At 68.3% G+C, this 111,721-nt stretch carries 104 protein-coding genes, 8 tRNA genes and 1 pseudogene (2 of these 113 only partly in view); 69 read left to right on the plus strand and 44 right to left on the minus strand.

From position 1 onward, the window contains the following. Positions 1–33, plus strand: partial view of a (R)-mandelonitrile lyase gene (locus tag MYL53_RS12235; RefSeq protein WP_247854238.1) — the end only. 402 nt of this gene lie to the left of the window's left edge; the window shows 33 of its 435 coding nt (coding positions 403–435); its start codon lies beyond the left edge, outside the window; its stop codon occupies positions 31–33. 97 nt (positions 34–130) lie between these two features. Here MYL53_RS12235 and MYL53_RS12240 read toward each other — a convergent pair whose 3' ends face one another. The 4 genes from MYL53_RS12240 to MYL53_RS12255 all read right to left on the minus strand — a co-directional run bounded on the left by MYL53_RS12240 (position 131) and on the right by MYL53_RS12255 (position 6,819). Then, positions 131–4,078 (minus strand): hybrid sensor histidine kinase/response regulator, encoded by a 3,948-nt coding sequence (locus MYL53_RS12240; RefSeq protein ID WP_247854239.1) that lies wholly within the window; start codon positions 4,076–4,078, stop codon positions 131–133. A gap of 100 nt (positions 4,079–4,178) precedes the next feature. Next, positions 4,179–4,694 carry a hypothetical protein gene (locus MYL53_RS12245; protein ID WP_247854240.1) on the minus strand — a complete coding sequence of 172 codons (516 nt, stop codon included), beginning with the start codon at positions 4,692–4,694 and terminating at the stop codon, positions 4,179–4,181. 91 nt (positions 4,695–4,785) lie between these two features. Continuing rightward, a complete protein-coding gene (locus MYL53_RS12250) occupies positions 4,786–6,552 on the minus strand; it encodes a sodium:solute symporter family protein (protein ID WP_247854241.1) in 1,767 nt (588 codons plus the stop codon). Positions 6,553–6,558: 6 nt separating this feature from the next. Continuing rightward, positions 6,559–6,819 (minus strand): DUF4212 domain-containing protein, encoded by a 261-nt coding sequence (locus MYL53_RS12255; RefSeq protein WP_247854242.1) that lies wholly within the window; start codon positions 6,817–6,819, stop codon positions 6,559–6,561. Between the two features lie 618 nt (positions 6,820–7,437). Between MYL53_RS12255 and MYL53_RS12260 the strand changes: the two genes are divergently transcribed. From MYL53_RS12260 to ttcA, 3 genes are all read left to right on the plus strand, one after another. Continuing rightward, positions 7,438–9,255: a putative nucleotidyltransferase substrate binding domain-containing protein gene (locus MYL53_RS12260; protein WP_247854243.1), complete on the plus strand. Its 1,818-nt coding sequence runs from the start codon at positions 7,438–7,440 to the stop codon at positions 9,253–9,255. Between the two features lie 40 nt (positions 9,256–9,295). Continuing rightward, entirely contained in the window at positions 9,296–9,916 is a 621-nt protein-coding gene (locus MYL53_RS12265) for a 3'-5' exonuclease family protein (protein WP_247854244.1), read from the plus strand. A gap of 85 nt (positions 9,917–10,001) precedes the next feature. Beyond that, on the plus strand, positions 10,002–10,916 hold the full coding sequence (gene ttcA, locus MYL53_RS12270) for a tRNA 2-thiocytidine(32) synthetase TtcA (RefSeq protein WP_247854245.1): 915 nt from the start codon (positions 10,002–10,004) through the stop codon (positions 10,914–10,916). Positions 10,917–11,026: 110 nt separating this feature from the next. Here ttcA and fnr read toward each other — a convergent pair whose 3' ends face one another. The 11 genes from fnr to ccoN form a co-directional block, all read right to left on the minus strand. Beyond that, positions 11,027–11,770 (minus strand): fumarate/nitrate reduction transcriptional regulator Fnr, encoded by a 744-nt coding sequence (gene fnr, locus MYL53_RS12275; RefSeq protein WP_247854246.1) that lies wholly within the window; start codon positions 11,768–11,770, stop codon positions 11,027–11,029. 68 nt (positions 11,771–11,838) lie between these two features. Beyond that, positions 11,839–12,807, minus strand: a complete 969-nt coding sequence (locus tag MYL53_RS12280) for an oxygen-independent coproporphyrinogen III oxidase (RefSeq protein ID WP_247854247.1) — start codon at positions 12,805–12,807, stop codon at positions 11,839–11,841. A gap of 88 nt (positions 12,808–12,895) precedes the next feature. Then, positions 12,896–13,618, minus strand: coding sequence for a sulfite exporter TauE/SafE family protein (locus MYL53_RS12285; protein WP_247854248.1), 723 nt, complete (start codon positions 13,616–13,618; stop codon positions 12,896–12,898). Then, positions 13,615–13,818 carry a cbb3-type cytochrome oxidase assembly protein CcoS gene (ccoS, locus tag MYL53_RS12290; protein WP_247854249.1) on the minus strand — a complete coding sequence of 68 codons (204 nt, stop codon included), beginning with the start codon at positions 13,816–13,818 and terminating at the stop codon, positions 13,615–13,617. The genes MYL53_RS12285 and ccoS overlap by 4 nt, the downstream gene beginning before the upstream one ends. Next, positions 13,815–16,298 (minus strand): heavy metal translocating P-type ATPase, encoded by a 2,484-nt coding sequence (locus tag MYL53_RS12295; protein WP_247854250.1) that lies wholly within the window; start codon positions 16,296–16,298, stop codon positions 13,815–13,817. Before MYL53_RS12295 ends, ccoS begins: the two co-directional genes overlap by 4 nt. Positions 16,299–16,305: 7 nt before the next feature. Next, a complete protein-coding gene (locus tag MYL53_RS12300) occupies positions 16,306–16,818 on the minus strand; it encodes a FixH family protein (RefSeq protein WP_247854251.1) in 513 nt (170 codons plus the stop codon). Then, positions 16,818–18,233: a cytochrome c oxidase accessory protein CcoG gene (gene ccoG / locus MYL53_RS12305; RefSeq protein WP_247854252.1), complete on the minus strand. Its 1,416-nt coding sequence runs from the start codon at positions 18,231–18,233 to the stop codon at positions 16,818–16,820. Before ccoG ends, MYL53_RS12300 begins: the two co-directional genes overlap by 1 nt. Before the next feature lie 69 nt (positions 18,234–18,302). Continuing rightward, positions 18,303–19,232 carry a cytochrome-c oxidase, cbb3-type subunit III gene (gene ccoP, locus MYL53_RS12310; RefSeq protein ID WP_247854253.1) on the minus strand — a complete coding sequence of 310 codons (930 nt, stop codon included), beginning with the start codon at positions 19,230–19,232 and terminating at the stop codon, positions 18,303–18,305. Next, the gene (locus tag MYL53_RS12315) at positions 19,229–19,453 is read right to left on the minus strand and encodes a cbb3-type cytochrome oxidase subunit 3 (protein ID WP_247854254.1); all 225 of its coding nucleotides are present in this window, start codon (positions 19,451–19,453) and stop codon (positions 19,229–19,231) included. The genes ccoP and MYL53_RS12315 overlap by 4 nt, the downstream gene beginning before the upstream one ends. Position 19,454: 1 nt before the next feature. Continuing rightward, a complete protein-coding gene (gene ccoO, locus MYL53_RS12320) occupies positions 19,455–20,063 on the minus strand; it encodes a cytochrome-c oxidase, cbb3-type subunit II (protein ID WP_247854255.1) in 609 nt (202 codons plus the stop codon). A 25-nt stretch (positions 20,064–20,088) separates the two neighbouring features. Further along, entirely contained in the window at positions 20,089–21,516 is a 1,428-nt protein-coding gene (gene ccoN / locus MYL53_RS12325; protein ID WP_247854256.1) for a cytochrome-c oxidase, cbb3-type subunit I, read from the minus strand. A gap of 174 nt (positions 21,517–21,690) precedes the next feature. On the opposite strand from ccoN, the gene MYL53_RS12330 reads away from it, so the two are divergent. From MYL53_RS12330 to MYL53_RS12375, 10 genes are all read left to right on the plus strand, one after another. Beyond that, positions 21,691–22,362 carry an alpha/beta family hydrolase gene (locus MYL53_RS12330; RefSeq protein ID WP_247854257.1) on the plus strand — a complete coding sequence of 224 codons (672 nt, stop codon included), beginning with the start codon at positions 21,691–21,693 and terminating at the stop codon, positions 22,360–22,362. Between the two features lie 111 nt (positions 22,363–22,473). After that, a tRNA-Val gene (locus tag MYL53_RS12335) sits at positions 22,474–22,549 on the plus strand. Positions 22,550–22,589: 40 nt separating this feature from the next. Next, positions 22,590–22,666, plus strand: a tRNA-Asp gene (locus MYL53_RS12340). Positions 22,667–22,694: 28 nt separating this feature from the next. After that, positions 22,695–22,771 (plus strand) — tRNA-Asp (locus MYL53_RS12345). A 30-nt stretch (positions 22,772–22,801) separates the two neighbouring features. Continuing rightward, positions 22,802–22,878 (plus strand) — tRNA-Val (locus MYL53_RS12350). Positions 22,879–22,881: 3 nt separating this feature from the next. After that, a tRNA-Asp gene (locus MYL53_RS12355) sits at positions 22,882–22,958 on the plus strand. A gap of 183 nt (positions 22,959–23,141) precedes the next feature. Further along, entirely contained in the window at positions 23,142–25,154 is a 2,013-nt protein-coding gene (locus MYL53_RS12360; protein WP_345740375.1) for an FAD-dependent oxidoreductase, read from the plus strand. Between the two features lie 203 nt (positions 25,155–25,357). Further along, entirely contained in the window at positions 25,358–27,280 is a 1,923-nt protein-coding gene (locus MYL53_RS12365; RefSeq protein WP_247854258.1) for a PrkA family serine protein kinase, read from the plus strand. A 70-nt stretch (positions 27,281–27,350) separates the two neighbouring features. After that, complete coding sequence (locus tag MYL53_RS12370) at positions 27,351–28,634, plus strand: YeaH/YhbH family protein (RefSeq protein WP_247854259.1); 1,284 nt, start codon at positions 27,351–27,353, stop codon at positions 28,632–28,634. 20 nt (positions 28,635–28,654) lie between these two features. After that, positions 28,655–30,208, plus strand: coding sequence for a SpoVR family protein (locus tag MYL53_RS12375; RefSeq protein ID WP_247854260.1), 1,554 nt, complete (start codon positions 28,655–28,657; stop codon positions 30,206–30,208). A gap of 88 nt (positions 30,209–30,296) precedes the next feature. Here the strand turns inward: MYL53_RS12375 and MYL53_RS12380 are convergent, their stop codons facing one another. Further along, positions 30,297–30,611: a high-potential iron-sulfur protein gene (locus MYL53_RS12380; protein WP_247854261.1), complete on the minus strand. Its 315-nt coding sequence runs from the start codon at positions 30,609–30,611 to the stop codon at positions 30,297–30,299. Positions 30,612–30,978: 367 nt separating this feature from the next. On the opposite strand from MYL53_RS12380, the gene MYL53_RS12385 reads away from it, so the two are divergent. Beyond that, a complete protein-coding gene (locus tag MYL53_RS12385; protein WP_247854262.1) occupies positions 30,979–31,254 on the plus strand; it encodes an Lrp/AsnC family transcriptional regulator in 276 nt (91 codons plus the stop codon). A 51-nt stretch (positions 31,255–31,305) separates the two neighbouring features. Beyond that, on the plus strand, positions 31,306–32,130 hold the full coding sequence (locus MYL53_RS12390; RefSeq protein WP_425591757.1) for a DNA/RNA non-specific endonuclease: 825 nt from the start codon (positions 31,306–31,308) through the stop codon (positions 32,128–32,130). A gap of 167 nt (positions 32,131–32,297) precedes the next feature. Here MYL53_RS12390 and MYL53_RS12395 read toward each other — a convergent pair. The 3 genes from MYL53_RS12395 to MYL53_RS12405 form a co-directional block, all read right to left on the minus strand. Next, positions 32,298–32,384, minus strand: a tRNA-Leu gene (locus MYL53_RS12395). Between the two features lie 47 nt (positions 32,385–32,431). Further along, positions 32,432–32,518, minus strand: a tRNA-Leu gene (locus MYL53_RS12400). A 67-nt stretch (positions 32,519–32,585) separates the two neighbouring features. Continuing rightward, a tRNA-Leu gene (locus MYL53_RS12405) sits at positions 32,586–32,672 on the minus strand. Between the two features lie 232 nt (positions 32,673–32,904). On the opposite strand from MYL53_RS12405, the gene rnr reads away from it, so the two are divergent. The 9 genes from rnr (at position 32,905) to MYL53_RS12450 (ending at position 40,631) form a co-directional block, all read left to right on the plus strand. Then, positions 32,905–35,277 (plus strand): ribonuclease R, encoded by a 2,373-nt coding sequence (gene rnr, locus MYL53_RS12410; protein ID WP_247854263.1) that lies wholly within the window; start codon positions 32,905–32,907, stop codon positions 35,275–35,277. Between the two features lie 37 nt (positions 35,278–35,314). Continuing rightward, positions 35,315–36,112 (plus strand): 23S rRNA (guanosine(2251)-2'-O)-methyltransferase RlmB, encoded by a 798-nt coding sequence (rlmB, locus tag MYL53_RS12415; RefSeq protein ID WP_247854264.1) that lies wholly within the window; start codon positions 35,315–35,317, stop codon positions 36,110–36,112. Positions 36,113–36,311: 199 nt separating this feature from the next. Then, the gene (gene rpsF / locus MYL53_RS12420) at positions 36,312–36,686 is read left to right on the plus strand and encodes a 30S ribosomal protein S6 (protein WP_247854265.1); all 375 of its coding nucleotides are present in this window, start codon (positions 36,312–36,314) and stop codon (positions 36,684–36,686) included. Positions 36,687–36,717: 31 nt separating this feature from the next. Continuing rightward, positions 36,718–36,945 (plus strand): 30S ribosomal protein S18, encoded by a 228-nt coding sequence (rpsR, locus tag MYL53_RS12425; protein WP_016853668.1) that lies wholly within the window; start codon positions 36,718–36,720, stop codon positions 36,943–36,945. A 12-nt stretch (positions 36,946–36,957) separates the two neighbouring features. After that, positions 36,958–37,809, plus strand: a complete 852-nt coding sequence (locus MYL53_RS12430; RefSeq protein WP_247854266.1) for a YybS family protein — start codon at positions 36,958–36,960, stop codon at positions 37,807–37,809. Between the two features lie 15 nt (positions 37,810–37,824). Then, on the plus strand, positions 37,825–38,271 hold the full coding sequence (gene rplI, locus MYL53_RS12435) for a 50S ribosomal protein L9 (RefSeq protein WP_247854267.1): 447 nt from the start codon (positions 37,825–37,827) through the stop codon (positions 38,269–38,271). Between the two features lie 143 nt (positions 38,272–38,414). After that, positions 38,415–39,803, plus strand: a complete 1,389-nt coding sequence (gene dnaB / locus MYL53_RS12440; protein ID WP_247854268.1) for a replicative DNA helicase — start codon at positions 38,415–38,417, stop codon at positions 39,801–39,803. Positions 39,804–39,873: 70 nt separating this feature from the next. Continuing rightward, positions 39,874–40,167: a hypothetical protein gene (locus MYL53_RS12445; protein WP_026068270.1), complete on the plus strand. Its 294-nt coding sequence runs from the start codon at positions 39,874–39,876 to the stop codon at positions 40,165–40,167. A 161-nt stretch (positions 40,168–40,328) separates the two neighbouring features. Further along, on the plus strand, positions 40,329–40,631 hold the full coding sequence (locus MYL53_RS12450; protein WP_247854269.1) for a DUF6482 family protein: 303 nt from the start codon (positions 40,329–40,331) through the stop codon (positions 40,629–40,631). Positions 40,632–40,821: 190 nt separating this feature from the next. Here the strand turns inward: MYL53_RS12450 and MYL53_RS12455 are convergent, their stop codons facing one another. Together MYL53_RS12455 and MYL53_RS12460 are read right to left on the minus strand one after the other, a co-directional pair. Further along, a complete protein-coding gene (locus MYL53_RS12455; protein ID WP_247854270.1) occupies positions 40,822–41,244 on the minus strand; it encodes a thiol-disulfide oxidoreductase DCC family protein in 423 nt (140 codons plus the stop codon). Then, a complete protein-coding gene (locus tag MYL53_RS12460; protein ID WP_247854271.1) occupies positions 41,244–42,851 on the minus strand; it encodes a cryptochrome/photolyase family protein in 1,608 nt (535 codons plus the stop codon). The genes MYL53_RS12455 and MYL53_RS12460 overlap by 1 nt, the downstream gene beginning before the upstream one ends. Positions 42,852–42,970: 119 nt before the next feature. Here MYL53_RS12460 and hemH point away from each other — a divergent pair, with 119 nt between their 5' ends. After that, positions 42,971–44,056 (plus strand): ferrochelatase, encoded by a 1,086-nt coding sequence (gene hemH, locus MYL53_RS12465; RefSeq protein WP_247854272.1) that lies wholly within the window; start codon positions 42,971–42,973, stop codon positions 44,054–44,056. An 88-nt stretch (positions 44,057–44,144) separates the two neighbouring features. On the opposite strand, the gene MYL53_RS12470 is transcribed toward hemH, so the two are convergent. The 6 genes from MYL53_RS12470 to MYL53_RS12495 are packed head-to-tail and all read right to left on the minus strand — an operon-like array spanning position 44,145 to position 50,023. Then, positions 44,145–44,573 carry a Na+/H+ antiporter subunit G gene (locus MYL53_RS12470; RefSeq protein WP_247854273.1) on the minus strand — a complete coding sequence of 143 codons (429 nt, stop codon included), beginning with the start codon at positions 44,571–44,573 and terminating at the stop codon, positions 44,145–44,147. A gap of 12 nt (positions 44,574–44,585) precedes the next feature. Next, on the minus strand, positions 44,586–44,855 hold the full coding sequence (locus MYL53_RS12475; RefSeq protein WP_247854274.1) for a K+/H+ antiporter subunit F: 270 nt from the start codon (positions 44,853–44,855) through the stop codon (positions 44,586–44,588). Next, entirely contained in the window at positions 44,849–45,346 is a 498-nt protein-coding gene (locus MYL53_RS12480; RefSeq protein WP_247854275.1) for a Na+/H+ antiporter subunit E, read from the minus strand. The genes MYL53_RS12475 and MYL53_RS12480 overlap by 7 nt, the downstream gene beginning before the upstream one ends. Beyond that, positions 45,343–46,854, minus strand: coding sequence for a monovalent cation/H+ antiporter subunit D (locus MYL53_RS12485; protein ID WP_247854276.1), 1,512 nt, complete (start codon positions 46,852–46,854; stop codon positions 45,343–45,345). Before MYL53_RS12485 ends, MYL53_RS12480 begins: the two co-directional genes overlap by 4 nt. Then, positions 46,851–47,201: a Na+/H+ antiporter subunit C gene (locus MYL53_RS12490; RefSeq protein ID WP_247854277.1), complete on the minus strand. Its 351-nt coding sequence runs from the start codon at positions 47,199–47,201 to the stop codon at positions 46,851–46,853. Before MYL53_RS12490 ends, MYL53_RS12485 begins: the two co-directional genes overlap by 4 nt. Further along, entirely contained in the window at positions 47,201–50,023 is a 2,823-nt protein-coding gene (locus MYL53_RS12495) for a monovalent cation/H+ antiporter subunit A (protein ID WP_247854278.1), read from the minus strand. Before MYL53_RS12495 ends, MYL53_RS12490 begins: the two co-directional genes overlap by 1 nt. A 264-nt stretch (positions 50,024–50,287) precedes the next feature. Between MYL53_RS12495 and MYL53_RS12500 the strand changes: the two genes are divergently transcribed. From MYL53_RS12500 to rloA3, 5 genes are read left to right on the plus strand one after another with little or no spacing between them, the layout of a single operon-like run. Further along, complete coding sequence (locus MYL53_RS12500) at positions 50,288–50,452, plus strand: DUF2256 domain-containing protein (protein WP_247854279.1); 165 nt, start codon at positions 50,288–50,290, stop codon at positions 50,450–50,452. Next, on the plus strand, positions 50,449–51,801 hold the full coding sequence (locus MYL53_RS12505) for a DASH family cryptochrome (RefSeq protein WP_247854280.1): 1,353 nt from the start codon (positions 50,449–50,451) through the stop codon (positions 51,799–51,801). Before MYL53_RS12500 ends, MYL53_RS12505 begins: the two co-directional genes overlap by 4 nt. Next, the gene (locus MYL53_RS12510; RefSeq protein ID WP_247854281.1) at positions 51,798–52,247 is read left to right on the plus strand and encodes a DUF3429 domain-containing protein; all 450 of its coding nucleotides are present in this window, start codon (positions 51,798–51,800) and stop codon (positions 52,245–52,247) included. The genes MYL53_RS12505 and MYL53_RS12510 overlap by 4 nt, the downstream gene beginning before the upstream one ends. Before the next feature lie 52 nt (positions 52,248–52,299). Further along, on the plus strand, positions 52,300–53,568 hold the full coding sequence (locus MYL53_RS12515; RefSeq protein WP_247854282.1) for a lytic murein transglycosylase: 1,269 nt from the start codon (positions 52,300–52,302) through the stop codon (positions 53,566–53,568). Then, positions 53,565–54,173, plus strand: a complete 609-nt coding sequence (gene rloA3 / locus MYL53_RS12520; RefSeq protein WP_247854283.1) for a retropepsin-like aspartic peptidase RloA3 — start codon at positions 53,565–53,567, stop codon at positions 54,171–54,173. Before MYL53_RS12515 ends, rloA3 begins: the two co-directional genes overlap by 4 nt. Here rloA3 and MYL53_RS12525 read toward each other — a convergent pair. Continuing rightward, positions 54,165–54,878: a 16S rRNA (uracil(1498)-N(3))-methyltransferase gene (locus MYL53_RS12525; RefSeq protein ID WP_247854284.1), complete on the minus strand. Its 714-nt coding sequence runs from the start codon at positions 54,876–54,878 to the stop codon at positions 54,165–54,167. The two genes, rloA3 and MYL53_RS12525, sit on opposite strands and share 9 nt — an antisense overlap. A gap of 101 nt (positions 54,879–54,979) precedes the next feature. Between MYL53_RS12525 and phaR the strand changes: the two genes are divergently transcribed. From phaR to coq7, 6 genes are all read left to right on the plus strand, one after another. Further along, positions 54,980–55,429 carry a polyhydroxyalkanoate synthesis repressor PhaR gene (gene phaR / locus MYL53_RS12530; protein ID WP_035596615.1) on the plus strand — a complete coding sequence of 150 codons (450 nt, stop codon included), beginning with the start codon at positions 54,980–54,982 and terminating at the stop codon, positions 55,427–55,429. A gap of 325 nt (positions 55,430–55,754) precedes the next feature. Continuing rightward, positions 55,755–57,050 (plus strand): phosphoribosylamine--glycine ligase, encoded by a 1,296-nt coding sequence (purD, locus tag MYL53_RS12535; RefSeq protein ID WP_247854285.1) that lies wholly within the window; start codon positions 55,755–55,757, stop codon positions 57,048–57,050. Positions 57,051–57,090: 40 nt separating this feature from the next. After that, complete coding sequence (locus tag MYL53_RS12540) at positions 57,091–57,525, plus strand: acyl-CoA thioesterase (protein WP_247854286.1); 435 nt, start codon at positions 57,091–57,093, stop codon at positions 57,523–57,525. After that, a complete protein-coding gene (locus tag MYL53_RS12545; protein ID WP_247854287.1) occupies positions 57,525–58,397 on the plus strand; it encodes a phosphoribulokinase in 873 nt (290 codons plus the stop codon). Before MYL53_RS12540 ends, MYL53_RS12545 begins: the two co-directional genes overlap by 1 nt. Before the next feature lie 57 nt (positions 58,398–58,454). Then, on the plus strand, positions 58,455–58,796 hold the full coding sequence (locus tag MYL53_RS12550; protein WP_247854288.1) for a histidine triad nucleotide-binding protein: 342 nt from the start codon (positions 58,455–58,457) through the stop codon (positions 58,794–58,796). A 170-nt stretch (positions 58,797–58,966) separates the two neighbouring features. Next, positions 58,967–59,611, plus strand: coding sequence for a 2-polyprenyl-3-methyl-6-methoxy-1,4-benzoquinone monooxygenase (gene coq7, locus MYL53_RS12555; protein ID WP_247854289.1), 645 nt, complete (start codon positions 58,967–58,969; stop codon positions 59,609–59,611). A 124-nt stretch (positions 59,612–59,735) separates the two neighbouring features. Here coq7 and speD read toward each other — a convergent pair whose 3' ends face one another. The 4 genes from speD to MYL53_RS12575 form a co-directional block, all read right to left on the minus strand. Further along, on the minus strand, positions 59,736–60,530 hold the full coding sequence (gene speD, locus MYL53_RS12560) for an adenosylmethionine decarboxylase (RefSeq protein WP_247854290.1): 795 nt from the start codon (positions 60,528–60,530) through the stop codon (positions 59,736–59,738). A 170-nt stretch (positions 60,531–60,700) separates the two neighbouring features. Further along, positions 60,701–61,120, minus strand: a complete 420-nt coding sequence (locus tag MYL53_RS12565) for an OsmC family protein (protein WP_247854291.1) — start codon at positions 61,118–61,120, stop codon at positions 60,701–60,703. A gap of 82 nt (positions 61,121–61,202) precedes the next feature. Beyond that, on the minus strand, positions 61,203–61,889 hold the full coding sequence (gene murU, locus MYL53_RS12570) for an N-acetylmuramate alpha-1-phosphate uridylyltransferase MurU (RefSeq protein ID WP_247854292.1): 687 nt from the start codon (positions 61,887–61,889) through the stop codon (positions 61,203–61,205). Further along, positions 61,886–62,932, minus strand: a complete 1,047-nt coding sequence (locus MYL53_RS12575) for an aminoglycoside phosphotransferase family protein (protein WP_247854293.1) — start codon at positions 62,930–62,932, stop codon at positions 61,886–61,888. Before MYL53_RS12575 ends, murU begins: the two co-directional genes overlap by 4 nt. Before the next feature lie 161 nt (positions 62,933–63,093). Here MYL53_RS12575 and MYL53_RS12580 point away from each other — a divergent pair, with 161 nt between their 5' ends. The 8 genes from MYL53_RS12580 to MYL53_RS12615 all read left to right on the plus strand — a co-directional run bounded on the left by MYL53_RS12580 (position 63,094) and on the right by MYL53_RS12615 (position 70,956). Then, a complete protein-coding gene (locus tag MYL53_RS12580; protein WP_247854294.1) occupies positions 63,094–65,571 on the plus strand; it encodes an LPS-assembly protein LptD in 2,478 nt (825 codons plus the stop codon). Between the two features lie 88 nt (positions 65,572–65,659). Next, complete coding sequence (locus MYL53_RS12585; protein WP_247854295.1) at positions 65,660–66,298, plus strand: SurA N-terminal domain-containing protein; 639 nt, start codon at positions 65,660–65,662, stop codon at positions 66,296–66,298. Next, on the plus strand, positions 66,295–67,350 hold the full coding sequence (gene pdxA / locus MYL53_RS12590) for a 4-hydroxythreonine-4-phosphate dehydrogenase PdxA (protein WP_247854296.1): 1,056 nt from the start codon (positions 66,295–66,297) through the stop codon (positions 67,348–67,350). The genes MYL53_RS12585 and pdxA overlap by 4 nt, the downstream gene beginning before the upstream one ends. A 37-nt stretch (positions 67,351–67,387) precedes the next feature. After that, a complete protein-coding gene (gene rsmA, locus MYL53_RS12595; protein WP_247854297.1) occupies positions 67,388–68,200 on the plus strand; it encodes a 16S rRNA (adenine(1518)-N(6)/adenine(1519)-N(6))-dimethyltransferase RsmA in 813 nt (270 codons plus the stop codon). After that, a complete protein-coding gene (apaG, locus tag MYL53_RS12600; protein ID WP_247854298.1) occupies positions 68,197–68,586 on the plus strand; it encodes a Co2+/Mg2+ efflux protein ApaG in 390 nt (129 codons plus the stop codon). Before rsmA ends, apaG begins: the two co-directional genes overlap by 4 nt. A gap of 55 nt (positions 68,587–68,641) precedes the next feature. Beyond that, positions 68,642–69,448: a symmetrical bis(5'-nucleosyl)-tetraphosphatase gene (locus MYL53_RS12605; RefSeq protein ID WP_247854299.1), complete on the plus strand. Its 807-nt coding sequence runs from the start codon at positions 68,642–68,644 to the stop codon at positions 69,446–69,448. 42 nt (positions 69,449–69,490) lie between these two features. Further along, complete coding sequence (gene glpE / locus MYL53_RS12610; protein WP_247854300.1) at positions 69,491–69,811, plus strand: thiosulfate sulfurtransferase GlpE; 321 nt, start codon at positions 69,491–69,493, stop codon at positions 69,809–69,811. A gap of 2 nt (positions 69,812–69,813) precedes the next feature. Continuing rightward, positions 69,814–70,956 carry a tRNA nucleotidyltransferase/poly(A) polymerase-related protein gene (locus MYL53_RS12615; protein ID WP_345740376.1) on the plus strand — a complete coding sequence of 381 codons (1,143 nt, stop codon included), beginning with the start codon at positions 69,814–69,816 and terminating at the stop codon, positions 70,954–70,956. Positions 70,957–70,998: 42 nt separating this feature from the next. On the opposite strand, the gene folK is transcribed toward MYL53_RS12615, so the two are convergent. Together folK and folB are read right to left on the minus strand one after the other, a co-directional pair. Next, complete coding sequence (folK, locus tag MYL53_RS12620; RefSeq protein ID WP_247854301.1) at positions 70,999–71,517, minus strand: 2-amino-4-hydroxy-6-hydroxymethyldihydropteridine diphosphokinase; 519 nt, start codon at positions 71,515–71,517, stop codon at positions 70,999–71,001. Then, positions 71,517–71,879 (minus strand): dihydroneopterin aldolase, encoded by a 363-nt coding sequence (gene folB / locus MYL53_RS12625; RefSeq protein ID WP_247854302.1) that lies wholly within the window; start codon positions 71,877–71,879, stop codon positions 71,517–71,519. The genes folK and folB overlap by 1 nt, the downstream gene beginning before the upstream one ends. A 150-nt stretch (positions 71,880–72,029) precedes the next feature. On the opposite strand from folB, the gene plsY reads away from it, so the two are divergent. Then, entirely contained in the window at positions 72,030–72,617 is a 588-nt protein-coding gene (plsY, locus tag MYL53_RS12630; protein ID WP_345740377.1) for a glycerol-3-phosphate 1-O-acyltransferase PlsY, read from the plus strand. Positions 72,618–72,865: 248 nt separating this feature from the next. Here plsY and tsaD read toward each other — a convergent pair whose 3' ends face one another. Continuing rightward, on the minus strand, positions 72,866–73,909 hold the full coding sequence (gene tsaD, locus MYL53_RS12635) for a tRNA (adenosine(37)-N6)-threonylcarbamoyltransferase complex transferase subunit TsaD (RefSeq protein WP_247854303.1): 1,044 nt from the start codon (positions 73,907–73,909) through the stop codon (positions 72,866–72,868). A gap of 277 nt (positions 73,910–74,186) precedes the next feature. Here tsaD and rpsU point away from each other — a divergent pair, with 277 nt between their 5' ends. The 3 genes from rpsU to rpoD all read left to right on the plus strand — a co-directional run bounded on the left by rpsU (position 74,187) and on the right by rpoD (position 78,455). Further along, the gene (gene rpsU / locus MYL53_RS12640) at positions 74,187–74,402 is read left to right on the plus strand and encodes a 30S ribosomal protein S21 (RefSeq protein ID WP_013333229.1); all 216 of its coding nucleotides are present in this window, start codon (positions 74,187–74,189) and stop codon (positions 74,400–74,402) included. Positions 74,403–74,544: 142 nt separating this feature from the next. Beyond that, a complete protein-coding gene (dnaG, locus tag MYL53_RS12645; protein ID WP_247854304.1) occupies positions 74,545–76,383 on the plus strand; it encodes a DNA primase in 1,839 nt (612 codons plus the stop codon). A gap of 236 nt (positions 76,384–76,619) precedes the next feature. After that, positions 76,620–78,455 (plus strand): RNA polymerase sigma factor RpoD, encoded by a 1,836-nt coding sequence (gene rpoD / locus MYL53_RS12650; protein WP_247854305.1) that lies wholly within the window; start codon positions 76,620–76,622, stop codon positions 78,453–78,455. Between the two features lie 105 nt (positions 78,456–78,560). On the opposite strand, the gene MYL53_RS12655 is transcribed toward rpoD, so the two are convergent. Together MYL53_RS12655 and MYL53_RS12660 are read right to left on the minus strand one after the other, a co-directional pair. Then, on the minus strand, positions 78,561–79,211 hold the full coding sequence (locus MYL53_RS12655) for a hypothetical protein (protein WP_247854306.1): 651 nt from the start codon (positions 79,209–79,211) through the stop codon (positions 78,561–78,563). A 57-nt stretch (positions 79,212–79,268) separates the two neighbouring features. Beyond that, positions 79,269–80,225 (minus strand): LysR substrate-binding domain-containing protein, encoded by a 957-nt coding sequence (locus MYL53_RS12660; RefSeq protein WP_247854307.1) that lies wholly within the window; start codon positions 80,223–80,225, stop codon positions 79,269–79,271. A 159-nt stretch (positions 80,226–80,384) separates the two neighbouring features. On the opposite strand from MYL53_RS12660, the gene MYL53_RS12665 reads away from it, so the two are divergent. Continuing rightward, positions 80,385–81,764, plus strand: a complete 1,380-nt coding sequence (locus MYL53_RS12665) for an L-serine ammonia-lyase (protein WP_247854308.1) — start codon at positions 80,385–80,387, stop codon at positions 81,762–81,764. A gap of 79 nt (positions 81,765–81,843) precedes the next feature. Here MYL53_RS12665 and MYL53_RS12670 read toward each other — a convergent pair whose 3' ends face one another. Then, positions 81,844–82,737: a LysR family transcriptional regulator gene (locus tag MYL53_RS12670; RefSeq protein WP_247854309.1), complete on the minus strand. Its 894-nt coding sequence runs from the start codon at positions 82,735–82,737 to the stop codon at positions 81,844–81,846. A gap of 122 nt (positions 82,738–82,859) precedes the next feature. Here MYL53_RS12670 and MYL53_RS12675 point away from each other — a divergent pair, with 122 nt between their 5' ends. From MYL53_RS12675 to etfB, 10 genes are all read left to right on the plus strand, one after another. Then, on the plus strand, positions 82,860–83,969 hold the full coding sequence (locus tag MYL53_RS12675) for an S-(hydroxymethyl)glutathione dehydrogenase/class III alcohol dehydrogenase (protein ID WP_247854310.1): 1,110 nt from the start codon (positions 82,860–82,862) through the stop codon (positions 83,967–83,969). Positions 83,970–84,154: 185 nt separating this feature from the next. Beyond that, positions 84,155–85,012, plus strand: coding sequence for an S-formylglutathione hydrolase (fghA, locus tag MYL53_RS12680; protein WP_247854311.1), 858 nt, complete (start codon positions 84,155–84,157; stop codon positions 85,010–85,012). A 280-nt stretch (positions 85,013–85,292) separates the two neighbouring features. After that, the gene (gene gbdR, locus MYL53_RS12685; protein ID WP_247854312.1) at positions 85,293–86,429 is read left to right on the plus strand and encodes a choline metabolism transcriptional regulator GbdR; all 1,137 of its coding nucleotides are present in this window, start codon (positions 85,293–85,295) and stop codon (positions 86,427–86,429) included. Between the two features lie 76 nt (positions 86,430–86,505). After that, complete coding sequence (mtgA, locus tag MYL53_RS12690; RefSeq protein ID WP_247854313.1) at positions 86,506–87,207, plus strand: monofunctional biosynthetic peptidoglycan transglycosylase; 702 nt, start codon at positions 86,506–86,508, stop codon at positions 87,205–87,207. A 143-nt stretch (positions 87,208–87,350) separates the two neighbouring features. Next, complete coding sequence (locus tag MYL53_RS12695) at positions 87,351–88,328, plus strand: dipeptidase (protein WP_247854314.1); 978 nt, start codon at positions 87,351–87,353, stop codon at positions 88,326–88,328. Between the two features lie 144 nt (positions 88,329–88,472). Continuing rightward, positions 88,473–89,030, plus strand: a complete 558-nt coding sequence (locus MYL53_RS12700) for a DUF5943 domain-containing protein (protein ID WP_247854315.1) — start codon at positions 88,473–88,475, stop codon at positions 89,028–89,030. Between the two features lie 13 nt (positions 89,031–89,043). After that, positions 89,044–91,116: a dimethylglycine demethylation protein DgcA gene (dgcA, locus tag MYL53_RS12705; protein ID WP_247854316.1), complete on the plus strand. Its 2,073-nt coding sequence runs from the start codon at positions 89,044–89,046 to the stop codon at positions 91,114–91,116. 108 nt (positions 91,117–91,224) lie between these two features. Further along, positions 91,225–93,198, plus strand: coding sequence for a (Fe-S)-binding protein (locus tag MYL53_RS12710; protein ID WP_247854317.1), 1,974 nt, complete (start codon positions 91,225–91,227; stop codon positions 93,196–93,198). Then, the gene (gene etfA, locus MYL53_RS12715; protein WP_247854318.1) at positions 93,198–94,493 is read left to right on the plus strand and encodes an electron transfer flavoprotein subunit alpha; all 1,296 of its coding nucleotides are present in this window, start codon (positions 93,198–93,200) and stop codon (positions 94,491–94,493) included. Before MYL53_RS12710 ends, etfA begins: the two co-directional genes overlap by 1 nt. Beyond that, positions 94,483–95,286 carry an electron transfer flavoprotein subunit beta gene (gene etfB / locus MYL53_RS12720; RefSeq protein WP_247854319.1) on the plus strand — a complete coding sequence of 268 codons (804 nt, stop codon included), beginning with the start codon at positions 94,483–94,485 and terminating at the stop codon, positions 95,284–95,286. Before etfA ends, etfB begins: the two co-directional genes overlap by 11 nt. Before the next feature lie 81 nt (positions 95,287–95,367). Here etfB and MYL53_RS12725 read toward each other — a convergent pair whose 3' ends face one another. Then, on the minus strand, positions 95,368–95,895 hold the full coding sequence (locus MYL53_RS12725) for an invasion associated locus B family protein (RefSeq protein WP_247854320.1): 528 nt from the start codon (positions 95,893–95,895) through the stop codon (positions 95,368–95,370). A 203-nt stretch (positions 95,896–96,098) separates the two neighbouring features. Further along, complete coding sequence (locus MYL53_RS12730; protein ID WP_247854321.1) at positions 96,099–97,673, minus strand: BCCT family transporter; 1,575 nt, start codon at positions 97,671–97,673, stop codon at positions 96,099–96,101. Positions 97,674–97,918: 245 nt separating this feature from the next. Here MYL53_RS12730 and fdhA point away from each other — a divergent pair, with 245 nt between their 5' ends. After that, on the plus strand, positions 97,919–99,112 hold the full coding sequence (gene fdhA, locus MYL53_RS12735; protein WP_247854322.1) for a formaldehyde dehydrogenase, glutathione-independent: 1,194 nt from the start codon (positions 97,919–97,921) through the stop codon (positions 99,110–99,112). A gap of 205 nt (positions 99,113–99,317) precedes the next feature. After that, positions 99,318–99,575 (plus strand): hypothetical protein, encoded by a 258-nt coding sequence (locus tag MYL53_RS12740; RefSeq protein WP_247854323.1) that lies wholly within the window; start codon positions 99,318–99,320, stop codon positions 99,573–99,575. Positions 99,576–99,746: 171 nt separating this feature from the next. Here MYL53_RS12740 and MYL53_RS12745 read toward each other — a convergent pair whose 3' ends face one another. Further along, on the minus strand, positions 99,747–101,033 hold the full coding sequence (locus tag MYL53_RS12745; protein ID WP_247854324.1) for an aromatic ring-hydroxylating oxygenase subunit alpha: 1,287 nt from the start codon (positions 101,031–101,033) through the stop codon (positions 99,747–99,749). Positions 101,034–101,409: 376 nt separating this feature from the next. Here MYL53_RS12745 and MYL53_RS12750 point away from each other — a divergent pair, with 376 nt between their 5' ends. The 3 genes and pseudogenes from MYL53_RS12750 to MYL53_RS12760 all read left to right on the plus strand — a co-directional run bounded on the left by MYL53_RS12750 (position 101,410) and on the right by MYL53_RS12760 (position 102,910). Further along, positions 101,410–102,525, plus strand: coding sequence for an FAD-binding oxidoreductase (locus MYL53_RS12750; protein ID WP_247854325.1), 1,116 nt, complete (start codon positions 101,410–101,412; stop codon positions 102,523–102,525). Positions 102,526–102,561: 36 nt separating this feature from the next. After that, a pseudogene (locus MYL53_RS12755) lies at positions 102,562–102,720 on the plus strand (2Fe-2S iron-sulfur cluster-binding protein); the annotation flags it as partial. A gap of 40 nt (positions 102,721–102,760) precedes the next feature. Then, on the plus strand, positions 102,761–102,910 hold the full coding sequence (locus MYL53_RS12760) for a 2Fe-2S iron-sulfur cluster-binding protein (protein WP_425591755.1): 150 nt from the start codon (positions 102,761–102,763) through the stop codon (positions 102,908–102,910). 87 nt (positions 102,911–102,997) lie between these two features. Here MYL53_RS12760 and MYL53_RS12765 read toward each other — a convergent pair whose 3' ends face one another. From MYL53_RS12765 to MYL53_RS12775, 3 genes are read right to left on the minus strand one after another with little or no spacing between them, the layout of a single operon-like run. Then, on the minus strand, positions 102,998–104,197 hold the full coding sequence (locus MYL53_RS12765; protein ID WP_247854326.1) for an efflux RND transporter periplasmic adaptor subunit: 1,200 nt from the start codon (positions 104,195–104,197) through the stop codon (positions 102,998–103,000). A gap of 4 nt (positions 104,198–104,201) precedes the next feature. After that, positions 104,202–106,565, minus strand: a complete 2,364-nt coding sequence (locus MYL53_RS12770) for an ABC transporter permease (RefSeq protein ID WP_247854327.1) — start codon at positions 106,563–106,565, stop codon at positions 104,202–104,204. A gap of 16 nt (positions 106,566–106,581) precedes the next feature. Then, positions 106,582–107,271, minus strand: a complete 690-nt coding sequence (locus MYL53_RS12775) for an ABC transporter ATP-binding protein (RefSeq protein ID WP_247854328.1) — start codon at positions 107,269–107,271, stop codon at positions 106,582–106,584. 186 nt (positions 107,272–107,457) lie between these two features. Here MYL53_RS12775 and MYL53_RS12780 point away from each other — a divergent pair, with 186 nt between their 5' ends. The 4 genes from MYL53_RS12780 to MYL53_RS12795 form a co-directional block, all read left to right on the plus strand. Beyond that, a complete protein-coding gene (locus tag MYL53_RS12780; RefSeq protein ID WP_247854329.1) occupies positions 107,458–108,498 on the plus strand; it encodes a GlxA family transcriptional regulator in 1,041 nt (346 codons plus the stop codon). A 359-nt stretch (positions 108,499–108,857) separates the two neighbouring features. Further along, positions 108,858–110,156, plus strand: coding sequence for a serine hydroxymethyltransferase (gene glyA, locus MYL53_RS12785; RefSeq protein ID WP_282103544.1), 1,299 nt, complete (start codon positions 108,858–108,860; stop codon positions 110,154–110,156). Positions 110,157–110,205: 49 nt separating this feature from the next. Next, positions 110,206–111,456, plus strand: coding sequence for a sarcosine oxidase subunit beta family protein (locus MYL53_RS12790; RefSeq protein WP_247854330.1), 1,251 nt, complete (start codon positions 110,206–110,208; stop codon positions 111,454–111,456). A gap of 21 nt (positions 111,457–111,477) precedes the next feature. Beyond that, positions 111,478–111,721 carry the 5' portion of a sarcosine oxidase subunit delta gene (locus MYL53_RS12795; protein ID WP_247854331.1) on the plus strand. 104 nt of this gene lie beyond the right edge of the window, so the window shows 244 of its 348 coding nt (coding positions 1–244); the start codon lies at positions 111,478–111,480; its stop codon lies beyond the right edge, outside the window.

A 111,721-nucleotide genomic window follows, 5' to 3' on the forward strand; every position in this document is an offset into this window, starting at 1 on the left:
GTCTACCTGGCCGGCCCGGTCAAGAAGGACTGAGGATTCGGGAAGCGTCGAACGACGCGACGAAAAACGCCGGCGGGCCCGTTAATTCGGCCCCGCCGGCGTTTATTCGTGTCCTCGACTGGCGTGTCGATCAGCTCTGATGAGAGGCGGCGCGGCTGGCCTGCAGGGTGCGGGTCAGCAGCGCGCGCAGGGCGGCGGGGCGCACCGGCTTGAGCAGCAGCTGGTAGCCGCCGCGCTTGATCTCCTCGGCGACCTCCTCGGTGCGGTCGGCGGTGATGACGATGCCCGGCACCGCGCCCTCGAGGCGTTCGCCGAGCGCCTCCATGGCCATCAGCCCGGTGACCTCGTTGTCCAGGTGATAGTCGGCCAGGATGGCGTCGGGGTCGGCGTCCAGGTGGCGCAGCACCGACTTGGCGCCGCCGATCGAGGTGGCGGTGAAGACCTCGCAGCCCCAGCCGGAGAGCATCGCCTTCATGCCCTCGAGGATCAGCGACTCGTTGTCGATGCACAGGATGCGCTTGCCGGCCAGCTTGTTGCCGGCGCGCTTGGGACGTGACTCCTCGCGGCGCTCCTCCTCGCGGGCGGCCACCGCCGGCACGCTGACCGAGAACACGGTGCCGACGCCCTCCCAGGAGCGCACCCGGATCGGGTGATCGAGCACCCGGGCCATGCGGTCGGCGATCGACAGCCCCAGGCCCAGGCCCTTCTCGCTCTCTTTGTGGCGCGAGGTCTGGTCGAGGCGGCGGAACTCCTGGAAGATCTCGGCCTGCTTGGCCTCGGGGATGCCGGGGCCGGAGTCCCAGACCTCGATCGACAGCCGCTCGCCCTGGCGCCGGCAGCCCAGCATCACCCGGCCCTCCTGGGTGTAGCGGATGGCATTCGACAGGAAGTTCTGCACGATGCGCCGCAGCATCTGGGCGTCGCTGTCGACCCACTGGCGGGTGGGCACCACCACCAGGTCGAGGCCGCGGTCCTCGGCCATGACCTCGAACTCGGCGCGCAGCGGGCGGAAGACGTCGGCCAGGGCGAAGTGGCTGCGCCGCGGGGTCAGCGCCCCGGCGTCGAGCTTGGAGATGTCGAGCAGGGTGCCGAGCAGCTCCTCGGCGGCCTGCAGCGAGTTGTCGATATGGCCGATAGTGCGGCGCATCTCGTCGGCCTGCATCTCTTGGGACAGCGCCGAGGTGAACAGGCGCGCGGCGTTGAGCGGCTGCAGCAGGTCGTGGCTGGCCGCGGCCAGGAAGCGCGTCTTGGAGGCGTTGGCGTCCTCGGCGACCTGCTTGGCCTGGCGCAGCGCCTGCTCGGCCTCGGCGCGCACCCGGTTCTCCTGGCGCAGGGCGGCGTTGGCCTCGGACAGCGCCTGGGTGCGCTCGCGCACGCGCTCCTCCAGGGTCTCGTTGGTCTCCTTGAGCGCGATCTCGGCGCGACGGCGCTCGGTGATGTCCTGATAGAGGGCGAAGAAGCCGAGGATCGCGCCGCTGTCGCCGAAGTGCGGGGTGTAGGTGACCAGCATGTAGCGGATGCCTTCGGTCAGCCGCAGCGAGACCTCGAAGCTGACCCGCTCGCCGTCCAGGGCACGCTCGATCCAGGGCGCGCGCTCGCGATGCATGGGCGTGGAGAGCACCTCGTGGAGAGGCCGACCGATCACCGCGTTGCGGTCGATGGAGAAGGCCTGCTCGTAGGCGCGGTTGGTGAAGAGGTAGCGGCAGTCCTTGTCGAAGTAGGCGATCAGCGCCGGCACGTTGTCGGTGTAGATGCGGATGTTGTTCTCCGAGCGGATCAGCGCCTCCTCGGTGCGCTTCTGCTGGGTGATGTCCTGATAGGTGTAGACGAAGCCGCCGCCGGGCATCGGGTTGCCCTGGACCTCCAGCACGCTGCCGTCCTGGCGATAGCGCACGTAGCGGTGCGGCTGGCCCTCGCGGATGTTGTCGAGCAGCAGCTGCACGTGCTCCTCGGGATCGCCGGGGCCGTACTCGCCGTTGTGGGCGTTGTAGCGGAAGATGCGGTCGATCGGCGCGCCGACCCGGATCAGGTGGTCGGGGAAGCGGAACAGCTCCAGGTAGCGCTGGTTCCATACCACCAGCCGCAGGTTCTGGTCGACCACGCTGATGCCCTGGTTGATGTTCTCGATGGTGGCCTGGAGCAGGGCGCGGTTGAACTCCAGCACCTGGGAGGCCTCGTCGACGATCGAGATCACGTCGGAGATGCCGATGCCGCGGCCCTGCAGCGCCGAGTTGACCACGATGCGCGCCGAGGAGGCGCCGAGTACCGAGGCCAGGAAACGCTCGGTGAACTGGATGACATCGATCGAGGCGCGGGCGTGGTCATCGAGCGGCGTGCCGTTGCGCCGGGCGTAGTCGTCGAAGGCGCGGCCGACCTGGTCGGCGCTGAGGAAGCGCTGGCACAGCACCTTGAGATCGCCCACCGTGGTGGCGCCGGTCCAGGGGCGATTCACCGAGGTCTGGCGGGTCTCGACGCTGTCGACGAACAGCGAGGCCTGGATGCGCTCCACCACCCGCTGGGGCGTCATCTGGGAGACGAAGATGTAGCTGACCAGGTTGACGCCCAGCGACAGCATCACGCCGTGGGTGAAACCGTCGCCGACGTTGAGGCCGAACAGCGAGGTCGGCGACAGCCAGCCGATATGCAGCGGGCCGCCGTCGAGCCAGGCCTGAGGCAGCACGCCGGCGCCGATCATCGCCGGCATCAGCAGGCTGTAGGCCCAGATGGCGAAGCCGGCGTTCATGCCGACGATGACCCCCAGGCGATTGCCGCGCTTCCAGTAGAGGCCGCCGATCAGCGCCGGGGCGAACTGGGCGGCGGCGGCGAACGACAGCATGCCGATCGAGGCCAGCGAGCTGAAGTCGCCGATCAGCTGATAGGTGCCGTAGGCCAGCGCCAGGATCGCGGCGATGGTGATGCGCCGGGCGCGCAGCACCAGCCGGCCGTAGTCGCGGGCCTTGGTGTCGAACCAGCGCAGCCGGAACAGCAGCGGGATGACGATCTCGTTGGAGATCATGATCGACACCGCCACCGCGGCCACGATCACCATGCCGGTGGAGGCCGAGAAGCCGCCGATGAAGGTCAACAGCGCCAGCCACTCGCTGCCCGCGGCCATCGGCAGGGCCAGCACGTAGCTGTCGGGATCGACGCTGCCGTCGGCGAACAGGGTCAGGCCGGCGGCGGCCAGTGGCAGCACGAAGAAGGCGAAGGCCGCCAGATAGAGCGGAAACAGCCAGCGGGCCTTGGCGGCGTCGTCGCGGTGGATGTTCTCCACCACCGCGACGTGGAACTGGCGCGGCAGGCACAGGATCGCCAGCATCGCCAGCAGGGTCTGGGCCCAGAAGCTCTGGCCGAAGTCCTGCTGGGCCAGCTGGCGCTGCAGCTCGAGCTGGATGTCGGCGAAGGCCAGCAGGTCGCCGAGGCCGTCGAACATGCCCCAGGTGACGTAGGCGCCGAGGATCAGGAAGGCCACCAGCTTGACCAGCGACTCGAAGGCCACGGCGTGGATCAGCCCCTCGTGGTGCTCGGTGGCGTCGGTGTGGCGGGTGCCGAACAGGATGGCGAAGATCGCCATCACCAGCGCCACGTAGAAGGCGGTGTCGCCGAACAGCGGCGCGCGGGTGATGTCCGAGGCGTCGGTCAGCACGCTGAACGAGGTGGAGACCGCCTTCAGCTGCAGCACGATGTAGGGCAGGGTGCCGATCAGCGCCACCAGGCTGGCGAAGGCCGCCAGCGACTGGGTCTTGCCGTAGCGCGAGGCGATGAAGTCGGCGATCGAGGTGACGTTCTGGTGCTTGGCGACGCGGATCATCTTGGCCAGCACCGGCCAGAACAGCAGCAGCGTGAGGATCGGCCCGACGAAGATGCTGGCGAATGACCAGCCGGAAGTGGCCGCCTGGCCGACGGCGCCGTGGAAGGTCCAGGAGGTGCAGTAGATCGCCAACGCCAGGCTGTAGATCACCGGCCGGCGGCGGCTGGCGCCGTGGCGGCGGGCCATGCGGTCGCCGCGCCAGGCGATGGCGAACAGCACGGCGATATAGAGCAGTGAAACGGCGATCAGCAGCCAGCCAGCGAACATGGTCATCTCCCTCGGGTTCCCGCCCATTCTAAGCCCCGGTGGAAGGCTGTCCATGTTCGATGGGGGAGGCCGGCGATCCGCCGGCCGGGGTAAGGGCGTCTCAGGCGGCGGTGCAGACCGCCTGGCGCAGCGGGTCGCCGTCGTCGAGCCGGCGCATGGCCTCGGTCCGCGGACGGCCGCCCTCGCCGTCGAGCGGCACCAGCTCGCCGGAGGCGCAGTTCAGCAACTGCGGGCGGTGGGTGAGCCGGTCGGCGGCGCTCATCTCGAAGCGGTAGAGGATGAACTCGACCAACGGCTGGTCGTCGGCGCGGGAGCGCGACAGCCCATCCTCGTCGATCACCGTGAAGGCCGTGGTCAGCGGCACCACATAGGTCCAGGGACGCCAGAAGGCCGGGTGCTGCTCGCGGGAAACCACCCGGCTCCCCTCGGGCAGCTGCGCGCGCTTGTGGTCGAACCAGGTGTATTCGTGGTGGATCTGGTAGGCCAGCATGCCGAGGCCGGCGAAGGCCGGCACGATCCAGCGCGGCAGCCGCTTGGCGGTGAGCGTGCGCAGCAGCAGGGCGATGCCCGCCGCACCGAGGCCGGCGACGATCGCCGCAATCAAGTGCCAAATCATCTAGGTCGTCCTGATACGCGTCGGGCTTCCCGAAGGAAGCCCGACATGGAGAGTGGGGCCGGCGCCGCGGGGGCGCCGGGAGGATTATGACTCAGTGGTCGACGGCGGTGCCAGCGCCCTTGGGATAGCGAACGCTCTCGACCAGGTCCTGGATCTCCTTGGGCGGCGGTGCGGTCGCCTTGGAGACGGTGAAGGCCACGGCGAAGTTGATGATCGCCCCGACCGCGCCGATGGACAGCGGCGAGATGCCCATCACCCAGTTGTCCGGGGTGTCCGCCAGGTTGTTGGTGCCCGGAATGAAGAACCAGCCCTTGTAGACGAAGATGTAGACCAGGGTGAAGATCAGGCCGGTGAGCATGCCGGCGATGGCGCCGTGGTTGTTCACCCGCTTGGAGAAGATCCCCATCATCAGCGCCGGGAACAGCGAGGCGGCGGCGATGCCGAAGGCCAGCGCCACCACCTGGGCGGCGAAGCCCGGCGGGTTGGCGCCCAGATAGGTGGCCACGATGATCGCTACCGACATCGATATCCGGGCCGCCATCAGCTCGCCCTTCTCGGAGATGTTGGGGTTGATCGAACCCTTGATCAGGTCATGACTGATCGCCGAGGAGATCGCCAGCAGCAGGCCGGCCGCCGTCGACAGCGCCGCCGCCAGGCCGCCGGCGGCGATCAGGCCGATCACCCAGCCCGGCAGGTTGGCGATCTCGGGGTTGGCCAGCACCAGGATGTCGCGGTTGACGTCCAGTTCGTTGCCTTCCCAGCCGCGCTCCTGGGCGGTCGGGGCGAAGGCCTCGGAGTCGTTGTAGAGCTGGATGCGGCCGTCGCCGTTCTTGTCCTCGTACTGGATCAGGCCGGTGATCTCCCACTCGCGCACCCAGTTGGGACGCTCGTCGTACTGGATCGGCTCGGCGGTCGGGCCGTCCGGGTAGATGGTGGTCATCAGGTTGAGGCGAGCCATGGAGGCCACGGCCGGGGCGGTCAGGTACAGCAGGCCGATGAACACCAGCGCCCAGCCCGCGGACCAACGCGCGTCGGCGACCTTGGGCACGGTGAAGAAGCGGATGATGACGTGGGGCAGGCCGGCGGTACCGATCATCAGCGACAGGGTGAACAGCACCATGTTGAGCTTGTTGTCCACGTCCGCCGTGTACTCGTTGAAGCCGAGCTGGGTGATCACCTCGTTGAGCTTGGCCAGCAGCGGCATGCCGGACTGGGTGTGCTCGGAGAACAGGCCCAGCGCCGGGATCGGGTTGCCGGTCAGTTCCAGCGAGATGAACACCGCCGGAATGGTATAGGCGATGATCAGCACGATGTACTGGGCCACCTGGGTGTAGGTGATGCCCTTCATGCCGCCCAGCACCGCGTAGAAGAACACCACCACGGCGGCGATGATCAGGCCGGTGGTGGCGTCCACCTCGAGGAAGCGCGAGAAGGCCACGCCGGCACCGGCCATCTGGCCGATGACGTAGGTCACCGAGGCCACGATCAGGCAGATCACCGCGACCAGGCGTGCCTGCTTGCTGTAGAAGCGGTCACCGATGAATTCCGGCACCGTGAACTTGCCGAACTTGCGCAGATAGGGCGCCAGCAGCATCGCCAGCAGCACGTAGCCGCCGGTCCAGCCCATCAGGAAGGTGGAGTTGGCGTAGCCGCCGGCGGCGATCAGGCCGGCCATGGAGATGAAGGAGGCCGCGGACATCCAGTCGGCACCGATGGCCATGCCGTTGGTGATCGGATGCACCCCGCCGCCGGCGACGTAGAAGTCCTTGGTCGAACCGGCCTTTGCCCAGATGGCGATGCCAATATAGAGGGCGAAGGAGGCGCCCACGAATAGCACGTTGATGGCGAATTGACTCATGCTGGCTTACTCCCCGAGCCCGTATTGCTTGTCCAGCCGGTTCATCTTCCAGGCGTAGAAGAAGATCAGGCCGATGAAGGTCAGGATGGAACCCTGCTGGGCGAACCAGAAGCCCAGGTCGGTTCCGCCCACGGGAATACCCGACAGCAGCGGGCGCAGCAGGATGGCAGCGCCATAGGAGACGGCTGCCCAGACGACCAGGCAGCCAGCGATCAATCGCAGGTTGGCCTTCCAGTAGGCTTCGGCGTTGGGGGTCTCTTCGGCCATGATATTGCTCTCCACTTGTTGTTGGGATCTGGGAAGTTACTCATAGCGTGCATGGCTTGCCGTCGCTCCTTCCCGGGGTCTCGCGACCGGACGACGGCATCATTTTCGGGTGACGAAGTGTCTGGTAGAAGCGACCGCATCCTGGCGGGTTCACGTCACCCAGAGTTCCCTCACAATGCTGGTCAACAACGTCGTAAAAAACATCGCAGACTTTCGTATCATGAGTGTAAAGCGATTAAAGTGGCGATGAGTTTATTGATCTAAATCATATTGTTGACGAAGTCTTCAGGTGTCGAGTGACGCGCCGGGAGGAGAAAAGTTGGACGATGGTCTATTCGCGACTCCGAAACATGGATAGGGCTGTGACCAACGTCTAATGCTTCGCCGCCTGTCGCATTGATCGAAGAGGGATGTGACTTTGGTATCACGTGGAAAGATAGAGTGCTAATGACGCCGAAATGGCCTAACACCATGGTCTAGATTCTGGTGGCGACAGGGGCTTTGCTACTCTGGAGACCAGCCCCTGTCGCTCCCGGTTCGTTCGGCACGCTCGAGGCATCTTGCCCGCCGAGTGTGCGCGATCTGGGGCGGCGATTCCCGGCACGAGGACTCGCTCCCATGATCGACGTCGATCTCTCTCATCCCCCGTTCAGCCTGCTCGATGAGGCCGGGCGAGAGCGCGTTCGCGGTGGGCTCGATCTGGCCTACTTCGATCGCGACGAGATCATTCTCGAGGCCGGTCAGCCCGGCGAGAACGTCTTCCTCATTCACAAGGGCGAGGTAGCCGAGCTGGACACCACCCAGCCCGGCGAGCGTCAGCGCATCGGCCACTACACCGGCGGCGACCTGTTCGGCGCCATCAGCATCCTCAACGGCCAGAGCCGCTACCGCTTCCGCGCCGAGCAGGAATCGCTGTGCTATCTGTTGCCCCGGGCGCAGTTCCTCGCGCTGTGCGCCGCCTATCCGGCCTTCGACGCCTTCTTCCGCCAGCGCCTGGCCGACAAGGCGCGGCTGCTGACCGAGCAGCGCGCGGCGGGCGGGGTGACCATGGCCGGCTTCATGCTGGCCCGCGTCGAGGACTGCATGCGCCCGCCGCGCTGCCTGGAAGGCGAGACCACCATCGCCGAGGCGGTGCGCCTGCTCCACGATGAGGCCGTCGACAGCCTGCTGGTGCAGGGAGAGGACGGGCCGGGCATGGTCACCAAGACCGACCTGCTCGATGCCCTGGTGCTCGAGGGGCTCGGCCAGCAGGCGCCGCTGTCGTCGCTGGCGCGGGGCTCGCTGATCACCGCGCGACCCGATCAGTACCTGTTCGAGGTGCTGGTGCTGATGACCCGGCATCGCATCGAGCGGGTGGTGATCGTCGAGGACGAGGCGCCGGTAGGCGTGGTGGAGCTGACCGACGTGCTCAGCTACTTCTCCAGCCGCAGCCACGTGGTGAGCCTGCAGGTCGAACAGGCCGGCGACCTGGAACAACTCGCCGCCGCCAGCCGCCGCAGTGCGGAGCTGGCCGGTGCGCTGATGGCCCAGGGCGTCAAGCTGCGCTTTGCCATGGGGCTGCTGGCCGCGCTCAACGGCCGCATCATCCACAAGGCCTGGAACTTCTCGATCCCCGAGCAGCAGCGGCGCGACAGCTGCCTGATGGTGATGGGCAGCGAGGGACGCGGCGAGCAGATGCTCAAGACCGACCAGGACAACGGCCTGATCCTCGACGACGGCCTCGACTGGCCCGACTGCGGGGAACGCATGGCCGAGTTCACCGAGACCCTCATCCGGCTGGGCTACCCGCGCTGTCCCGGCAACATCATGGTCTCCAATCCGGACTGGGTCGGCACCGAGAGCCAGTGGAAGGCGCGCATCGCCCGCTGGGTCGAGGCCCGCGACGGCGACAGCCTGATGAAGCTGGCGATCATGCTCGACGCCCACGCGGTGGCCGGCAATCCGGCGCTGCTCGAGCGGGTGAGGGCGACGCTGTTCGAGGCGGCGTCGAAGGACGAGCTGCTGCTCTCCTATTTCGCCCGGCCGGTGCTGCGCTTCTCCACGCCGCTGACCCTGTTCGGCTCGCTGAAGAAGCCCCAGCACGGCATCGACATCAAGAAGGGCGGTATCTTCCCCATCGTGCACGGCGTGCGGGTCATGGCGCTGGAGCGCGGCATCCTCGCCACCGGCACCCTGGAGCGCCTCGACGCCCTGGCCGCCGACGGCAGGATCGAGGAGCGCTTCGCCGAAGACCTGGGCGAGGCGCTGTCGCTGTTTACCGGGCTGCGCCTCGAGCAGCAGCTGGCGCGCCTCGACGGCGACGAGAGCGGCGAGCCCGATCGGGTGGTGGTGCAGTCGCTGTCGTCGCTGGAGCGCGACCTGCTCCGCGAGGCGCTGCATATCGTCAAGGACTTCAAGCAGCGGATCTCCCACCGCTACCATCTCGAGTATTCATGAGGCGTCGGCCGCCGCCTCGTGACAACGCAAGGACATCGACATGCTCAAGACGCTTCGCCGCTTGGTCGACCGCCACCGCCACGCCCACGGCCAGTATGGCTGGCTGTTCCGCCCCTATACCGGCGAGGAGCTGGTGGCGCTGGCCGTGCAGTCCACCGGCGGCGACGTGCGCAGCGCCGAGCCGCTGGCCATCGCCGCGGTGCGCCTGCGCGGCGACCGGGTGCTGACCAGCGAGTCGCTGGAGCTCAGGCTGGCGCTGCCGAAGGGGCTCGACGCCGAGGCGCTGCGTCGCCATGGCCTGCGCGGCATCGATCTCGACGACGGCGTGTCGATGGACCAGGCGCTGGCGCGGCTGCTCGACTTCGTCGGCAATCGCCCGCTGGTGGGCTGGCGCCTGGATCGCGATCTGGCGCTGCTCAACCGCCAGCTGCGTGCCCGGTTCGGCTTCGAGCTGCCCAACGCCGGCATCGACCTGGTGCAGCGCTACCAGCGCCATCACCATCACTCGCGGCTCGAGGTGGCGCCGGCCTTCGAGCGGGTCGCCGAGCAGCTCGAGGTGCCGCTGATGGGCCGCCACAGCGTGCTGGGCACCGCCGTGACCACCGCCCTGATGCACCTGCGGCTGGATCGCGATGCGGCGCTCGCTCATCGCAGTGGCTGAGCGGGCACCACGTCGCCAGCCTCGCGACGGGATGGTAGGATAGCTGCCCTTTCCATTCCCCCGATGCCCTGGCAGCGCCACGATCATGCAAGATGCCGTGACCTTCGATCCCCGTCCCCTCGACGAGGCCGTTTCGGCCGAGACGTCGACCCCGTCCGCCGAGGCGCCCGACGCCCAGACCAAGCGCGAGTTCAACAAGCTGCAGAAGCGGCTGCGGCGCCAGGTCGGCAATGCCATCATCGACTTCGACATGATTCGCGAGGGCGACAAGGTGATGGTGTGCCTGTCCGGCGGCAAGGACAGCTACACCATGCTGGAGATCCTGCGCAACCTGCAGCGCAACGCGCCGGTGAACTTCTCGCTGGTGGCGGTCAATCTCGACCAGAAGCAGCCCGGCTTCCCCGAGCATGTGCTGCCCGAGTACCTCGACGGCATCGGCGTGGACTACCACATCCTCGAGCGCGACACCTACTCCGTGGTCAAGGAGAAGACCCCGGAGGGCAAGACCACCTGCGCGCTGTGCTCGCGGCTGCGTCGCGGCTCCCTCTACGGCTACGCCGAGGAGATCGGCGCCACCAAGATCGCCCTGGGCCACCATCGCGAGGACATCCTCGAGACGCTGTTCCTCAACATGTTCTTCGGCGGCAGCCTCAAGTCGATGCCGCCCAAGCTGCTCTCCGACGACGGCAAGAACATCGTCATCCGCCCGCTGGCCTACTGCCGCGAGGCCGACATCGCCGAATTCTCGCGTCGGATGGAATTCCCGATCATTCCCTGCAACCTGTGCGGCTCGCAGCCCAACCTGCAGCGCCAGGTGGTCAAGGAGATGCTGGCCGAGTGGGAAGCCAAGCACCCCGGCCGCCTGGAGAGCATGTTCAAGGCGGTGACCAACGTCGCGCCCTCGCAGCTGGCCGATCGCGATCTGTTCGACTTCGCCGGGCTGGAGGAGAAGCAGGCGAGGATGCAGGCCGATCGCATCGATCTGCACCAGGAGCTATAAGCGGGAAGCCTGAAGAGCGGCGCTTCGCGCCTGGAAGAGGGAAGCAAAACCGCCCCCATGCGCTTGCCATGGGGGCGGTGCTCTTTACGCTGTTTTCCAGCTTCCAGTCGTCAGCGGCAGCCCTCTTCCTCGGCCAGCCGGGCCAGGGCGTCCAGGTCGAGGATATTCACCTCGCGGCCGGAGACGGCCACCAGGCCCTGCTGCTGGAAGCGTCCCAGAATGCGGCTGACGGTTTCCACGGCCAGGCCCAGGTAGTTGCCGATGTCGGCTCGTGACATGGAGAGGCGGAAGCTGTAGGGGGAGTAGCCGCGGCGCCGGAAACGGTCGGAGAGGCTGGCGAAGAAGGTGGCCAGCCGCTGGTCGGCGGTCTTGCGCGACAGCAGGCGCATCATGCGGCGATCGTCGCGCATCTCCTTGCTCATGCTGCGATAGAGCTGGGTGCGGAGCTCCGGCAGGCGCTCGGAGAGAGCGTCCAGGCGGTCGAAGGGAATCTCGCACACGGTGGTGGTCTCGAGCGCGATCACCGAGCCCGGATAGGTGGATTCGTCGATGCCGTCGAGGCCGACCAGCTCGCTGGGCAGATAGAAGTTGGTCAGCTGCTCCGTGCCGCCGCCTTCGCTGGTGATCTGCTTGAGGCTGCCGGAGCGCACCGCGTAGACGCTGGTGAAGGGGCTGTCCTGGCGGAACAGTGACTCGCCCTTCTTGAGCGGCGGCCGGCGGCGGATGATGGCATCGAACTGGTCGATGTCCTCGAACTCGAGGGCCAGGGGCAGACACAGGGAACTCAGGCTGCAGGTCCGGCAGCGGGTCTCGTGCAGCAGTGAGCGGCGCCTGCCGGCTGCGGTATCGGGCATGCTGTCCTCCTTGATCGGGGCTTGCCTCCCCCATTATGGCGGATAGGCCCGGTCAGGGCATAGCATCCTTAGGTGGCGCCCGCGCCGAGATGACCGATGTGCCGCCAGTGTCCGGAGGCGGTGGCCAGCCGTCCCGCGTCCAGCGCCGCGGCGTAGTCGCGGGGCGCGCAGGCGTTGCAGGCCACGGCCTCGGGCAGCCGTGAGACGGCGCCGGTGCCGAGCCCCAGCCGGTCGCGGGCCCGTTCCCGTCGCGCCTGGGCAAGGGCATCCTCCAGGGCGGCGCCCTGACGGGCGTAGGAACCGCGTCCCAGTGCTCGATAGCCGGCCTCGACCAGGCGTTCGTCGACCCGGGCCAGCAGCGCCGGCGGCAGCGCCGATTCGCCCTCCTGCCAGTGATGCTCCGTGCGCAGCGAGATCCGCGGCGGCGTCATGGTGAGCAGCGCGGCCAGGGGCGCGACGGTCTCCTGGGCCGGTGTCGGCGTGGGCACCACCAGCACCAGGTTCAGCGAGTGCCAGCCCATGCGCACGGTCTCGTCGAGCAGCGGCTCGATGCGTGACTGCAGCCGCGTCAGGGTGTCCAGGTGGCCGGCCGCCGGCAGCCGCACGATCAGCTTCAGGCGGTTGAAGCCCAGTGCCTCCAGATGGCGCAGGGTCAGGATGTCCGTGGCGCGGGGATCGAGCTCGACGGTGAAGTCGCGCTGGCGGCCCGGGTCGAAGGGAAAGCGCGAGGCCAGCCGGTCGACCAGCTCGCTCATGCGCGACAGGCTCAGCCAGGGCGGCAGGCTGCCGCTCCAGTGCAGCGCCTCCAGCCGGCGTCCCGGCGCCAGGCAGCGACGCACCAGCACCATTTCGCGATCCAGTCGGGCCAGGTCGACCTCGAACGGGTCCATGCCCTTGCCGCGATCGACGCGGACGTCGCCGTCGTGGCGCAGCGGCAGGCGCAGATGCAGTGACAGCGGACGGGCCTGAGCGTTGCTGGCGTTCAGCGCCGCGGCATAGTCGTCGGCGCCGAAGTCGGCGCTGCCGGTGACGGGCATGGCAGGATTCCGGGAGTGCATGTCGTCAGGCTAGCGGTCGCGGGGGCGGGCGGTGTTGCGCTGGGTCAAGCGCGTCGGCGATAGCGGCTCAGTGATGCTCGGCGTGGCCGGCCTCGTGGGGTATCGCGCCCGGCCACAGGCCCCACAGCTGCCACAGGGCGAAGCCGATGATCGCCAGCGCCGCCAGGGTGCGTGTGGCCGGGTGACGGATCAGGGCGCCGAGCCGACGCGCGGCCAGGCCGGTGGCCAGCAGCGCCGGCAGGGTGCCGAGCCCGAAAGCGCCCATCAGTGACGCCCCTCGCGCCGTGTCGGCACTGGCCAGGCTCCAGGTCAGCATCGAGTACACCAGCCCGCAGGGCAGCCAGCCCCAGACGGCGCCCAGGGCCACGGCCTGGGGCAGCCTCACCACCGGCATCAGCCGTCGACCGAGCGGTTCCAGATGGCGCCACAGGCGTCGGCCGAGCGCCTCGACCCGCAGCAGCCCCTTCCACCAGTCGGCGATGTAGAGCGCCATCAGGATCAGCATCGCCGCGGCCAGCAGCTGCAGCGCCAGGCGAATGCCCGGCGCCAGGCCGATCAGGGTGCCGAGCCCGGCGGCCAGGGCGCCGGCGAGCATGTAGCTGGCGATGCGCCCGAGGTTGTAGCCCAGCAGCAGGCCGCCGAGCCGCACCGGATGCCGCAGGCTCGGCGGCACGGCGAAGCTCAGGGCGCTCATGATACCGCCGCACATGCCGATGCAGTGGGCGCCGCCGAGCAGGCCGAAGACGAAGGCCGCGGCCAGCGGCGGCAGGTCGAGGGCATCCGGGCTCATCGTGCGTCCCGATCGTCGCGCGGCGGGGTGGACGGTCGGTCATGGCCGTCGTCGAGCGCGTCGTCATCGTCGAACAGGATGCGGTGGGCCGGGCCTTCCAGGTCCTCGAACTGGTCGTTTTGCACGGCCCAGAAGAAGGCCCAGACGGCCAGGCCGAGCAGGATCAGCGACAGCGGAATCAGCAGGTAGAGAATGCTCATGGGGCGTCCTTGATGGGGGAATCCGCGGCCATGTCGGGCGGCGGCTGGCGCGTGAGGCGCAGGGCATTGGCGACCACCACCAGCGAGCTGGCCGACATGCCCAGCGCCGCCAGCCAGGGCGGCACCCAGCCGAGCGCCGCCGGCGGCAGGGCCAGCAGGTTGTAGGCCAGTGCCCAGCCCAGGTTCTGGCGGATGTTGCGGCGGGTGGCGCGACCGACGTCGATGGCCTCGACCAGCCGCCCCAGGCGCGGGCCGAGCAGCACGGCGTCGGCCCGGGTGCGGGCGAGGTCGGTGGCGCCGTTCATGGCGAAGGCGATGTCGGCGCCGGCCAGCACCGGCACGTCGTTGATGCCGTCGCCGACCATCGCCACCCGCTGGCCCTCGGCCTGGCACGCGCGCAGCCGGGCCAGCTTGCCCTCGGGACTCGCGCCGGCGCGCCATTCGGCGATGCCCAGCCGCTCGGCCAGCGCCCGGGTGGGCGCCTCGGCATCGCCGGACAGCAGTTCCACCGCGATGCCCCGCGCCGCCAGCGCGGCAACGGTGGCGGCGGCGTCCTCCCGGGGCCGGTCGCCCAGGGCGAACCAGGCCCGCGGCTCGCCGTCCTCGGCGAGCAGCAGCCAGTGGCCTTGCTCGGGGCCATGGTCCGGACTCGCCGGAGCGTTCGGGGCCGCGAAGTCGGGCCGGCCGAGCCGCCAGGGGCGGCCGTCGATCACGCCGGCGAGGCCCTGGCCGGGACGGGCGATGACGTCGCGGGCAGTGATGTCGATGCGGCGATGGGAACGGAAGGCGCGGGCGATGGGGTGCTCGGAATGCGCCTCCAGCGCCGCGGCCACGGCCGTCAGGCGCGCGGGAGTGTCGGTGGTGGACAGCACGATCGTGCGCTCGAGCGTGATCTCGCCGCGGGTCAGGGTGCCGGTCTTGTCGAAGATCATGCGGTCGAGGCGGGGCAGGGTCTCCAGGGCGTCGGCACGGGTCAGCAGCACGCCGCGCCGGTATAGCCGGCCGTGGGCGGCGGTCAGGGCGGTGGGCGTGGCCAGCGCCAGGGCGCAGGGGCAGCTGACCACCAGCACCGAGAGCGTCACCCAGAAGGCCCGCTCGGAGTCGATGAACGACCAGGCCAGCCCGGTGGCGGCGGCGATCAGCAGCACCTGCAGCACGAAGTGATGCGCCAGCCGGGCGGCCTGGCGCGCGATGCGCGGGCGTTCGGCGAAGGCGCGGTCGGTGAGGTCGAGCAGCTGCGCCGCCCGGGCATCGTGGCCGGCCCGGGTCACGCGCACCGTCAGCGGGCTCTCGACGTTGTGGCTGCCGCCGGTCACCGGGTCCCCCACGCCGCGGGTCACCGGCAGCGCCTCGCCGGTGAGCATCGATTCGTCGAGGCTCGAGGCGCCCTGTTCGATCACGCCGTCGGCGGGCACGCCGTGGCCGGGCCGGACCAGCACCCGGTCGCCGGCGACCAGCTCGCTGGCGGGCAGGATGTGCTCCTCGCCGCCCGCGTCGAGGCGGATCGCCGACAGCGGCAGCACCCCGGCCAGGGCGTTGCCGCGGCGCCCGCTGCGCCGCCGGGCGCGGACCTCCAGCAAGCGGCCGGCCAGCAGGAAGAAGGTGAACATGGCCGCGGAGTCGAAGTAGACGTCGCCGTGGCCGACCAGCAGTGCCCAGCTGCTGGCGAGATAGGCGCCGGCGATGGCCAGCGACACCGGCACGTCCATGCCCAGCCGGCGGTTGCGCAGGTCGCGCCGCGCGCCGGCGAAGAACGGCTGGGCCGAATAGAGCACCACCGGCGTGGTCAGGGCGAAGGCCAGCCAGTGGAAGAGGGTATCGAAGTCGCCGCCCAGGCCGCCGTCGCCGGCCACGTAGAAGGGGATCGAGAACATCGCCACCTGCATCATGCCCACCGCGGCCACGATCAGCCGGCGGATCTGGCGTCGCTCCTCGCGGTGGAGGCGGCGCTGGGCCTCGTCGGGCTCGTAGGGCTGGGCCGGATAGCCGATGGCGGCGAGCTCGGCGAGCAGCCGCGAGAAGGCGATGCGGTCCGGATCCCAGGCGATCCGGACCCGGTGCTGGGCGAGGTTGACCGCGCTGGCGCCGACGCCATCGAGGGCGTTGAGGCGATGCTCGATCAGCCAGGCGCAGGCCGCGCAGGTGATGCCCTCCACCGCCAGGGTGGCATGGACGCCGCCGTCGTCATCGGCGTGCACGAAGCGAGCCTGCAGGCCCGGGTCGTCGAACACCGCCCAGGTCTCGGCATCCGCGGCGCGGCGGTCGTCGGGGCGCGACGGCAGTTGGCTGCGAAAGCGGTAGTAGCCGGCCAGGCCGCCGTCGACGATGGCGTGGGCCACCGCCTCGCAGCCGGGGCAGCACAGCGGATGCTCGGCGCCGTCGAGGGTCAGCGTCCAGGGGGCGTCGTCGGGCACCGAGGCGCCGCAGTGGTAGCAGGCGGCGGCGTCGATGAGAGCGCTCTGCGCGGTGGTGGCGGTCATGGCACGCTCAGACGCCGGGCGCCAGGACGATCTCGTCCTCGCTGGGGAAGCGGGCCTCGCCGGTCAGGCGCCAGGCGGGCTCGCCGCCGTCGTCGGGCTCCAGGTGCAGGTACCAGCGATGGCGCAGCGGCGCGTCGAGCATGGTGACGTAGCGCCCGGCGCGCACGTGCTCGAGCGTCAGCCGGCGATCGCGGTGGTTCTCCGTGGGGAAGATCAGCCTCAGGGTCAGCCGCTCGGGGCGTGCCTCGCCGGCCAGGTCGATCACCAGGTCGCCGGTGGTCGGATCGGCGCGCAGGCTGGCCGAGAGCCCCAGCGACTGGGCCCGTTCCTGCTTGGCGATCTGCTGGTTGATGGCCAGGCCTTCCTTGTAATAGTCGTCCGCCACGGTGCCGTCGAAGTAGTGAATCGAGAAGGCCAGGTAGACCAGACTGAAGGTCACCGAGGCGCCCAGCAGGCCGATCATGAACCAGGGCCAGAACTGCCTGTACCAGGGCGGGATGGTCTCGTGTTCCGCCGTCATCAGCGAGTCTCTCCTATGAAGCGCCCGTCGCGCTCGAGGCGGATAGCGGGATCGTCGATGGCCTCCAGGCGCAGTCGGATCTCGTGGCTGGGGCGTGTCAGGGCGGCGGGCGGTGCGGTGACCTCGACCACCAGCCGACGCGAGGCGCCGGCGGGCACGCTGACCCGGTCGGTGTCGAGGGTCAGCCCCTCGAGGCCCGAGGCCGCGAGCCGGTAGGCGTGATCCTCGCGATCCAGATTGCGCACGGTCAGGGTGTAGACGTTACGGATTCTGCCGTCGTCGGTCATCTGGAACAGCTGCTGGCGGCCGCGCTCGACCTCGAAGCCCAGCGGGGTGCGGTCGCCGATCGCCCAGGCGAACAGTCCGATCATCACCAGCAGCACCGCCAGATAGCCGAGCAGGCGTGGACGCAGCAGATGCGAGGGCTTGCCCTCGAGGGCGTTCTCGGTGGTATAGCGGATCAGCCCGCGGGGATAGCCCATGCGATCCATGACGCTGTCGCAGGCGTCGATGCAGGCGGCGCAGGTGATGCATTCGTACTGCAGGCCGTCGCGGATGTCGATGCCGGTGGGGCAGACCTGCACGCACAGCTCGCAGTCGATGCAGTCGCCGTGGCCGGCCTCGACGGCCTCGTCGTGGCTGAGGCGTCGGCTGCGCGGGCCACGGGGCTCGCCGCGGGCGGTATCGTAGGAGACGATCAGGGTGTCGGCGTCGAACATCACGCCCTGGAAGCGCGCGTAGGGGCACATGTAGATACACACCTGCTCGCGCAGCCAGCCGGCGTTGAGGTAGGTGAACAGGGTGAAGAAGCCGACCCAGAAGTACGACCAGCCGTGGGCCCCGAGGGTCGGCAGTTCCACCGCCAGCTCGCGAATCGGTGTGAAGTAGCCGACGAAGGTCAGTCCGGTGGCGGCGGCGATGGCCAGCCAGACGGCGTGCTTGGCGAGCTTGCGGCGCAGCTTGTCGGCGTCCCAGCCGCGCTTGTCGAGCTTGATGCGCCGGTTGCGCGGCCCCTCGAGGCGGTGCTCGACCCAGATGAACAGGAAGGTCCAGACGCTCTGCGGGCAGGTGTAGCCGCACCACACGCGGCCGGCGAACACGGTGATGAAGAACAGGCCGAAGGCGCAGATGATCAGCAGCCAGGAGAGCAGCATGAACTCCTGGGGATAGAAGGTGGCGGCGAAGATGTGGAACTCCCGGCCGGGCAGGTCGAACCATACCGCCGGACGATCGCCCCAGGGAATCCACGGGATCAGGAAGTAGGCCAGCAGCAGCGCCCAGTTGGCGCCGCGCCGCAGGCGCTGGAAGGCGCCCTTGATCTCGCGCACGTAGAGGTGGCGGCGGCGGGCGTACATCGCCTGGCTGACGGTGTCGCCGGCGTCGGTGATGTCGCGGTGGGGTATCTTGTCGCTCATGGCAGGCTCTCGGCAGGCGGCCTCGCGCGGGAGGATGGCGGCGGGGCGGGGTGCCCCGCCATCCGGGGCTCAGTCGCGGCGGCTGAGGCCGTAGACGTAGGCGGCCACCAGGTGGACCTTGTCCTCGCCGATGTAGGCGGCCTGGGCCGGCATATGGCCGTTGCGCCCGTTGCGCAGCGTCTGGCGGATGGAGGCCTCGAGCGGCTGGCCCGGCTGGCGATACAGCCAGGCGTCGTCGGTCAGATTGGGGGCCCCCAGCGCCTGGTTGCCGGTGCCGGCGGGCGTGTGGCAGGCGGCGCACACCGAGGCGAACACCGCCGCACCCTGTTCGGCGCGCTGCGCATCCGAGGCCTGGCCGGACAGCGACAGCACGTACTGGGTGAGATTCTCGATGTTGTCCTCGCCCAGCTGCTGCCAGGCCGGCATCAGGCCGTTGCGCCCGTTGGTGAGGGTGGCGACGATGGCCTCGGGGGTGCCGCCATAGAGCCAGGCGTCGTCGGTCAGGTTGGGGAAGCCGTAGCCGCCCTGGGCGTTGGCGCCGTGGCAGACGGCGCAGTTGTTGAGAAACAGTCGTTCGGCGACGTCCATGGCCTCGCCGTCCCTGGCCAGTTCGGGAATCGGCACCTGCTGATACTGCTCGAAGATCGGCGCGTAGCGCTCCTCGGCCCGGGCCACTTCGGCCTCCCACTGGCCCTCCTGGGTCCAGCCCAGCAGCCCGGCGAAGTTGCCGAGGCCGGGGTAGAGCACCAGGTAGCCCAGGGCGAAGATCACCGTGCCGACGTAGAGCTGGAACCACCAGCGCGGCAGCGGGTTGTCGTATTCCTCGATGTCGTCGGCGGCATGGCCGGTGGTCTCGACGTTGCCCTCGGCGTCGACCGTCTTGTCGGTCCTGCGATTGGCGAACAGCACCCAGGCGCTGATGGCGATGGTGCCCAGCGTGATGACGATGATCCAGGCGCTCCAGAAGCCGGAAAGGGCGTCTCCCCAGAGATGGTTCATGTGTCGCGATCTCCCTGTTCTTGACGATCCCGGTCCTGACGGGGGGTGTCCTGGCGAGCCTCGTTCTCGCGGGAGAACGGCTCGTCCTCGTCGGCGAAGGGCAGGTTGGCCGCTTCGTCGAAGTCCGGCTTGCGCCGCTTCGAATAGGCCCAGCAGACCAGGGCGATGAAGCCGACCAGCAGCAGCCCGGTGATGATGCCGCGTAGGGTTCCGATATCCATGTCAGCGCGCATCCTTCAGTACGGTGCCGAGCTGTTGCAGGTAGGCCACCAGGGCGGTGATCTCTCGCTCGCCGTGCACCGCCTCGCGGGCGCCGGCGATCTGCTCGTCGGTGTAGGGCACGCCCAGGGTGCGCATGGCGCGCATGCGGTCCTCGACGACGCCGCCGTCGAGGACGTTCTCGAACAGCCAGGGATAGGCCGGCATGATCGATTCCGGCACCACGTCGCGCGGGTTGTAGAGATGTGCGCGGTGCCAGTCGTCGCTGTAGCGTCCGCCGACCCGGGCCAGATCCGGCCCGGTGCGCTTGGAGCCCCACAGGAAGTTGTGCTCGTAGACCGACTCGCCGGCCACGCTGTAGTGGCCGTAGCGCTCGGTCTCGGCGCGGAAGGGGCGAATCATCTGCGAATGGCAGCCCACGCAGCCCTCGCGACGGTAGATGTCGCGGCCGGCGAGCTCCAGCGGCGAGAGGGGCTCGAGGCCTTCCACCGGCTCGGTGGTCTGCTTCTGGAAGAACAGCGGCACGACCTCGGCCAGGCCGCCGAAGCTGATCACCACCAGCACCAGCACGGCGAGCAGGCCCACGTTCTTTTCGACGATCTCGTGTCTCATGAAGGTGTTCTCGTTCCCTGTTGGCTCAGGCGGCGGTCTGGGGCTGCGGCCGCGGCAGGCGCTGCTTGCCGCGCACGGTCATGGCGACGTTGAAGGCCATGACCAGCATGCCCACGACCCAGCACAGCCCGCCGACGGTGCGCACGACGTAGCCGGCGCCGCTGGCCTCGACGGACTCGATGAAGGTGTACATCAGGGTGCCGTCGGCGTTGACCGCACGCCACATCAGGCCCTGCATGATGCCGTTGACCCACATGGCGGCGATGTAGAGCACGGTGCCGACGGTGGCCAGCCAGAAGTGCACGGCGATCAGCCCCACCGAATACATCTCGCTGCGGCCGTAGAGGCGCGGGATCAGGTGATACATGGAGCCAATGGTGATCATCGCCACCCAGCCCAGGGCGCCGGCGTGGACGTGGCCGATGGTCCAGTCGGTATAGTGGGAGAGGGCGTTGACGGTCTTCACCGCCATCATCGGGCCCTCGAAGGTGGACATGCCGTAGAACGACAGCGCCACCACCAGGAACCTCAGGGTGGGATCGGTGCGCAGCTTATGCCAGGCGCCGGAGAGGGTCATCATGCCGTTGATCATGCCGCCCCAGGAGGGCGCCAGCAGGATGATCGACATCACCATGCCCAGCGACTGGGCCCAGTTGGGCAGCGCGGTGTAGTGCAGGTGGTGCGGCCCGGCCCACATGTAGACCATGATCAGCGCCCAGAAGTGGACGATCGACAGCCGGTAGGAGTAGACCGGGCGCCCGGCCTGCTTGGGCACGAAGTAGTACATCATGCCCAGGAAGCCGGCGGTCAGGAAGAAGCCCACCGCGTTGTGGCCGTACCACCACTGGGTCATGGCATCGACGGCGCCGGAATACAGCGAGATCGAGTACATGGCCGAGACCGGCAGCGCCGCGCTGTTGACGATGTGCAGCACCGCCACGGTGAGGATGAAGGCGGCGTAGAACCAGTTGGCCACATAGATGTGGGAGGTACGGCGTCGCTTGATGGTGCCGAGGAAGACGATGGCGTAGGCGATCCACACCACCGCCAGCAGGATGTCGATCGGCCACTCCAGCTCGGCGTATTCTTTCACCTCGGTGTAGCCCATCGGCAGCGTGACGACCGCCGACACGATCACCGCCTGCCAGCCCCAGAAGGTGAAGGCGGCCAGTCGGTCGGACATCAGTCGCGTCTGGCAGGTGCGCTGCACCACGTAGTAGGAGGTGGCGAACAGCGCCGAGCCGCCGAAGGCGAAGATCACGGCGTTGGTGTGCAGCGGCCGCAGACGGCCGAAGCTGGTCCAGGGCAGCCCGAGGTTGAGTTCGGGCCAGACCAGCTGGGCGGCGATCGTGACACCGAGGGCCATGCCCACGATGCCCCAGACCACCGTCATGATCGCGAACTGGCGAACGACCTTGTAGTTGTAGGTGGGGTGTTCCAGTGCTGTGCTCATGTCGGGTTCCATCGAACGCGGAAGAGGGGCGCGCATGGGCTGGATTCTAGCCCAGGGCATTCGCCCGCATGATGATGACGGTCAAGTCGAGGTCAGGCCGGCAGGCCCGCGGTTCGGCGTTTTGTTCCATGACGGTTTCGGTGATAGGTTATATGTCCACAGTAAGTGTATACAATGATTGAATACAAAAAAATCGAGAATGTCGAGGGCTCGGGGCCGCTGGAGGTCAACGGTGAGGCTCGTCTCGGGCGCCTGCTGCTGGCACATGGCGCCGGCGCCGGGCAGGACTCCGCCTTCATGCGGCGACTCAGGCAGGCGCTGGCCAAGCGCGGCGTGCAGACCCTGGCCTTCGAGTTCGCCTACATGCAGCGCATGCGCGAGGAGGGCAGGCGGCGTCCGCCGCCGCGGGTCGAGCGACTGGTCGATGAGTTCGCCGCCTGGCGCGACGGCGCGCAGCGGCTCGCGCCGGGCCCGCTGTGGCTGGGCGGCAAGTCCATGGGCGGCCGGGTGGCCAGCCTGCTGGCGGCGCGCGACGGCGCCGATGGCCTGGCGCTGTGCGGCTATCCCTTTCATCCGCCGCGCAAGCCCGAATCGCTGCGCCTCGCCCACTGGCCGGATCTGTCCTGCTCGACCCTGGTGGTGCAGGGCACCCGCGACCCCTTCGGTACCCGCGAGGAGGTGGCCGGCTATGCGCTGCCCGCCTGCGCCGAGGTGCACTGGCTGGAGGATGGCGATCACGACTGGAAGCCGCGTCGGGCCTCGGGCCACGATCAGTCGGCATTGATCGAGGAGGGCGCGGCGGCCATCGCCATGACCATGGCGCGTTACGACGCCGCCGATCGATAGCGGCCAAGTGGATGAATGGCCTGGCGTTCTCCGCCGGCCGATCGACATGAGGATGAAAAAACGCGTTGACAATGTGCGCCGTTTCCGTAGAATGCAGCGCCATGTGACCGGGGGTGGTTAGCTCAGCTGGGAGAGCACCAGCCTTACAAGCTGGGGGTCACAGGTTCGATCCCTGTACCACCCACCACTGCCCAGGCAGTGCCCGATTGCATCGCAGAAACGAGTGCGGACCGGTAGTTCAGTTGGTTAGAATGCCGGCCTGTCACGCCGGAGGTCGCGGGTTCGAGTCCCGTCCGGTCCGCCAGCGTTTTCTGTACCGCATCATCACTTGCGGACCGGTAGTTCAGTTGGTTAGAATGCCGGCCTGTCACGCCGGAGGTCGCGGGTTCGAGTCCCGTCCGGTCCGCCACGATGACGCACAATCTAAGCAGTACCGCGTGGGCGATTAGCTCAGTTGGTTAGAGCACCAGCCTCACATGCTGGGGGTCACTGGTTCGAGTCCAGTATCGCCCACCACGCGGACCGGTAGTTCAGTTGGTTAGAATGCCGGCCTGTCACGCCGGAGGTCGCGGGTTCGAGTCCCGTCCGGTCCGCCATCTGCTCAGAATTCCTAAAGCCCCGTGGCTCACGCCACGGGGCTTTTCTGTTGTCTGAAGTCGCATTTTTCCCGCCCGAAGGTCTCGGAATTTTTCGATCAATGCTTGCCCGGCTTTTGCGCTGCCCGCGGGTCTGTCATACAGTTGTTTTAATTTCTGTCGACGGTCCGAGGGTGCTCGAACGTGGCTGACTTTCCGCATCTGTTTCGCCCCATCACACTGGGTCCGCTGCGCCTCCCCAATCGGGTGGTGATGGGCTCGATGCACACCAATCTGGAAGAAATGCCCGGCGGTTTCGAACGCCTGGCCGCCTTCTATGCCGAGCGCGCCCGGGCGGGCGTGTCGCTGATCGTCGGGGGTGGCATCGCGCCCAACGCCGAGGGGGCGGTCTTTTCCGGCGGCGCGACCCTGGAGCGGCCCGATCAGGTGGCCGAGCACCGGCGCCTTGTCGAGGCGGTGCACGCCGAGGGCGGACATATCTGCCTGCAGATCCTGCACGCCGGCCGCTACGCCTACACTGAGGCGCCGGTAGCGCCCTCGGCGATCCGGGCGCCGATCAATCCACGCGAGCCGCGTGCCCTCGGCGCCGACGAGATCGAGCGCACCCTGGACGACTACGTGCGCTGCGCGCGTCTGGCCCGGGAGGCCGGCTACGACGGCGTCGAGGTCATGGGCTCCGAGGGCTACCTGATCAATCAGTTCGTGTGCCGCCGCACCAATCATCGCGAGGACGAATGGGGTGGCAGCTTCGCCAACCGCATTCGCTTCCCGGTGGAGGTGGTGCGGCGCATTCGCGAGGCCCTGGGTTACGAGGCCTTGATCCTGTTCCGGCTGTCGATGATCGACCTGGTGGAGGAGGGCTGCACCCACGACGAGGTGGTCGCCCTGGGGCGCGCGGTGGCCGAGGCCGGTGCCGACGCCATCGACAGCGGCATCGGCTGGCACGAGGCGCGGGTGCCGACCATCGTCACCAGCGTGCCGCGGGCGCTGTTCGCCGAGGTCACGCGCCAGGTACGCGACGAGCTGCGGGTGCCGCTGATCGCCACCAATCGCATCAACATGCCGGAAGTCGCCGAGCGGCTGCTGGCCGAGGGCGTGGCCGACCTGGTGTCCATGGCGCGGCCCTTCCTGGCCGACCCGGACTGGGTGGCCAAGGCCCGCGAGGGGAAGACCGAGCGCATCAACACCTGCATCGCCTGCAACCAGGCCTGCCTCGATCACACCTTCCAGGGCAAGACGACCTCGTGCCTGGTCAATCCGCGCGCCGGCCACGAGACCGAGCTTTCCATCATGCCGGCCGAGTCGGCCAGACGCATCGCCGTGGTGGGCGGCGGCCCCGCCGGGCTCGCCGCCGCCGTCACCGCCGCCGAGCGTGGCCATGCGGTCACGCTGTTCGAGCGCCAGGCCGAACTGGGCGGGCAGTTCAACCATGCCCGGCGCATTCCCGGCAAGGAGGAGTTCGACGAGACGCTGCGCTATTTCCGCACCATGCTCGATCTGCGTGGCGTGAGCGTGCGACTCGGCGCCGAGCCCGGGCTCCACGAGCTGCGCGGCTTCGACGAGGTGGTGCTGGCCACCGGCGTGCGGCCGCGGGCCCTCGACCTGCCGGGCAGCGATCATCCGAAGGTGATGTCCTATCCGCTGGCGATTCAGCAGCCGGAGCGGGTGGGGCCGCGGGTGGCGATCATCGGCGCCGGGGGCATCGGCTTCGACGTGGCGGAGCTGCTGACCCACGTCGGCCATCCCGCCCTGGACGCCGAGGCCTGGTGCGACGAGTGGGGCGTGGACCTGTCGGTGGCCTCGCCGGGCGGACTGCGCGCGCCGGCGCGGCCCGCGATACCGCGGCGGGTCACCCTGCTGCAGCGCAAGGCGTCGAAGCCCGGTCGCGGGTTGGGCGTCAGCACCGGCTGGGTGCATCGCGCCTCGCTGCGTCACCGCGGCGTCGAGATGCTGGCCGGCTGCGAGTACGTCGGCATCGATGACGCTGGCCTGCACATTCGGCTCGACGGCGAACCGCGGCTGCTCGAGGTCGACAGCGTGGTGGTGTGCGCCGGACAGGAGTCGGTGCGCGACCTGCTCGAGCCGCTGCGGGCGGCCGGCGTGGCGGTTCACGTCATCGGTGGCGCCGACAAGGCTGCCGAGCTCGATGCCAGGCGCGCCATCGATCAGGGCGTACGGCTGGCCGCCGAGCTTTGAGGAGGAGGGGCAAGGCTCGTTCGTTGAAAATCTGCACCTTCCAAGCTGAACCGCTTCGGGTTCGCGGGCTCATAGGGAATGTAGCCGTGCGTTGAAGCGACCGAGCGCTATGGTCCGGTCGAGCTGACTACGCTGAAGCTACCGACCCGGCCACCAGGGCGAGGACCGCCAAGGCCGGAGCCCCGGGCTTTAAGGAGGCATCGATGAGCATCTTCGATCATGTGCAGAACCGCTTCGAACGCACCCTGCAGGAGGAAATGAGCCTGCAGGAGTACCTGGAACTCTGCCGTGAGGACCCCTCGGCCTACGCCAGCGCGGCCGAACGAATGCTGGAAGCCATCGGCGAGCCCGAGGTGATCGACACGGCCAAGGACCCTCGCCTGTCGCGAATCTTCTCCAACAAGGTCATCCGCCGCTATCCGGCGTTTTCCGAGTTCTATGGCATGGAGGAGGCGATCGAGCAGATCGTCGCCTACTTCCGCCATGCCGCCCAGGGGCTGGAGGAGAAGAAGCAGATCCTCTACCTGCTCGGCCCGGTGGGCGGCGGCAAGTCGTCGCTGGCCGAGCGGCTCAAGCTGCTGATGGAGCACGTGCCGTTCTATGCCATCAAGGGCTCGCCGGTGCAGGAGTCGCCGCTGTCGCTGTTCTCGCCCGAGCATGACGGCGAGCTGCTCGAGAAGGAATACGGCATTCCCCCGCGCTGCCTGAAGAGCGTGATGTCGCCCTGGGCCGCCAAGCGTCTCAAGGAGGCCGGCGGCGATATCAGCCAGTTCCGCGTGGTGCGGCTGTTCCCGTCGCGACTCAACCAGATCGCCATCGCCAAGACCGAGCCCGGTGACGAGAACAACCAGGACATCTCCTCGCTGGTCGGCAAGGTGGACATCCGCCAGCTCGAGCTCTATTCCCAGGACGATCCCGACGCCTACAGCTTCTCCGGCGGCCTGTGCCGGGCCAACCAGGGCCTGATGGAGTTCGTCGAGATGTTCAAGGCGCCGATCAAGGTGCTGCATCCGCTGCTGACGGCCACCCAGGAGGGCAACTACAACCCCACCGAGGGCATGGGAGCGATCCCGTTCGACGGCATCGTGCTGGCGCACTCCAATGAGAGCGAGTGGCAGGCGTTCCGCAACAACCGCAACAACGAGGCCTTCCTCGACCGGGTCTATATCGTCAAGGTGCCCTACTGCCTGCGGGTGACCGAAGAGATCAACATCTACAAGAAGCTGCTCGAGCATTCCTCGCTCAACGAGGCGCCCTGCGCGCCGGACACCCTGCGCATGCTGGCGCAGTTCACGGTGCTCTCGCGGCTCAAGGAGCCGGAGAATTCCAGCGTCTATTCCAAGATGCGGGTCTACGACGGCGAGAATCTCAAGGACACCGATCCCAAGGCCAAGTCGATCCAGGAGTATCGCGACGCCGCCGGGGTCGACGAGGGCATGGACGGGCTCTCCACGCGCTTCGCCTTCAAGATCCTGTCCAAGGTGTTCAACTTCGACAATCACGAGGTGGCGGCCAACCCGGTGCACCTGCTCTACGTGCTCGAGCAGCGCCTCGAGCAGGAGCAGCTGCCCAAGGAGACCTTCGAGCGCTACCTGCGCTTCATCAAGGAGTTCCTGGCGCCGCGCTACGTGGACTTCATCGGCAAGGAGATCCAGACCGCCTATCTCGAGTCCTACTCCGAGTACGGCCAGAACATCTTCGACCGCTACGTCACCTACGCCGACTTCTGGATCCAGGATCAGGAGTATCGCGATCCGGAGACCGGCGAGCTGTTCGACCGCCAGTCGCTCAACGAGGAGCTGGAGAAGATCGAGAAGCCGGCGGGCATCTCCAATCCCAAGGACTTCCGCCACGAGGTCGTCAACTTCGTGCTGCGGGCCCGGGCCCAGAACAACGGCATGAACCCGAGCTGGCAGTCCTACGAGAAGTTGCGCGGGGTGATCGAGCACAAGATGTTCGCCAACACCGAGGAGCTGCTGCCGGTGATCTCGTTCAACGCCAAGGCCTCCACCGCGGACCAGAAGAAGCACGAGGACTTCGTGGCCCGCATGGTCGATCGCGGCTACACCGAAAAGCAGGTGCGCCTGCTTTCCGAGTGGTATCTGCGGGTGCGCAAGTCGCAGTAGCCGTCGAGGGCCGCGCGGGACGCCGAGTCATGGCGACCCGCGCGGACGCAGGGCAGCCCAGGAGGTCCGCATGACCTACTTCATCGACCGCCGTGCCAATGCCAGGCACAAGAGCGCGGTCAATCGCCAGCGTTTCCTCGATCGCTATCGCACCCATATCAAGCGGTCCGTCGAGGAGGCGGTCAATCGCCGCTCGATCACCGACATGGAGCGCGGCGAGAAGGTGTCGATTCCCACTCGGGACATCTCCGAGCCGGTCTTCCAGCACGGGCCCGGCGGCAAACGCTCGATCATCGCTCCCGGCAACAAGGAGTTCGTCGAGGGCGATCGTCTGCGTCGCCCCGGCGGGGGAGGCGGTGGCGGGTCCGGCGAGGGCAGCGCCTCCAACCAGGGCGAGGGCATGGACGAGTTCGCCTTCACCCTGTCCCGCGAGGAGTTTCTGGATTTCGTCTTCGACGGCCTGGAGCTGCCGCACCTGGAGCGCAAGAACCTGGTCGATCTCGATGAGGTGCGCCCGGTGCGGGCCGGCTTCACCCGCGACGGGGTGCCGGCGAGGATCAATATCGTGCGCTCGATGCGCGAGGCCCATGCCCGGCGCATCGCCATGCGTGGGCCCATTCGTCGGGCCCTGCGCGAGGCGCAGGAGGCGCTGGAGGTCGAGGAGCGCAAGGACCCGGTGCTGCGCCATCCGGCGCGCATCGCCGAGCTCAAGGCCGAGATCGAGCGGCTCGAGAAGCGCCTCGAATCGGTGCCCTTCATCGATACCTATGACCTGCGCTACAACAACCTGGTCAATCAGCCCCAGCCGTCGAGCAAGGCGGTGATGTTCTGCGTGATGGACGTCTCGGGCTCCATGACCCAGGCCCACAAGGACATCGCCAAGCGTTTCTTCCTGCTGCTCTACCTGTTCCTGGAGCGCAATTACGAGAAGGTCGAGCTGGTCTTCGTGCGTCACCATACCGCCGCCAAGGAGGTCGACGAGGAGGAGTTCTTCTACTCCCGCGAGACCGGCGGCACCATCGTCTCCAGCGCCCTGACGCTGGTCGACGAGATCATCACCGACCGCTATCCGCCGACCCAGTGGAATCTCTACGTGGCTCAGGCCTCGGACGGCGACAACTGGGACGACGATTCCCTGATCTGCCGCGATCAGCTGGCCAACCGTCTGATGCCGCGGCTGCAGTACTTCACCTACGTCGAGATCACGCCCCACGCGCATCAGGCGCTGTGGGAGGAGTACGAGAAGGTCGAGGCCGAGTATCCCGAGCGCTTCGCCATGCGTCAGATCGTCGAGGCCGGCGACATCTACCCGGTGTTCCGCGACCTGTTCCGTCGCCGCACTGTCCAGTCCTGAGGCGAGGCCAAGGAGGCAGCATGACCGAACGCAAGCCCATCGCCAGCGGCTCCGACTGGAACTTCGAGGTCCTGGAGCGGTTCGAGACGGAGATCGCTCGGCTGGCCGACGAGTATCGGCTGGACACCTATCCCAACCAGATCGAGATCATCACCACCGAGCAGATGATGGACGCCTACGCCAGCGTGGGCATGCCGGTGGGCTACCATCACTGGTCCTTCGGCAAGCAGTTCCTGGCCGTGGAGCAGGCCTACCGGCGCGGCCAGATGGGGCTGGCCTACGAGCTGGTCATCAACTCGGATCCCTGCATCGCCTATCTGATGGAGGAGAATACCCTGATGATGCAGGTGCTGGTGATGGCTCACGCCTGCTATGGCCACAACTCCTTCTTCAAGGGCAACTATCTGTTCCGCACCTGGACCGATGCCGGCTCCATCGTCGACTATCTGCTGTTCGCCCGGCGCTACCTCGCCGAGTGCGAGGAGCGCCACGGCGTGACCGCGGTCGAGCAGCTGCTCGATGCCTGTCACGCGCTGCAGAACTACGGGGTCGACCGCTACAAGCGGCCCTCGCCGATCTCCGCCGAGGAAGAGGCCCGACGGCAGAAGGAGCGCTCCGACTATCTTCAGGCCCAGGTCAACACGCTATGGAGCACCATTCCCGGGCGGCCCACGGAGAACGGCCATGAGGAGGTCGGCGACGAGGACGACCCGCTCGGCCTGCATGCCGGCGGGCGCTATCCCCCCGAGCCCCAGGAGAACCTGCTCTACTTCATCGAGAAGAACGCGCCGCTGCTGGCGCCCTGGCAGCGGGAAGTGGTGCGCATCGTGCGCAAGCTGGCGCAGTATTTCTATCCTCAGCGCCAGACCCAGGTGATGAACGAGGGCTGGGCGACCTTCTGGCACTACACGCTGATGAATCGCCTGTACGACGAGGGGCTGGTGGACGAGGGGCTGATCCTGGAGTTCCTGCACTCCCATACTGCGGTGGTCCAGCAGCCGCCCTTCGACAGCCCGCACTACAGCGGCATCAACCCCTACGCGCTCGGCTTCGCCATGTTCACCGATCTGCGTCGGATCTGTGAGCAGCCCACCGAGGAGGACCGGCGCTGGTTCCCGGAGATCGCCGGCAGCGACTGGCTCGAGACGCTGCACTTCGCCATGCGCAATTTCAAGGACGAGTCCTTCATCCAGCAGTACCTGTCACCCAAGGTCATTCGCGACCTGAAGCTGTTCATGGTGCTCGACGACGATCGCGACGAGATGCTCGAAGTGGCCGCCATCCACGACGATCGCGGCTATCAGCGCATCCGCGACGGGCTGGCCACTCAGTACGCGCTCTCGGTGCGCGAGCCCAATATCCAGATCTACTCGGCGGACATCCGTGGCGATCGTTCGCTGACCCTGCGCCACGTGCAGGACAGCCGGCGACCGCTGGCGCGCAGCGTCTATCCGGTGATGCGTCATCTGCATCAGCTGTGGGGCTTCCCGGTGAAGCTCGAATCGATGGAGGAGGGCGAGATCGTGCGGCGCTATCACTGGCCGCTGCCGGAGGACGAGCAGAAGGAGGCGTGAGGCGCCCACATGATGTGCCGACACGACGCGGCCCGCACCGGGAGGTGCGGGCCGCTGGCGTTGGCGGGATTGACGATCGGCCTGGGGATCAGGCCTTGGCGGTCCAGGACTGGCACCAGCCTCTGGGCGCGACGCTGTTCTGCGGGAATAGCTGACAGCCCTGGGAATCGGCCTGGAAGAACATGCAGTTGGCGCAGGTCTCGCCATCGGCATAGGCCGGGTTGTCGCTGGCGTCGGCGGCCGTCTCGACGTAGCCGAGGGCCTTGGCCTGGGCGCTTTCGGGGTCCAGGGGCGGCAGATCCTGAGCGAAGGCGCGCTTCGACAGGACGCCCACGCCCAGCGGCAGGGCGGCGAGTCCCAGCAGGCTGTGGCGCATGAAATCGCGACGACTTTGATTGGCCATGGTGGCTCCTCATTGAGCGGTCTGCAGGTGGGTCACGGTGAGGCGCTGTTCGTCGGCTCGAAGAGCGCCGATCTGGGTGTTATCGCGGGAGGTCGGGCCTCCTCTGTTCTTACCTTAGTCAAAGTGTATCCATTTATCTATTTCAAATGTATACATTTTGAGATGCTTGCTGCTGCAGTGAGGCGACGGCCTCCGCCTGCCGTGGCGTGAGGGCGCCCGACGCCGACGCATTCGACCGGAAGTGTACGGCGAGGTTCGGCCTCTTCAGCGTAGCCGAGCTCGAGGGGCGCGACGAGGCGCTGGCCCCGCGGCGCATGGACGCTGTTATACTCGCCGCCGTGAACCGCTATCCGAGGGAGGTTGCCCCATGCAGAATGCCGTCATCCTTATCAATACCGAGAAGGGCCAGGTCAAGTCGGTGGCCGAACGGCTGGCCGAGGTGGAAGGCATTAGCGAGGTGTTCTCCACCTGCGGGCGCTACGACCTGGTCGCCATCGCCCGGACTCGCGATTTCGAGGGCCTGGCGGAGCTCGTGACCGGGCGGCTCAACGACGTCGAGGGCATCCGCGAGACCGAGACCCTCAACGCCATGCAGGTGCACTCGCGCCACGATCTCGAGACCATGTTCGCGCTGGGCTGGTAAGGCCCGCCGGTGCTGTCACGCCTCTTTCGCCTGCCGTCATGGCGCGGGTCGCTGCGCCGCCTGGGCATCGCCGCGCTGTTCGCGGCGGTGGGCAGCGGCCTGTGGTACATGGAGGAGCGCGAGGTGCGCGAGCGTCTCAGCTGGATGGGCGTGCCGACCTGGGAGCGGCTGACGCCGCTGAGCCTGCACCGGGTGCTGCGCAACGACGGCTTCCTGGTCGGCTGGTCGGACGTGCGGGTCAGTCCGCTGTGGGCCAGCTACGTGCTGAGCGACGACCGCGCGGTCGATGTCGGCGAGCGCCCCGGCTTTCGTCGTGACTGGCGTACCCTGTGGCCGGTCACGCCGGACAGCTACCTGCGCAGCGGCTACGATCGCGGCCATCTGGCGCCCAACTACGCCATCGCCCGAGTGCATGGCCCCTCCGCCCAGTACGACACCTTCCTGATGAGCAACATGGTGCCCCAGCGGCCGGACCTGAATCGTCGGCTCTGGCAGCGCCTGGAGGAAGTGGTGATCGATCGCTTCGTGCCGCGTCTGGGCACCCTGCAGGTGATCGACGGGCCGATCTTCGATTCGGACTTCACCCGCGGCGTGCTGCGGCGGGTCGGCCTGGTGGAAGTGCCCGAGGCGCTCTACAAGATCCTGGTGGTGCCGGGCGAGCGGCCCAGGGCGCTCGCCTTCGTGATGCCGCAGAACGTGCACGGCGACGAGCCGTTGGATCGCTTCGTGGTCAGCATCGATCGTATCGAGGCGCTGACCGGGCTGGATTTCTTCCCGAACCTGCCGGCGTCGGTGGAGCGTGAGCTGGAAGGGCGGGTGAGTACCCGGGGCTGGGATCTCGAGGCGGTGGCGGACCTGCCGGGGCGTTTCGACTAGGCGCGGAAGGAGATGGGCGGCGATGCGCGCGTTGCCGTTTCCTGGTGCGCGGGAACGCAAAAAACCGCAACGTGTGCGGCCGGAGATATCAAGCGATATAGCGATGTGGGGTTGCTCTCTCGAGGGGGGGGGGCCTCGAAGCTCAGCTCTTGTCTGCATAACGCGAATGGTGCCCAGGAGAGGACTTGAACCTCCACGTCCGTAAGGACACTAGCACCTGAAGCTAGCGCGTCTACCAATTCCGCCACCTGGGCGCGTCATGCATATTCGTCGTGTTCCGAGCCATCGCTTGAGCGATGAATGGTGCCCAGGAGAGGACTTGAACCTCCACGTCCGTAAGGACACTAGCACCTGAAGCTAGCGCGTCTACCAATTCCGCCACCTGGGCGAAACACGAGCGAATCGAGCTTTTAAAGAGCGTGATACCTGACGGTGCTGCTGGCAGTGTATCGAATTGGTGCCCAGAAGAGGACTTGAACCTCCACGTCCGTAAGGACACTAGCACCTGAAGCTAGCGCGTCTACCAATTCCGCCATCTGGGCAAGTGGCGCGTATATTACCGTATATTTTCGGTGATGCAACCCCTTGTGGGGCGGTGAGCGGCTTTTTTTGCGCTTTCCTCCTCCTTATGGGCCGTCGCATGGTTGGGTGCAACCCTTGGCAACGCTATACTGCCGCCATGACAAGAGACCCCTATTGCATCACTGCATGCCCGCGGCGCGTGAGCGCCACCCTCCTTACGTCGTCCCCGACCCTGCCAAGGATGCTCTCCGCATGAATCACTGGACGCTCAGCGACGATCTGCACGCCAGCCGCGAGGCCCACAAGTACGACAAGCCGGCGCCCAGCCGCGAATACCTGCTGGCGCGGCTCGAGGAATACGGCAAGCCGATCACCCACGAGGCCATGAGCGACCTGCTGGGCCTCGATGACGAGGATCTGCAGGAGGCCGTGCGCCGCCGCCTGTCGGCCATGGAACGCGACGGCCAGGTGCTGCGCAATCGCCGCGGCGCCTATGCGCTGATCGACAAGCTCGACCTGATCAAGGGCCGTGTGCTCGGCCACCGCGACGGCATCGGTTTCCTGCTGCGCGACGACGGCAAGAAGCCCGACCTGGTGCTGCCGCCGCGCCAGATGCGCCGCGTGTTCCACAACGACCACGTGCTGGTGCGCATCAGCGGCCGCGATCGTCGCGGCCGTGACGAGGCCACTATCGTCGAGGTGCTGGCGCGCAATACCCAGAACATCGTCGGCGTCTATCGCGAGAACACGCCCGAGTTCGGCGTGCTGATTCCCGAGAATCCACGCATCGCCCAGGAAATCATCATTCCGCATAACGCCAACGGCGGCGCCCGCGACGGCCAGGTGATCTCGGCCGACATCGTCAAGCAGCCGGCCACCCGCGTGCAGCCGGTGGGCCATGTCACCGAGGTGATGGGCGAGCGGATGGATCCGGGGATGGAGATCGACATCGCCATTCGCAGCTACGAGATCCCGTCCGAGTTTCCGCCGGAGGTACAGGACCAGATCGCCAGCATGTCCGCCGAGGTCGTCGAGGAAGACAAGGCTCACCGCGTCGACCTTCGCCACCTGCCGCTGGTGACCATCGACGACGAATCCGCCCGCGACTTCGACGATGCGGTCTGCGCCTGGCAGACCAAGTCCGGCAGCTGGAAGCTGCTGGTGGCCATCGCCGACGTCTCCCACTACGTGCGCCCGGGCAGCCCGCTGGATCAGGAGGCGATCAGCCGCGGCAACTCGGTGTACTTCCCGGGGCAGGTCGTGCCGATGCTGCCGGAGCTGCTGTCCAACGGCCTGTGCTCGCTGAACCCGGACGTCGATCGTCTGGCGATGGTGTGCGAGATGAACATCTCCCAGAAGGGGGCCATCAGCCGCTATCGCTTCTACGAGGCGGTGTTCCGCTCCCACGCGCGCCTGACCTACAACAAGGTGGCCTCGATCCTCGACGACGAGGATGAGCAGGGCGATGCGCTGCGCGAGCAGTACAGCGAGCTGGTCAAGCCGCTGAACGACCTGCACTCGCTCTACAAGGTGCTGCGCGGCGCCCGCGACGAGCGCGGGGCCATCGATTTCGAGACCACCGAGACGGCGATCGTCTTCAACGACGAGCGCAAGATCGAGAAGATCGTGCCGCGTTCGCGCAACGACGCCCACAAGATCATCGAGGAGTGCATGCTGGCGGCCAACGTTGCCACCGCCCGCTTCCTCGACAAGCACGACCTGCCGGCGCTGTACCGCATCCACGAGCGGCCCTCGCCGGAGCGCCTCGACAAGCTGCGCCTGTTCCTCAACGAGCTGGGCCTGTCGCTGCCCGGCGGCGACGAACCCACGCCGCAGGACTATCAGACCCTGGCCGAGACCATCCGCGGCCGCGAGGATGCCGACATCATCCAGACGGTGATGTTGCGCTCCATGAGCCAGGCGGTCTATTCGCCCCAGAACGAGGGCCACTTCGGCCTGGCCTATCCGGCCTATGCCCACTTCACCTCGCCGATCCGTCGCTATCCCGACCTGATCGTGCACCGGGCGATCCGCTCGGTGATCCGCGGGCCGCGCCAGACCGCGACCGTGCTGCGCGAGGAGGGCGCGCCGGTGGAGCCGCCGAGCAAGTGGTGCCCCTACACCTTCGAGCAGATGCTCGAGCTGGGCGAGCACTGCTCGATGACCGAGCGCCGCGCCGACGACGCCACCCGCGACGTCGAGAGCTGGCTCAAGTGCGAGTTCATGTCCGACAAGCTCGGCGAGACCTACAGCGGCACCATCGCCTCGGTGACCCAGTTTGGCATCTTCGTTCGCCTCGACGAGTTCTTCGTCGAGGGCCTGGTGCACGTCACCTCGCTGCCCTCCGACTACTACCACTACGAGGCCGAGAAGCACCGCCTCAAGGGCGAGCGCAGCGGCATGAGCTACCGCCTCGGCGACGCCGTCTCGGTGCAGGTGGCGCGGGTCGACCTCGACGATCGCAAGATCGACTTCGAGCTGGCCGACGACCAGCCCAAGCCGCAGCGCAAGGCGCGCAAGTCGCGTGGCCAGCAGGGCAAGGGCGGCGCTCAGGGCCAGTCCGCGGGCGACGGCGAGAAGAGCGGCGGCAACAAGCGTCGCCGCCGCGGCCCGCGTCGTCGCTGAGGCCGATGCCGGGATGTCGAGAAAATCCGAGATGTCGATGAAAGCGAAGAAGAAGCCCGCGCCGCGGCGCGGGCCGAAGATGCCGAACGGCCTGGACGCCGTCTATGGCGTGCACGCGGTGCGGGCGTTGCTCGGCCGCGGCGAGGCCCCACGCGAGCTGTGGCTGCAGGAAGGGGAGGCCGCTGGCCGCCTCGCCGAGCTGGTCGACATGGCCCGGGCGCGCGGCGCGCGGGTCAGCGCCCATCCCCGCGACGACCTCGATCGCCTCGCCCAGGGCGCCGCCCACCAGGGCATCGTGGCCTTCTGTCCGCCGCTGGCCTTCGAGGCCGAGGCCGCGCTGTGGCATCGGCTGCAGGGCTGGTCGAACGCCGAGGCGCCGCTGCTGCTGGTGCTCGACGGCGTCACCGACGTGCACAACTTTGGCGCCTGTCTGCGCAGCGCCGACGCCGCCGGCGCCCACGGCGTGGTGGTGCCCAAGGACAAGTCGGCGCCGCTCAACGCCACGGTGCGCAAGGTGGCCTGTGGCGCCGCCGAGAGCGTGCCGGTCTACCAGGTCACCAACCTGGCCCGGGCGCTGGGCAAGCTCAAGGAGCTCGGCGTGTGGGTCACCGGCACCGCCGGCGAGGCCGAGGCGAGCCTGTTCGAGGCCGATCTCGCCGGGCCCACGGCGCTGGTGATGGGCGCCGAGGGCAAGGGCATGCGCCGGCTGACCCGTGAAGCCTGCGACCAGCTGGTCAAGCTGCCCATGGCCGGCAGCGTCTCCAGCCTCAACGTCTCGGTGGCCACCGGCATCGGCCTGTTCGAGGCGGTGCGGCAAAGAAGCCTGAAGTCATAAGCTTAAAGCTTGAAGAGAGCCCTTGATCCCACGTCTGAGGGTTCATGCTGGCTTCGAGCTTGCGCACCTGGCGTTCACTCTTTAGAATACTGGCGCCCGTTCGTCCGACGAACGGGCGTCGTGTATTTCGATAATCACCTCCTTGCTTCCCCTGGGGCCTCGCGCCTCTCTGGAAGCTGTCAAACCGCAAGGAGAACCCATGCGTCATTACGAAGTCGTGTTCATGGTCCACCCGGACCAGAGCGAGCAGGTTCCGGCGATGGTCGAGCGCTACACCAGCATCGTCACCGAGAACGGCGGTACCGTGCATCGCCTCGAAGATTGGGGTCGCCGTCACATGGCCTACCCGATCAACAAGATCCACAAGGCTCACTACGTGCTGATGAACGTCGAGTGCCGCGGCGAGACTCTCGAGGAAATCGAGAACATCTTCCGCTTCAACGACGCCATCATCCGCAGCCTGGTCGTGCGCTGCAAGGAAGCCGTTACCGAGGCTTCCCCGATGATGAAGCCGGCGGAAGAGAAGCGCGCCCGTCGTGACGAGAAGCCGTCACGTCCCGCCCAGTCCGCCTAAGCCACACATCGCACGCTAAGGAGTCTTTCCCATGGCACGCTTTTTCCGTCGCCGCAAGTTCTGCCGTTTCACCGCTGAAGGCGTGAAGCAGATCGATTACAAGGATCTGGACACCCTCAAGGCCTACATCACCGAGACCGGCAAGATCGTTCCCAGCCGCATCACCGGGACCAAGGCCCGTTACCAGCGCCAGCTGTCCACCGCCATCAAGCGGGCTCGCTACCTGGCACTGCTGCCCTACACCGATAGCCACCAGTAAGACGCAAGCGTGATGCTGCCTGTCGCCCGCTGGATGATGCGCGGTACGCCCCAGGCCGTTGCCGGGGCGGCCGCGGCCACGCTGGTCCCCTGGCTGTTCTGGCTGGGCGCGGCCATCGCCGGACTGGTCACGCTGCGCCGCGGCCTGTCGCCGGCGCTGCCGGTGATCATCGCCGCCGCCGTCCCGGCCGGCTGGTGGTGGACCCAGGGCGACGTCATTCCGCTGGCCAGCGTGCTGCTGGTCACGTTGATGGCGGTTGTGCTGCGCTCGCGCATGCGCTGGAGCGAGACGCTGATCGTCGGCGCCCTCGTGGGGGCGGGGATGGTGCAGCTGGGGCTCTTCCTGCCGCCGGGCGGCGTGGGGCCGGTGCTGGACCAGCTCCGCCAGGCCTCGCCGGAGTTCGCCTCGATGCTGGATGAACTCGCCCGAGAGGGCATCGCGGCAGAGGATCTGGCCGCGATGACGTTCAGCGGCGTCACCGGGCTGCTGGTGCTGCTGGCCTCGGTGGCCGGTCTGGCCCTGGCCAGGAGCTGGCAGGCCGGGCTCTACAACCCCGGCGGCTTTCGCGAGGAGTTCCACGCCCTTCGCCTGACGCCCCGCGAGCTGCTGGTGATGGTGGTGATCGCCGTCGTCGGCATCCTGCTGGGGCTCCCCGGCCCGGGAGCGATGCTCTGGGTGCCGCTGCTGGTGGGCGGCATCGCGCTGGTGCATGGTGTTATCGGATTGAAGGGAATGAACGGGCTGTGGCTGGTCGCCTTCTATGTGCTGCTGATCACCACCTGGCCCATGATTCTCATCGTGCTGCTTGCGGCCTTGATCGACACGTTCGCCGACATTCGCGGACGCTTCGGCCGCAGCGACTGACAAGAGGTTTACGAGATGGAAGTCATTCTGCTCGACAAGATTGGCAAGCTGGGCGGTCTGGGTGACCAGGTCACCGTCAAGCCCGGTTATGGCCGCAACTACCTGGTGCCCTACGGTCTCGCCGTGCCGGCCACCAAGGACAACATCGAAGCCTTCAACGCCCAGCGCGCCGAGCTCGAAGCTCAGGCCGCCGAGCGCAAGGCCGAGGCCGAAGCGCGCGCCGAACAGCTCAACGACATCGAGCTGTCTCTGGTCGCCAAGGCCGGTGATGAAGGCAAGCTGTTCGGTTCCATCGGTCCGCGCGACCTGGCCGACGCCATCACTTCCGCCGGCTTCGAGGTAGAGAAGAGCGAAGTCCGCATGCCGGAAGGTCCGATCCGTCAGACCGGCGAATACGACATCGACCTGCACCTGCACGCCGAAGTCGACGCCACCGTGCGCGTGGTGGTCGTGGCCGAATAAGCCCGACTCCCCCGCGGACGCCAGGGGCGCGAGGAGAAATCCTCGCGCCCTTTTTTGCTTGCCTGAGGCGTCACGCCGACTGCTGCGTCAGGCGCTCATCGCGGTAGAATGTGTCGGCCCAAGACGTGGAGATGCCCGCCCCAATGAACGAATCCCTCGAGCTCGATCAGGAAACCGCGGCGCTGAAGGTGCCGCCCCACTCGCTGGAGGCCGAGCAGTCGGTGCTCGGCGGGCTGATGCTCGACAATCAGGCCTGGGACAGCGTGTCCGACCGGCTGGTGGCCAACGACTTCTATCGCTACGAGCACCGCCTGATCTTCAACGTCATGGCGACGCTGGCCGAGGAAGCACGGCCGCTGGACGTGGTGACCCTGTCCGAGGCGCTGGAGGGGCGCGACCAGCTCGAGACCGTGGGCGGCCTGGCCACGCTGGCGGAGCTGGCGCGCAACACGCCGTCGGCCAGCAACATCCGCGCCTACGCCGATATCGTTCGCGAGCGGGCCACCCTGCGCAAGCTGATCCACGCCGCCAACCAGGTCGCCGAGAGCGCCTTCGCGCCCCAGGGGCGGCCCGCCGACGAGCTGGTCAACGAGGCCGAGCGGCTGGTGTTCCAGATCAGCGAAGAGCGGCCGAAGGAAGGCGGCCCCGTCGGCATGAGCGACCTGCTGGCCAAGGCGGTGGATCGCATCGACGAGATGTTCAACATGCAGGGCGAGATGACCGGCCTGTCGACCGGCTTTCGCGACCTGGACGACATGACCTCCGGCCTGCAGCCCTCGGACCTGGTGATCGTCGCCGGGCGCCCCTCCATGGGCAAGACCACCTTCGCCATGAACCTGGTCGAACACGCGGTGATCTCCAGTGACAAGCCGGTGATGGTGTTCTCCATGGAGATGCCCGGCGAGTCGATCATGCTGCGCATGCTGTCGTCGCTGGGGCGCATCGACCAGACCCGGGTACGGACCGGCCAGCTCGAGGACGAGGACTGGCCGCGGCTGACCTCGGCGGTCAACCTGCTCAAGGACAAGCAGCTGTTCATCGACGACACCGCGGCGCTGTCGCCCAACGAGATGCGCTCGCGGATCCGCCGCGTGGTGCGCGAGCACGGCAACCTGGCGCTGATCATGATCGACTATCTTCAGCTGATGCAGGTGCCGGGGTTCTCCGAGAACCGCACCGGCGAGATCTCCGAGATCTCGCGCTCGCTCAAGGGCCTGGCCAAGGAGTTCGGCTGCCCGGTGGTGGCGCTGTCGCAGCTCAACCGCTCGCTGGAGCAGCGCCCCAACAAGCGCCCGGTGATGTCGGACCTGCGCGAGTCCGGCGCCATCGAGCAGGACGCCGACCTGATCGGCTTCGTCTACCGTGACGAGGTCTACAATCCGGACAACCCCGACAACCAGGGGCTGGCCGAATTCATCATCGGGAAGCAGCGTAACGGGCCGATCGGCACGGTGCACATGGCCTTCATCGGCAAGTACACCCGCTTCGAGGACCTGGCGCCCGACAGCTACGGCGACACCTTCGGCGAGTGACCCCTTGAGCGGGGCGGTCGGCGCCGTATAATCCCCACCCCTCGAACAGCAGACACACTGGAGAAGCACCATGGCAGGCGGATTTCAGCGCGGTAATCGGCGTCGCACCCCGAAACTCGAGGCGCGCGGCGAATTGCAGTCCGTGGAACGCGAAGGGCCGTTCAAGGAATGGCTGGGCATGCCGGACCTCTACCGCTATCAGCTGGTGGTGGACGGCGAGGACTACAGCTACCAGACCGAGGACTCGGAGCTGCCGGTGGCGGTCGGCGACCGGGTGGTGTTCCGCTACAAGGAGACCAAGGCCGGCAAGTGGGTCGACCGCAACTCCCTGGGCAAGGCGATCGATCCCTCCGACTACCAGTAACTTCGCCGGACGGCGGGTCGTTCCCGCCGGGCGTTCCCCGCCGGGCGGAACCCTCGGTGCCCTCCACCGGTCTCAGGGCGATACGACAACGTCATCATCATGTCATCTGACCGCATGAGACTGTGTCAGCATTCATCCTGAACGATCCCGATGGAGGGACCATGGACTTCAACGACCTCAAGGCCTTCGTGGCCCATCATGACAACTTCGAGATCCGCGTGATCAGCCACGCCGGCAGCCGCGTCTACCAGGTCGAGCTGGAAGACATCGAGGGCCAGCGTTATCTGCTGACCCGGCGCGGCAAGCCGATGTTGTTCCGCGCCCTCGACGACGTCTACCTCGAGCTCAAGCGCGCCGGCATCCATCGCGCCTACCTGGTGCAGTACGTGGCGCACGACGAGATGATCGGCCGCGACGCGCACTACCACGACGCGCTCAGCTCGCGCATGCCGCTGGTGTTCTAACCAGCGCGCGGCACCTTTTCCCGACCTTCCATTCACCGCCCCGTTTCCGGCCTCCCGCCGCCCCACCGACCTGCCACCGCGCGCCCTGACGCGAACACACGATCCTTCTGGTGGCATGTTCTCTCCGCATGTTCCTCGCTTCGCTCCCGGCGTCGTTTCGCTGGATTTCCCGGCCTGTTTTCTGAATCGGCTAGCGTCTGCTGGCACGCGAGCGTCTCCGCCAGGCCTGCCATCGCTCGCCCAGCCCGACCCGATAGCGGGCGAAGAGCGCGTAGCCGCGATCGACGCCCCAGGCGAGCCCCGGCAGCATCGAGATCGCCACCAGGCGTCGATGGCCCAGCACCGCGTAGAGCGCACGGCTGGCGTCCATGCCCACGAACCAGCGGCCCTCGGCGTCGCGCAGATGCAGGCGCCCCATCATGCTGTCGAACGAGCGGCCCCAGTCGGCGGCGACGTCGGTCGTCTGAATGTCGACCAGCCGAATCCGATCGCGGTGTGGATGCCGCTCGAGCCAGGCGATCTCGCGCTGGCAGAAGGGGCAGTGGCCGTCGTGGAAGAGCGTCACCGGCGCGGTGGCATGACGGGGCGAGATGGGCTGCGGTGCGTGGGCCATCAGCAGGGCTCCCGATCGTTTAGGGATTTGGTGTCGGCCGCGTCGCGATAGCCGGCCAGGTGCTCTCCCTGGCCATAGGCCGGCTCGGTCTCGAGCCCGGCGAGGAAGGCCTCGGCCTGGTCGCGCATCGCCGCACGCCTGTCGTCGGACATGCGATCCAGCGAGCCGTAGATCAGCTTCATGCGGTGATTGCCCGACAGCGCCTCGCGGTGGGTCTCGAGGAAGCGCCAGTAGAGGCTGTTGAGCGGGCAGGCGTTCTCGCCGACGACCCGCCTGGGGTCGAAGCGGCAGTGCCGACAATGGTCCGACATGCGATCGATGTACTTGCCCGAGGCGCAGTAAGGCTTGGAGCCCATCAGGCCGCCGTCGCCGTGCAGCACCATGCCCAGGGTATTGGGCAGCTCGACCCACTCGCAGGCGTCGGCGTAGACCGCCAGATACCAGTCGCACAGCGCCGACGGCGCCACGTCGCACAGCAGCGCGAAGTTGCCGGTGACCATCAGCCGCTGGATGTGATGGGCGTAGGCGTTGTCGCGGGTCATCTCGATGGCGCGCTTGAGGCAGCGCAGCTCGGTGTCGCCGCTCCAGTAGAAGGCCGGCAGGCCGCGATTCGCGGCCAGGGCATTGGCACGCTTGTAGTCGGGCATGCGCGTCCAGTAGAGGCCGCGCACGTATTCGCGCCAGCCCAGTATCTGGCGAATGAAGCCCTCCGCCGAGTTGAGCGGCGCGCGTCCCTCGCGAAACTCACGCTCGGCGCCCTCGCACACCTCCCGGGGCGAGAGCAGGCCGAGGTTCAGCGCCGCCGACAGCCGCGAGTGGAACAGGAAGGGGGCGTCGTCGCTGATGGCGTCCTGCCAGCGGCCGAAGTCGGGCAGCAGTTCGGCGAGGAAGTGGCGCAGATCGGCCAGCGCCTGGCGCCTCGTCACCGGCCAGTGGAAGCCCGCGAGGTCGCCGAAGTGATCGCCGAAGTGCTCCTCCACCAGCGCCATGACCTCGCGGGTGACGTCACTTCGGCGATGGCGAGGCGGGACAGGCACCTCGAGGCGTTCGGGCAGCGGCTCGCGGTTGTCGTGATCGTAGTTCCAGCGCCCGCCGGCGGGCTGGTCGCCGTCCATCAGCAGGCCGGTGCGCCGGCGCATCTCGCGGTAGAAGTATTCCAGGCGCGGCGACTTGCGTCCCTGCTCCCAGGCGGCGAAGTCGTCCGGCGTGGCGTAGAAGCGATCGTCCTCCATCAGGCGCCAGGGCAGGGCGGCGTCCTCGCGTTCGCGCATGGCCTGCCACAGTCGCCACTCGCCGGGGCGCACGACGTGGATCGCGTCACAGCCGTACAGCCGCGCCAGGCGCTCGGCCTCGTCGAGCAGCGTATGGGCGTTGTCCGGGGCGTCCAGGGCGCTGTAGTGCACGTCATGGCCGCGGTCGCGCAGCTCGGCCGCGAAGTGGCGCATGGCGGACAGCACCAGCGCGATCTTCTGCGGATGATGGGGCACGTAACGGCCTTCCTCGGCGACCTCGCACATGGCGACGATGGCCCCCGGCGGCGTCTCGCGCAGGCTCGGCAGGTCGTGGCTGAGCTGATCGCCGAGCACCAGGATCAGAGGACGAGGCATAGTTCACCATAAGTTATACAAATGTCGTTGATAGTATAACGACATTTCGCCCGATCGCCCGCGGTGGTAGGCTAGGTCCCATCAGTTTCGTCTCATGTCGATCACGGGGAACGCGCGCCATGGCAGCCTTCGAGCACTCATCCGATGCCGAGCAGGACTCACCGGGAGAAGGGCGGCTGCGGCACGCGCCCGCCGACCATCCCTCGCTGCCTCGCGCCAAGGTCGGGGTGGTGCTGGTCAACCTCGGCACGCCGGATGCCACCGACTACCGGTCGATGCGTCGCTACCTCAGCGAGTTCCTGTCCGACCGCCGGGTCGTCGATCATCCGCGCTGGCTGTGGCAGCCGCTGCTGCAGCTGGTGATCCTGGCCCGGCGGCCGTTCGTCTCCGGCGAGGCCTATCGCAGCATCTGGAACGAGGAGCTGGACGAGAGCCCGCTGCTGACCATCACCCGGCAGCAGACCGCCCGGCTGGCCGAGCGCCTCGAGGCGGCCTACGGCGACCGGGTCGAGGTGGATTTCTGCATGCGCTATGGCAACCCCTCCACCGACAGCGTGCTGCGCCGGCTGCAGGCCCGCGGCTGCGAGCGCATCCTGTTCTTCCCGCTCTACCCGCAGTACGGCTCGCCGACCACCGCCACCGCCAACGACCAGGCCTTCCGCACGCTGATGCGCCTCAAATGGCAGCCGGCGATCCGCACCGTGCCCGCCTATTACCGGCACCCGTCCTATCTCGAGGCGCTGTCCGCCTCGGTGCGCGAGGCCTATGACGCCGCCGAGACGGCCCCGGAGGTGCTGGTGGCCTCCTACCACGGCGTGCCCAAGCGCTATCTCGACCAAGGCGATCCCTACTACTGTCACTGTCGCCAGACCACTCGGCTGCTCCAGGAACGGTTGGAGATGCCGGATGAGGCGATCGAGACCACCTTTCAGTCCAAGTTCGGGCCCGAGGAGTGGGTCGGGCCGGCCACCGTCGAGCGGGTCGCCGAGCTGGCTCGCGAGGGGCGCAGGCACATCGCGGTAATCTCGCCGGCCTTCTCCGCCGACTGCGTGGAGACTCTGGAGGAGATCCAGCAGGAGATCCGCGACGCCTTCCTCGAGGCCGGTGGCGAGACCTTTACCTACGTGCCCTGCCTGAACGACCGCGAGGATCACGTCACCGCGCTGGAGGCGATCGCCCTCCAGGAGCTCTCGGGCTGGCTCTAGCCTCGTGCCGGCAGAATAGGATGAGCAAAAGAACAGGCGGCCCCAGGAGGGGCCGCCTGCTGCGTTTTGCCGCGAGGCACGTCGGCCGTCAGCGGTCGCTCGGGCGCTTGTCGAGGGTGACGGGGTCGCGGTCGGCGGGCCCGCCCGGGGACATCGGGGTCTGGCCGACCTCCTCGTCCTGCAGTTCCACCGGGTGTCCGCGGGTCTTGTCGACGTAGCGCAGCTGCAGGTGCAGGCCGGTCTTGGCCAGCAGGTGAGCGCTCACCGGGGCGGTAATGAACAGGAACAGGGTGATCAGCATGTCCTGCACCACCGGCTGACCGTTGAGGATGCCGAAATAGCCCATCGAGGCGATCAGGATGCAGCCGATGCCCAGGGTGGTGGCCTTGGTCGGCCCGTGCAGGCGCATGTAGAAGTCGCGCAGGTGCGCCATGCCCAGCGAGCCGATGAAGGCAAAGGTCCCGCCGGCGATCAGCAGCAGCGAGATGATCGCCTCGAGAATCACGTATAGCGTCATGCCGGTCGCCTCCTATTCGATGATGTCGCCGCGCAGCAGATACTTGCAGACCGCCACGGTGCCGATGAAACCGAGCATGGCGATCAGCACCGCCGCCTCGAAGTAGGTCTTGGTGCCGAGCCACAGGCCGAGCAGCACGATCAGGGCGATGGAGTTCACGTACATGGTGTCCAGCGCCAGGATACGGTCGGGCAGGCTGGGGCCTACCGTCAGGCGAAAGGCGTTGAGCAGCAGGGCCAGCATCACCAGCGTCAGGCTGATCTTCAGCGCGATGTCTAGCATTCGTAGATCTCCTTGAGCGGGCGCTCGTAGCGTTCGCGGATCTGTTCGATCAGCGCCTCGTCGTCTTCGGCATCCAGGGCGTGGATCAGCAGCGTCTTGCCGTCCATGCGCACGTTGGCCGATACCGTGCCCGGGGTCAGGCTGATGGTGCTGGCCAGCAGGGTGATGGTGAAGCGCTCCTCCAGCATCAGCGGGTATTCCACGAAGTGGGGCCGCGACCGCCGCCAGGGATTGAGGATCAGCCAGGCGACCTGGAAGTTGGCGACCACGATGTCACCCAGCACGCGCAGGATGTAGCGCAGCAGCAGGCCGGGGCGCTTGACCCGCGGCTGGACGTCCCAGAAGCGATGGGTCAGCAGCGGGATGGCGATGGCCAGGGCGCCGCCCAGCAGGATCTGGCCGAAGGCCAGGCTGCGTACCAGCAGCAACCACACCACCAGCAGCAGCAGCGACAGCATCGGGATCGGCAGCCAGGAACGAGGACGGATCATGAGGCGTCTCCAGCGTCGGACAGCAGGGTGCGAACCATGGCATCGGGGTTGGCCAGCTGCTCGGCGGCGGCACGGGTGTAGTCGCTGACCGGGCCGGCCAGTGCCACCAGCAGCGGCGAGGTGGCCAGCAGCAGGGTCACGCCGACCCACTGCTGACGGGGCAGCGGCTCGCCGTCACTCTCGCCCTTCTGGCTGCGCCAGAACAGCGTCGAGCCGGCCCGTGACAGGGCGATGATGGCGCCCAGGCCGCTCGCCAGCAGCAGCGGCCACAGCCACGGCTGCTGCTCGGCGCTGGCGGCGTCGAGCAGCAGTGCCTTGCCGATGGCGCCGGACAGCGGCGGCAGGCCGGCCACGGCCACGGCGCCGGCCATGAACAGCATCGACAGGGCCCCGCCCTGGGTCAGCGGCCGGCCGCGGACGATGCGGGTGCCGGCCTTGCCGCGCTGTAGGCCGATCATCTCGGCGAGCAGGAACAGCCCGCCGGTGACCAGGGTGCTGTGCACCAGGTAGTAGAGCAGCGAGCCGGTGGCCTCGACCGATCCCATGCCGAGGCCGGCCAGCAGTGTGCCCACCGAGACCAGCACCAGGTAGGCCACCAGCAGGCGCAGGTCGCGGGCGGCCAGCACGCCGAGGGTGGCCACGGCCAGGGTCGCCAGCGACAGCCACCACACCCAGGGCTGCTGCAGGGCGGCCAGGCTGCCGGCCTGTTCGCCGAACACCAGCGAATAGACCCTCAGGATGGCGTAGATGCCGACCTTGGTCATGATGGCGAACAGCGCCGCCACCGGGGCCGGAGCCGCCGCATAGGCCCGCGGCAGCCAGAAGTACAGCGGCAGGATGGCGGCCTTGAGCCCGAACACCACCAGCAGCAGCAGGGCGCCGGCGGTCACCAGGCCCGAGCGTTCGGCGGGCAGTTCGGCGATGCGCGCCGCCATGTCGGCCATGTTCAGGGTGCCGGTGGCGCCGTAGAGGGTGCCCACGGCGATCAGGAACAGCGACGAGCCGGCCAGGTTGAGCACCACGTAGTGCACCGCCGCCTGGGTGCGCGACTTGCCGCCGCCGTGAAGCAGCAGCGCGTAGGAGGCCAGCAGCAGCACCTCGAAGAACACGAACAGGTTGAACAGGTCGCCGGTCAGGAAGGCGCCGTTGATCCCCATCAGCTGCAGCTGGAAGAGGCCGTGGAAGTTGCTGCCCTGCTCGTCGTCGCCGCCGCAGGCGAAGATCACGCAGCCCAGCGCCAGCACCGAGGTCAGCAGCACCATCAGCGCCGAGAGGCGGTCGAGCACCAGCACGATGCCGAATGGCGGCTGCCAGTCGCCCAGGGCGTAATAGGCGATCTCGCCGCTCGAGGCGCGATCGACCAGCAGCGCGGACACGACCACCAGCGCCAGGGTGGCGCCGACGCCGAGCCAGCGCTTGGTACGCGGGCTGCCGTGGCGCGTGCGCAGCAGCAGCACGCCGGCGATCAGCGGCAGGACGACGGGCAGCACGATCAGGTGAGGGCTCATCGACGGTTCTCCTCTCGCTCGTCGCGACCGCGGCCGCCGTCGACGTGGTCGTTGCCCATGTCGCCCCGGGCGCGCATCGCCAGGATCACCGCGAAGGCGGTCATGGCGAAGCCGATGACGATGGCGGTCAGCACCAGCGCCTGGGGCAGCGGATCGGCGTAGGTCGTCTTGCCGTCGATGATCGTGGCGCCGTCGGTGGTCAGCCCGCCCATCGAGAACAGGAACAGGTTGACCGCATAGGACAGCAGGGTCAGTCCCACCACCACGGGGAAGGTCCGTCCCCGCAGGATCAGATAGAGGCCACAGGCGCTGAGCACGCCGGTGGTGATGGCGTAGAGGCTTTCCATCAGCGTTTCTCCTTGCCGCTGGAGGTGGTGGAGGGCGCATCGTCCTTCACCGGGCGATGCGGTGTGGTGACCTTGCCGAGGTTGGCCAGGATCATCAGCGTCGCGCCGACCACGGCCAGGTAGACGCCGAGGTCGAAGATCATCGCCGTGGCCAGCTCGAAGTCGCCGATCAGCGGCAGATGGAAGTGGCCGAAGGACGAGGTCAGGAAGGGATGGCCGAACAGCCAGCTGCCGAGACCGGTCAGGGTCGCCAGCCCCACCCCGGTGATGGCCACCGGCTGGTAGGGGAAATCGAGGCGCGCCTGGGCCCACTCCACGCCGCGGGCGATCAGCAGCAGGATCAGCGCCACGGCGGTGATCAGCCCGGCGATGAAGCCGCCGCCCGGCAGGTTGTGGCCGCGCAGGAAGATGAAGGCGGACACCAGCAGCGCCAGCGGCAGCAGCGCCTGGGAGATGGTGGTCAGGATCATCGGATAGCGATCTGGGCACCACAGCCGGCCCTCGGTGTCGCTGTGCGGCATGAACAGGCGCAGGCGGTTGAGCAGCTTGAAGATCGCCAGGCCGGCGATGGCCAGCACGGTGATCTCGCCCAGGGTATCGAAGCCGCGGAAGTCGACCAGGATGACGTTGACCACGTTGTGGCCGCCGCCGCCGGAGACGCTGTTGTCGAGGAAGAAGTCCGAGATGCTGGCGTTGTCGCGGGTCAGCACCGCGTAGTTGAGGCTGGCGATGGCCATGCCCAGGGCGCCGGCCAGGGCCGCGTCGCGCAGGCTGCGCGGCAGCGAGGATTCCCGCGGCGTCTTCTGGGGCAGGAAGAACAGTGCCAGCATCAGCAGGATGATGGTCACCACCTCCACCGAGAGCTGGGTCAGGGCCAGGTCGGGAGCGGAGAAGCGGGCGAAGGTCAGCGACACCAGCAGGCCCACCATCGACAGCATCAGCAGCGAGATCAGGCGATAGCGGTGGGTGACCACGGTGGCCAGGCCGCTGAAGATCAGCAGCGCCGCGCCGGTCAGCAGCACGCCGTCCACCGGCTGCTGGGGCACATCGCCGGCCAGGCTCGGCATCCGCCCGAGACCGAGGGCGACGAACGCCAGCGAGGCCAGCAGCAGCAGCCCCACATAGCGCTGCAGCGAGGCGTTGTCGAGGCGCCCGAGCAGGCGCTCGGCGCGCAGCGCCAGGCGCTGCATGCTGGCCTCGAAGATCAGGCGTGCATCTACCGGTTTGAAGCCGCGCAGGAAGCGGCGCAGGTGGGCGTGCAGCGCGTATAGCGTTACCCCGGCGACCAGCGCCACGGCGCTCATCGCCAGCGGCAGGTTGACGCCGTGCCAGATCGCCAGATGGAACTCCAGCGGGGCGAGCAGCACCGCGCGAGTGGCCAGATCGAGCAGGCCGCCGGCCAGGGCCGAGGGGAACAGGCCGACCAGCACGCACAGCGCCGCCAGCAGCGCCATCGGCGCGCTCATCAGCCGCGGCGGCTCATGGGGCGTCTTGGGCGGCGCCTGCTTCGGCGCCTTGAAGAACACCGCATGCACCAGGCGCAGCGAATAGGCCACCGAGAGCACGCCACCGGCGGTCGCCAGCACCGGCATCAGCCAGCTCAGGCCGCCGAGGATCGGCGTGTGCAGGGTCTCGGCGAACAGCATTTCCTTGGACAGGAAGCCGTTGAACAGCGGCACCCCGGCCATGGCCGCCCCGGCGATGGTGGTCAGCACGGCGGTCAACGGCATGGCGCGGCGCAGCCCGCCGAGGCGCGACAGCTCGCGGGTGCCGGCTTCGTGGTCGATGATGCCCGAGCCCATGAACAGCGCCGCCTTGAAGGTGGCGTGGTTGATGATGTGGAACAGCGCCGCCAGCACTGCCATCGGGCTGCCGATGCCCAGCAGCACCGTGATCAGACCCAGGTGGCTGACCGTGGAGAACGCCAGGATGCCCTTGAGGTCGGTCTTCATCAGCGCGAACCAGGCGCCGTAGACCATGGTGGTCATGCCGATCAGCGAGACCGTCAGGGTCCACAGCTCGCTGCCGGCCAGCGCCGGGTGCAGGCGCGCCATCAGGAAGATGCCGGCCTTGACCATGGTTGCCGAGTGCAGATAGGCCGAGACCGGCGTCGGCGCAGCCATGGCGTGGGGCAGCCAGAACTGGAACGGAAACTGGGCCGATTTGGCGAAGGCACCGAGCAGTACCAGGGCCAGGGTCAGCGGATAGCGCGGGTCGGCGAGGATGGTCTCGCCGCTGGCCAGCACGGTGTCCATGTCGTAGCTGCCGACGATGTCGCCGATCAGCAGGAAGCCGGCCAGCAGCGCCAGGCCGCCGGCGCCGGTCACCGCCAGCGCCATGCGCGCGCCCTTGCGGGCATCGCTGCGGTGTGACCAGAAGCCGATCAGCAGAAAGGACGAGAGACTGGTGAGCTCCCAGAACAGCCACAGCAGCAGCAGGTTGTCGGCCATCACGATGCCGACCATGGAAGCCATGAACAGGATCAGGTAGGCGTAGAAGCGACCGTAGGGTTCTTCCGGCGCCAGATAATAGTGGGCGTAGAGCACGATCAGCAGGCCGATGCCCAGGATCAGCAGGTTGAACAGCACCGAGAGGCCATCCAGCCGGAAGGCCAGCTCCAGGCCCAGGCTCGGTATCCAGTCGACGGCGAAGCGCAGCGTCTCGCCATCGAGCAGGGCGGGGATTTCCGCCAGCATCAGCAGTAGCGCCAGGGCGGGCAGGGCGGCGGTGGCCAGGGAGCATTCGCGGCGCCTCAGCCCGGCGCCGAACGCCGGCACCAGCACGCCGAGAAGGGGTAGCAGTGCTATCCACAGCAAGGTCATCGATCGGTCATCCTGCACGGTTGCATTGAGTCGGGGGCGTCATCATGCCGAGGGCGCGGCCGCACGCAAGAGGCAGGGCGTCGCATCCGTCCCTGGGCGAGTCGGGCCCGATGTCGTCAGTCCTGACCCTACTCTACCGTAATGGACGCTGGCCTGCGTCCTCCTGCCGGCGCATCGAGAGTCTTCTTGCGTCTCGGGCAGAACGTCATATCATGTACACAAGTTGTACCATTTATTTTGTATGTCCATGTTCATGGGTCCGCCATGCGTCGCAAGACCGATCTGCCCACCAGGATATGCCAGCGCTGCGAGCGTCCATTTCGCTGGCGCCGCAAGTGGGCGCGCTGCTGGGAAGAGGTTCGTTACTGCAGCGAACGCTGCCGACGCGAGGCGCGGCGTCTGACACGGGGCACGAGGAGGGCGCCATGACTACCGATCTCGTCTGGCTGCGCCAGGACCTGCGGCTGGCCGACAATCCGCTGTTCGCAGGGCCCCTTGGCGAACAGTTGGCCTGCGTCTACGTGCTGGATGAACGCTGGATGAAGGCGCGGCGCATCGGCTCGGCCCGCCTCGGCTTCCTGTGGCAGAGCCTGATCGAGCTGCGTGGACGCCTGCTGGCCCGGGGCAGCGATCTGCTGGTGCGCCTCGGCGACCCGGTCGACGAGGTGGCCGAGCTGGCCGCCGAGCTCGACGTTCGGCGGGTGCGGGTGCGGCGCGATCCCGGCTGGGAAGAGACCCGCGCCGTCGAGAGGCTTGCGCCGTGCCTCGCCGAGGGATGTGAGCTCGACTGCCTCGAGGGCGGGATGCTGTTCACCGAAGCGAGCCTGCCGCTGGCCGTCGAATCGCTGCCGCCCGGTTTCTCGGGCTTCCGGCGCCGGGTCGAGCAGGCGGCTTGCCGGCGGGCCGCCGCGACGCCGGTGACGCTGCCGCCCTGGCCACGCGGTGCCTCGCGCGGCTTGCCGCCGCTGAGTCGCGTCGACCCGCGGGCGGCGAGGTGGCAGACCTCGTCGCTCGGTGGCTTTCGCTTCGCCGGCGGCGAGAGTGCCGGCCTCGCCCGGCTGGACGATTACCTGTGGGGCAGCGGCGCGGTAGCGGACTACGCCGAGACCCGCAACGGGCTGATCGGCGCCGATTTCTCCAGCCGGCTGTCGCCCTGGCTGGCGCTGGGCTGCCTGTCGGCCGCCCAGGTCAACGACGCCCTGGACGCCTGGGAGGCGGAGCGCGGCGCCAATGCCTCGAGCCGCTGGCTGCGCTTCGAGCTGCTGTGGCGGGAGTACTTCCACTGGGCGGCCCGCCAGGACGGCCGACGGCTCTATGGTGGCGCCATGGCGCCCGACGGGGGAGAGGACTTCGCCGCCTGGTGTCGCGGTGAGACCGGACTGCCGTTCGTCGACGCCGGGATGCGCGAGCTTGCCGAGACCGGCTGGCTGTCCAACCGTGCCCGCCAGAACGTGGCCAGCTATCTCGTTCACGAGCTGGGCGTCGACTGGCGCCTGGGAGCGGCCTGGTTCGAGCGCTGCCTGATCGATCATGATGTTGCCAGCAATTGGGGTAACTGGGGCTACATCGCCGGTCGCGGTCGCCATGCCAGGGCGCATCGCTTCGACGTGCTGGATCAGGCCGAGCGCTACGACCCCGAAGGCGACTACGTGGCCCGCTGGTGCCCCGAGATCGGTGAGCTGCCGGGCGGGGGGCCGAGGCATCGCCCCTGGCGACATGACCCCGACGCCTTCGCGGTGCCGCTCTGCATGACGGAATCGGAGGGTGATGCCCCATGACGCCGTACGCCCTTGACCTCGACCGCCATGCCCATCGGCTGGGATTGGCCGGCCTGCTGCCGTTCCTTCTCGCCCTGACCGCGGCCTGGCTGGCGCCGTCGGCCTGGCGGTTCGTCGCCATCTACGCCTTTCTCGGCTACGGCGCAGTGATCCTGTCCTTTCTCGGCGGGGTGCACTGGGGGCTGGCGCTGGCCGGCGCCGATCCCGGGGGGCGCCGGCTGATCGTGGGCGTGCTGCCGAGCCTGGTCGCCTGGCCGGCACTGCTGCTCGGACCGGCGGCGGGAGCCGCGACGCTGCTGGCTGGCTTCGTCGCCCTGCGCCTCTACGAGGCCGGGCCCGGCGCCGAGGGGCTTCCCGCGAGCTACCAGCGCCTGCGCACCCGACTGACGCTGGCGGTGGCGGTCTGCCATGTGGGGCTGATCGCTCGCCTGCTGACACTGGCCTGAGCGGACGTTCTGCGCGATCATCGGGGGCCGTTTTCGCCAAGGAACGTCGTCGATGCTGCCTCCGTTACTGCTCCTCGTGCTGCTGTGCGCCGGCCTGGCCGGCTGTCAGGGCCTCGCCACGCCGCGCGCCGAGGCTGCGCCTTCCTCATCGGCCCCGGCGGCGACCGACGTCGCGGCGGATCGCGACCCCGCCGCCGAGCAGGATTTCGCCGGCTGGCGGCGAGACTTCAAGCGTATGGCCCGCGACGAGGGGCTGAGCGAATCCGCCCTGACGCGCATCGATGCGCTGCGCTACCTGCCGCGGGTCATCGAGCTGGATCGGCGCCAGCCGGAATTCGTGCGCCCGATCTGGGAATATCTCGACGCCGCCGTCTCGCCGACTCGGGTGAGCACCGGCCGCGACCGGCTCGACGCCCATCGCCAGGCGGCGCGTCTCGCCGAGGCGCGCTTCGGGGTGCCGGCCGAGGTGCTGATGGCAATCTGGGGCGTCGAGAGCAGCTACGGCGGCTACCAGGGCGAGGTCTCGACCCTCGATGCCCTGGCGACCCTGGCCTATGACGGTCGCCGCCGTGACTTCGCCCGCGGCGAGCTGCTGGCGGCGTTGCACATCCTCGAGGCCGGTGACGTGCCCGCCGAGCGCATGGTCGGCTCCTGGGCCGGTGCCATGGGCCATCCGCAGTTCCTGCCGTCGAGCTATCTGGCCCACGCGGTGGACGGCGACGGCAACGGCCGCCGCGATATCTGGGGCAGCGTGCCCGATGCCCTGAGCTCGATCGCCGCCTACCTCGCCGAGGCCGGCTGGCGGGCCGACGAGCCCTGGGGCACCGAGGTGCTGCTGCCGGCCGGCTTCGACTACTCGCTGACGGGCGATACCACGCGTCGCAGCGCCGACGACTGGGCCGTAGCGGGCGTGCGGCCGCGCGTCGGCGAGTCGCTGCCGGCACTGGGCGAGGCCGCGCTGATCGCCCCGGCCGGGGCGCGCGGGCCGGCCTTCCTGGTCGGCCACAATTTCCGCGTTATTCGCCGCTACAACAACGCCACCAGCTATGCGCTGGCGGTGGCCACGCTGGGCGATGCCATCGCCGGGCGCCCAGGGATCCAGGGCGACTGGCCCCGCGATGAACCGGCGCTCAAGCGCACCCAGGTGCTGGAACTGCAGCGCCGGCTCAATGCCCGCGGCCATGAAGTCGGCGAGGCCGACGGCATCCTCGGGCCTAACACCCGGCGCGGCCTGCGGGCCTTCCAGCGCGAGATCGGGGTGACGCCGGATGGCTTCGCCACCCTGGGGCTGCTGGAACGGCTGCGGGAGATGGGCTCATGAGGCGCACGGCGTGGTGTCTGGCGGCGGCGCTGTGGTCGGCACTGGCCCTGGCCGAGGCGCCGGACCGCACCGTGGGCTGGATCGAGTCGGTGACCCTGATGCCCTGGAACCTGCCCTTCGAGGCCAAGCTGGACAGCGGGGCGCTGACCTCGTCGCTGGACGCGCGGGACATCGAAACCTTCGACCGCGACGGCGAGTCCTGGGTGCGCTTCCGCGTGCAGCTCGACGACGGCAACAAGGGCGAGACCTTCGCCATGACCCTCGAGCGCCCCCGGGTTCGCGAGATGACGGTACGCGGTGCTGGCGGCACCGACGAGCGGCCGGTGGTGATGCTGAACGTCTGCGTCGACGGCGTGCGCTATGAGGAGGAGTTCAGCCTGCGCGACCGCTCGGAGATGGATTACCCGATGCTGCTGGGGCGCAGCACCATCGGCCACCTGGGGCGCCTTGACGTGGCCAGCACCCATCTGACCGAGCCCGGCTGCGGTGGCGATGCGCCTCTGGTGCCCCATCGGCCGGAGGAGGAGGCCTCCGGCGATGACGACGGCGGCGAGGCATTGCCGCAGGCGGATGTCGAGTCGAAGGACGACGCGGCGTCAGAATAGCCGCGCCAGCAGGGCGGTGACCGCGGTCTCCACGCGCAGGATGCGCGGGCCCATGTGGATGCCGTGGCAGCCGGCTTCAACGAGCTTCTCCACCTCCCAGGGAATGAAGCCGCCCTCGGGGCCCACGATCAGCAGCGTGTCCTCGTCGACGCCGCGGGGGCAGGCGTCCGCCATGCCGGGATGGGCCAGCAGCCCGCGACGCCCGGCCAGCAGCCCCGGCAGCTCGTCCTCGACGAAGGGGCGGAAGCCCTTGGCCAGGGTCACCCTCGGCAGGCGGGTATCGCGGGCCTGCTCCAGGCCCAGCTCCAGGTGGCGGCGGATCTTGTCCTCGGACAGCTCCGGGGACTGCCAGTAGCTCTTCTCCACCCGCCTGGTGTTCAGCAGCGTCAGCGTCTTCACGCCCAGCGCGGTGACGTGCTCCAGGGTGCGCGCCAGCATTCGCGGCCGCGGCAGGGCCAGCACCAGATGCACCGGCAGCGGCGCCGGTGGGGCCTGGTCGAGGCCGGAGACGTCGAACACCGCCTCCGCGTCACTCAGGGTCAAGAGCTCGCCGCGCCCCAGGGCGCCGCCCTCGATGCCCAGCGTCATGGCGTCGCCTTCGCGGGCCCGGTGGACCTCGCGCAGATGGGCGAGCCGACGCGGGTCGCGCACCCGGGCCAGGCGGTCGTTCTCGATGTCGTCGGGCGAGAGCAGGATCAGGTTCATGGGGCCTCGTGGTGCCGGTATGCCTTGCATGAAGGGGTGGGCGGTGCACAATACCTGCATAAGGAGGCATTCGCCCACCCGATTCGAACAAGGAGAGCGCCGTGCGCGTGATTCGCAAGTATGCCAACCGCCGGCTCTATGATACCGAACAGAGCCGCTACGTGACCCTCGAGGACCTGCGCAAGCTGATCCTCGACGAGGTTCCCTTTCGGGTCGAGGATGCCAAGAGCGGTGAGGACCTGACCCGCACCATCCTGCTGACCATCATCATCGAGCAGGAGCAGGCCGATGGCGACGCCCAGGTGTTCTCCAACGACCTGCTGGCCCAGTTCATCCGCGTCTACAACATGGCCCAGCCGCTGCCGCTGGCGCGCTACCTGGAGCAGGGCACGCAGCTGATGATGGAGCAGCAGAAGCACCTGCAGGACCAGTGGCAGCAGGCCATGCGCCACACGCCGATGGAGCTGATGCGGGAGCTGGCCGAGGAGAACATGCGCTTCTGGCAGCAGAATCTCGGCGGCAAGGGCCGCAAGGACGACGACGAATCCTGATGGCGTACCGATGCTCTCGGGGCTGATCCGGCGACAGGTCGCCGAGGGGCGCTGTGCCCCCTTCCCTGGGTGTACTTTTGCCCTGCGGCGCTCTCGCATCCTGCTTCGCTTGCAGGACCGGTGCTGGCCATCCATGGCCAGCCCGTTCGGCGAGACTCGCCCCACCCATGGCAAAAACCCCCTCTCTGACCTGTCCCCGGCGCCCCGCGTGGAGTTTCGATAGGCCGGCCTATCGAAGCTGAAGGCGGCGTCGGCGCCCGCTTTCTGACATAATGCGGCGACGTTTTTCCCGTGTTATCCCCCTGTAAGTGAGGTAGAGCAGCGGATGAAGGTTCTGATCATCGGCGGCGGTGGCCGCGAACATGCCCTGGCCTGGAAGGTCGCTCAGTCGCCCGAGGTCGAGACCGTCTACGTGGCGCCGGGCAACGCCGGTACCGCCCGTGAGCCGGGGCTCGAGAACGTGGCGATCGGCGCCGAGGACCTGGACGGGCTGGTCGCCTTCGCCCGCGAGCAGGCCATCGACCTGGCCATCGTCGGCCCCGAGGCGCCGCTGGTGGCCGGCGTGGTCGACCGCTTCCGCGAGGCCGGCCTGGCGATCTTCGGCCCGACCGCCGGTGCCGCCCAGCTCGAGGGCTCCAAGGCCTTCACCAAGGACTTCCTGGCCCGCCACGCCATTCCGTCCGCCGAGTACCGCACCTTCGTGGCGGTGGAGCCGGCGCTCGAGTACCTCGCCGAGAAGGGCGCGCCGATCGTGATCAAGGCCGACGGCCTGGCCGCCGGCAAGGGCGTGATCGTGGCCATGACCCGGGAAGAGGCCGAGGCCGCGGTCCACGACATGCTCGAGGACAACGCCTTCGGCGACGCCGGCGCCCGGGTGGTGATCGAGGACTTCCTGCAGGGCGAGGAGGCCAGCTTCATCGTCATGGTCGACGGCGAGACGGTGCTGCCGATGGCCACCAGCCAGGACCACAAGCGCGCCTACGACGACGACCAGGGCCCCAACACCGGCGGCATGGGCGCCTACTCGCCGGCGCCGGTGGTCACCGACGAGATCCATGAGCGCGTGATGGAGCGCGTGGTTCGCCCCACGGTGCGCGGCATGGCCGAGGAAGGCCATCCCTACACCGGCTTCCTGTACGCCGGGCTGATGATCGATCCCGAGGGCAACCCGCGGGTGATCGAGTACAACTGCCGCTTCGGCGACCCCGAGACCCAGCCGATCATGATGCGCCTGCAGTCCGACCTGGCCGAGCTGTGCCTGGCCGGCGCCCGGGGCGAGCTCGCCGGCCACGCCTGCGAGTGGGATTCCCGCGCCGCGGTCGGCGTGGTGATGGCCGCCGGCGGCTATCCCGGCAGCTATCGCAAGGGCGACGCCATCGAGGGGCTCGATGCCGCCGAGGCCACCGGCAGCAAGGTCTTCCACGCCGGCACCGCCCAGGGCGACGGCGACGAGGTGCTGACGTCCGGCGGCCGCGTGCTGTGCGTCACCGCGCTGGGCGAGGGCGTTTCCGCGGCCCGCGACCTGGCCTATCGAGGCGTGGCCGAGGTGCGCTGGGCGGATGCCTTCTATCGCCACGATATCGCCCATCGCGCCATCGCCCGCGAGGGCAGCGAGGGCTAACCAGGCGCACGGCGATTCATCTTCACCACCAGGAGGCGGCATGGAACGCGTGAAACTGGAGTTCCCCGAAGCGGACATCCTGCACCGGCACCCGCTGTCGGTGCGCATCACCGACATGAACTACGGTCGGCACCTCGGTCATGACGCCGTGGTGTCGCTGATGCATGAAGCCCGCGTTCATGCCCTGGCGTCGGTGTCGCTCGCCGAGGGCGACATGGGCGGCTATCCGTGCGTGGCGGCCGACCTCGCCGTGCAGTATCAGGCCGAGTCGCGCTGGCCAGAGGCGCTGATGGTCGACGTGGCCATCCCGGCGCCGGGGCGCCGCGCGATCGCCGTCTATCATCGTCTCCGCCGCGTCGCGGACGACCGGCCCGTGGCTACGGGCCGGGTCAACCTGATGCTGGTGGACCCGGCCAGCGGCCGGCCGGTGGCGGTGCCCGATCTCGTGCGCGAGCGCCTGGCGGGGGCGAGCTGATGTCGCGCGAGTATCCGATCATTGCCGTGACCGGCTCCTCCGGGGCCGGCACCACCACGGTCAAGCGCACCTTCGAGCGCATGTTCGCCCGCGAGGACGTGCATGCCGCCTTCGTCGACGGCGACGCCTTCCATCGCTACACCCGCCAGGAGCTGGCGCGGATCTTCCGCGAGGAGCCCGAGCGCAAGGACGAGCTGTCGCACTTCGCGGTGGAGGCCAACCTGCTGGAGGAGCTCGAGGGGCTGTTCCAGGAGTACGGCGAGCACGGCACCGGCACCTATCGCCACTATATCCACGCCGAGGACAAGTCGATGATCGAGGCCGGCTACCAGGTCGGCACCTTCACCGAATGGCAGCCGCTGTCTTCGGGCACCGACCTGCTGTTCTACGAGGGGTTGCACGGCGGCCTGGTCACGCCCGAGCTCGATATCGCCCGCCACGTCGACCTGCTGGTCGGCGTGGCGCCGACCATGAACCTGGAGTGGATCCAGAAGATCGACCGCGACATGCGCTATCGCGGCTACTCCCAGGAGGCGGTGATCGACACCATCCTGGGGCGCATGGACGACTACGTGCGCTACATCCAGCCGCAGTTCTCGCGCACCCATATCAACTTCCAGCGGGTGCCGACGGTGGATACCTCGAACCCCTTCGAGGTGCAGGACATCCCCGCCGACGCCGAGTCCTTCGTGGTGATCCGCTTCCGCGATCCGGCCACGGTGGACTTTCCCTATCTGCTGGCGATGATCCAGGATGCCTTCATGAGCCGCCCGCACACCCTGGTGGTGCCGGGCTCGCGCATGCCGCTGGCCATGGAGCTGATCCTGGGACCGCTGGTGCGCCACCTGCTGGCCCAGCGCCGCTTCCGCTGATTCGCTTCGTTTCCCTCATGCGGCATTCGCCGTTCGTCATCCGCCGAGGAGCCCGCCATGGACTGCCTGTTCTGCAAGATCATCAACCGTGAGATTCCGGCCGACATCGTCTATGAAGACGACCAGATGCTGGCCTTCAACGACATCGATCCCAAGGCGCCGACGCACCAGCTGATCGTGCCCAAACGCCATATCGCGACCCTGAACGACATCGAGGAGGACGATCTGGCGCTGATCGGGCGGCTGCAGTTCACCGCCGCCAAGCTGGCTCGCGAGGCCGGCTTCGCCGAGGACGGCTATCGGGTGGTGATGAACTGCAATGAACAGGGCGGCCAGACCGTCTATCATATTCATATGCACCTGATGGGCGGTCGACGCTTTACTTGGCCGGCTGGGTAGTCGGCGCGCGGCATCCGCCGCGGCTTGCGGTGTTCGACGCATCAGGTGCAGCTTCGCCGCTCGACACGGTTCCTCACGACGCCGCCCGCGGGCGGCGTCGTCGCGTCCCGGGAACTGCCGGCCCCGGGGCGACTCGGTTACAATGGGCCATCATCGATTCAGGGGGTGTCATGAACCGTCAGTATTCCCGTGCCGATCAGCTGGTGCGCCAGGGCGATGCCGTGCTGCGCACCCTGCTGCCGGGCGCCGCCCAGCCCTCGCGCCCGTCACCGGCGACCCCGGAGGTGCGCGACGACGCCATGGACGAGGCAGAACGCCGCCACGCCGAGGGCCTGATGCGCATCAACCATACCGGCGAGGTGTGCGCCCAGGCGCTCTACCAGGGCCAGGGCCTGACCGCCAAGCTGCCCGAGATCCGTGAGCAGATGGAGCAGGCCGCCCAGGAGGAGATCGATCATCTGGCCTGGTGCCAGTCGCGCCTCGACGAGCTCGACGGCCATACCAGTCGCCTCAACCCGCTGTTCTATGCCGCCTCGTTCGGCATGGGCGCGCTGGCCGGGGCGATCGGCGATCGCATCAGCCTCGGTTTCGTGGCGGCCACCGAGGAACAGGTGGGCCGCCATCTCGACGCCCACATGGACGAGCTGCCGGCCGGCGATCATCGCTCCCGGGCGGTGCTGCGCCAGATGGCCATCGATGAGGCCCACCACGCCGAGCAGGCGCTTGACGCCGGCGGCGCCCGCTTTCCGGGCCCGGTCAAGGCCGGCATGACGCTGATGTCCAAGGTGATGACCAGGTCGGTCTACAGGCTCTAAGCCGGAAGCTTGAAGCCGTAAGCTGGAAGAAACCCCAAAAAGCGAACCCCACCCGGTCTCGCCAGGGTGGGGTTCGCGTTTTCTTCCGGCTTCAAGCTTACCGCTTAAGGCTCCGCCGCGCGGGCTAGTCCATGTTGCGCGAGTAGAAGATCTCCAGCATCTCCTTGCGCAGCCGGCTCTCGGTGTCGCGGGCTTCCTCGAAGCTGATGTCGCGCCGTGAGGTGCCGAACAGGTAGTTGTCCAGCTCGAAGTCCTTGAGCAGCATCTTGGTGTGGAACATGTTCTCCTGATACACGTTCACGTCCACCATCTGGTAGGCCCGCTTGGTGTCCTCGGCCAGGTAGTCCTGGATCGAGGTGATGTCGTGGTCGATGAACAGCTTCTTGCCGTCCACGTCGCGGGTGAAGCCGCGGACTCGGTAGTCCATGGTCACGATGTCGGAATCGAAGCTGTGGATCAGGTAGTTGAGCGCCTTCAGCGGGCTGATCTGGCCGCAGGTGGAGACATCGATGTCCAGGCGGAAGGTGCTGATGCCGTTGTCCGGATGCGACTCGGGGTAGCTGTGCACCGTGACATGGCTCTTGTCGAGGTGCGCCACCACGGTCTCCGGCAGCGGCCCCGGGCCGGGCTCCATCTGTTCGGGTGCGGCGTCCTCCAGCTCGTGCTCGGCGATCAGGATGGTCACGCTGGCGCCGTGGGGCTCATAGTCCTGGCGGGAGATATTGAGCACGTGGGCGCCGATGATATTGGTCACATCCTTGAGGATCTGCGTCAGGCGCTCGGCGTTGTAGAGCTCATCGATGTAGTCGATGTAGGCCCGGCGCTGCTCCTCGGTCTTCGCGTAGCAGATGTCGTAGATGTTGAAGCTCAGGGAGCTGGTCAGGTTGTTGAACCCGTGGAGTCGGAGATTGTCGGTCACGTCCGAGCCTCCCAAAGTGGCAGATGTTGTCATCCCGACGGGTGGCGCCGGAACCCCTGGCGATCGAAAGGCGCGTATTATGCACATCCCACCGTGACGGCGCACCCGCCGCCACGGTTTTTTTCGCGGTCTCCGGCAGTCGGGTGCGTGGGCCGCCCGCGGGAGGAGGGTTACTCCTCGACGATGGTGAAGGAGTGGGTGACCTCCACGCCGCCCTTGGCCAGCATGATCGAGGCGCTGCAGTATTTGTCGGCGGAGAGCTCGACGGCACGCTTGACCTGCTTCTCCTTGAGCCCCTGGCCGCTCACGGTGAAGTGGATATGGATCTTGGTGAAGACGCTGGGCACCTCGTCGGCGCGCTCGGCCTCGATGCTGGCCACGCAATCGGTGACCGGGGCGCGGGACTTCTCGAGAATCTCCAGCACGTCGAAGGAGGTGCAGGCGCCCATGCCCATCAGCAGCATTTCCATCGGGCGCGGGCCGGTGTTGCGGCCGCCGTGGTCGGGCGGGCCGTCGATGACCACGCTGTGGCCGCTGCCGGCCTCGGCGACGAACTGGCGACCGTCGGTCCATTTGACGCTGGCTTTCATGTGCGGTGTTCCTTGATGGAGTGAGAGAGTGGAGCAGCGAGAGAGTGGAGTGGCGCCAGCTTAGCAGCTGACGCCGCCCGGCTCAGCCCGGGTGGGTGCCGGGGCGCGAGGCGCGCAGCCTGCGGTCCAGCGCCTCGAGGCGGGCGGGGGTGCCGACATCGACCCAGGCGCCGCGATGATGATGGCCGGCGACCCGGCCTTCCGACATGGCCTCGCGCAGCAGCGGGGCCAGGGCGAAGGCGCCGTCGTCGTGGCCGGCGACCAGCGCCGGGTCGAGCAGCGCCAGGCCGGCATAGGTCAGGCGCGGCTCGCCCTCGGGATGCACCCGATCGGCGGCGTCCAGATGGAAGTCGCCAGCGGGATGGTGATCGGGGTTGTCCACCAGTACCAGACGCGCCAGGTCGTCGCCGAGCGGGGCAAGCGTGTCGGGGGCGATATCGCACCAGACGTCGCCGTTGACCAGCCAGAAGGGCGCCTCGCCGAGCAGCGGCAGGGCGCGGCGGATGCCGCCGCCGGTCTCCAGCGGCGCGTCCTCGCAGCTCCAGGCGATCTCGACGCCGAACTCGCGGCCGTCGCCCAGCGCCTCGATGATCTGTTCGGCCCGGTAGCTGACGTTGATCACCACCTGGCGGATGCCGGCCGCGGCCAGCCGCTCCAGGTGGTGGACGATCAGCGGCTTGCCGGCCACCGGCAGCAGCGGCTTGGGGCAGCGGTCGGTGAGCGGGCGCATGCGGGTGCCGAGCCCGGCGGCCAGGATCATCGCCTTCATGCGGCGCCCTCCCGGACGATGCCGTCCTCGATCAGCTTCGCCGCGAGGGCGGGGCGGAAGGTCTCGGCCAGCCAGGCCTTGAAGGCGACGTGGTCGTCGAGCTCGACCAGGGCGTCCTCGAGATGGGCGAGGAAGTGCGGCAGGCGGGCGAGATAGCCGTCGCGCTGGTCGCGCAGGGTCAGCCGGCAGAAGATGCCCAGCACCTTGAGCGCGCGCTGGGCGGCCATGGCGGCCACCATGTCGTGGAAGGCGGCCGGCTCGACCTCGGCGCCGAGCCGGCCGTCGGCGATGGCGCGAACGCGGAAGGCCTCGATCCACTCGGCGCGCCGCGCGGCGTCGAAGCGGCAGTAGCGGCCGTGGAGCAGCGAGATCAGGTCGTAGCTGAGCGGCCCGGCCACGGCGTCCTGAAAGTCGATCAGGTAGAGCGCCTCGTCGACCACCATCAGGTTCATGGCGTCATAGTCACGATGCACGGTGACCACGGGCTGGGCGAGGGCGGATTCGATCAGTGCCTCGCGCAGGGGCTCCCAGCCGGGCGGCGGGGCGACGTCGAGCCAGCGCGACAGGCACCATTCCGGGAACAGGTCGAGCTCGCGGCCGAGCAGGGCGGCGTCGTAGGCCGGCAGCGCGTGCGGCGCGGCACGGTTCTGCAGCTCATGCACGAGCGCCAGGGCGTGCTCGTGCCAGGCCAGGGTCGCCGGATCGTCCTCGCCGTCGAAGCGCGTCTGCAGCGGGGTGTCTCCGAGATCGTCGAGCTCGAGGAAGCCGGCCTCGAGATCCACGGCATGCAGGTGCGGCACCGGCAGGCCGGCGGCTTCCCAGGCCCGGTCGATGGCCGCGAAGGAGGCGCTGTCCTCGCGGTCCGGCGGCGCGTCCATCAGCATGCGCGTGGCGCCGTCGGGCAGGGTCAGCCGATAGTAGCGGCGGAAGCTGGCGTCGCCGGCGGCCAGGCGCAGGTCCAGGGCCTGCGGGTCGAGTCCATGGCGCCGGGCGGCCCAGTGGCGCAGCGGCGTCTGGCGGGCGAGGGCATCGGCCTCTGGCATCTTCACCTCTCGATGTCCGGTGGTGGAGCGTCGGTTGACGGCCCCGTGGCGTCGCCGCATGCTGAGGCCCGACAGCGTCGGCGTGACAGGGACTCGTCGGCGGGACAGGTCGCATGGGGCCTGTATAATACCGATTCACTCCGCCAAGGACATCGTGGAACATGGCCAAGCGACCCTCATGGACGGCCCTGGCAGGCCTGATGACCTCGAGCCTGCTCATCGCCGCCCCCATACTGGCGGCACCTCCCGAGCCGCTGCCCGCCGATCAGCTTGACTGGCAGCCGTGGGGCGCCGACCGGCCGGCGGGCGCCGTGTGCCGTGGGCGCTACGTGATGCCGGACTACCGCCTGGCACAGCCCGCCGACGGGCAGGTCGCCAGCGAGGCCGACAGCGGCGAGTATGGCGCCGAGGGCGAGACCCGGCTCAGCGGCCGGGTGGTGCTGCGTCGGGGCGATACTCAGCTCGAAGCGCCGCGGGTCACGGTGCCGGCGGCCCGCGACCGAGTGCAGGCCGAGGGCCCGGTGGCGCTGCGTGACCGCAACCTGCTGGTGCGCGGCGACGACGCCGAATTCTCGCTCGACAGCGATGCGGCGAGCGTCGAGACCGCCCACTACGTGGCCCACGAGCAGCGCCTGCGTGGCGACGCGGTGCGGCTGGCGCGGCTCGAGGACGGCCGCTACCGGCTGCGCGAGGCCAGCTTTACCACCTGCGAGCCCGGCAACGAGCTGTGGCGTCTGGTCGGCAACGATATCCTGCTGGACCGCGAGAGCGGTTTCGGCACCGCCAAGAACGCCCGCCTCGAGGTCGGTCACGTGCCGGTGTTCTACTGGCCCTGGGTCCGTTTCCCCATCGACGAGCGCCGCCAGACCGGCTTCCTGTGGCCGACGATCGGCGCCTCCGGCAGCGGGCTCGACTACTCCCAGCCCTTCTACTGGAACATCGCCCCCGACCAGGACGCGACCATCACCCCGCGCTGGATCAGCGATCGTGGCCTGCTGATGGGCGGCCAGTATCGCTACCTCTTCCCGTCCGACGCCGGCACCATCGAAGGCGCCTACATCGCCGACGACAAGAGCGCCGGCGACGAGGCCTCGGATTATTCGGACCTCGAGAACGGCGATGAGCGCTGGTACCTGGACTTCCGTCACGCCGGGCGCTTCGACGACCGCACCGACTACCGGCTACGCTACGGCGCGGCCAGCGACGGCGCCTACTTCGATGACTTCGGCCGCGACTTCGCCGAGCAGGACACCGATCACCTGTCGCGGCTGGCCCAGCTCGACTACCGCGGCGACGTCTGGCAGCTGCAGGCCAAGGCCCAGGGCTACCAGAAGCTCGACGATCCGCTGAAGGATGGCGACAAGCCCTTCTATCGCCTGCCGAGCCTCGACGCCCGGGCGCGCTGGTCCCAGAACGGCGGCTTCTACGAGGAGTGGACGTCCAACCTGACCTACTTCTGGCGCGACGTGAATACCGACGAGGATGGCTTCTACGACTTCCGCGACGGGCGGCGGCGCATCCCGGAACGCGAGGCGGCCAACGGCACCCGGCTGCGTCTGGACCCGGCCGTGGGCTGGCGCTTCGATGAGAGCTGGGGCTTCCTCGAGCCGCGCGTCGAGCTCGCCCACCGCTCCTATGACCTGGACTACGGCGACCGCGAGACGTCGAACACCGACACGCCGTCTTTGACCGTGCCGGTGACCTCGATCGACGGCGGCCTGGTGTTCGAGCGCGACCTGAACCTCGGCGGCGGCGACTATCGCCAGACCCTGGAGCCGAGGCTCAACTACGCCTACGTGCCGGCCGAGGACCAGAGCGAGTTCCCGGACTTCGACACCGGCGAGCGCAACTTCTCCTGGAACCAACTGTGGTCGCCGGACCGTTTCTCCGGCGGCGACCGGGTGGGCGACCTCAACCGCCTGTCCTACGGCGTGGAGAGCCGCCTGCTGGAGGACGAGAGCGGCCGCGAGCGGCTGTCGCTGGGCCTCGGCCAGGCGTTCTACTTCGAGGACCGCCACATCGACATGAACGGCGACCCCGATACCCTGCCGGCGAACGAGGATTCCTACGATTACTACAACGCCACCCGTCAGCGCTCGCCGCTGGTCACGCGCCTGGACTGGCAGCTGAGCGACGAGTGGAGCACCCGCTGGCAGTGGCTCTACGACGACCACAAGTCGCGCACCGAGCAGGCCAGCTGGGACCTGCAGTACCGCTCCCATGCCGGTCACGTGCTCAACCTGGGCTATCGCTGGCAGCTCGAGGGCTTCGACGTGTCCGAGGATGACGCCGAGGACAAGCTCGGCTACAACCGCGAGGAAGTCGACGTCTCCGGCGCCTTCAAGGTCAGTCCTCAGGTCGATCTGATCGGTCGCGTCGTCTACGACAACACCAACGACCGGACCCTGGAACAGCTGGCGGGTGTGCAGTGGAACGACTGCTGCTATGGTCTGCAGCTGGTGTGGCGCGAATGGGTCGACGACGAGGACACCGCCAACACCATTGCCGACGACACCACCGATCGCGGGTTCTTCCTGCGCTTCGTGTTCAAGGGGCTGGGCGGCGTCGGCGGCGAAGCGGCCAGCTACTTCGACACCGCCGTGCCGGGCTATCGCAGCACCGACTTCAGCGTGCGCTGAGCCGCGGCGACATCCATGCCTGACGCTCCTCGCGGCCGCATGCCGGCCGCGACGAGACATTCGCTATCGAACGAGAGGAAACACCGACATGCGTAGCCGACACTTCGCCACCCTGCTGCTGGCCCTGCTGCTGGGCACCGCCCCGCTGACCGGGTTGGCCCAGGCGCGTGAGCCCCTGGACCGGATCGTGGCGGTGGTCAACGACGGCGCCATCATGGCCTCCCAGCTCGAGGATCGCTTCGCCCAGACCAAGCGTCAGCTGAGTGCCCGGGGCGTCGACCTGCCGCCGGACGAGGTGCTGCGCCAGCAGGTGCTGGATCGCCTGGTGGTCGAGGAGATCCAGCTGCAGATGGCCCGCGAGGCCAACCTCAGCGTCGACGACACCGAGCTCAACAGCCAGGTGCGCGCCATCGCCCGGAGCAACAACATGACCCTGGACCAGTTCGCCGACGCCCTCGAGGCGGATGGCCTGTCGCTCGGGGTGGTGCGCGATCAGGTGCGCCGCGAGCTGCTGATGCGCGAGCTCCAGCAGCGCCGGGTCGGCAGCCGGGTCAATCTCTCCGAGCGCGAGGTCGACCGCTACATCGAGCAGCAGGGCGGCAACATGAGCCGCGACCAGGCCCGCCAGGCGCTGTTCCAGCGCAAGGCCAACGACGAGATGGAAGACTGGATCCAGGAGATCCGTAGCGAGGCCTTCGTCGACGAGCGGCTCGAGCCGAACGCATGAGCGACGCGCCCGTCATCGCCCTGACCACCGGCGAGCCGGCCGGCATCGGCCCCGAGCTCGCCGTGATGCTGGCGACCGACGGCGCCACCGGCGCGGCGCAGGGGCATCGGCGGGTGGCGGTGGGCGACCCCGAGCTGCTCGCCGAGCGAGCGGGGGCCCTGGGACGGTCGCTCGATATCGTCGAGCTGGCGCCGGGCGAGCCGGTGCCCGAGCCCCGGCCCGGCCGGCTGCCGGTGTGGCCGGTGGCGCTCGCCGCGCCCTGCCGGCCCGGGGTGCTCGACGTTCGCAACGGCGACTACGTGCTCGAGACCCTGGATCGCGCCGTCGCCGGCTGCCGGGCCGGCGAGGCCGCCGGGATGGTGACCGCGCCGCTGCACAAGGCGGTGATCCGTGAGGCCGGTCACGTCGACTTCACCGGCCACACCGAATACCTGCGCGACGCCTGCGGCGTCGACGAGGTGGTGATGATGCTCGCCACCGACCGCGCCCTGCACGCCGCCGGTGCCGACTGGCACGGCCCGCGGGCGCTGCGCGTGGCGCTCGCCACCACCCACCTGCCGCTGCGCGAGGTGAGCGACGCGGTGACGCCCGAGCGGCTGACGCGCCTGCTGCGCATCCTCGACGCCGACCTCAAACGCTGGTTCGGCCTGGACGCGCCGCGCATCGCCGTGTGCGGGCTCAATCCCCACGCCGGGGAGGGCGGCCACCTCGGCCGCGAGGAACTCGAGGTGATCGCCCCGACCCTGGCGAGGCTGCGCCGCGAGGGCCTGACCCTTGACGGGCCGCTGCCGGCGGATACCCTGTTCACCCCGCGCCACCTGGCCGAGGCCGACGCCGTGCTGGCGATGTATCATGACCAGGGCCTGCCGGTGCTCAAGTACGCCGGCTTCGGCCGCGCCGCCAACATCACCCTGGGCCTGCCGCTGGTGCGCACCTCGGTGGACCACGGTACCGCCCTCGACCTGGCCGGCAGCGGCCGCGCCGATCCCGGCAGCCTGGCGGTGGCCGAGGCGCTGGCCGCCGACATGGCCCGCCGCGCCGGCCGTGGCTGAGCGTGGCACCCCCGATTCGAACAGAAGGACAGACCGCATGGCATCCCGCCCCCAGGGTCATCGCGCCCGCAAGCGCTTCGGCCAGAACTTCCTGCGCGACCCCGGCATCATCTCGCGGCTGGTCCGCGCCATCGGCGCCCGCCCCGGCGAGCGGCTGGTGGAGATCGGCCCCGGCCAGGGCGCCCTGACCGAGCCGCTGCTGGAGGCGGCGGGCGGGCATCTCGAGGTCATCGAGCTGGACCGTGACCTGATTCCCGGGCTGCGTGTGCAGTTCTTCGACCAGCCCGGCTTCGTGATCCACGAGGGCGATGCGCTCAAGGTCGACTTCCGCGAGCTGCGCGGCGAGGGCCCGGCGCTGCGGGTGGTGGGCAACCTGCCCTACAATATCTCCACGCCGCTGATCTCCCATCTGCTGCAGGCCGGCGACGCCGTGGCCGACATGCACTTCATGCTGCAGAAGGAGGTCGTCGACCGCCTGGCGGCGCCGCCCGGTGGCGGCGAGCGCGGTCGCCTCTCGGTGCTGGCCCAGTACTACTGCTCGGTCGAGTCGCTGTTCATCGTGCCGCCGGAGTCCTTCGTGCCGCGGCCCAAGGTGGACTCCGCCATCGTGCGCCTGACGCCCCACGCCGAGCGGCCGGACGTCGCCCGCGACGAGACGCTGCTGTTCGACGTGGTCCGCGAGGCCTTCGCCCAGCGGCGCAAGACGCTGCGCAACAACCTCAAGGGACGGATCGACGCCGCGGCCCTGGAGGCGCTCGGCATCGATCCGACCCGACGGCCCCAGACCCTGAGCGTGGCGGAGTTCGTGCGCATCGCCAACCATCTGGCCGAGGAGGGCAGCGCCTCATGACGGCACCGGTCCTGGGCGACGAGATTCGCGTGGACGTGGAGCCGGCCTTCCGCGAGGACGAGTCTGCCCCCGAGGAAGAGCGCTTCGTGTTCAGCTACACCATCACCGTGCACAACCACTCCGGGCACAGCATGCAGCTGCTGGCGCGCCACTGGAAGATCACCCAGAGCAGCGGCGAGACCCAGGAAGTGCGCGGCAAGGGCGTGGTCGGCCAGCAGCCGCTGATCGGCCCCGGCCAGACCTTCCGCTATACCAGTCGAGCGATCCTCGACGGCCCGGTGGGCGTGATGGAAGGTGCCTTCACCTGCGTCGACACCGCCACCCAGCGCCCCTTCGAGGTGGCCGTCGCGCCCTTCCGGCTGGCCGGCCCCAACCAGGTGCACTGAGGCGTTCGCCGAACGCCGCTTCATCCCGATTCATCCGAGACCGCGAGGACGCGCCATGACCACCTACGCCGTCGGCGATCTCCAGGGCTGTCACGAGGAGTTCGTGGCCCTGCTCGAGCGCCTCGACTTCGATCCACGCCGCGACCGGCTTTGGCTGGCCGGCGACCTGGTCAATCGCGGCCGCGGCTCGCTGGGCTGCCTGCGCGAGGTCATGGCCCTGGGCGACGCCGCCCGGGTGGTGCTCGGCAATCACGACCTGCACCTGCTTGCGGTGGCCCGCGGCGGCGCGCGGCTCAAGCGCAAGGACACCCTCGACGCCATCCTCGCCGCGCCGGACCGCGAGCGCGTGCTCGACTGGCTGCAGAGCCGCCCGCTGGTGGTGCGCGACGGCGAGACCCTGATGAGCCACGCCGGGCTGCCGCCCCAGTGGACGCTGGATCAGGCCGAGCCGCTGGCCGCCGAGGTGGCCGAACGGCTCGGCGGCGAGCGTGCCGGTGCCTTCCTCGAGCGGATGTATGGCAACGAGCCGGCTCGCTGGCGCGACGACCTGGACGGCCTCGACCGGCTGCGGGCGATCGTCAACGTCTTCACCCGCATGCGCTTCATCGCCGCCGACGGCACCCTGGACTTCAGCGCCAAGGAAGGCCTCGACAGCGCGCCGCCGGGCTTCGCGCCCTGGTTCCAGTACCCCCGCGACGACGATCCGCGGCTGCTGTTCGGCCACTGGGCGGCACTCGAGGGCAAGACCCCGGGCAGCCGGGTGCGGGCCGAGGCGCTGGATACCGGCTGCGTCTGGGGCGGGGCGCTGACCGCCTTCGACCTCGAGAGCGGCGAGCGCATTAGCGTACCCAGCCGCCACTGATTTTCTCTTTCTCCCTCTATCCTCTCGCTCCCTGGAGATCCGATGAGCTTCCAGCACCTGGACATTCCCACCCTGGCCGAGTGGCTCGATGCCGGTTCGCCGCTGACCCTGGTCGACATCCGCGACCCGGCGAGCTATGCCGCCGGCCACATCCCCGGCTGCCGCCACCTGGACAACGACAGCGTCACGGCCCTGCTGGCCGAGGCGCCTCGCGAGACGCCGCTGGTGGTGGTCTGCTACCACGGCCACTCCAGCCAGCAGGCCGCGGCCTGGCTGGCCGGCCAGGGCTTCGAGACGGTCTACAGCCTCGACGGCGGCTTTACCGACTGGCAGCACCGTCTGCCCGAGCGCGTGGAGGCCTGAGCGTGCCGACCCGCGATGCCCGCCTCGACGGCCTGATCGTCTACCGGGTCGGTGGCGCCGTTCGCGACGCCCGGCTCGGCTGGCCGGTCACCGACGTCGACTGGGTGGTGGTCGGCGCCACGCCCGAGGCCATGACCCGACGAGGCTTCCGGGCGGTGGGTCGCGACTTCCCGGTGTTTCTGCATCCGAAGACCCATGAGGAGTTCGCCCTGGCGCGCACCGAGCGCAAGGCCGGCCATGGCTATACCGGCTTCGAGGTTCATGCGAGCCCCGAGGTCAGCCTCGAGCAGGACCTGGTGCGCCGCGACCTGACCATCAACGCCATGGCCGAGACCCCCGAAGGCGAGCTGGTCGACCCCTACGGCGGTCTTCACGACCTCGAGGCCCGGGTGCTGCGCCACGTCTCGCCAGCCTTCGTCGAGGACCCGCTACGGGTGCTGCGTACGGCGCGTTTTCTGGCCCGCTACGCCGGGCTCGGCTTCGTGATCGCCCCGGAAACCCGCGAGCTGATGCGTCGGCTGGCCGCCAGCGGCGAGCTCGGTCATCTGGTGGCCGAGCGCGTCTGGACCGAGACCGAGAAGGCGCTGGGCGAGCCCTGGCCGGATGTCTACTTCCAGGCTCTGCACGACTGCGGCGCCCTGGCGGCGCTGATGCCGGAGCTGACGGCGGACGCCGCGGCACTGGACGAGGCGCTGGGCCGGCTGGCGCGGCTGCCCGAGGACATGGCCGATGAGGGGGCGCCGCACTGGCGCTGGGCGCGGCTGGTCGAACATCTCGGCGCCGAGACCCGCGAGGCCCTGGCCGAGCGCCTGAAGCTGCCCCGGGCACCGCGCCGGCTGGGCGATCAGGCGGCGGCGACCCGCCGGCTGGTGGCCGAGGCGCGATCGGGCGAGCTGGACGGCGCACGGGTAATGGCCTGGCTCGATGGCATCAATGCCTGGCGTCAGGGCGAGCGGGTGTCCTCGCTGATCAGCCTGGTGAGCATGGAAGAGCCGGCGCTGGCCGAGGATCTGGCCGTGGCCTGGCGCCTGGCGGGGCAGATCCTGCCCCGCGGGCTGGTCGAGGAGGGCTATCAGGGCCGCGAGCTGGGCGAGGAGCTGGCCCGGCGGCGCCGGGCCGCCATCGATGAGGTGCTGGCGGGCTAAGGGTCTGGCGAACCGGGCAGGCGATCCGATAAAGCGCGCGGATCAGACGTCGAACGGCAGGCGCTTTCCGCGCCACGGGAAGTCGGCCGGCCACAGGGCCTGGTCGTCGGCCTCGAAGGCTGCCCAGAGATCGGCGTAGCGACGGCCGTCCTCGGGATGACGAGCGTCGGGCAGCAGCTCCGCCAGCGGCTTCAGCACGAAGGCGTGATGACGGATCTCGGCCCGCGGCAGGGCGACGCCGTCGTGCTCGCCGGTCAGCTCGCCGACGGTGAGCAGGTCGACGTCCAGGGTGCGGGGGCTGAACTTGGGGCTGTCGGCGCGGCGGCCGTTGGCGAACTCGAGCCGCTTGCACCAGGCCTGCAGCTCGCCCACCGACCAGTCGCTGTCGAAGGCCGCCACCAGGTTGTAGAAGTTGCGGCCGTCCTCGAAGCCGACCGGTTCGCTCTCGTAGACCCGCGACAGGCGCAGGCCGTCGAAACTCTCGGCCAGGGCGTCGAGACAGGCGGTCAGGTGCGTCTCGCGCTCGATGTTGCTGCCGATGCTGACGGTGACGAGGGCCATCAGGTCGCGCTCCGCTGGCCACGCTCGATGCGCACGCCGACCGCGCTGGCGGCGGGTACCGCGCCCGGCTTGCGCAGTGTCAGGCGAATCCAGGCGATGCCGTATTCGCGGCGCAGGGCATCGACCAGGCGCTCGGCGAAGGTCTCCACCAGCTCGAAGCTGTGTTCGGCGCCGAAGCGGGCGATGCGCTCGCTGATGGCGGCATAGTCGAGGGTCTGGGCGATGTCGTCGTCGGCCGCCGCGGGGCGGATGTCGGTGGCCAGCTCCAGGTCCAGAACCAGGGTCTGGGTGAGGGTGCGCTCCCAGTCGTAGACGCCGATCACGGTGTCGACCTTCAGCGCTTCGATCAGTACGAGATCCATCTTGGGCTCTCCGAGCCGTGGCAAGGGGCGGCGGCAGTGCCGGATTGGGCGGCGATTGTACGCGAGCCGGTCGGCCGGCGACAGCGCCGACGCTGTTCCCGCGGCCGCGAGGCTGGCAGAATCGAGACACTTTCCGCTTGAGGGCCGGCCGTGCTGACCCAACTCGAACTCGTGCTGCCGCTGATGGCGCTGGGCTATCTCAGCGGCACCTGGCTGGGGGCGATCACGGTGTGCCGCCTGGCCGGCCGCGTCGATCCGCGCCTGGCCGGCTCCGGCAATCCCGGCTTCTCCAACGTGCTGCGGCTCTATGGCACGCGGCTGGCCCTGATCACGCTGCTGGTCGATGCCGTCAAGGGCATGCCGGTGCTGGGGCTCGCCATGCTGCTGGGGCTGTCACCCTGGGGGCAGGGACTGGTCGGCCTCGGGGTGCTGCTCGGACACAGCTATCCGGCCTGGTACCGCTTCCGCGGTGGCAAGGCGGTGGCCAGCGCCTTCGGCGTGATGCTGGTGCTGACGCCCGGCGTGGCGCTGTGCTGCGCGACCCTGTGGTGCCTGCTGGCCTGGCGGGTGCGCACTGCCGCGGTGGCGTCGCTGGCCAGCGCCGCGCTGGCCCCGCTGGCCGCGATCTGGCTGGCGCCCGACTACGTGCCGGTGGTGATCGGCTTCACGCTGCTGGTGCTGGGGCGCCATGCGCTGAATATTCGTCGGTTGGGGCGGGGCGACGAACACGGGCTGTAAGCCGCCCGGCTGCGCCGGGCTTCAAGCTATAAGCCCTAGGCTGCAAGCCGCGATAAAACCCGCTTAAGGTGGTCCTATCCTGGCCTCGAACCTCGAACCTCGAACCTCGAACCTCGAACCTCGAACCTCAGCGTCCGCCCGGCGGCTCGAGCCCGTCCATCGGCCAGCGCGGCACGGCCTGCATCTGCCCCACGACGTCGCGTTCGCCGGCCAGCAGACGCTGTGCGCCGTGACCATGGAAAGCGCGATCATCGCCCTTCAGTGTTGGGGCGTGTCAGCGTCTCCATCGGCCAGCGCGGCACGGCCTGCATCTGACCCACGACGTCGCGTTCGCCGGCCAGCAGACGCTGTGCGCCCACATAGGCGATCATGGCCCCGTTGTCGGTGCAGAAACGCCCGCGCGGATAGAACACCTCGGCGTGGCGCTTGGCGGCCTCGAGGCCGAGGCGCTCGCGCAGCCGGGCGTTGGCGCTGACGCCGCCGGCCACCACCAGCCGCTTGAGACCGGTCTGGTCGAGGGCGCGGCGGCACTTGATCACCAGGGTGTCGACCACGGCCTCCTCGAAGGCGCGGGCCACGTCGGCGCGGGCGGCGTCATCGAGCTCGCCGTCGGCCTCGAGCCGGCGGATCGCGGTCAGGGTGTGGGTCTTGAGCCCGGAGAAGCTGAAGTCCAGCCCCGGGCGGTCGGTCATGGGCCGCGGGAAGCGGAAGCGCTTGGGATCGCCGCTCTCGGCCAGGCGCGCCACGGCGGGGCCGCCGGGGTAGTCCAGGCCGAGCATCTTGGCGGCCTTGTCGAAGGCCTCGCCGGCGGCGTCGTCCACCGATTCGCCGAGCAGGCGATATCGGCCGAGGTCTTCGACCTCGACCAGCTGGGTGTGGCCGCCGGAGACCAGCAGCGCCACGAAGGGAAAGGCCGGCGGCGCGTCCTCCAGCATCGGCGCCAGCAGGTGGCCTTCCATGTGGTGCACGCCCAGCACCGGGATGTCGAGTGCCCGGGCCAGGCCGTGGGCAGTGCTGGCGCCGACCATCAGCGCACCCACCAGGCCGGGGCCGGCGGTGTAGGCGATGGCGTCCAGCTCGCCGCGGGTCACGCCGGCATCATCGAGCACGGTCTGGATCAGCGGCAGCAGGCGACGGGTATGGTCGCGGCTGGCCAGCTCCGGCACCACGCCGCCGTATTCGGCGTGCATGGCGATCTGGCTGTGCAGGGCGTCGGCAGCGAGGCCGCGCTCGGTGTCATAGAGGGCGACGCCGGTCTCGTCGCAGGAGGTCTCGATGCCCAATACGCGCATGGTCATGGCTCGGTACGGCGGAAAGGGCGCCATTCTACGCCTTTTGCGCCCTCTGCGGCAGGGGCGAGAGGCGAAACGGTTTGCATGGCCGTGGCACGACGACTAGAATACTGTGCGCTGCAAGACTGGGTCGTGCGCCCAGGGTCTGGCTTCCTGTCTCTCCCTTCCGTTTTTCCGCCTCGCGTCGCGAGGTCGTCGGCAGTCGTGAGGCATGGCGAGCGTCCCTGAAGGCGTGCGTTCAAACCGAACTCAAGTTTTCAAGGTAGGTGAGTGCTTAATGCCTTCTGTCAAAGTACGCGATAACGAGCCGTTTGACGTCGCACTGCGTCGCTTCAAGCGTTCCTGTGAAAAAGCCGGTGTTCTGTCCGAGGTTCGCCGCCGCGAGCAGTACGAGAAGCCGACCGCAGAGCGCAAGCGCAAGGCGGCTGCTGCCGTCAAGCGTCACGCCAAGAAGCTTCAGCGTGAGCGCAAGCGTTTCGAACGGCTCTATTGATCCGTACTTGGGTCGACCGGCTCGCTAGCGGGTCGACTCGGGAGGAGCGCCAAGCGGCCGCCGTTCGGTGGCCGCTTGTTTTTTCGCCCATGCTCCCGGGCCTGGCTTTCAACTCTGCTTTCAACCCCGACTGGATTGTCTGATGGCCGGTCAGATCCCGCAGCGTTTCATCGATGACCTGCTGGCCCGCGTCGACGTGGTCGAGGTGGTCGGCGAGCGGGTCAAGCTCAAGAAGGCCGGTCGCAATCATTCCGGTCTCTGTCCCTTCCACCAGGAAAAGTCGCCGTCCTTTACCGTCAGTGCCGACAAGCAGTTCTATCACTGCTTCGGCTGCGGCGCCCACGGTAACGCCCTGCGCTTCCTGATGGAGTACGACAACCTGCGTTTCCCCGAGGCGGTGGAGCATCTCGCCGCCCGGCAGGGGCTCGAGGTGCCGCGCGAGGGCGCCGACGATCCGCGGGCCCAGGCCCGCGAGCGCAAGCGCAAGGAAGGCGTCAACCTGCTCGAGCTCTCGGCGAGCTTCTTCCGCGAGCGCCTGAAGATGCCCGAGGGGCAGGGCGCGCGGGAGTACATCGAGCGCCGCGGGCTGTCGCCGGAGGTCGTGCGCGACTTCGGCATCGGCTATGCCCCGGGCGGCTGGGAGTCGCTCAAGCGGCATCTCGGCGAACAGGGCATCGCCGAACCGGTGCAGATCGAATACGGCCTGCTGGTGCATCGCGAGGACAGCGGGCGCACCTATGATCGCTTCCGCGATCGGGTGATGTTTCCGATCCGCGATATCCGCGGGCGCACCATCGCCTTCGGCGGGCGGGTGCTGGGCGATGCCAAGCCCAAGTACCTGAACTCCCCGGAGACGCCGGTCTTCCATAAGGGGCGCGAGCTGTACGGCCTCTACGAGGCGCGTCAGGCCAATCCGCGCCTCGAGCGACTGGTGATCGTCGAGGGCTACATGGACGTGGTGGCGCTGGCCCAGTTCGGCATCCGCAATGCGGTGGCGACCCTGGGCACGGCCACCACCGAGGATCACCTGGGGCGGCTGTTCCGCATGGTCGACGAGGTGGTGTTCTGCTTCGACGGCGACCGCGCCGGCCGTCAGGCAGCGACCCGGGCGCTGGAGACGGTGCTGCCGCAGATGATCGACGGCCGCCAGGCGCGCTTCCTGTTCCTGCCCGACGGCGAGGATCCGGATACCCTGGTGCGCCGCGAGGGCCCCGAGGCCTTCGAGGATCGCGTGACCTGCGCCAGCCCGCTGTCGGAGTTCCTCTTCGAGCAGGCCGCCGAGGGGCGCGACCTGGAGCGGTTGGAGGAACGTGAACGCTTCGCCAGCCGGGTGCTGGGCGCCATCGGCAGGCTGCCCGACGGGGTGATGAAGTCGCTGCTGTTGACGGAACTCTCGCGGCGCACCGGCGTCGATCAGTCAAGCTTCGAGTCGCTGATGTCCCGCGGCGAGGCCTTGGTCGATGAGGTGCCGCCGGCCGACATGCCGCCGGAATGGGCGGGCTCGGCGCCGCCTCCAGGCGAGGGCGCCGCGAATGGCAGGCCGGCCTCCGCCGGGCAGGCGTCGCTGGGCCAGATGGCGAGGGCGCTGCAGCTACTGGTGCACGAGCCGGCGCTGGTCGAGCGCCTGCCGGAGGACGACGAGTGGTGTGACCAGCACGATCCGGACGCCGGGCTGTGCCGCGAGGTGATCAGACTGCTGAGGGCGGGCGGCTATCGCAGCGCCCAGGTGCTGCTGGCGCACTTTCACGGCACGCCGGAGGGTGAGCGCCTGGCGGCGCTGGCGAGGCGGGCGCCGCTGGTGCCGCGGGGCCTCCGCGGCGCCGAGCTCGACAACTGGGTGGCCTACTTTCAGCGCCACCGGCGGCGGCAGTCGCCGCAGGAGGAGTACGACACCCTGCTGGCGAGGGAGCGCGCCGGGGAGCGGCTGTCCAGGGAGGAGCGTCAGCGGCTGATGGTGCTGCTGACCGAGCTCAAGGGATGACGGGCCCGCGATGTGCCGGAAATTGGCGCCGGGCTTGAATTTCCGCCTACCATCACCATATACATCAGCGTCCCCTGAGCGGAACGCAACCAGACACGCTAACACACCTGAATGACCGCGCAAATACGTCGAACTGGCAAAACGGCGGTCACAACCGCTATACTGTTCGGCTTATCGAGTTTTCACCGCCTCAGTGCTTCAGGTGCTTCATTCTTCTTCGTCGAGATAGGGTTTCTATGGCTGGAAATGCGCAGCAGCAGTCGCGTCTGAAGGAGTTGATCGCGCGCGGCAAGGAACAGGGCTTCCTGACCTATGCCGAGGTCAACGACCATCTTCCCGAGGATATCGCCGACCCCGATCAGGTGGAAGACATCATCGGCATGATCAACGACATGGGTATCAATGTCGTCGAGGAAGCGCCTGATGAAGATACCCTGATGATGGCCGATCACTCCACCGACGAGTCGGCCGCCGAGGAGGCCGTGGCCGCCCTGGCGGCGGTGGAGAGCGACGTGGGCCGCACCACCGACCCGGTGCGCATGTACATGCGCGAGATGGGCACGGTCGAGCTGCTGACCCGCGAGGGCGAGATCGAGATCGCCAAGCGCATCGAGGAGGGCACCCGCGAGGTGATGTCCGCGCTGGCCTATCTGCCGGGCGCCGTCGATTCCATCCTCGAGGCCTATGACGCCACCCAGGACGAGGAGGCCCCGGGCCGCCTGTCCGACCTGTTCTCCGGCTTCATCGATCCCGACGAGGGTATCCCCGGCGTCGCCGAGGCGGACGTACCCGATGAGCCCGAAGTGGCCGAGAGCGATTCCGACGACGAGGATGCCGAGGAAGAGGACGACAGCGGCGGCGGTCCGGATCCGGAAGAGGCTCGCGCCCGCTTCGAGCAGATCCGCGAGCAGAACGAGGCCGCGCGCCAGGCCATCGAGGCCGGCGGGCGTGGCTCCGCGCCGGCGCAGGCCGAGCTGGCACGCCTGGCCGAGCTGTTCTCGCCGATCAAGCTGGTGCCCAAGCACTTCGAGCGTCTGGTCGGCCAGGTCCGCATCAGCGTCGAGCAGGTGCGGGCCCAGGAAAAGTCCGTGATGCAGCTGTGCGTCAAGAAGGCCAAGGTGCCGCGCAAGACCTTCATCAAGGCCTTCCCCGGCAACGAATCGCGCCTGGACTGGCTCGACGACTTCATGGCCGAGCATGCCAAGTATGCCGACAAGCTGGCCGTGCTCAAGGGCGACATCCAGCGCTCCCAGCGCAAGATCGCCTTCGAGGAAGAGATGATCCAGCTGCCGGTGACCGAGATCAAGGAGGTCAACCGTCGGCTCTCCATCGGCGAAGCCAAGGCCCGCCGTGCCAAGAAGGAGATGGTCGAGGCCAACCTGCGCCTGGTGATCTCGATCGCCAAGAAGTACACCAACCGCGGCCTGCAGTTCCTGGACCTGATCCAGGAGGGCAACATCGGCCTGATGAAGGCGGTGGACAAGTTCGAATACCGTCGCGGCTACAAGTTCTCGACCTACGCCACCTGGTGGATTCGTCAGGCGATCACGCGCTCCATTGCCGACCAGGCACGCACCATCCGCATCCCGGTGCACATGATCGAGACGATCAACAAGCTCAACCGCGTCTCCCGCCAGATGCTGCAGGAGATGGGCCGCGAGCCGACCCCGGAAGAGCTCGGCGAGCGCCTCGAGATGCCGGAAGACAAGGTGCGCAAGGTGCTGAAGATCGCCAAGGAGCCGATCTCCATGGAGACGCCCATCGGCGACGATGACGACTCGCACCTGGGCGACTTCATCGAGGACGGCACCATGGTGTTGCCGATCGACTCGGCCACCGGCGAGGGCCTGATCGAGGCCACCCGCAACGTGCTCGGCGGCCTGACCGCCCGCGAGGCCAAGGTGCTGCGCATGCGCTTCGGCATCGACATGAACACCGACCACACCCTCGAGGAGGTCGGCAAGCAGTTCGACGTGACCCGCGAGCGTATCCGTCAGATCGAGGCCAAGGCGCTGCGCAAGCTGCGCCATCCGTCCCGCTCCGAGCCGCTGCGCTCCTTCCTCGACGAGTGATCGTCGAGCGGGCCGGCCGTGCGCTGGCCCCGGCATGAAACGACGACGCCCGCGACCCTTCGGTCGCGGGCGTCGTCGTTTGGGGCGCCGTCTTTGGGAGCAGGCTTAGCCCTGGCCCTGGAGTCGCTGCCGCCGCCAGCGGCGCGCCAGCAGCACCAGTTCCACCATGGCGATGAACAGCAGGGTATAGCCGAACAGCTCTGTGACCTCCTCGGCGGCGTCCTTGAACACGCGCAGATACTGCTCGCCGAGAATCGCCTGCCACATCTCGCTGCGGCCGTAGAGGCGCGAGAACACGTAGGTGGTGATGAAGCCGGCGGCGAACAGGCCGCCGGAGAAGGTCATGGCGTAGCGCTCGAGCTCGGCGGCGAAGGCGCGGCCTCGACGGATCACCGTAAACAGGATCGGCAGTACCAGCAGGCTCACCAGGACCTGCCAGGCGCCGTCGAAGACGAATTCGTCGAGCCAGGCATCCTGCTCGCGGATCAGCGAGGCGCCGAGCAGGCCGATGATCAGCAGGGTGAGATGGGGCAGGCGGTCGTCCAGGCGGCGGGCGACGAAGGCCAGGATCGTGCCGGCCAGCAGCAGCAGCGACTGCAGGGGTTCGGTGAGGCCGGTCTCGGAGAAGCGCACGTTCGGCATGTGCGCGGCTTCGAAGAGCGCGGCCTGCATCAGCGCGGCCACCAGCAGCATGTAGGCGAAGCCGCGCAGGCAAAGTGCGCGGAAGCCGATCCGGTCGGCGTAATGGTCAGGCATGGGGGTGTCTGTCGGTGAGAAATGTTAAGGTGGCTAATTATACGCCTTAAGTGTGTCTTAAGATAGATCGCTGTCTGCCACTACTGGATGTCGGGACGGATGCTGGCGTCGCGCTTCTTCCAGCAGCCAGTCGTGCACCGCGCAGATCCGGCGATCGTCCAGCGAGCCCGCGGCGTGGACGATGCCGTAGTGCATGCCGGTGGCCACCCGTCGCGCGAAGGGGGCCACCAGGGCGCCGGTGTCCAGCTCGCTGGTGATCAGCGTCTGGCGGGCGATGGCCACGCCCATGCCGGCCAGTGCCGCCTCCATGGTCAGATGGTTGCGGTTGAAGGTGTAGCCGCGACGCACGTTGACCTCCGGTGCGTCGATGGCCTTCAGATAATGTTCCCATTCGCCGTAATCGTGGCTGCCGCGCCAGGCGGTGACGTCGTGCAGCAGCGGATACCAGGCCAGGTCCTCGGGGCGGCGCAGCGGCGGGCGGCCACGCATCAGCGCGGGCGCGCAGACCGGAAAGATGGTCTCTTCCATCAGCGGCGTGATCGACATGCCCGGATAGCGGCCGTCGTTGAGGTCGATCGCCAGATCGAACTCGCCCTCGCGCAGCGAGGTGCTACTGTCCTCGGAGAGGATGTGCAGTTCGATGTCGGGGAAGCGCGCCTGCAGGCGCGGCAGGCGGGGCATCAGCCACTTGTTGAGGAAGGAGGGCACCACGCGCATGCGGATGATGCCGCTCATCACGCCGCTGCGCAGTCGCTTCACCTCCAGGCCCACCGCCTGGTAGGCCTCGTCGACCACCGAGGCCAGTCGCCGGCCCTCCTCGGTGAGGGCCAGGCGGCGCGGCAGGCGGCGGAACAGCTTGAACCCCAGGCGATCCTCGAGCTGCTTGATCTGCTGGCTGACGGCACCGGTGGTGACGTGCAGTTCCTCCGCCGCCCGGGTGAAGGAGAGGTGGCGGGCGCTGACCGCGAAGACCTTCAGCCAGGCATGGGTCTGGGCGTTGAGGAGTCGGCTCATGGTTTAGTCATTCTATATCGTGGACGAGATATTCTGGATTGTCGTGACGCGCTGGTGCGGACAACATTAAGGTCCAAGGCCATCGATGGCCAGTTGGCTTTAGTGTAACTGACAACAAGACGGCGTCGGCGTGTGCCGGCCCCGCCCGAGGTTCTCCCCATGTCCATCAGCGTCTTCGACCTGTTCAAGATCGGCATCGGCCCGTCCAGCTCGCATACCGTCGGCCCGATGCGCGCGGCCTATGACTTCGTCCAGGAACTGCGTCGGCAGGACCTGCTGGAGCGCGTGGCGCGGGTCGAGGTGCACCTGCACGGCTCGCTGTCGTCCACCGGCCAGGGCCACGGCACCGACCAGGCGACCATCATGGGCCTGATGGGCGAGCGCCCCGAGACAATCAACCCGGACATTGTCACCCCCTGCATCGAGGAGCTGCTGGAGTCCCAGACCCTGCTGCTCGATGGCCATCTGGCGATCCCCTTCCTGTGGGCGCGTGACCTGCAGTGGCACGACGAGAGCCTGCCCTATCATCCCAACGCCATGACCCTGGTGGCTCACGGCCATTCCCGGGAGCTGTATCGCAACGTTTTCTACTCCGTGGGCGGCGGCTTCGTGGTCGACGAGGCCCAGGCGGCCAGCGGCGAGCTCGACAGCGACAACACCGCGTTGCCCTACGACTTCAACTCCGCCGGCGAGCTGCTGGCGCTGTGTCGCCTGCACGACATGCGCATCAGCGAGCTGATGATGGCCAACGAGAAGGCCTGGCGCAGCGAGGCCGAGATCCGCGCCGGGCTGTGGCGCATCTGGGAAGCCATGCAGGACTGCGTGCAGAAGGGCTTCGAAGGCGAGGGCGTGCTGCCCGGCGGGCTCAACGTCAAGCGCCGCGCCGGTGCGTTGCATCGTCGCCTCGAGGCCATGGACGACGACGGTAGCCTGATCGCCTCGACCTTCTCCGCCATGGACTGGGTCAACGTCTTCGCCCTGGCGGTCAACGAGGAAAATGCCGCCGGCGGACGCATGGTCACCGCGCCGACCAACGGCGCGGCCGGCATCATCCCGGCGGTGCTGCACTACTACATGAAGTTCCAGGCCAGCGCCGACGAGCGCTGCGTGGTCGACTTCCTGCTGACCGCCGGTGCCGTGGGCATCCTGTGCAAGAAGAACGCCTCCATCTCCGGCGCCGAGGTCGGCTGTCAGGGCGAGGTGGGCTCCGCCTGCGCCATGGCTGCCGCCGGCCTCACGGAGGTGCTGGGCGGCACCCCGGGCCAGGTGGAGAACGCCGCCGAGATCGGCCTGGAGCACAACCTGGGGCTGACCTGCGATCCGGTGGGCGGGCTGGTGCAGGTGCCCTGCATCGAACGCAACGCCATCGCTTCGGTGAAGGCGATCAACGCGGCCCAGATGGCCCTGCGCGGCGACGGCGAGCACTTCATTTCGCTGGACAAGGCGATTCGCACCATGCGCGACACCGGCGCCGACATGCAGGAGAAGTACAAGGAAACCTCCAAGGGTGGCCTGGCCGTCAACGCCATCGAATGCTGAACCCAGCTCTTTGTCGGGCGGCGGGTGCCGTCCTTGCCGGCGCGTCACTCGGGTGGCGCGCCTTTTTTTGTGTCCTCGATCAGCCTCGCCGGGACGGCAGGATGTCGCCGATATGAGCGACCAGGTAGTCGAGGAAGCGATGGACCTTGGCCGAGCGGTGGCGGTGCTGGGGATAGACGGCCCACACCGCGGTGTCGCCGTGGCGATAGGCGTCGAGCACGCTGATCAGCTGGCCGCGCGCCAGGTATTCCTCGACGTAGTAGTCGGGCAGCTGGGCCAGCCCCAGGCCCTTGAGGGCCGCATCGAGCAGGGCGGGTCCGGAGTTGCCGCTCAGCGGGCCGTCGACGCGGATGTCGCGGCGCACCCCGTCGACGTCGAAGCGCCAGTAGTCACGCGAGCCGACCAGGCAGCGATGGCGCGACAGCTCCGACAGGCTGTGGGGCTGGGCGATGCGGGTGAAATAGTCCGGTGAGCCGACCACATACTCGCGGCGCTCGCATAGGCGCCGGGCGACCAGCGAGGAGTCCTCGAGCCGGCCCATGCGGACGGCGATGTCGAAGCCCTCGTCGATGATGTCCACCTGGCGGTTGGTGAAGTGCATGCGCACCTCGAGCCGTGGATGGGCGCGCATGAAGTCGTGCACCAGCGGGGCGATGAAGCGCTCGCCGAAGGTGGTGGCGCAGGTCAGGCTCAGCCGCCCGGTGGGCGTGTCCTGCAGCTCCTTGACCGCCGTCTCGGCCTCGCGGAAGCCTTCGAACAGATGCTGGCAGTGCTGGTAGTAGAGCTGGCCCGCCTCGGTGAGGCGAATCCGGCGCGTGGTGCGGTAGAGCAGGGTGGTGCCCAGCTGGTTCTCCAGCTGGCTGACCAACCGGCTGACGTGGGAACTCGAGACCTTGAGCCGTTCGGCGGCGGCCTTGAAGGCGCCCAGGCGCACGACCTCGATGAAGGCCTCGACGCGATCCCATCGCTGCATGCGGTGTGTCCTTCGGCAGATTGTTGCTCAGTGGCAATAATGTCATGCGTTTCGTGCAGTTTATCCGAGTATGCGGTTTTGCCTAGACTGTGAAAAGACTCACCCACCGAGAGGAATGCATCATGAAGTCACGCGCCGCCATCGCCCTGGAAGCGGGCAAGCCCCTCGAGCTGACCGAGATCGACGTCGAGGGTCCGAAGGCCGGCGAAGTGCTGGTCCGCATGGCCGCCACCAGCGTCTGCCACACCGATGCCTACACCCTGTCCGGCGCCGACCCGGAAGGCCTGTTCCCGTCCGTGCTGGGCCACGAGGGCGCCGGCATCGTCGAGGAGGTGGGCGAGGGCGTGACCAGCCTGCGCCCCGGCGATCATGTCATTCCGCTCTATACCGCCGAGTGCGGGAAGTGCAAATTCTGCCTGTCGGGCAAGACCAACCTGTGCGGCGCCGTGCGGGCGACCCAGGGCAAGGGCGTGATGCCCGACGGCACCAGCCGCTTCTCCCTCGACGGCAAGAAGCTGCACCACTACATGGGCACTTCCACCTTCAGCGAATACACCGTGGTGCCCGAGGTGTCGCTGGCCGTGGTCTCCAAGGAAGCGCCGCTGGACAAGATCTGCCTGCTGGGCTGTGGCGTGACCACCGGCATCGGCGCGGTCATGAACACTGCCAAGGTCGAGCCGGGTTCCACCGTGGCCGTGTTCGGTCTCGGCGCCATCGGCCTGGCCGTGATCCAGGGCGCAGTCATGGCCAAGGCCAGCCGCATCATCGCCATCGACGTGAATCCGGAGAAGTTCGAGCTGGCCAAGCAGTTCGGCGCCACCGAATTCGTCAACCCGAAGGACTACAGCGACTCCATCCAGCAGATCATCGTCGACATGACCGACGGCGGCGTCGACTACTCCTTCGAATGCATCGGCAACGTCAACGTCATGCGTTCGGCGCTGGAGTGCTGCCACAAGGGCTGGGGCGAGTCGGTGATCATCGGCGTCGCCGGCGCCGGCGAGGAAATTTCCACCCGTCCCTTCCAGCTGGTCACCGGCCGGGTCTGGAAAGGTTCCGCCTTCGGTGGCGTCAAGGGTCGCACCGAGCTGCCGGGCTATGTGGATCGCTACATGAAGGGCGAGATCAACATCGACGACTTCATCACCCACGACATGCCGTTCGAGAAGATCAACGAGGCCTTCGAGCTGCTGCACAAGGGCGAGAGCATCCGCACCGTGCTGCACTACTGATCAACGCGCCCGCTGTCACGCGCAGGGCTCGACATGTGTCCGATGCCGCTTGGAGGGCTCGACGCGTGCCCGTCCACAGGCGGATGACGTGAGCCCGATCACCGCGGCAGTGAATGCCCTGTCTTCGGTGCCGGGTGTCGCGTAGGCGACGCCCGGCATCTCTCGAACCCCATGAGGAGTCGCTCATGACCATGACCGAACAGCTCGAGCTGGTCTCGGCCAACCGCAGCTTCGGCGGCTGGCACAAGCGCTATCGCCATCGCTCCCGGGCGCTGGACTGCGAGATGACCTTTGCCATCTATCTGCCGCCCCAGGCGGAGACCGAGCGGGTGCCGCTGCTGTGGTGGCTGTCGGGGCTGACCTGTACCGACGAGAACTTCATGCAGAAGGCCGGCGCCCAGCGCCTGGCCGCGGAGCTCGGCATCGCCATCGTCTGCCCTGACACCAGCCCGCGCGGGCTGAACCTGCCCGGCGAGGACGACAGCTACGACTTCGGCACCGGTGCGGGCTTCTACGTCAACGCCACCCAGGCGCCGTGGAAGGGCCACTATCGGATGTACGACTATGTGGCCGAGGAGTTGCCCTCGGTGGTGCGCCAGCACTTCCCGGTCAACGGCCGCGAGGCGATCAGCGGGCATTCCATGGGCGGTCACGGCGCGCTGATCCTGGCCCTGCGCCGGCCCGGGCACTACCGCTCGGTGTCGGCCTTCGCGCCGGTGGTCAATCCGACCCAGTGTCCCTGGGGCCGCAAGGCCTTCGGCGGCTACCTGGGGGAAGACACCAGCGAGTGGACTCAGTACGACGCCTGTGAGCTGGTGGCGCGCGGCGCCTCGCGTCAGCCGCTGTTCGTCGACCAGGGAGAAGCCGACGACTTCCTCGAGGAGCAGCTGTGCCCCGAGCGCCTGGAAGCGGTGTGCGCCGAGCACAACCATCCGCTGACCCTGCGTCGCCAGCCCGGCTACGATCACAGCTACTTCTTCATCGCCAGCTTCATCGACGATCACCTGCGCTACCACGCCGAGCATCTCCACGCCCGGCGCTGAAGCGCCGACGCCGCTCGTCCGATCGCGTGCCGCCCTCCTGGGCGGCACGCTTCGTTCTGTCTCCATGTCCGTTGGCGACGCCGGCATTCCCAGGAGCGACTCATTGTCGCGGTAAACCGGAAAATCGCTCCTCGATAGGCAAATTTGACATGCCGGAAAACGACATGGCGGGTAAATTCGGCGCTGAGCATGCCTGTCCGCGACAGGTGCTCCGCCATGAGGCCGGCCCTGCCTGACACACAATAACGACGACAAGACACCACCGTGCTGGAGACCGATGATGACAAGCGCTCCCTCGACCTCGCGTCATGCCGACGTACCACAGACGATCGGCTTTCTGCTGCTGGACAACTTCACCCTGATCTCGCTCGCCTCGGCCATCGAGCCGCTGCGGATGGCCAACCAGCTGGCCGGTCGCGAGCTCTATCGCTGGTATACCCTGACCCTCGACGGCGGCCCGGTGCGCGCCAGCGACGGCCTTCAGATCACCCCGGATGCCTCGACCACCGTGCCGCTGGCGCTGGACATGGTGATCGTCTGCGGCGGGGTGGGCCCGCAGCGCAGCGTCCAGCGTGAACACGTCGCCTGGCTGCAGTCCGAGGCGCGCCAGTCTCGGCGTCTCGGCGCCGTCTGCACCGGCACCTGGGCGCTGGCCCGCGCCGGGCTGCTCGACGGCTACGAGGCCAGCGTGCACTGGGAGTGCCTGGCCGCCATGCAGGAGGCCTTCCCCAAGGTCTCGCTGACCACGCGGCTGTTCTCCATCGACCGCGACCGTGCCACCTCCTCCGGCGGCACCGCGCCGATGGACATGGTGCTGACCCTGATCGGCCGCGACCATGGCCGCGAGCTGGCCGCCGGCATCTCCGAGATGTTCATCTACGACCGCGTGCGCAACGAGCAGGACCAGCAGCGGGTGCCGCTCAAGCACGTGCTGGGTACCACCCAGCCGCGGCTGCTGGAAATCGTGGCGCTGATGGAGGCCAACCTCGAGGAGCCGATCAGCCTCGACGAGCTGGCCGGCTACGTGAACGTGTCGCGGCGCCAGCTGGAACGGCTGTTCCAGAAGAACCTGCACTGCTCGCCGTCGCGCTACTACCTCAAGCTGCGCCTGACCCGCGCCCGGCAGCTGCTCAAGCAGACGCCGATGTCGATCATCGAGGTGGCCTCGGCCTGCGGCTTCGTCTCCACGCCGCACTTCTCCAAGTGCTACCGCGAGTATTTCGGCATTCCGCCCCGCGACGAGCGCCTGGGCTCCAGCGCCGTGGACCTGTTGCCGGTGCAGCTGGGGCAGGAGGCCGCGGTCATGCTACAGTCCGCCTCGTTCGAGTCGGTTCCCGACACCCCGGTCTCCGCGGCCATGAGCGCCCTGGACCAGGCCCGGGGGGAGCCGACCTATGCCAGCGTCAGGCTGAGCTAACGCGAAGGCCTGGCGCCGGGAGGGTCCATCCCCGCCAATGGGGAGTGGGCCCCTGACGAGTGCCGGGCAGGGAGCGATGCGAAAAGGATGGCGATGGCTGGCGCGGGCCCTGGGGCTCGCGCTGCTGGGTGGAATCGGCCTCAGCGTGCTGGCCGTGTTGATGCTGCGCGTGGTGCCGGTGGGCGGTTCGATGGTGATGCTCGAGCGCAAGGTGGAAGCCTGGCGCGACGGCGAATCCCTGGATATCCGCCAGGACTGGCGCCCCTGGGACCAGCTCGCCGACAGCGCCAAGGTGGCGGTGATCGCCGCCGAGGACCAGCGCTTCCCCGAGCATCACGGTTTCGACCTGGTCGAGCTGCGCCGCGCCGTCGAAGCCAGCCTCGATGGCGGCGACCTGCGCGGTGCCAGCACCCTCAGCCAGCAGACCGCCAAGAACCTCTTCCTGTGGACCGGCCGCAGCTGGGTGCGCAAGGGCCTGGAGGCCTGGTTCACCCTGCTGCTCGAGACGCTGTGGCCCAAGCAGCGCATCCTCGAGGTCTATCTCAATATCGCCGAGTGGGACGATGGGGTGTTCGGTCTGGAGGCCGCCTCGCGCCACTACTTCGGCGTGTCGGCGTCGCATCTGAGCAACGTCCAGGCCAGTCGGCTGGCCGCCATCCTGCCCAATCCCCGCGGCTGGAGTGCCTCCCGCCCCAGCGCTCACGTGCTGCGTCGCAGTGCCTGGATCCGCGGGCAGATGCGCAATCTCGGCGGTGCCAGCTACCTCGAACGTCTCTAGAGGCGGCGTCGATCTGCCGCCGTGTCGCGATCGCGACGGGCGTGACGCTTTTGGAATTTTCCCGGTCGTTTCCAGGCGCCGGGGCCCGCAGGGCGGGGGATATGCTGCCGGCGTGACCATGCGCTACTACGGAGCCCCCTGCCATGACCCCTGCCGAGCTGCACCAGGACGCCATCGTCATCGATGGCCTCGTTATCGCCAAGTGGAACCGCGAGCTGTTCGAGGACATGCGCAAGGGCGGCCTCACTGCCGCCAACTGCACCGTGTCCGTCTGGGAAGGCTTCCAGGCCACCGTCGATAACATCGTCAAGACCGATGCCCTGATGGCCGAGTCCAGCGACCTGGTGCGTCCGGTGCGCACCACCGCCGACATCACCCGGGCCAAGGAAGAGGGCAAGACCGGCATCATCTACGGCTTCCAGAACGCCCACGCCTTCGAGGATCAGATCGGCTACGTCGAGATCTTCAAGAAGCTCGGCGTCGGCATCGTGCAGATGTGCTACAACACCCAGAACCTGGTCGGCACCGGCTGCTACGAGCGCGACGGCGGCCTGTCCGGCTTCGGTCGCGAGATCGTCGCCGAGATGAACCGCGTCGGCATCATGTGCGACCTCTCCCACGTCGGTGAGCACACCTCCCGCGAGGTGATCGAGGCCTCCGAGAAGCCGGTGTGCTACTCCCATTGCCTGCCGTCCGGCCTCAAGGAACACCCGCGCAACAAGTCCGACGAGGAGCTCAAGTTCATCGCCGACAACGGCGGCTTCGTCGGCGTGACCATGTTCACTCCCTTCCTGCGTGCCGGTGTCGATGCCACCGTCGACGACTACGTCGAGGCCATCGAGTACGTGATGAACATCGTCGGCGAGGATGCCATCGGTATCGGCACCGACTTCACCCAGGGGCACGACAAGCAGTTCTTCGAGTGGCTGACCCACGACAAGGGCTACGCTCGTCGCCTGACCAACTTCGGCAAGATCATCAATCCCGAAGGCATTCGCACCATCGGCGAATTCCCCAACCTCACCGAGGCGCTGCTCAAGCGCGGCATGAGCGAGCGCCAGGTGCGCAAGATCATGGGCGAGAACTGGGTCAATGTCCTGAAGGACGTCTGGGGAGCGTGAGGGGTGGCGAGGCGTGAGGGTTGAGGAGCCGGCTCCCGCTCTCGCCCTTCGCCGTTCGCCCTTCGCGCCTCGCACTGCGCGCCCAATCCTGCTGCTCGCCGCCCTGAGCCCCATAACAATCAGCAAGATCCGAGGAACAAGACCGTGACCAAGATGGCCCCTGAACTGCCGATCGAAGTGGATGCCGACACCGGTATCTGGACCACCGATGCCCTGCCGATGCTGTACGTGCCGCGTCACTTCTTCATCAACAACCACGTGGCCGTGGAAGAGGCCCTGGGCGCCGAGAAGTACGCCGAGATTCTCTACCATGCCGGCTACAAGAGCGCCTGGCACTGGTGCGAGAAGGAGGCCGAATGCCACGGCCTCGAGGGCGTCGACGTTTTCGAGCACTACATGAAGCGCCTCTCCCAGCGCGGCTGGGGGCTGTTCATCACCGAGGACATCGACCTCGACGCCGGCACCTGCCGCGTGCGCCTCGAGCACAGCGCCTTCGTCTATCAGATGGGCAAGGTCGGCCGGAAGATCGAATATATGTTCACCGGCTGGTTCGCCGGCGCCATGGACCAGATCCTCGCCGCCCGTGGAAGCGACTTGCGCACCGTCGCCGAGCAGACCCAGAGCGGCGCCGAAGAAGGCTGTGACGTCGGCGTCTTCGTGACCCGTCCGATCGCCGCAATCTCGAACAACGCGCAGGGCTGAGGAGGCATCACCCATGGCATTCGACGCGATCTTCCAGCCGATCGAGATCGGCAACCTCACCATTCGCAACCGCGTGGTCAGCACCGCCCACGCCGAGGTCTATGCGACCGACGGTGGCATGACCACCGACCGCTACGTCAAGTACTACGAAGAGAAGGCCAAGGGCGGCTGCGGCCTGTGCATCTGCGGCGGCTCCTCGGTGGTCTCCATCGACAGCCCGCAGGCCTGGTGGAGCTCGGTGAACCTGTCCACCGACCGCATCATCCCGCACTTCCAGAATCTGGCCGACGCCGTGCACAAGCACGGCGGCAAGATCATGATCCAGATCACCCATATGGGTCGTCGCTCGCGCTGGGACGGCTTCAACTGGTCGACCCTGCTGTCGCCGTCTGGCATCCGCGAGCCGGTGCACCGCTCCACCTGCAAGACCATCGAGGAGGAGGAGATCTGGCGCATCATCGGTGACTTCGCCCAGGCCGCGCGCCGGGCCAAGGAAGGCGGCCTGGACGGCGTCGAGCTGTCCGCCGTGCACCAGCACCTGATCGACCAGTTCTGGAGCCCGCGCGTCAACAAGCGGACCGACCAGTGGGGCGGCAGCTTCGAGAACCGCATGCGCTTCGGCATGGAAGTGCTCAAGGCCGTGCGCGCCGAGGTCGGCGACGACTTCGTGGTCGGCATGCGCATCTGCGGCGACGAGTTCCATCCGGACGGCCTGTCCCACGACGACATGAAGCAGATCGCCGCCTACTACGATGCCACCGGTCAGGTGGACTTCTTCGGCGTGGTCGGCTCGGGCTGCGACACCCACGACACCCTGGCCAACGTCATCCCCAACATGTCCTTCCCGCCGGAGCCGTTCCTGCACCTGGCGGCGGGCATCAAGGAAGTGGTCTCCAAGCCGGTGATCCACGCCCAGAACATCAAGGACCCGAACCAGGCCAGCCGCATCCTCGAAGGCGGCTACGTGGACCTGGTGGGCATGACCCGCGCACACATCGCCGACCCGCACCTGATCGCCAAGATCAAGATGGACCAGGTCGACCAGATCCGTCAGTGCGTCGGCGCCAACTACTGCATAGACCGCCAGTACCAGGGCCTGGACGTGCTGTGCATCCAGAATGCCGCGACCTCCCGCGAGTACATGGGCCTGCCGCATATCATCGAGCCCACCGAAGGCAAGAAGCGCAAGATCGTGGTGGTCGGCGGTGGCCCCGGTGGCATGGAAGCGGCTCGCGTGGCCGCCGAGCGTGGCCATGACGTGACCCTGTTCGAGGCCTCCGAGGCCATCGGCGGGCAGATCACCACTGCCGCCAAGGCGCCTCAGCGTGACCAGATCGCCGGCATCACCCGCTGGTATCAGCTCGAGCTGGCCCGCCTCAACGTCGACCTGCGTCTCGGCACTCGCGCTGACGAGGCCACCATCAAGGACCTCAAGGCCGACATCGTGGTGCTCGCCACCGGCGGCCGGCCCTATCTCGACCAGTACCCCGAGTGGGGCTACTCCGAGAATCCCGAGGAGAGCCTGGTGGTCAGCACCTGGGACGTGCTCGACGGCAAGGTCGAGCCGGGCAAGAACGTGCTGATCTACGACGCCCTGTGCGAGTTCGCCGGCATGTCCGCGGCCGACTATCTGGCCGACAAGGGCGCCAAGGTCGAGATCGTCACCGACGACATCAAGCCCGGTGCGGCGGTCGGCGGCACCACCTTCCCGACCTACTATCGCAGCCTCTACGAGAAGGAGGTGATCATGACCTCCGACCTGATGCTGCACAAGGTCTATCGCGAGGGCGACTCCCTGGTGGCGGTGCTCGAGAACGAGTACACCGGCCAGCAGGAGGAGCGCGTGGTCGACCAGATCGTGGTCGAGAACGGCGTGCGTCCCGACGAGGGCCTCTACTACGCGCTCAAGCAGGAGTCGCGCAACAAGGGCCAGGTGGATCTCGAGGCGCTGTACGACATCAAGCCGCAGCCCTGCCTGAGCGAGGACGGCGACGGCTTCCTGCTGTTCCGTCTGGGCGACTGCACCGCGCCGCGCAACACCCATGCCGCGATCTACGACGCCCTGCGCCTCTGCAAGGACTTTTAACCCCTAGCTGGAAGCCCGAAGCTTGAAGCTGGAAGGAAATCCCGCGCGTTGCGCGCTTTCTTTCAGCTTCCGGCTTGCCGCTTCCGGCTCGCCGATGAGGTGAGCGAGATGCTCGATACCTTACTTCCGATCCTGATCTTCGCCGCGCTGGGCCTGGCGGCGATCGGCGTCGTCCGGCGCGTGCGCCTGTGGCGCCAGGGGCGTCCCTCACCCGTGCCGCTGGTCAAGGGGCTGGCCTCCGTGCCGCGGCGCTATCTGGTCGACCTGCACCACGTGGTCGCCCGCGACAAGGTCATGTCCAACACCCACGTGGCCACCGCCGGCGGCTTCGTCGCCGCGGCCGTGCTGATGGTCCTGGTGCACGGTTTCGGCCTGGCCGAAGGCGTGCTCGGCTGGGTGCTGCTGGCCGCCAGTGCCACCATGTTCGCCGGCAGCTGCTTCGTGGCTCGCCGTCGTCGCAATCCCCCCGCGCGACTGTCCAAGGGCCCGTGGATGCGCCTGCCCAAGAGCCTGATGGCCTTCTCGCTGAGCGTCTTCGCCATCACCCTGCCTGCCGTGGGCCTGCTGCCCGAGGACTTCGGCAGCTGGGTGTTGGCGCTGGCGCTGTCCGCCGTGCTGGTCTGGGGCCTGGGCGAGATGGTCTTCGGCATGGCCTGGGGCGGGCCGATGAAGCACGCCTTCGCCGGCGCCCTGCACCTGGCCTTCCACCGTCGCGCCGAGCGCTTCGGCGAGGGCAATCGCTCCACCGGCCTCAAGGCCCTGAACCTGGACGACGAAGACGCCACCCTGGGCGTCGAGAAGCCCAGCGACTTCACCTGGAACCAGCTACTGGGCTTCGACGCCTGCGTGCAGTGCGGCCGCTGCGAGGCCATGTGCCCGGCCTTCGCCGCCGGCCAGCCGCTCAACCCCAAGAAGCTGATCCAGGACATGGTCGTCGGCATGGCCGGCGGCAGCGACGCCAACTACGCCGGCAGCCCCTATCCGGGCAAGCCGGTGGGCGAGCACGCCGGCACCCCCGGCGGCCCGATCGTGGCCCGCGAAGGCAAGGCCCTGGTGGACGCCGAGACCCTGTGGTCCTGCACCACCTGCCGCGCTTGCGTCGAGGAGTGCCCGATGATGATCGAGCACGTCGATGCCATCGTCGACATGCGTCGCTTCCTGACCCTCGAGCACGGCAACACCCCCAACAAGGGCGCCGAGGTGCTCGACAACCTGATCGCCACCGACAACCCCGGCGGCTTCGCCCCGGATGCCCGCATGCACTGGGCCGCCGACCTCGAGCTGCCGCTGTTGGCGGATCGCGGCGAGGCCGAGGTGCTGCTGTGGCTGGGTGACGGCGCCTACGACATGCGCAACCAGCGCACCCTGCGCTCGCTGGTCAAGGTGCTGCGCGCCGCCGACGTCGACTTCGCGGTGCTCGGCAACGAGGAGCGCGACAGCGGCGACGTGGCCCGTCGCCTGGGCGACGAGGCGACCTTCCAGAGCCTGGCCAAGCGCAACATCGCCACCCTGTCGAAGTACCGCTTCCAGCGCATCGTCACCTGTGACCCGCACAGCTTCCACGTGCTCGGTAACGAGTACGGTGAGCTGGGCGGCCACTACGAGGTGCGTCACCACAGCACCTACATCGCCGAGCTGTACGAGGCGGGTCGCCTGCACTTCAAGCCCTGGAAGGGCGGCGGCGTGACCTATCACGATCCCTGCTACCTGGGGCGCTACAACGGCGAGTACGAGGCGCCGCGCAACGTGCTCAAGGCGCTCGGCATCGAGGTCGCCGAGATGGAGCGCTCCGGGTTCCGCTCGCGCTGCTGCGGCGGCGGCGGCGGCGCGCCGATCACCGACATTCCCGGCGAGCGCCGGATTCCCGACATGCGCATGAAGGACGTGGGCGAGACCGGTGCCGAGGTGGTGGCCGTGGGCTGCCCGCAGTGCACCGCGATGCTCGAGGGCGTGGTCGATGCCACCGCCGAGGTGCGCGACATCGCCGAACTGGTCGCCAACGCCCTGACCGAGGCGCCCGAGGCGTCCGTCGGTGCGGCCCGGCAATCATCGAACCGGCCTCAGGCCGTGGAGGTGGCGTGATGAGCGATATCGTGCGTCGCGATCCGCGCAAGGCGTGGATCGCCCGTAACCGGCTGCACCCGCAGCACCTGGAAGTCCTGGCCGAGCTCGGTGAGGGCGCGGCCAGCGAGTGGATGGGGCCCGCGGGCATCGTCCGCCGCAACCCGCATGCCGTGGGCTTCATGGGCCCCAACGGCCTCAAGCGCATCGACCGCAGCGGCGTCCAGCAGGGCGCCGGTGGCGGCGCCGGCGCGGCCAAGTCGGCCGCCCAGAGCAAGCCGCTGGTCGAGATCGAATCGCCGGCCTTTCTGGTGGCGGTGGTGCCGGATATGGCCGGCGGCCGTCTCTCCAGCCACGACCGCGACCTGCTGGGCCTGGCCCGGCAGCTGGCCGACGCCGACCCGGATGCCCGCGGCGCGGTGCTGGCGGTGGTCTTCGGCGGGTACAACCGCGCGGGGGACGGCGAGCTGAAAGAGCACGCCTTCGGCGAGGCCGGCGTCGACCGCCTGCTGATTCTCGACGACGCCCGCTTCGACGGCTTCGCCCCGGAGGCCCGCCTCGGCGCGCTGGTCGCCGTGGAGCAGGCCTGGACGCCGCGCCACTGGCTGGTGCCGGACTCCAAGCTCGGCGGCGCCGACCTGGGTCGCCGCCTGGCGGCGCGTCTCGGCGAGCGCCCGGCCACCGGAGTGTGGCAGCTCGAGCCCGACGCCAGTGCCGAACTGGGCTGGCAGTGCACCGCCCGCGGTGCCGCGGCCACCATCGACATCCAGCGGCCGCTGCCGCGCATCACCCTGGCGCTCGAGGAATGCGCCGAGCCGGTCGACGACAACCGCCATGCGGCCGAGGCGCTGAGCCTGCCCGCCGAGCTGCCGTCGCCGATCTCGCGCATCGAGGACCTGGGCCAGGTGCCGGTCGATCCGGCAGGCGTGGCGCTGGCCGAGGCCGAGTTCATCCTCTCCGCCGGCAACGGCATCCGCGACTGGGACGGCTACCACACCGCCGCCGAGGTGCTCGGCGCGACCGAGGGCGCGTCCCGCGTGGCGGTCGACGACGGTTTCATGCCGCGCGATCGTCAGGTCGGCGCCACCGGCACCTGGGTCACCGCCCGGGTCTACGTGGCGGTCGGCATCAGTGGCGCCATCCAGCACCTGCAGGGGATCCAGACCTGTGACAAGGTGGTGGCGATCAACATGGATCCCGGCTGCGACATGATCAAGCGGGCCGACCTGGCGGTCATCGGCGACTCGGCCGAGGTGCTCGCGTCGCTGGTGACCATGGTCAAGCAGCAACGAGAGGAGAAGCGCGATGCGGCCTGAAGCCCAAGTCGATGCCTCGCTGGAGATCACCGTACTGGTCTCCGTGGGACGCCATCCCATCACCGGCCGCGCGCGTCGCGCCGACCAGGACGCCCGGGCGGTGGAGCTGGCCCGCGGCGTGGCCGGCGCCGACGTCCGGCTGCTGCATGCCGGCGGCAAGGAAGCGGACAGCGAACCGGCGCTGCGCGGCTACCTGGGCATGGGCTTCGACGCCCTGACCCTGGTCGAGCAGCCCGAGGGAGCCGATGCGCTGCCCGCGCTGGCCGATGCCCTTAATGAGGCGCCGCCTCAGCTGGTGATCACCGGCGAGCGCGCCGAGCAGGGCGAAGGTTCCGGCCTGCTGCCCTATCTGCTGGCCGAGCGTCTGGGCTGGCCGGTGGTCAGCGGCCTGGCGGCGGTGGAGAGCGTCGACAACGGCGTCGCCACCCTGCTGCAGGCGCTGCCGCGCGGTCAGCGTCGCCGCCTCAAGGTGCGCCTGCCGGCCATCGTCACCGTCGACGGCGCGGCCCCGGCGCCGCGCCAGAGCGCCTACGGCCCGGCGCGTCGCGGCCACCTGGCCGCGGTGCCGGGCAGCGTGACCGTGGACGAAGCCTGGGCGAGCTGGGAGACCCAGCCGGCCCGCAAGCGGCCCAAGCGCCTGAAGATCGTCAAGGCCGCCTCGGCCCGTGACCGCTTCAAGGCCGCGGCGGCCAAGGCCGAGGGCGGCGGGGGCCAGGTGCTTACCGACGTCACCGCGGAGGAGGGGGCGGAAGCGATTCTCAAGCTGCTGAAGGAAGAGGGCGTGCTGCGCTAGTCGGCAGCGTCTCTCGCCAGGTACCAAAGCAAAAGCCCCGGTCATCGACCGGGGCTTTTCGCGTTGAGCGACGGGGATCGCTCAGGGCGTGATCTGCCGGCTGGCGTTGGTGAAGCCCATCAGCGAGATGTTCAGGTCACGGCGATTGCCGCGCGGGTCGATCAGGCTGAGGGTGGCGTTGCTGCCGCCGCGCAGCTGCTGCATCAGCGACGGCTCCAGCGGCAGGTCGGCGCGGCAGCCCGGCTGATCGCAGACCTGGTAGGGGAAGGGTACGCCCTCGTTGCTGTCGACGCTGAGCTGCAGGCCCGGGGCGAGGCGCACGCCCAGCGGCAGCAGGAAGGTCATGATCGGGTTATCGGCCTGGGGCGGCTGGGCGATGATCACCCGCATCACCGGCTGGTCGTCGTCCGGGTTGGTGACCAGCTGGGTCATGCTGCAGGGCGCGTTCTGGCCGCCGGTCGGGCAGCGCACTTCCCAGCTCTGGTACTGCTCGCTGTCGTAGTTGCTGCCGGCATCCTGGCCCGAGGGGCTGGACTGGGCGAGGGCGGTGGAGGCCAGTGGTAGCAGGCACAGCAGGCCGATCAGGCCCGACACGAGTCGTTTGGACATTGGGGTTCTTTCTCCTGACGGTTTGACGCTCGTGGCCCCGGACGCCGACCGGTGTCCGGGCATGGTGCTACCACCATGCCCGTAACCGGCGGCGAGGTCGAGCCCCGCGGGGCCGGAACGGGGCGCATTGACGCCGACGCCCCCGGCGGGAGGACCCGGCCGGGGGCGTCGGCGGTTCGGCATGTCGGGGCGTGCGATCGGGATCAGGCGGCTCGGGCGAGGCCCAGGGCGCGCTGTTCCTCTCGCAGGCTCTTGACCAGCCCCACGGCCATCAGCAGCAGTACCAGGGTGAAGGGCAGGCCGGTGGCCACGGCGCCGGCCTGGAGCGCGCCCAGGGCCTTGTCGCCGCCGCCGTAGAGCAGCACGCCGGCGATCACGCCTTCCAGAGTGGCCCAGAACACCCGCTGGGTGCGCGGGGCGTCGACCTTGCCGCCGGCGGTGATGTTGTCGATCACCAGCGAGCCGGAATCCGACGAGGTGATGAAGAACACCAGCACCAGCACGATGGCCAGGGTCGAGGTCAGGGTGGTCATCGGCAGGTGCTCGAGCATCTGGAACATCGCCAGCGAGACCTCGCCGATGCCGTCGGCCAGCGCGCCGACGCCGCCCGCGGACTGGGCCAGGGCGTTGCCGCCGAAGGCGCTCATCCACACCAGGGTCACCAGCGTCGGCACCAGCAGCACGGCCATCAGGAATTCCCGCACGGTGCGGCCGCGCGAGACCCGGGCGATGAACATGCCGACGAACGGCGACCAGGAGATCCACCAGGCCCAGTAAAACACGGTCCAGCCGTGATACCAGGTGTCGTCCTCGCGGCCGATCCAGTTGGACAGCGGCACCAGGTGGGTCAGGTAGGCCAGGCCGGTGTCCCACAGGTCGTTGACGAACAGCAGGGTAGAGCCGGTGATCACCACGAACACCAGCAGCAGCAGGGCGATCACCATGTTGATGTTGGAGAACAGCTTGACCCCGCCGTCGATGCCGCGCCACACGGAGAACAGCGCTACCGCCGTGACCGCCACGATAATGGCGAGCTGGGTGCCCAGGGTGTTGGGCACGTCGAACAGGTAGTTGAGGCCGCCGGCGGCCTGGGAGGCGCCGAAGCCCAGCGAAGTGGCCAGGCCGAAGATGGTGGCCAGCACCGCGAGGATGTCGACCAGGTGGCCGAACCAGCCGCGGGTGCGCTCGCCGAGCAGCGGCGTGAAGGCCGAGCGCAGGGTCAGCGGCAGGCCGCGGTTGTAGGTGAAGAAGGCCAGCGACAGGCCGACCACGCCGTAGATCGCCCAGGGGTGGAGGCCCCAGTGGAACATGGTGGCGCCCATGGCGGCGCTGGCGCCTTCCGGGGTGCGGGCGGGGGCATTGAGCGGTGTGCCGTACCAGTCGGTGTAGTAGGCGACCGGCTCGGCCACGCTCCAGAACATCAGCCCGATACCCATGCCGGCGGCGAACAGCATGCTGAACCAGGACACCAGCGAGTGTTCCGGCCGGGCGCCGGGGCCGCCGAGGCGAATGCGGCCCAGCGGCAGCACGATCAGCGCCAGGCACAGCACCACGAAGACGTTGCCGGCGATCATGAACAGCCAGTCGAAGTGCTCGATGGCGAAGCCGCGGGCGGCGGTCAGCTGAGTGTTGGCGGCGTCGGGATAGACCAGGGCGTAGAGGATGAAGCCGAGTATGGCCAGCGCCGACAGCGGGAAGACGGGGTTATGGAAGTCGAGCCCCATCATCTGGGTGTTGTCCTGTCCCGGTGTCAGCACCGGATCGTCATCGTGAGTCATACGTGTTCCTCGGTTGTTATTGTGTGCCGCTCCGGGCGGCGCCGATCATTCTTGCCGCCGGGGCGAGACGGGGAGTGTCGTGAAAGCGACCTGCAGCTGTGCGTCGTCACCACATGGTCGAAGGGGGTCGCGAATGGACATGACGAAGCCGCTCGAGGAGCGTTCCGGCGATGCAGGAGGGGTAGGGTCGGCAGGACGGTCTCGTACCGTGAGTCCCACAAAAAACCATGAAGGAAGCCAGCCACATGAGTTCAAACAACCGCGGAGTCGTCTACAAGGGCCCGGGCGAGGTCGCCGTCGAGTCCATCGCCTACCCGGAACTCGCCCTCGGCAATCGCAAGTGCGAACACGGCGTGATCCTCAAGGTCGTCACCACCAACATCTGTGGCAGCGACCAGCACATGGTGCGGGGCCGCACCACCGCGCCGGAAGGCCTGGTGCTGGGGCACGAGATCACCGGCATCGTGGTCGAGTGCGGTCGCGACGTCGAATTCCTGAGCCCGGGCGACATGGTCTCGGTGCCGTTCAACATCGCCTGCGGCCGCTGCCGCAACTGCAAGTCCGGCCAGACCGGCATCTGCCTGAACGTCAACCCGTCACGCCCGGGCGCGGCCTACGGCTACGTCGACATGGGCGGCTGGGTCGGTGGCCAGACCGAATACGTCATGGTCCCCTACGCCGACTTCAACCTGCTGAAGTTCCCGGACGCCGACCAGGCCATGGAGAAGATCAAGGACCTGACCCTGCTGTCCGACATCTTCCCGACCGGCTTCCACGGTTGCGTCACCGCCGGCGTTGGCCCGGGCTCCACCGTCTACATCGCCGGCGCCGGCCCGGTCGGCCTGGCCGCCGCGGTCTCCGCCCAGCTGCTGGGTGCCGCCTGTGTCATCGTCGGCGACATGATCGAGGACCGCCTGGCCCAGGCCCGCAGCTTCGGCTGCGAGACCATCGACCTGACCGAAGACGGCGACATGGCCGACAAGATCGAGGTCATCCTCGGCGAGCGCGAGGTCGATGCCTTCGTCGACTGCGTCGGCTTCGAGGCCCATGCCTGCGGCTGCAACCACGGCCAGGAGGCGCCGGCCGCGGTGCTGAACTCCGCCATGTCGCTGACCCGCGCAGGTGGCCAGATCGGCATCCCCGGCCTGTACGTGACCGAGGATCCGGGGTCGTCCGATGCCGCCGCCCAGCAGGGCAGCCTGAGCATGCGCTTCGGCCTCGGCTGGGCCAAGTCGCACAGCTTCCACACCGGCCAGTGCCCGGTGATGAAGTATCACCGTCCGCTGATGCAGGCGATCCTGTTCGGCAAGGTGAACATCGCCGACGCCGTCAACGTGCAGATGATCACCCTGGATCAGGCGCCGCAGGGCTACGCCGACTTCGATGGCGGTGCCGCCAAGAAATTCGTCATCGATCCGCACGGCAGCGTGGCCGCCTAAGAGGCAATGCGATTGCCCAGGAGAGCCGTCTTTGACGCGCTCGATGACGGCGCCCCTCGGGGCGCCGTCATGCGTTGAACGGCAGGACATCGACGGCCTCGCTGTGGAGGCTCGTCGGCATTGCGGGCGGTGCCGCGGGGTGCCAATCTTGGCGCTAGCCCGGCAGGGCGCCGAGCCCTTACACCAAGCACAGGAGGATCCCACCATGATGATCGTCGACCTGATCGACGGGGACGATTTCCGCGACCGACTGGTGGCGCTGGACGTGCATATCCCCGCGGATGCCTGCCCCGAGACCTGCGCCCACCTGGCGCGGCTCAAGCATGACGAGGTGGGCGTGCCGGGGCTCGACGCTCTGGTGCGCGAGCTGATGGCCCAGTCCGACGTGATGCTGCCCTCGGTGCGCGCGGCCATCGAGCAGCATCTGATGGAGCTGCCGAGCGGAGACAACGAGTCGGCCTGAGGGGCTTGCTGCCGCTCTTGGGTTGCCGAACGAGCGCGCCCCGCCCGGAAACCCGGGCGGGGCGCTCTGGTGTCTGGTCGCTCGTGTCGCAGCCGATGCGGCGACCGTCGAGGCGAGGATAAAAAAGGACCCGCCGAGGCGGGTCCTGATCGTGGAGCGTTCGCGCCGCGCTCAGCCGTTGGCGAGCTGCAGCTCGGGCTGGCTGTGGCCCAGGTTCTCCAGCATGCGCTCGCTGTACCAGTTGATGAAGTCGATGACGCCGTACTCGTAGGTCTCGGAGTAGGGGCCCGGCTGGTAGCTCTTGGAGTTGATGCCGCGCTGGTTTTCCTCCGCCAGGCGACGGTCCTGGTCGTTGGTGGCGTCCCACACCTTGCGCATCTGCTCGGGGTGGTAGTCGACGCCTTCCACGGCATCCTTGTGCACCAGCCACTTGGTGGTCACCACGGTTTTCTGCGGGCCGAGCGGCAGGACGCGGAAGACCAGGGCGTGGTCGCCCATGAAGTGGTTCCAGGAGTTCGGCAGGTGCAGGATGCGCAGCGAGCCGAGATCGGCGCTCTGCAGGTTGCCCATCAGCTTCTGGCAGGCGCGCTTGCCGTCCATGGTCATCGATTCCGCGCCGTCCAGCAGCGGGGTGCGGGTCAGGCGGTTACGACGGTCCAGGCGGGTCAGCTTGTAGGGCACGCACTGGGCTTCCCAGTCGGCCTGCTTGCGCGCGACCAGGTCCTTGTAGGCCGGGGTGGCGCGGGGATCGTCGGTGTCGTCGAACTCCTGCAGGGAGTTGAGCAGCTCCGGGTGCGCGCCGTTGCAGTGGTAGCACTCGCGGTTGTTCTCGAGCACCAGCTTCCAGTTGCACTGCTCGACGATGCTGGATTCCACGGCGACCTTGAGGTTCTCCATGTCGTAGGGCGCCAGGTAGTGATCCAGCGTCTCGAGGAAGCCGTCGATCTCAGGGGCCTCGTCGGCCAGGCTGACGAAGATGAAGCCGCCGCCGGTGCGCACGTGAACCGGCTTGAGGCCGTGATCGGCGAGGTTGAATGCCTGACCCATCTCGGTGCCGGCGAACAGCAGGCGGCCGTCCAGCTCGTAGGTCCACTGGTGGTAGGGGCAGACCAGCTTGGCGACCTTGCCCTTGTCGGTCACGCACAGGCGCGAGCCGCGGTGACGGCAGACGTTGTGGAAGGCGTGGACTTCACCGTCGTTGCCGCGCACGATCACCACCGGGTTGTCACCGACCTCGAGGGTCATGAAGTTGCCCTTGGCGGGGATCTCGGACGTCATGCCCGCGAACAGCCACTCCTTCTCGAAGATCTCCTGCATGTCGAGGGCGAACAGCCGTTCGTCGTTGTAGAAGGGCTGGGGCAGCGAGTGGTTAGGCTGGCGCTCGGCCAGCATCGCGGCGGTGGCCTCGCGTGCCGGGGCCAGGGGATCATCCAGACGGGCGGGTGACAGAGAATCCATGGTGGGACGCTTCCTCATTGCTGGGCTGCTGCGGCAGCCTCGGGATTGTTGACGTGCAGGCCAAGGTCCAGGCAACGCCCGAAAAGTGTCCTCGTCGACTTTTCATGCAGCGCCTGGCGGTTCACGCCCCGGTAGGGCCGCGGCGGGTGGAGTGAGTGTGAAACAGCGTCCGGCGGCGGAGTTGTCTACCGGCGACGCATGGCGATGCAGCAGCGACCAGCAAAGGGAATAAATGTCCTGCCGATGGACCTGGTGGGCATGACCATGTCGCTGACAGGCAAGTGGGATCTCGCCGGGGTGCGCAGAATTCTGCCAACGGCAGGCGGTGTCCCCCGCAGTCGGAGACCTTCACGCTGCAGCCCCAGGCGATACCACTATGACAATGAACTTCCTCAACCCGGTCAATCCCGTCACCACCCAGACCTGGACCAACGGTCGCCACCAGGTGCGTTGCGTCAAGGTGATCCAGGAGACCTGGGATACCCGCACCTTCTGCTTCATGGCCGAACAGCCGGTGATGTTCTTCTTCAAGCCGGGGCAGTTCGTGACCCTGGAGCTGGAGATCGACGGCGAGCAGGTGATGCGTTCCTACACCATCTCCAGCTCCCCGTCGGTGCCCTACAGCTTTTCGATCACCGTCAAGCGCATGCCGGGCGGCGTGGTCTCCAACTGGCTGCACGACAACCTCAAGGTCAACGACGAGCTGGCCGTGCACGGCCCGGTCGGCAACTTCAACATCATCGACTATCCGGCCGACAAGTACCTGATGCTGTCCGGCGGCGTGGGCATCACCCCGCTGATGTCGATGGTGCGCTGGCTGTTCGACACCAATGCCGCGGTGGACCTGCAGTTCGTGCACAGCTCGCGTACGCCCCGCGACATCATCTTTCACCGCGAGCTGGAGCACATCTTCTCGCGGATTCCCGAGTTCAAGCTGCATATCGTCTGTGAGCGCAGCGACGAGCTGGGCGAGGCCTGGGCCGGTTTCCGCGGCTATCTGAGCCAGGCGATGCTGGAGCTGATGGCGCCCGACTTCATGGAGCGCGAGATCTTCTGCTGCGGCCCGACGCCCTACATGAACGCGGTCAAGCGTCTGCTGCAGGACAACGGCTTCGACATGAGCCGCTACCACGAGGAGGCCTTCGGCGCCACGCCGCAGGACGTGCAGGAAGAAGTCATCGAGAACGTCGAGCAGGCCGAGGCCGAGGCCGAGGAGCTCGACGTCTCCGACATGCTCAGCGTCGAGTTCAGCAGCACCGGCAAGAGCGTGCGCATCCAGCCCACCGAGACCGTGCACACCGCCGCCGCCAAGCTGGGCCTGCATATCCCGAAGGCCTGTGGTATGGGGATCTGCGGCACCTGCCGAGTGGCCGTGACCGAGGGCGAGGTCGAGATGGAGCACAACGGCGGCATCACCGACGAGGATGTCGCCGAGGGCTACATCCTGTCGTGCTGCAGCACGCCCAAGACCAACCTGGTCGTGGACTACTGAGGCGGATGCTTCGCGCTCAAGCCGAAGCGGCATGGCGGCATGGGACTCTTTCCTGACGGCACCTGCCGAGTGGCCGTGATCGAGGGCGAGGTCGAGATGGAGCACAACGTCGGCATCACCGACGAGGACGTCGCCGAAGGCTACATCCTGTCGTGCTGCAGTACGCCCAAGACCAACCTGGTCGTGGACTACTGAGGCGGGTATTGCGAGCTCAAGTCAGAAAGGGCATGGCGGTATGGGACTCTTTCCTGACGGCACCTGCCGCGTGGCCGTGATCGAGGTCGAGATGGAGCACAACGGCGGCATCACCGACGAGGACGTCGCCGAGGGCTACATCCTGTCGTGCTGCAGCACGCCCAAGACCAACCGGGTCGTGGACTACTGAGACCGTCGCGGACCGGCATGTCGCAGACGCGAAGCGCCCCGGGCCATGGCCCGGGGCGCTTGCGTTTGGGGGCTCTCGTGCCTGACCTCAACGCTCGACGATGGCGCTGCCGTCGCTGACCCGCTCGCCGGGGTAGCGGATCACCCGTTGGCCCGCTTCCAGGCCGTCACGGATCTCCACCGCCAGGTCGCTGCGCGCGCCGATCGTCACCGGCCGGCGCCGTGCCTCGCCGTCCTCGGCGACGAACACCGCCCAGCCGTCGCCGTCGCGGAACAGCGCGCCGAGCGGCACCTGCAGCACTTCGCCCTGGAACAGCAAGATGCCGACGTCGACCCGATAGTCGTGGCCGAGACGCTCCCAGTGGGCCGGCGGGGCGTCGAGGTCGAGCACCACGTCGACCCGCTGCTCCTCGATGCCCAGCGCCGAGACCTGGGTCACGCCCAGCGGCTCGATGCGGCGCACCGTGGCTTCAAGCTCGGGGCCGCCCCAGCCGCTGATGATCGCCGCCTGGCCGGGCGAGACGCGCACCGCGTCCTCGGAGAGCAGGTCGACCACCACCTCCAGATCGGCGGGGTCACCGATCTCCATCAGCGGCGTGCCGGCGGCGATGATGCCGGCGCTGCGTCGCAGCACGCGCAGCACCACGCCGTGGGTCGGCGAGGTGACGGTCAGGCACTCGCAGGCGGCCTGACGGGCCTCGAGCTCCAGCGGCGAGAGCAGCTGGGCGGCGGCCCGCTCCAGCTCGTGTTCGCGTACCGCCAGCGCGGCCTCGCTGCGCTCGAGGTCGGCGGCTGCCACGCGAAAGGCCCGTTCGGCGTCTTCCAGGGCCCGGCGGGCCAGACTCTGTTCCTCGGCCAGGCGTCTCGCCCGGGAAAGCTCCTGGCGGGCGAAGGCCAGATCGGCGGCGGCCCGCTCGCGTTCGGCCGCCGCCAGGTCCCGAGCCGAGCGCGCCGCCGCCAGCTCGGCGCGCTGCTCGGCCAGACGACGCGCGTCGAGCAGCGCCGGCGGGGCCGTGTCGATGGTGGCCAGCACCGTGCGATCGGCCTCGACCGGGTCGCCGGCGTCGACGTCGATGCGCCGCAGCCGGCCGGCCACCGGTGCATCCAGGGTGAACACCTCGCGCACCCGGGTCATGCCTTCCTCATCGACGGTAACGCGCAGCGGTGTGACCTCGGCGACGGCGAGATCCACCGGCACCGGCTGCGGGCGCAGGGCATAGCCGATGCCGGCGGCCAGCAGTGCCAGCAGCCCTCCCCACAGCAGTCCTCGGCGTCCCTTCACGTGCATGGCGTCACTCCCGGGTCTTGAGCACCGCGATCAGGTCCAGGCGGTCGAGTCGGCGGCGTACTACTGCGGCACAGGCGCCGGCGGTCGCCAGGGTGATCAGCGCCGCCCGGGCGTAGGTGGCGTCGGTGATCACCAGCGGCACCCGGAACAGCTCGGTGGCGAAGGCGCTGGACAGGTACCAGGCCAGGGCGAAGCCGAGCAGACAGCCCAGCGGGATCGCCAGCCAGGTCAGCAGCCCCACCTCGCCGAGCAGGATGTAGGAGATCTCCCAGCGGCTGAAGCCGAGCACCCGCAGGGTGGCGAGCTCCCGGGCGCGCTCGGCCAGGGCGATGCGAATCGCATTGTAGGTTACGCCCACCGAGAGCACCGCGGCGAAGCCAACGAAGAAGCCGACGAAGATGAACAGGGTCTGGCCCAGTGTGGCGTGGAAGGTGTCGATGGCGGCCTGGCGAAACTGCACGCCGGAGACGGCCGGCAGGGTCTTGAGCTCGGCGAGCAGCTCGGCGCGACGGGTCGGATCGACGACGACCTGGGCGCCGCGCATCACCCGGCCGTCGCCCATGCGACGGTTGAGCGCATCGAGTGCCAGGTAGGCGGGCTTGCCGACATCGGTGTCGAACAGCCGTACCACCGGCAGCGCGAGCCGCGGACGCCGGCCTTCCAGCACCTCGACGATCAGCACGTCGCCGGCGGCCACCTCGAGCATCCCGGCCAGCTGGCGCGAGACCAGCAGGCCGTCCGGCGGCACCGGCACGGGGCGGCCCTCGGCGTCGGCCACCGGGCTCAGCACGGCGTCGAGGGACAGGCCGGTGATGGCCTCGCGCTCGCTCAGATGGCCGTGGTGCAGCCGTGCCGGCACGGCCCGCAGCGGCTCGGCCGCCAGCACCCCGGGCAGCCGCTCCACGCCGGCCAGTTCGCCCAGCGGCGTCAGGTCGTGGAAGGCCAGGGTGGCATCCTGGTGCTGGCCCTGGACGAAGACGCTGTCGACCAGCGAGTCGACGGCATCGAGCCACTGCAGCGCCATCACCAGCACCGCCACCGACATGGCCAGGCCGGCGCTTGCCAGCAGCGCGCGCAGCGGCCAGCGCAGCAGGCGGCGGGCGATCATGCGCGTGGGCTCGTCGAGGTGGCGTGCCAGCGCCGAGCGCGACAGCCGGCTGCGCCGATAGATCGGCGGCGAGGGCGGCAGCATGGCCTCGGCCGGGGGCAGGGCGGCGGCGCGGCGCACCGCCCACAGGGCGCCGGCCAGCGCCGCGCCGAGACTGACCAGCGTGGCCAGCAGAAAGCTCTCGGGCCCGGGGCGGTAGAGCAGGAAGGGGAAACGGTAGAACTCGGCGTACAGCCGGGTGTTCCAGTGCCCCAGCCAGGCGCCGATCAGGGCGCCGATGACCACGCCGAGTCCGCCGATGACCAGCACCAGCTTGACGTAGTGCCAGGCGATGGCCAGCCGCGAGTAGCCGAAGGCCTTGAGCAGGCCGATCTCGCGGCGCTCGGTGTCGATCATGCGGCCCATCACCAGATGGGTGAGGAAGGCCGAGACCGCCAGGAACACGCTCGGCAGCAGGTGGGCCATGTTCTTCTGCTGGGCGATCTCGTTCTGCAGGAACCAGTTCGAGACCTGATCGGCGCGGGGGTAGGCGCCGGTGCCGCCGTAGGGCGCGAGTCGGGCATCCAGGCGCGCGACCACGTCGCGGGCGTCGGCGCCGGCCGTGAGCGTCAGGCTGACGGCGTTGAAGGCGCCGTCGAGGTCGAAGACGGCGGCCAGGGCCTCGCGCCCCAGCCACAGCACGCCGAAGCGGGCGTCGTCGGGCATCAGTCCGCCGGGGGCGATGGCGTAGACGAACTCGGGGCTGAGCGCCGTGCCGACGACCTGGAGCGTGCGGCGCCGGCCGCGCAGCACGGCGTCGAAGCGGTCGCCGGGCTCGAGCCCATGGGCCTCGGCGAAGGCCTCGCCGATCACCGTCTCGTCCGGCCGGTCGGGATCGGCCAGGCGTCCGCTGCGCAGCGTCAGGGCGTTCATCGCGTCGGCGCCGTGGGCGGGCAGCGAGACCAGCCGGCCGACCACCGGTTCGGCGAAGTTCGGCAGGTCGAGCAGCGCACCCTCGAGGATGCGCGTCGACACGCGCTGCACGCCGGGGATCTCGGCCAGCTCGCGGCTCAGGGCCTCCGGCGCCCGGGTGACCTCGGCGAACACCTCGCCGAAGCGCGAGCGCTCGTAGTAGGCGACCGTGGTCTCCTCGAGGGCCTCGATGGTGGTCAGCGCCATGATCAGCAGGGCGTTGCCCGAGGCGATCACCAGCGCGATGGCGAGCACCTGGGCGCGCAGGCGCCACAGTTCGCGCAGCAGCTTGCGGTCGAGGCTGGTCATGGGGTATCCCGCCGGCTCACCACACCAGCTCGGCGGGCGAGCACCGGGCGGCGTTGGTGCGGCTGTCGACGATCTGGCCGTCGGCGAAGTGCAGCACCCGGTCGGCGACGTCGGCGATCACCGCGTTGTGGGTGATCAGCGCGGTGGTGGTGCCGAGCTCGCGGTTGACGCGCAGGATCGCCTCGAGCACCACGATGCCGGTGTCGCGGTCCAGGGCGCCGGTGGGCTCGTCGCACAGCAGCAGTTCGGGGCGCTTGGCGATGGCCCGGGCGATCGCCACCCGCTGCTGCTCGCCGCCGGAGAGCTGGGCGGGGAAGTGGTCGAGGCGCGCGCCGAGGTGGACCATCTCCAGCGCCTCCTCGGGCGTCATCGGGTCGCGGGCGATCTCGGTGACCAGCGCCACATTCTCGCGGGCGGTGAGACTGGGGATCAGGTTGTAGAACTGGAACACGAAGCCGACGTGTTCGCGGCGATAGCGGTCGAGGGCGCGCTCGCCGGCGCCAGTCAGCGGCTCGCCGTGGAAGCGGATCTCGCCCTCGGTGGGGGCGTCCAGCCCGCCGAGCAGGTTGAGCAGCGTCGACTTGCCGCTGCCCGAGGGGCCGAGCAGCACCACCAGCTCGCCGGCTGCGAGGTCGAGGTCGACGCCGCGCAGCGCGGCCACTTCGACCGTGCCCATGCGGAAGATGCGGGTCAGATGACGGGCCACGAGCACCGTCGATGGGGAAGAGGCGGGTGAGGGCGTCGGCACTCCAGGGCTCCCTGCATGGGCGGTCGTCGTGACCTCTACCGGGAGTATAGCGAGCCGGCTCCGGCGCGCCGCGCCGCGTTGCGCCGCGCCGCGCCGTGCCGGACACTGGTAGGCCTGCCGTCGAGAGCGAAGAGTCCCCATCCCATGCGTCATTCCCACGACAACGAGCCCCTGTCCGTCGGCTTCGTGCTGCTGCGGCGTTTCACCATGATGCCCTTCGCGGCCTTCGTCGACTGCCTGCGTCTGGCCGCCGACGAGGGTGATCGTTCGCGCCAGCTGCGCTGTCACTGGGTGTTCATGACCAGCGGCGGGCACGATGCCATGTCCAGCTGCGGCGCCGCCATCACGCCCTGCTCGCCGTTCCGCGATCCGAGCGACTTCGACTACATCGTGGTCATCGGCGGCGTGCAGGACGAGCACGACGCGGTGGACGAGGCGGCGCTCCATTACTTGCAGGGCGTGGCCGAGGCCGGCGTGCCGCTGGTGGGGGTATGCACCGGCGTCTTCGCGCTGATTCAGGCGGAACTGATGAACGGGCGACGCTGCTGCGTCAGCTGGTACCACCACGGCGACCTGACCCATCGCTTCCCCGACATCGAGCCGGTGGCGGATCGGCTGTTCATCGACGACGGCGACCGGCTGACCTGCGCCGGCGGCATCGCCTCGGCCGACCTGGCGGCCTATCTGGTGGAGCGCCATCTGGGCAAGGCCTGGGCGATGAAGAGCCTGCACATCATGCTGATCGACGAGGCGCGCCGCGGCGAGCATCCCCAGCCCCAGCCGGTGGTGTTCGACAAGGTGGAAGATCGCCTGGTGCGCCGCGCCATCACCATCATCGAGCAGCACCTGGGCGAGGCGATCACGGTGGACGAGCTGGCGCGGCGGGTGGGCTCGTCGCGGCGCAACATCGAGCGCAAGTTCCGCGAGGAACTGGGCATCGGGCCGCAGAAGTTCGCCCGCGACCTGCGCCTGCGCTATGGCCTGTGGCTGTTGCATTACACCGCCAAGAGCGTCACCGAGATCGGCGAGCGCTGCGGCTTTGCCGATACCGCCCACTTTTCGCGCCACTTCCGGGAGGCCTTCGGCGACACGCCCACCGCCCTGCGCAAGGCCGCCCTGCGCGGCGAGACGCCGGTGGATCCGTTCTTCCTGCATATCGCCTCCCGCGAGGGGGCGGGGGGGTAGACGCTTTCGCGCCGATGGCGCCGTCTCGTGCCAGGCGCGTGTCGCCGGCGAGACATGCACGGCACGGTATCGGGGGCCGGCGCGGCAGCGCCGGCCCCCTCGCGTTGTGAATGAATAAATACAAAAACTGCGTGAAAAATTAGTTCTTATAAATCATGTGTTTATTATTTTTGGCGGGAATGTGTCAGTAAATTTGTCGCATATGTTCAATCTTTGGATCCGCGGCTTGGCTATCAATGTCCCCAAGGTGAAACGCGCGAGAGCCCGGTGTCTCGTTCGACGACGACGGTGTCGTTTTCAGAATGCCGCGATCGCCACCATTCCTTAACGTTGTGACGCTAACCCGAGGGTGCTGACAAATGAATGACAACAATCTGACCATGACCGATCCCCAGATCGCGGCCGCCATCGGCGACGAGGTGGCGCGCCAGGAAGCCCACATCGAGCTGATCGCCTCCGAGAACTACGCCAGCCCCCAGGTGATGGCGGCTCAGGGCAGCCAGCTGACCAACAAGTACGCCGAAGGCTATCCCGGCAAGCGCTACTACGGCGGCTGCGAGCACGTCGATGTGGTCGAGCAGCTGGCCATCGAGCGCGCCTGCGCGCTGTTCGGCGCCGACTACGCCAACGTCCAGCCGCACTCCGGCGCCCAGGCCAACGCCGCGGCCTTCATGGCCATGGTCGCTCCGGGTGACACCGTGCTGGGCATGAGCCTGGCCCACGGCGGCCACCTGACCCACGGCGCCGCGCCGAACTTCTCCGGCAAGCACTACAATGCCGTGCAGTACGGCCTGAACCCGGAGACCGGCGAGATCGACTACGAGGAAGTCGAGCGCCTGGCCCACGAGCACAAGCCGAAGCTGATCATCGCCGGCTTCTCGGCCTACTCGCGCGTCGTCAACTGGCGTCGTTTCCGCGACATCGCCGACGCCGTGGGCGCCTGGCTGCTGGTCGACATGGCCCACGTCGCCGGTCTGGTCGCCGCCGGCCACTATCCGAGCCCGCTGCCCCACGCCCACGTGGTGACCACCACCACTCACAAGACCCTGCGCGGTCCGCGTGGCGGCCTGATTCTCTCCGCCAGCGGCGACGAGGCGCTGTACAAGAAGCTCAACGGCGCGGTCTTCCCGGGCCAGCAGGGCGGCCCGCTGATGCACGTCATCGCCGCCAAGGCCGTGGCCTTCCGCGAGGCCATGAGCCAGGACTTCGTGCGCTATCAGGCCCAGGTCATCGACAACGCCCAGGCCATGGCCGGCGTGTTCCTCGACCGCGGCTTCGAGGTCGTCTCCGGCGGCACCGACGATCACCTGTTCCTGGTCTCGCTGATCAAGCAGGGCGTGACCGGCAAGGACGCGGACGCCGCCCTGGGCCGTTCGCACATCACCGTCAACAAGAACGCCGTGCCCAACGATCCGCAGAGCCCGTTCGTCACCTCCGGCCTGCGCCTCGGCACCCCGGCGGTGACCACCCGCGGCTTCAACCAGGCCGACTGCGAGACCCTGGCCGGCTGGATCTGCGACATCCTCGACGTGCTGGAGAAGCAGGAAGACACCTCCGCCATCGAGGCAGAAGTCCGCGGCAAGGTGGCCGAGCTGTGTGCCCGCCATCCCGTGTATGCCAAGGCCGCGGTCGAGTCCGCCGATACCGCCACCGCGTGAGCCCGTTCCCCGCCGGTGAACCGGCGGGGCCCTTGAGGAGTAGACCCCTATGCAACGTTATTCAGGTTTCGGGCTGGTCAAGCACGCGCTGAGCCACCACGAGAACTGGCAACGCCAGTGGCGCAACCCGACGCCCAAGAAATCCTACGATGTCATCATCGTCGGCGGCGGCGGACACGGGCTGGCCACGGCCTATTACCTGGCCAAGCAGCACGGCATCACCAATGTCGCCGTGATCGAGAAGGGCTGGCTGGGCGGCGGCAACACCGCGCGTAACACCACCATCGTGCGTTCCAACTATCTGTGGGACGAGGCGGCGGCGCTCTACGAGCATTCCATGAAGCTGTGGGAAGGCCTGTCCCAGGACCTCAACTACAACGTCATGTTCTCCCAGCGCGGCGTGCTCAACCTGGGCCACACCCTGCAGGACATGCGCGACATCCAGCGCCGCGTCAACGCCAACCGCCTGAACGGCGTCGACGGCGAGGTGGTCACCCCGGAGCAGATCAAGGAGATCGAGCCGCTGCTGGACACCTCCAAGCGCGCGCGCTACCCGATCCTCGGCGCCTCCTGGCAGCCGCGCGGCGGCGTGGCCCGTCACGATGCCGTGGCCTGGGGCTTCGCCCGCGGTGCCGACGCCCTCGGCGTGGACATCCTGCAGCAGACCGAAGTTACCGGCTTCAAGATCCGCGACGGCCAGATCTTTGGGGTGCACACCAACCGCGGTGACATCGAGGCCAAGACCGTCGGCTGCGTGACCGCCGGCAACTCCGGCGTGATGGCCAAGATGGCCGGCATCAAGCTGCCGCTGGAATCGCACCCGCTGCAGGCGCTGGTCTCCGAGCCGCTCAAGCCGGTGCTCAACACCGTGACCATGTCCAACCACGTGCACGGCTACGTCAGCCAGTCGGACAAGGGCGACCTGGTCATCGGCGCCGGCATCGACGGCTATAACGGCTACGGCCAGCGCGGCAGCTACCCGACCGTCGAGCACACCCTGCAGGCGATCGTCGAGATGTTCCCGATGTTCTCGCGGGTGCGCATGAACCGTCAGTGGGGCGGCATCGTCGACACCTGCCCGGATGCCTGCCCGATCATCTCCAAGACCAAGGTCAAGGGCCTGTACTTCAACTGCGGTTGGGGCACCGGCGGCTTCAAGGCCACGCCTGGCTCGGCCAACGTGTTCGCGGCCAGCCTGGCCAAGGGCGAGATGCACCCGATCGCTGCCCCGTTCTCCATCGACCGCTTCAACACCGGAGCGCTGATCGACGAGCACGGCGCCGCCGGCGTGGCCCACTGATTTCCGCAGAGGAGAGCCGACATGTTCTATATCCATTGCCCCTACTGCGGCGAGCACCGCGAGGAAGAGGAATTCCATCCGAAGGGTGAGGCGCACATCGCCCGTCCGGCGGATCCGGAGAACTGCAGCGACGACGAATGGGGCGACTACCTGTTCTTCCGCGACAACCCCCGTGGCATCCACCACGAGCTGTGGGTGCACGCCGTCGGTTGCCGCAAGTTCTTCAACATCACGCGCCACACCGTGACCTACGAGATTCTCGAGA

It is taken from the genome of Halomonas getboli, from assembly GCF_023094245.1.
Classification (GTDB): Bacteria; Pseudomonadota; Gammaproteobacteria; order Pseudomonadales; family Halomonadaceae; genus Halomonas; species Halomonas getboli.

Coding starts and splice junctions, on each gene's coding strand:
- MYL53_RS12240 (WP_247854239.1), bottom strand. CDS start 4,078: ATGTTCGCTGGCTGGCTGCTGATCGCCGTTTCACTGCTCTATATCGCC.
- MYL53_RS12245 (WP_247854240.1), bottom strand. CDS start 4,694: ATGATTTGGCACTTGATTGCGGCGATCGTCGCCGGCCTCGGTGCGGCG.
- MYL53_RS12250 (WP_247854241.1), bottom strand. CDS start 6,552: ATGAGTCAATTCGCCATCAACGTGCTATTCGTGGGCGCCTCCTTCGCC.
- MYL53_RS12255 (WP_247854242.1), bottom strand. CDS start 6,819: ATGGCCGAAGAGACCCCCAACGCCGAAGCCTACTGGAAGGCCAACCTG.
- MYL53_RS12260 (WP_247854243.1), top strand. CDS start 7,438: ATGATCGACGTCGATCTCTCTCATCCCCCGTTCAGCCTGCTCGATGAG.
- MYL53_RS12265 (WP_247854244.1), top strand. CDS start 9,296: ATGCTCAAGACGCTTCGCCGCTTGGTCGACCGCCACCGCCACGCCCAC.
- ttcA (WP_247854245.1), top strand. CDS start 10,002: ATGCAAGATGCCGTGACCTTCGATCCCCGTCCCCTCGACGAGGCCGTT.
- fnr (WP_247854246.1), bottom strand. CDS start 11,770: ATGCCCGATACCGCAGCCGGCAGGCGCCGCTCACTGCTGCACGAGACC.
- MYL53_RS12280 (WP_247854247.1), bottom strand. CDS start 12,807: ATGCCCGTCACCGGCAGCGCCGACTTCGGCGCCGACGACTATGCCGCG.
- MYL53_RS12285 (WP_247854248.1), bottom strand. CDS start 13,618: ATGAGCCCGGATGCCCTCGACCTGCCGCCGCTGGCCGCGGCCTTCGTC.
- ccoS (WP_247854249.1), bottom strand. CDS start 13,818: ATGAGCATTCTCTACCTGCTGATTCCGCTGTCGCTGATCCTGCTCGGC.
- MYL53_RS12295 (WP_247854250.1), bottom strand. CDS start 16,298: ATGACCGCCACCACCGCGCAGAGCGCTCTCATCGACGCCGCCGCCTGC.
- MYL53_RS12300 (WP_247854251.1), bottom strand. CDS start 16,818: ATGACGGCGGAACACGAGACCATCCCGCCCTGGTACAGGCAGTTCTGG.
- ccoG (WP_247854252.1), bottom strand. CDS start 18,233: ATGAGCGACAAGATACCCCACCGCGACATCACCGACGCCGGCGACACC.
- ccoP (WP_247854253.1), bottom strand. CDS start 19,232: ATGAACCATCTCTGGGGAGACGCCCTTTCCGGCTTCTGGAGCGCCTGG.
- MYL53_RS12315 (WP_247854254.1), bottom strand. CDS start 19,453: ATGGATATCGGAACCCTACGCGGCATCATCACCGGGCTGCTGCTGGTC.
- ccoO (WP_247854255.1), bottom strand. CDS start 20,063: ATGAGACACGAGATCGTCGAAAAGAACGTGGGCCTGCTCGCCGTGCTG.
- ccoN (WP_247854256.1), bottom strand. CDS start 21,516: ATGAGCACAGCACTGGAACACCCCACCTACAACTACAAGGTCGTTCGC.
- MYL53_RS12330 (WP_247854257.1), top strand. CDS start 21,691: ATGATTGAATACAAAAAAATCGAGAATGTCGAGGGCTCGGGGCCGCTG.
- MYL53_RS12365 (WP_247854258.1), top strand. CDS start 25,358: ATGAGCATCTTCGATCATGTGCAGAACCGCTTCGAACGCACCCTGCAG.
- MYL53_RS12370 (WP_247854259.1), top strand. CDS start 27,351: ATGACCTACTTCATCGACCGCCGTGCCAATGCCAGGCACAAGAGCGCG.
- MYL53_RS12375 (WP_247854260.1), top strand. CDS start 28,655: ATGACCGAACGCAAGCCCATCGCCAGCGGCTCCGACTGGAACTTCGAG.
- MYL53_RS12380 (WP_247854261.1), bottom strand. CDS start 30,611: ATGGCCAATCAAAGTCGTCGCGATTTCATGCGCCACAGCCTGCTGGGA.
- MYL53_RS12385 (WP_247854262.1), top strand. CDS start 30,979: ATGCAGAATGCCGTCATCCTTATCAATACCGAGAAGGGCCAGGTCAAG.
- rnr (WP_247854263.1), top strand. CDS start 32,905: ATGAATCACTGGACGCTCAGCGACGATCTGCACGCCAGCCGCGAGGCC.
- rlmB (WP_247854264.1), top strand. CDS start 35,315: ATGAAAGCGAAGAAGAAGCCCGCGCCGCGGCGCGGGCCGAAGATGCCG.
- rpsF (WP_247854265.1), top strand. CDS start 36,312: ATGCGTCATTACGAAGTCGTGTTCATGGTCCACCCGGACCAGAGCGAG.
- rpsR (WP_016853668.1), top strand. CDS start 36,718: ATGGCACGCTTTTTCCGTCGCCGCAAGTTCTGCCGTTTCACCGCTGAA.
- MYL53_RS12430 (WP_247854266.1), top strand. CDS start 36,958: ATGCTGCCTGTCGCCCGCTGGATGATGCGCGGTACGCCCCAGGCCGTT.
- rplI (WP_247854267.1), top strand. CDS start 37,825: ATGGAAGTCATTCTGCTCGACAAGATTGGCAAGCTGGGCGGTCTGGGT.
- dnaB (WP_247854268.1), top strand. CDS start 38,415: ATGAACGAATCCCTCGAGCTCGATCAGGAAACCGCGGCGCTGAAGGTG.
- MYL53_RS12445 (WP_026068270.1), top strand. CDS start 39,874: ATGGCAGGCGGATTTCAGCGCGGTAATCGGCGTCGCACCCCGAAACTC.
- MYL53_RS12450 (WP_247854269.1), top strand. CDS start 40,329: ATGGACTTCAACGACCTCAAGGCCTTCGTGGCCCATCATGACAACTTC.
- MYL53_RS12455 (WP_247854270.1), bottom strand. CDS start 41,244: ATGGCCCACGCACCGCAGCCCATCTCGCCCCGTCATGCCACCGCGCCG.
- MYL53_RS12460 (WP_247854271.1), bottom strand. CDS start 42,851: ATGCCTCGTCCTCTGATCCTGGTGCTCGGCGATCAGCTCAGCCACGAC.
- hemH (WP_247854272.1), top strand. CDS start 42,971: ATGGCAGCCTTCGAGCACTCATCCGATGCCGAGCAGGACTCACCGGGA.
- MYL53_RS12470 (WP_247854273.1), bottom strand. CDS start 44,573: ATGACGCTATACGTGATTCTCGAGGCGATCATCTCGCTGCTGCTGATC.
- MYL53_RS12475 (WP_247854274.1), bottom strand. CDS start 44,855: ATGCTAGACATCGCGCTGAAGATCAGCCTGACGCTGGTGATGCTGGCC.
- MYL53_RS12480 (WP_247854275.1), bottom strand. CDS start 45,346: ATGATCCGTCCTCGTTCCTGGCTGCCGATCCCGATGCTGTCGCTGCTG.
- MYL53_RS12485 (WP_247854276.1), bottom strand. CDS start 46,854: ATGAGCCCTCACCTGATCGTGCTGCCCGTCGTCCTGCCGCTGATCGCC.
- MYL53_RS12490 (WP_247854277.1), bottom strand. CDS start 47,201: ATGGAAAGCCTCTACGCCATCACCACCGGCGTGCTCAGCGCCTGTGGC.
- MYL53_RS12495 (WP_247854278.1), bottom strand. CDS start 50,023: ATGACCTTGCTGTGGATAGCACTGCTACCCCTTCTCGGCGTGCTGGTG.
- MYL53_RS12500 (WP_247854279.1), top strand. CDS start 50,288: ATGCGTCGCAAGACCGATCTGCCCACCAGGATATGCCAGCGCTGCGAG.
- MYL53_RS12505 (WP_247854280.1), top strand. CDS start 50,449: ATGACTACCGATCTCGTCTGGCTGCGCCAGGACCTGCGGCTGGCCGAC.
- MYL53_RS12510 (WP_247854281.1), top strand. CDS start 51,798: ATGACGCCGTACGCCCTTGACCTCGACCGCCATGCCCATCGGCTGGGA.
- MYL53_RS12515 (WP_247854282.1), top strand. CDS start 52,300: ATGCTGCCTCCGTTACTGCTCCTCGTGCTGCTGTGCGCCGGCCTGGCC.
- rloA3 (WP_247854283.1), top strand. CDS start 53,565: ATGAGGCGCACGGCGTGGTGTCTGGCGGCGGCGCTGTGGTCGGCACTG.
- MYL53_RS12525 (WP_247854284.1), bottom strand. CDS start 54,878: ATGAACCTGATCCTGCTCTCGCCCGACGACATCGAGAACGACCGCCTG.
- purD (WP_247854285.1), top strand. CDS start 55,755: ATGAAGGTTCTGATCATCGGCGGCGGTGGCCGCGAACATGCCCTGGCC.
- MYL53_RS12540 (WP_247854286.1), top strand. CDS start 57,091: ATGGAACGCGTGAAACTGGAGTTCCCCGAAGCGGACATCCTGCACCGG.
- MYL53_RS12545 (WP_247854287.1), top strand. CDS start 57,525: ATGTCGCGCGAGTATCCGATCATTGCCGTGACCGGCTCCTCCGGGGCC.
- MYL53_RS12550 (WP_247854288.1), top strand. CDS start 58,455: ATGGACTGCCTGTTCTGCAAGATCATCAACCGTGAGATTCCGGCCGAC.
- coq7 (WP_247854289.1), top strand. CDS start 58,967: ATGAACCGTCAGTATTCCCGTGCCGATCAGCTGGTGCGCCAGGGCGAT.
- MYL53_RS12565 (WP_247854291.1), bottom strand. CDS start 61,120: ATGAAAGCCAGCGTCAAATGGACCGACGGTCGCCAGTTCGTCGCCGAG.
- murU (WP_247854292.1), bottom strand. CDS start 61,889: ATGAAGGCGATGATCCTGGCCGCCGGGCTCGGCACCCGCATGCGCCCG.
- MYL53_RS12575 (WP_247854293.1), bottom strand. CDS start 62,932: ATGCCAGAGGCCGATGCCCTCGCCCGCCAGACGCCGCTGCGCCACTGG.
- MYL53_RS12580 (WP_247854294.1), top strand. CDS start 63,094: ATGGCCAAGCGACCCTCATGGACGGCCCTGGCAGGCCTGATGACCTCG.
- MYL53_RS12585 (WP_247854295.1), top strand. CDS start 65,660: ATGCGTAGCCGACACTTCGCCACCCTGCTGCTGGCCCTGCTGCTGGGC.
- pdxA (WP_247854296.1), top strand. CDS start 66,295: ATGAGCGACGCGCCCGTCATCGCCCTGACCACCGGCGAGCCGGCCGGC.
- rsmA (WP_247854297.1), top strand. CDS start 67,388: ATGGCATCCCGCCCCCAGGGTCATCGCGCCCGCAAGCGCTTCGGCCAG.
- apaG (WP_247854298.1), top strand. CDS start 68,197: ATGACGGCACCGGTCCTGGGCGACGAGATTCGCGTGGACGTGGAGCCG.
- MYL53_RS12605 (WP_247854299.1), top strand. CDS start 68,642: ATGACCACCTACGCCGTCGGCGATCTCCAGGGCTGTCACGAGGAGTTC.
- glpE (WP_247854300.1), top strand. CDS start 69,491: ATGAGCTTCCAGCACCTGGACATTCCCACCCTGGCCGAGTGGCTCGAT.
- folK (WP_247854301.1), bottom strand. CDS start 71,517: ATGGCCCTCGTCACCGTCAGCATCGGCAGCAACATCGAGCGCGAGACG.
- folB (WP_247854302.1), bottom strand. CDS start 71,879: ATGGATCTCGTACTGATCGAAGCGCTGAAGGTCGACACCGTGATCGGC.
- tsaD (WP_247854303.1), bottom strand. CDS start 73,909: ATGCGCGTATTGGGCATCGAGACCTCCTGCGACGAGACCGGCGTCGCC.
- rpsU (WP_013333229.1), top strand. CDS start 74,187: ATGCCTTCTGTCAAAGTACGCGATAACGAGCCGTTTGACGTCGCACTG.
- dnaG (WP_247854304.1), top strand. CDS start 74,545: ATGGCCGGTCAGATCCCGCAGCGTTTCATCGATGACCTGCTGGCCCGC.
- rpoD (WP_247854305.1), top strand. CDS start 76,620: ATGGCTGGAAATGCGCAGCAGCAGTCGCGTCTGAAGGAGTTGATCGCG.
- MYL53_RS12655 (WP_247854306.1), bottom strand. CDS start 79,211: ATGCCTGACCATTACGCCGACCGGATCGGCTTCCGCGCACTTTGCCTG.
- MYL53_RS12660 (WP_247854307.1), bottom strand. CDS start 80,225: ATGAGCCGACTCCTCAACGCCCAGACCCATGCCTGGCTGAAGGTCTTC.
- MYL53_RS12665 (WP_247854308.1), top strand. CDS start 80,385: ATGTCCATCAGCGTCTTCGACCTGTTCAAGATCGGCATCGGCCCGTCC.
- MYL53_RS12670 (WP_247854309.1), bottom strand. CDS start 82,737: ATGCAGCGATGGGATCGCGTCGAGGCCTTCATCGAGGTCGTGCGCCTG.
- MYL53_RS12675 (WP_247854310.1), top strand. CDS start 82,860: ATGAAGTCACGCGCCGCCATCGCCCTGGAAGCGGGCAAGCCCCTCGAG.
- fghA (WP_247854311.1), top strand. CDS start 84,155: ATGACCATGACCGAACAGCTCGAGCTGGTCTCGGCCAACCGCAGCTTC.
- gbdR (WP_247854312.1), top strand. CDS start 85,293: ATGACAAGCGCTCCCTCGACCTCGCGTCATGCCGACGTACCACAGACG.
- mtgA (WP_247854313.1), top strand. CDS start 86,506: ATGCGAAAAGGATGGCGATGGCTGGCGCGGGCCCTGGGGCTCGCGCTG.
- MYL53_RS12695 (WP_247854314.1), top strand. CDS start 87,351: ATGACCCCTGCCGAGCTGCACCAGGACGCCATCGTCATCGATGGCCTC.
- dgcA (WP_247854316.1), top strand. CDS start 89,044: ATGGCATTCGACGCGATCTTCCAGCCGATCGAGATCGGCAACCTCACC.
- MYL53_RS12710 (WP_247854317.1), top strand. CDS start 91,225: ATGCTCGATACCTTACTTCCGATCCTGATCTTCGCCGCGCTGGGCCTG.
- etfA (WP_247854318.1), top strand. CDS start 93,198: ATGAGCGATATCGTGCGTCGCGATCCGCGCAAGGCGTGGATCGCCCGT.
- etfB (WP_247854319.1), top strand. CDS start 94,483: ATGCGGCCTGAAGCCCAAGTCGATGCCTCGCTGGAGATCACCGTACTG.
- MYL53_RS12725 (WP_247854320.1), bottom strand. CDS start 95,895: ATGTCCAAACGACTCGTGTCGGGCCTGATCGGCCTGCTGTGCCTGCTA.
- MYL53_RS12730 (WP_247854321.1), bottom strand. CDS start 97,673: ATGACTCACGATGACGATCCGGTGCTGACACCGGGACAGGACAACACC.
- fdhA (WP_247854322.1), top strand. CDS start 97,919: ATGAGTTCAAACAACCGCGGAGTCGTCTACAAGGGCCCGGGCGAGGTC.
- MYL53_RS12740 (WP_247854323.1), top strand. CDS start 99,318: ATGATGATCGTCGACCTGATCGACGGGGACGATTTCCGCGACCGACTG.
- MYL53_RS12745 (WP_247854324.1), bottom strand. CDS start 101,033: ATGGATTCTCTGTCACCCGCCCGTCTGGATGATCCCCTGGCCCCGGCA.
- MYL53_RS12750 (WP_247854325.1), top strand. CDS start 101,410: ATGACAATGAACTTCCTCAACCCGGTCAATCCCGTCACCACCCAGACC.
- MYL53_RS12760 (WP_425591755.1), top strand. CDS start 102,761: ATGGGACTCTTTCCTGACGGCACCTGCCGCGTGGCCGTGATCGAGGTC.
- MYL53_RS12765 (WP_247854326.1), bottom strand. CDS start 104,197: ATGCACGTGAAGGGACGCCGAGGACTGCTGTGGGGAGGGCTGCTGGCA.
- MYL53_RS12770 (WP_247854327.1), bottom strand. CDS start 106,565: ATGACCAGCCTCGACCGCAAGCTGCTGCGCGAACTGTGGCGCCTGCGC.
- MYL53_RS12780 (WP_247854329.1), top strand. CDS start 107,458: ATGCGTCATTCCCACGACAACGAGCCCCTGTCCGTCGGCTTCGTGCTG.
- glyA (WP_282103544.1), top strand. CDS start 108,858: ATGAATGACAACAATCTGACCATGACCGATCCCCAGATCGCGGCCGCC.
- MYL53_RS12790 (WP_247854330.1), top strand. CDS start 110,206: ATGCAACGTTATTCAGGTTTCGGGCTGGTCAAGCACGCGCTGAGCCAC.